The sequence below is a fragment of the Hymenobacter jejuensis genome (assembly GCF_006337165.1).
GTDB classification, from domain to species: Bacteria; Bacteroidota; Bacteroidia; order Cytophagales; family Hymenobacteraceae; genus Hymenobacter; species Hymenobacter jejuensis.
The window spans coordinates 980,414-1,095,756 of sequence record NZ_CP040896.1; the positions used below are offsets into that span (position 1 = coordinate 980,414).

Consider the following 115,343-nt stretch of genomic DNA (forward strand, 5'->3'; position numbering starts at 1 on the left):
ACAACGACGCATTGCGTTATTGCGTGGAACACGTTGGCCGCATCAGCATTTGTGCCGGCACGCACAACGAAGCTAGCTCGCTGTTGCTCACGCAGTTGATGCAGCAACATGGCCTACGCCCCGGCGACCAGCGCATCTGGTTTGCCCAACTCTATGGCATGAGCGACAACCTGAGCTATAATTTGGCCAATGCGGGCTACAACACGGCCAAATATGTTCCTTACGGCCCCGTGGAGGCCGTAATGCCATACCTGCTTCGCCGCGCCGACGAGAATACGGCCATTGCCGGGCAGAGCAGCCGGGAGTTTTTATTAATCCAGAAAGAAATTTCGCGGCGTAAGTCTATTAGATAGGATTTTTTCCTATCGGCACAATTTTAGCTTGAAAGTTCCTCCTGCTTGGGCACCCACCACAAGCAGGAGGCTTTTTTTTGCTAATTTCCCACCCCTAATCCCTTCTTTATTCGCTGATGAACGGCAGAGTACGCAGCCATCTGATTCGCTTTTCCCGCCACCAGGTGGGCACCACTAGCTACCTCAACTTGGTTCAGGAAGCCGAGCTAGGGTTCAACCTGGAGATTTCGCACGAGAAAGCGCGCCTAAACGACATCCTGTCCGAAATTTCCGAGAAGGAATTTCATGCCGGGCGGCCTTTGCTGAGCTGCTTGGTAACCGTGAAAGGCGCTAAAGGACAAGGAGATAATTTTTTTAAGCTCTGCGAACGCCTCGGGTTGGGAGAGTGGCGCACGCTAAAACAAGATCCCGATTTCCTAAAAAACCTGCGCACTGAGTGCCGTGCTTTCTGGAAAGACGAAGCAAATTTTAAGCGCTTTGCATAGAATAGGGATGGATTGAGGAATTGTGTAAAGGGAAAAATGAGCTAGCCCGAATTGACTTGCAGGATAAATTTCTGTAACCCCCGCGTCTGGCTCATCGTTAAGCTAACCAAGTCAGCGATACCAGCTTCCTTTCCAACTGCTGGTATGTGTGACTGTTATTCTCCCTTTCACATAACTATCCACCCCCATGAACACCAACGATTCAATCAACCCGACGAATTCAGGCACTGGCTCAGGCGCAAACTATGGTACTGGCTCGGCCGGTAGCGGTTACGGCACAGGCAGCGAAGCCAGTTCGAGCGGCAATATGAGTAATTCTACCACTGGCGATTCTAGCTTGGCTGGTTCTACCGGTTCTACTTCTTCAAGCACTACTTCAGGTTCTAACCTGTCGGGCAGCAGCGACTCTTCTTATAGCTCAACTTCGGGCTCTACCTCGGGTGGCATGCTGACCAGCACGTTCAAAGACCGTGACAGCGCCGAGCGTGCTTACAACTCACTATCGTCGCGCGGTTACGGCAAAGACGATGTGAACTTGCTCATGTCGGATGAAACCCGCAAAAAGCATTTTGGCGATAATACTCCTGATACCGACCTAGGCGACAAGGCCATGGAAGGCGCTGGCGTAGGTTCGGCCATTGGTGGTACTGCCGGTGCCGTAATCGGCGCTATCGCGGCCATTGGTACTTCAGTAGCCTTGCCAGGCTTGGGCTTGGTGATTGCAGGCCCGATTGCAGCTGCCTTGGCAGGTGCCGGTGCGGGCGGTCTGACGGGTGGCTTAGTAGGCGCTCTAGTAGGCTCGGGCATCCCAGAAGATCATGCTGCTCAGTATGAGAGCGATATCAAAAACGGCGGCATCGTAATGGGCGTGAAACCCCGCAACGACGAAGACGCTCGTTATTTCGAAGATGAGTTCCGTCGCAACCAAGGCGACCGTGTAGCTCGTTTTTAGTAGCTGCTAAAGCTCATTAAATACAAAATGCCCTTCCCCACGGAAGGGCATTTTTGTTTATACAGAGAGGTAGAGAAAATAATTTCGGCCGGCCAATCCGCTGCATTTTCGTTTTGGCAGGATTTTTTCAAAATAGAGTACTTCCGTCGCAAATTCGGTGCAACTTAGCCTTGTGCTACTGTGCCTTTTTGCTACCGACGAAAACAGCAGGGCACTTATTTAGCCGTTGTTGGCGTTTTCAGGTAAACCGGCTCATCATGCCTTGCGTAAGCCTCAGAGCCGCTTTTACTTAAACTTGATTTTACCATCTTACTGCCATTTCCATGTCTTCCCCCCGACTCAAAATAGGCCTATATGCCTCCTTGGTGTTGGCCGTCTTTGTGCTGGCTTCCTACAAATTGTACCGGCGCAACGACGCACGCGCACCCCAGAAAGACGAGGTTCTGATTAAGGCCATGTTGCAGGGGCTCACCGTCGCGCACTACCAGCCCGAGAAGATAGACGACACCTTCTCGAAGCGCGTGTACGACTTGTATCTCAAGCGCCTAGACGTCAACAAGAAGTTCTTGCTTCAGACAGACGTAGCCCAACTAGCTAAGTACCAAAACGATATCGACGACGAGGTAAAACGTGGTTCGCACGAGTTCCTCGACCTGAGCACCCAGATGGTGACGCAGCGTACCAAGGATATCCAAGCCTTGTACCGCGACATCCTGTCCAAGCCCTTCGACTTCACGACCGAAGAGTCGTTTGAGACAGAACCCGATAAGATGACGTTTGCAGCCGACAAAGCTGCCCAGCGCGAAGATTGGCGCAAGTTCCTGAAGTATCAGACCATGATCCGCGTGTCGGAGATGATGGACGAGCAGGCCAAGAAGAAAGACAAACCGCTGGCAGCTACTTCGGTAACGCCTTCTGCTGCAACCACTTCTGAGCCAATTCGCACTCCTGCCGAAATGGAAGTCGAAGCCCGCAAGCGTGTGCTAAAGTATTTCGACGACCAGTTCAACGACTTGCTCCAAAACGACGCCGACGATCGCTTAGCCGTGTATGCTAATACGATTGCTAATACATATGATCCTCATACTGAGTATTTTGCACCAAAAGACAAAGACGCTTTCGATTTGGCCATGACGGGCCGTTTTGAAGGCATCGGCGCCACGTTGCAAGAGAAGGATGGCCAGATCAAAGTAAACGACATTGTGCCCGGCAGTGCTTCCTATCGCCAAGGAGAGCTGAAAGCCGGCGACATTATTCTGCGGGTAGCGCAAGCAGCTGAAGAGCCCGTATCGGTAGAAGGCTGGCGCTTGGACAAAGCCATCACGCTTATTCGAGGCAAGAAGGGCACCGAAGTGCGCCTGACGGTCCGTAAGGCCGACGGCAGCACGAAAGTGATCCCTATTGTGCGCGACGTGGTGGTAATCGAAGAAACCTACGCGCAGTCGGCTACAATCAACGAAGGCGGCAAGAAAATCGGCTACATCAAGTTGCCAGGCTTCTACGCTGACTTCAACGAAAATGGTGGCCGCAGCAGCGCCGAAGACGTAAAGAAAGAGCTGGCCAAACTGCAACAGGAAAACGTGCAGGGCGTGGTACTTGACCTGCGCTTCAACGGCGGTGGCTCTTTGCAAGACGCTGTAGAAATGGCTGGTCTGTTCATCGACAACGGTCCTGTGGTGCAAGTAAAAGGTAGCCAAGGCGCCGCTAGCGTTCTGACCGACAAAGATCCACGCGTACAATACAGTGGCCCGCTGGTCTTGCTGGTGAATAAGTACAGTGCTTCCGCTTCCGAGATTTTGGCGGCCGCTGTGCAGGATTACAAGCGCGGCGTGGTAATGGGGACTACTACCTACGGCAAAGGCACGGTGCAGCGCATCTTCGATCTGGACGATGCTTTGCCTTCTGAATTCAACAATCTGAAGCCTTTCGGCTCGCTGAAGCTGACGACGCAGAAGTTTTACCGGATCAACGGTGGCTCTACCCAGTTTAAAGGTGTAGTTCCGGACATCATGGTGCCCGATGCGTATGCTTTCCTCGACCAAGGCGAAAAGGAATCGGATTATCCGTTGAAGTGGGATGAAATCAGCCCAGCTCGTTATAAGACCTGGAACGACGCTCCACAAATTGCCAAGCTCAACGACAGCAGCAAGAAGCGCGTGGCTACCAACCCCAGCTTCCGGTTGATGAGCGAAATGGTACAGCGCATGGTCAAGCGGAAGAACGACACGATGGTGTCGCTGAAGCTGGCTGCGTACCGTGCCGAGCAGCAGAAAGCCAAAGTGGAGTCGGATAAATACGAAGAGGTACAGAAGGCCGCTCAAGCGCTAGCTATTGCACCGCTGGCTGTTGATCTCAAAGCCAAAGGCAGCGATTCGGTACAAGTAAACCGCGCTTCACGTTTCGTGAAGCCTCTGAAGAAGGACATCATCCTTCACGAGGCCGTTTCGGTAATCAAAGACGAAATCTAGAGTTTCGTAGAGAAAGAAAAAGCCCTCGTGCCTTATGGCGCGAGGGCTTTTTCTTTGTTTTTTCCGTTTTGACAATTAAATTAGTAAATCGACCTGGATTTCCTGTTCTAAAACAATCTGTTGTTTTATACATAAATTATTGATTATCAACGTTTTATACACTCTTAAACATGGCAAATATTTTTAGTAAATATGCAACTCAAAGCTTACTGTTCCTGTTTACTTAGCATGACAACGATAACGGAAAACAACATCTTCCCGCTCGTGACTGACGAGCAGAAGCAAGCTGAGGAAACGTGGCGCAAATCCATTCCAGCCCAGGTTTTCCTCAACTACTTTTTTGCGATCAACTACCACATCCAGGAGTACGACGATGAGGCGGGTGGTTTGCAACATCTCCCCTATTTCCGCGCGCACCAAGCGGAGTTGACGGATACAGACGTGCAGGCCATCACAAAGCTGTTGCACGCTTGCTGGAGCACGGAGTACGCATTGAGGACCACCGCCGAGTTAGGCGACGAAGATTACCTGCGTAATGCGTTGCACTGGACTTTCCCCCAGGCTTACCACACCATCATGGCCGGTTTGCAGGGCTTTCTGTACACAACCGGGGTACGTTCTAATAATCCGTCGTTGGTGCGCCGCGAGGTAGGCCGATTGGTGGTGAAGAATGCCTATCCGCGCCCGGTGTCGTTCTATGCCGCTGGCCCGTATGGTGACTTCAGCATCCACCGTTTGCCTTTGGCCGGTTATAAGGCGGGGTTGCACATCGCGGCCAAAGAGATTGATGCTCAGGCTCAGATCGGGCAGTTCCTACGCACCACCCGCCGCATGAAAGCCCAGTGGACGCGTCAGCAGGTGCAGGCTAATCCCAACACGGCCTTGCGCAGCCAGAAGACAGGCAAGCTGCTCGACAAGTGGACTGCTTCGCATTGGCAGCAGATTACGTGGCGCTTGGGTTATACCACCATCTTCGACCTGCTAGGCCGTCTGCAAATCTCCCAGACCAGCCGTGAGATCGAGCGTTATGTGGAAGCCGAAATCGACTTCAAGCTGTTTCACCAATCGCTGCTCAACATTGTGAGCTTCCTGAATGGAATTCATGAAAGCTACATCGCGAAAGCAGTAGGTTTGGCACGATATCAGCAAATAGTAGCTGAGCTGCCTAAGCACCTGCAAAACAGCTTCGTAGCCGAGCGTTTGCGTAGCAAAGTCGAGCCGCTACTCACGGGCGAAGCTCCTACGCAGATGAACATTGCTGCTTAATAGCACTGCTTTTTTACCCACTACTGCATATAGACCTAAGCGCCGCCCCACTGGGACGGCGCTTTTTATTTGTGGCGCCCCGTAGTGCCAATGAATCTGTTAAAATCTGCAGTTAGAGTTTACCTTTGCAGGCTTATTCAACGACACTCCCCATGCAGCACCTCAGCGAACAGGAACAGATACGCCGCCAGAAGCTGGAGGAACTTCAGAAGCTCGGCATCGAGCCGTATCCTTCCGAGCTATTCGATGTGAATTTTTACGCCCAGGAAATTCTGGACAACTACCATCCTGAACTCAACAACTTCCAGGACGTGAGTCTGGCCGGCCGGGTGATGTCGGTGCGCGTGAAAGGCAAGGCTTCGTTTGCGGAACTGCAGGACGCTTCGGGCCGCATTCAGCTCTACATCAACCGCGACGAAATCTGCCCCGGCGACGACAAAGAGCTGTATAACACCGTGTTTAAGAAGCTGCTGGACCTCGGCGACTTCATTGGGGTAAAAGGCCGCGTCTTCGTGACGATGGTAGGCGAGACGTCTATCCACGTCACTGGCTTCACGCTGCTTAGCAAGAGCTTACGCCCGCTCCCCGTAGTGAAGGAGCGCGTTGACGAAGCTACTGGCGAAAAAATCACCTACGACGCCTTCACCGACCCCGAGCAGCGCTACCGCCAGCGCTACGTCGATCTGGTCGTCAATCCGCAGGTGCGCGACACCTTTATCAAGCGGACGCAACTGGTGCAAGCCATGCGCAACTACCTGAACGACAAAGGCTACTTGGAAGTAGAAACTCCCATCTTGCAGCCGTTGTACGGCGGGGCCGCTGCCCGCCCCTTCAAGACGCACCACAACACGCTGGACATGACGCTGTACCTGCGCATTGCCAACGAGCTGTATCTCAAGCGGTTAATTGTGGGCGGTTTCGACGGCGTGTATGAGTTCTCGAAGGACTTCCGCAACGAAGGCATGTCACGCTTCCACAACCCCGAGTTCACCCAGATGGAGCTCTACGTAGCCTACAAAGACTACTATTGGATGATGGACCTCGTGGAGGAAATGGTCGAGCGCGTGGCGATGGAGCTACACGGGAAAACGGAAGTACAAGTCGGTGAGAACCTGATCAACTTCAAGCGGCCGTGGCAACGTTTCACTATGTACGAAGCCATCCAGCACTTTTCAGGCGTCGACATTTCGGAAATGGACGAAGCGGGCTTACGCGAAACTGCCGCCAAGCTGCACGTGCCACTTGACCCCAGCATGGGCAAAGCCAAAATCATCGACGAGCTATTCGGCGAGCTGTGCGAGCCAAAGCTGATTCAGCCGACTTTCATCACCGATTACCCCGTCGAGATGTCGCCGCTGGCCAAAAAGCACCGCTCCAAGCCCGGCTTGGTAGAACGCTTCGAAGCGATCTGCAACGGCAAGGAAATCTGTAATGCGTTCTCAGAACTCAATGACCCCATCGACCAGCGCCAGCGCTTCGAAGACCAGTTGGAACTGGGCAAGCGCGGCGACACCGAAGCGATGGTGCTCGACGAAGATTTTCTGCGCGCCCTAGAATACGGCATGCCGCCCACCGCGGGCCTGGGCATAGGCATCGACCGCCTGAGCATGATCATGACCAACTCCAACTCGATTCAGGATGTGCTCTTCTTCCCGCAAATGAAGCCCGAGTACACCAAGTCGGAAAACGCGCCCAAAACGGAAGCGCCGAAGTAACCAACGGCATGGGCCTAAAAATCGAAAAGCCTCCCGCGCATGTCGCGGGAGGCTTTTCTTTTAAAAACTAACTTTTCAGCAGAAAGGAAAACGTGAAGAAACTTGCGATGGGCAAACACGATTTTGCTACCAGGTTAATTAAAACCAACCCCTGATAGAAGCTCTACCGCCGGCAATTTTACTTCGAATTACTTTCCGATCTTCTTCTAAGTCGGTTATGGCTTCTTTTACGGAGAGGGCTAAGCTATTGTTGCAAACTGAGCAATAATTTTATAACATATTTACAACTAATTGACTATCAATTATTTGCAATAACTCAGTTAGTCTGAGATGCAATGTATACAAGCCCAGAAAAACGAAAAGCCTCCTGCGGTAATCGCAAGAGGCTTTCCTACTAATCAACTGACTTACCCTTCCAATCGGGGTACTTAGAAGAAGCTTGCGATGGACTGATACGATTTTACAAGTAGGCTAGTAAACCAAAACCTACGAGAAGCTCTATCACTCGGCAATTTTACTTCTGAAACCTCACCGATTTTCTTTCAAGTCGGTTGTGAAGTGGTTTACGAAATTGGAAGACGAGGGTTGCAAATCCCCGAAAAACTTATGCTACAAACCTTGGCCGTAGCTGCTGGCGCCTGGGCGCCCGAGGCCTCCGTCGGGAGCGTCGTCGCCACCTACGTCGCTGAGGCTGGTGCCGCTAGGCGATTGGGTGGAGGCGATGCTGCGGTCGTCGGGGCTGGTGACGGGTTCGGCGCCGTGGTGCGAGCCCGTACCGGTATCGCCGGCCATGGACTGGAGTACTTCGTCGGCTGCCGATTGCCCGGCGGGCTGTTGGTCGCCGGTGGCGCTGCCTTTGAGGTCGTTTACGCGGGCGAGGCCGTCTTTGAGCAGCTTGCTGAGGTCGTCGCCCAGCTTAGCAGCCGACTTTTTGAGGCCGCTGCGGGTTTCGTCGCCGGTTTCGGGCGCCAGCAACAAGCCAGCAACGATGCCCGCTGTTGCGCCGGCGAGCAGGGAGAGAATTACTTTGCCACTGTTGTCTTTCATAGTAGGTAGGCGTGAAAAAGGATGGAAGCGTTGGAGGAAAGCCAACTTGCCGTGCTTGGCTGTTGGTGTACTAACGGCTTGGCCGGAAACTGGGTTGAAAAAAAAGCCTTTCTCAAAGTATGAGAAAGGCTTTTTATCAGTCATCTTTTGAAAAGGTCACACGACTTACAAGTCGTTCAGGATCTTAGTGATTTCCTTTTTGCCTTTGCCAAGCTTTTGTTGCAGACGGCCCAAAAGGTCGTCTTCTTGGCCTTCCACGTAGTTCAGATCGTCGTCGGTGAGCTGGGCATACTGCTGACGCAATTTGCCTTTGGCCTCGTCCCAGCTGCCTTTCAGCTTGAGGCCGCTGCCAGCACCCGTAATGCCCAGATCTTCAAGCTTTTCCATGTAGCCTTTGAATTGGGTATCGAGTTGCTCGCCGTATTTGGAAAGCTGCTCGCCGAGTTGGCCGCTATATTTGGTGGCTGCGTTTTTCAGATTGTCGCGGGTAGCTTTGCCTTTGTCGGGGGCCATCAGCATACCGGCAATGATGCCAGCACCGGCACCAGCAAGAGCGGCGAGAAGGATTTTACCCGAGTTGTCTTCTTCGTGATACGACATGTTAGTAAATGGGGAGAAAGTGGAGGATGAAACAATAGTGTAGCGGCGGTTCTGCCAACGGAGCAGGTAACCAGCAAGCTGTGTGGGCTTGCTTTTAGCCGGTCTGCCTGCCTATACGAAGCACGGCGGCCGGGGTTTTGGGAGTAAGCTAAAAATAGTTGAAGTAAAATATATACGCAAGATTGCCACAGGCGGCTAGCCGCCCGTACTTTCACTTGTTCCGCTCATCCGTCCCTATTTTGCCTCTTTGTATGAAGCTTACTTTCCTTGCCGCCCTGCTGTTGCTGAGCGCTGCCTGTAGCCGTCCTGCGCAGCCGGCCGCCACGGCCAAAACAACCTGCATCGACGCCAGCAAGATTCGCACAGACGCCATTTGCACCATGCAATACGACCCCGTTTGTGGCTGCGACGGCAAAGTATACAGCAACGCGTGCGCAGCCACCAACGCTGGCGTTACTTCTTTCACCAAAGGCGAATGCCCCACCAAAACCAACTAACTTCTGTTCCTGATGTCTGAAAAACGGTATTTCCGCCAGCAAAATCCTTTCCGCGTTCCCACCACCGACGGCAAGCTGATCGAAGAGCACATTGGCCATGCCAGCACGCACACCGGCGCGTACAGCGTGGCGCACATGGTAGCGCCGCCGCAGTGGGGCGAACCGCACCAAACGCCTGAATTTGATGAGATTACGATTGTGGTGCGCGGCCGCAAACGCTTCGAAGTCGACGGCGACGTAATTGAGCTTACGGCCGGCGAATCGCTGCTGATCAAGGCCGGCGCGCGGGTGCAGTATTCCAATCCCTTCGACGAAGAAGTGGAATATTGGTCAATCTGCGTACCGGCCTTCAGTCCCGATACCGTAAATCGAGAGGAATAACTTCTTGACTTTCAGAACAGTACAAGCCCAACCGAGCCGGTTGGGCTTTTTGCTGCGATCGGGCGTTCGTTGTGCAGCTAAGAACGCAGGCGTAGCTTTAAAAGCACGTACTCATCACCATTCGAAATCAAGCCTTTCTTCATGAAACTTAAGTTACTGATAATCATTGCATTGTATTTTTCGCTTTGCCACGCGGCGCAAGCGCAGTCGAAGCTGAAAGCCATCAAAGCCGGCCGGCTGGTCGATGTGGTAAAAGGCACGGTGCTCACCAACCAGATCATCCTCATCGACAACGATAAAATAGTGGACGTGGGGCCCTCGCTGGCGATTCCGCAGGGCGCCGAGGTAATCGATTTGAGCAACGCCACGGTGCTACCCGGCCTGATCGATTGCCACACGCACCTCTCCATGACGCCCGGCGACAACTATTACGAAGACATTTTCCGCAAAACGCCCATCGATAAGGCGGTAGTGGCCCACCTCAACACCCAGCGCACCCTGGCAGCAGGCTTTACGATGGTGCGCGACCTAGGCGGCAGCGACCTGATAGACGTGTCGTTGCGCAACGCCATCAACGCGGGTACTATTCCCGGTCCGCGCATGCTGGTGGCCACGTTTGCGCTCAGCGCCACGGGCGGCCACGGCGACCTGACGGGCTTTTCGCCGGAAATCGACTGGAAAACCAACAAAGACTACACCGGCATTGCCGACGGCCCCGACGAGATTCGCAAGCGGGTGCGCAACAACGTAAAATTCGGCGCCGACTGGATTAAAATTCACGCTACAGCGGGCGTATTGAGCGAAGAAGGCAGCGCCGGTGCGGCGCTCTATTCGCTGGAGGAAATGAAAGCGGCCGTGGACGAAGCGCATCGCTGGGGCAAAAAAGTAGCCGCCCACGCCCACGGTGCGGAGGGCATCAAGCTGGCGGTGCTGGCCGGCGTCACGAGTATTGAGCACGGCAGTCTGCTCGACGACGAGGACATCAAGCTGATGAAGAAAAACGGCACCTGGCTCGTCTCCGACATCTACGACGACGATTACATCCTGTCGGAATATGCCAAGAAGGGCTATCCCGCCAAGATCATCGAGAAGGAGCGCTCGGTGGGCAAATTGCAGCGCGAGAACTTCCAGAAAGCCGTAAAAGCCGGCGTGAAAGTCGCCTACGGCACCGATGCCGCCGTGTATCCGCACGGCTGGAACGCCAAGCAGTTCTTTTACATGGTGAAATTTGGCCTCACGCCGATACAGGCGATCCAATCGGCTACGCTCAACGCCGCCGACCTGCTGGAATGGAAAGACCGCACCGGCTCCATCACCAAAGGCAAGCTCGCCGACATCGTAGCCGTAGAGGGCAACCCACTCGACGACATCACGATTCTGGAAAAAGTAAAGTTCGTGATGAAGGAAGGCTCGGTGTACAAAAACGAGATGGCCAAATAAGCTAGAGCTAAGAAGCTAGCTCCCCTCCTTATTTTCGAGGAGGGGGTGGGGGTGGTCAGCTAGAACTAGAAAGCTAATGTTAGAAACCCAGCGGTCATGCAGAGCGGAGCGAATCATCTCTGCCGCTTCGTTGGATTACTAACCAGTAGAGATGCTTCGGCTGCGCCTCTGCATGACGTTCTACATAAACAACGCCTTTTACCACCCCCAACCCCTCCTTAAAAAAGGAGGGGAGCTAGCTTTTTAGTAGTAGATTTAGCTAGAACACACCTCTCCACTCTTCCCAATCATATCTAGCTATGGATCAGCGCATTATCAATCTTTTCGACGAATATACCCACAAGCCGCTAACGCGTAAGGAATTCATGGAGCGGTTGGTGAAACTGACTGGCGGCATGGCGCTGGCCATGTCGGCGTTGGCCGTGCTGGACCCTGGCTACGTGCAGGCCGCGACCATCCCCGAGGACGACAAAGACCTCGTGGCGGAAGATGTAACCTGGCCCGGCGACGACACCACCATGAAAGGCTACTTAGTGCACCCGAAAGGCCATAAGAAACGCGGCGCAGTGGTGGTTATTCACGAAAACCGCGGGCTTACGCCCCACATCAAAGACGTAACGCGCCGCGTGGCGAAAGCCGGGTACTTGGCGTTGGGTGTCGATGCGCTCTCCCCTTTCGGCGGCACGCCCGCCAACGAAGACGAAGGCCGCACGCTCATCGGCAAGCTCGATCCACAGCAGAACCTCAGCAACTACGTTCGGGCCCTCGAATACCTGCGCAACCGCAAAGACAGCAACGGCAAAACCGGCTGCGTGGGCTTTTGCTGGGGTGGTGGCCTCGCCAACCAGCTCGCCGTGCACGATTCCAAGCTCAATGCAGCCGTAGCCTACTATGGTCAGCAGCCCAAGGCCGAAGACGTCCCGCTAATCAAATCGGCAGTCATGCTCCATTACGGTGGCCTCGACGAGCGCATCAATGCGGGCATCCCGGCCTACGAAGCAGCCCTAAAAGCAGCCGGCGTGCGCTACGAGCTATACGTGTACGAAGGAGTTAATCACGCATTCAACAACGACTCATCGCCGGCGCGCTACAATGCGGAAGCAGCCAAACTGGCCTGGGAACGGACGCTACGGTTGTTTCACGAGCAGTTGGGGTAGCAAAAGACCGCTCCCTCTAAACACAACGCCCCGCCGGTTCCAAGACCGGCGGGGCGTTGTGTTTATGCTCAGCTTGGCTTACGACTTGGGCTGCGGCATGGCTTTGCGCGGCAGTTTCTGGTCGCGCATGGCGGTGTTGTACACGAACGAGGCGACGATCACCGAAGCCTGCTTGAGGTCGTCGGGTTGAAGGCGCTCGTAGGTATCCATGTTGGTGTGGTGGGTGCGCGTGCCGTAATCGAGGCCGTCCTGAATGAACTGGAAACCAGGCAAGCCGATGGCGTCAAACGACAAGTGGTCGGTGCCGCCAGTGTTGCGGGGCGTAATGGTGGTCGCGCCGAGGTCGGCGAAGGGTTGCAGCCATGCCGTGAAGATTGGCGCAACTGCCTCATTCCCTTGCAGATAGATACCACGGATTTTGCCAGTACCGTTGTCGAGGTTGAAGTAGCCGGCCAGCTTCTCATGATCCGGCAGCATCTTCATGGTGGCGGGGTCGCCGAAGTGGTTTTTCACGTAGTTTTTCGAGCCGTGCAGGCCTTCTTCCTCCTCACCCCACAAGGCAATCCGGATGGTGCGCTTCGGCTTGACGTTCAGGGCTTTCAGGATGCGGACGGCTTCCATCATCACGGCGCAACCGGCGGCATTGTCGGTGGCGCCGGTGGCGGCGTGCCACGAGTCGAGGTGGCCGCCCAGCATCACGATTTCGCTTTTGAGCTTGCGGTCGGTGCCGGGAATTTCGGCGATGACGTTGTAGCCCTTCAAATCCTGCGTCTGAAACTTGGTAATGGTTTCCATCTCCACTTCCACCGGAATGCCGCCTTCCACCAGCCGAATCATGCGCAGCTGATCTTCGGGGGCCATTTCAATTTCGGGTAGCACAGGCTTAGTGTCGGCGGCGTAAGGCGCGCCGTTGCTGGTAAAAAACGTACCGTCGGAGCCGCCGCGGGGGTTGCTCAACACGGCGGAGGCACCTTCGCTCATCAGGAACTCCGTGATTTTACCGCGCAGCGCGATGCGGGCGCGGTAAGCAGCCATGGCATCGTCGGAGAGAGCCGGGCGAGCCGACGGGCCTGCCGTGGCGGCCGTCATTTTCTGCAATTCCTCGTCGGTGTAGCGCTTAGCATCCGGTTCAAAACCTGCCTTGGGCGGCGAGGTCACTTCCGTGATCACGATTTTATCACGCAGCTGGCCTTTGTATTTGTCGAGATCGGTTTCTGCGGCGGCTTTCACGTACACAACCTGCTTCTTGATGGGGCCGCTGGTGGAAGGCGTCCAGGCTTTCGGTGCCCCGATCATGGCATGGTAATACGGCTTGGTCATGGCCACGTACGACTTCTCAATGTCCCAGCCGCGGCCAAAATCTCCCCACGGCTCGATGTTGGCATTGACTAAGCCCCACTTGGTGAGCTGCGTTTTGGTCCATTGGTTGGCGCGCTGCAAGCCTTCGGAGTTGGCGAGACGCGGGCCACAGACATCGGTGAGGTAAAAGGCCGTTTCCATTACTTTGGAGCGGTTCAGGCCTTCGTCTTTGATCTTGGCAATCATGGCCTGATCGACTTTTTCGGCCTGTTGGGCCACGGCCGGCGCACTGGCCGCAAAGCTGCCGGCTAGCGCTAGAAATGCTAATTTGTTCATCCAGAAGATATTGAAGGATCAGAAGATTTTCTTGCCTTAAAGAAACAGGAAAAGCCGTTGGGTTTCACATTCTTTCTGAACACCGAGCTTTCTGTAAGCCACGACGGCTGAATATTATTTCGCTTCGTGCGTTCGCCATGCGCAGCGCAGCCTGCCCTCCTTCATACATCCCAAATAAACCCCACTCCTACTGCTCACGTCTAACAAGGTGCCGCTTCATCAATCCGCACCTGTTATGAGTCTTTGGGAAATCATTCGCCGACTTTACCCTTACGTTCTTCCTTATAAGCGATTAGTACTCAGCACGTTGCTTCTGACGCTGGTGGGCTCGCTGGCGGCGCAGGTCAACCCGTTTGTGTTGCGCTACACCGTGGACACGGTGCAAGGCCTACTCGATGCCCACAAAGGGCTCGCACAAGGTCTTGATTTACTGATAGTTGTGAGCGCACTGCTGCTGGGCAAGGAAATCGTGAACACGTTTATCCAGTTCGGGCAGAAGTTTTATGGCGAGAAAATTCGCATCAACGTGTCGAGCACGCTCTCGCAGGACGCGATTCATAAGCTGCTGGGCTATCAGTTAGGGTTTTACTCCGAAAGCGGCAACCAGACCGGCAAGCTCCAAACCCGCATCGACCGCGGCGTTGAAAGCCTGATGAAGCTGGTGCAGAACTTCTTCATCGACATTCTGCCGCTGTTTGCCAATGCCGTGGTAGCCTTGGTTATCATGTTCACGGCCAACGTGTACGTGGGGCTGGTGGCGCTATTTATTCTGCCGATCTATTTCTGGATCAGCTACCGACAGGCCGATAAGCTCAACGGCACGCGCCGGGCCTTGCGCAGCCTGCGTGAGCAGAAAAGCCAGGGCTTAGTCAACCTCATCGATTCGGCAGTGGTCATTAAAAGCTTCGTGCGCGAAGACTACGAGGAGGAAAAGCAGAACCAACTGCAACAAAACCTGCAGGAAGCTCAGCTTCAGACGCGCAAAACCAACTTTCTCTACGACGGCCTCAAAACCTTTGTGGAGCAGGTCGGTGTGGTGCTTATCATCATCCTGACGGCCTATCTGGTCCTCGACCGGCAGATTTCGATCGGGGCCATTATGTTCCATATTCTGCTGTTTAACAACGTATCGGCGCCCATCCGGCAGTTGCACCGCATCTACGACGAGATGAACGAAGCCCTTACCTATTCGGAAGGCTTTTTCGACATTCTCGACGCCGACGACGCCAAAGAAGCAACCGGCCCCATCCAGCCCGATCAGGTACGCGGCACGTTTGAGATCTGCAACGTCGATTTCACCTATCCCAGTGGCACACAGGCCCTTTATGATGTATGCCTGACCATAGAAGAAGGCAAAACCACGGCGCTGGTGGGCCTGAGCGGCGCGGGCAAAAGCACCATCATCAATCTGCTCTGCAAGTTCTACGAGCCCGACCGCGGCAAAATGCTGCTCGACGGCCGCCCACTCGCCGACTACGACACGCACGCCCTGCGCCAGCGCATCGGGCTGGTGCTCCAGAAAAACCACATTTTCAAAGGCACCATCGAAGAAAACATTCGCTACGGCAACATGCACGCGACGTTTGAGGAAGTGGTCGAAGCCGGCAAACAAGCCTATCTGCACCAGCAGATCATGGAACTACCGAAACAGTATCAGTCAGATGCTCAGCAGCTTAGCGGTGGTCAGCAGCAGCGCATCGCCATTGCGCGGCTGTTCCTGAAAAACCCGCCCATCATCTTTCTTGATGAGCCCACCGCTTCCCTCGACGCCATTGCGACGGAGCAAATCAAAAACAGCCTCGACGCCATCAAGCAGGGCCGCACGGTGGTCATCATCTCCCACAGCCTTGCCCAAATCGTGGACTCCGACTGCATCTACGTTATGAAGCAGGGCCGCATGGTGGAAAGCGGCACCCACGACGAGCTCTACGACATGAAAGGCACCTACCGTGAGATTTTTGACGCCTCTGCCCGCAGCCTGAATATTGAGAAAATTGCGCGCGTGATGGCCGACGATGGCGATGAGGTAATGGATACGGCGGGGTAAGGGAAATTCTTTGTTATAGCGGCAAAGTGAGGTGATTGTGCGTCTGGAGCAGATTGATAAGTTTGTAGACTACGGCAAAACCGCGTGTTGCCTGTGTTTCAAACTGTCATTTAAAAATGCTCAGAATTTCTTCCCTTCTTCTAGCTACTGGCCTTTTCTCTTGCAGTAGTCATAGTAATGCCAAAGCTTCGTCGGAAGATAAAATACCAGTAGAAAACATTGTTCCTACTAAAGATCAGAAAGACAGACGAATACAATCTGAGGCTTATTGTAAAGCTCACGGTATTCCCGTTTACACAAACCCTAATTCACTATTCGTCGATTCAGAGGCAGAGGCATCTTTCCGCACGAAAGATGAAGTAGTTGATAGGGCCTTGGCGCTGTGCTACATCGGCTTAAAAAGCGAAGGGCTTGAGCAGCGGTACCTGGCAAAAATGGATGCGGACTTTCACATCTCTTCCAAGCTGACGCCAACCGAGCAAGGATATGCAAGGGCAAAGCGGCCGACCGAACAGCAGAAAACCGACGCCGGTTGGCGCTACGAAAGCTTACACGTCATGCTGTGGGCGTTAAGCTTTGTCGACACCTTGAGCTATCCCGATCGCATGTGTAATGTGGCCAGTGACGTGAAAATCATTCATGACTTATCTGAGAATGATTTTCGTGAAAAAGCTAAGCTGAGAAGCAAAAAGGAAATTCTCGACCAAGCAGATTTAATACTGAGGCTGAATTGGGCGTGCACCAATGCGAGAATGAAGCAAAAACCCAATCCGGGTAATCTCGACCAAGGGGTGGTATTTGAAAGACATTATTCCTTTAATTGGCTCATCAAGTATATGGGCCAAGAATGGGATGACGTCACGACTGACACCTGAGCCGCTCTGCCCTGAGCATACATCGCCTGTCGCTTCTCACTGTTGACTAGTGCTGCCAAACCAGCGAGCCAACAGCGTTACTTTCAATGACCCAACTGCCGCAAATCGTGCACCTCGTTAATACGCTGCATGAACGCTTTCGATATTGCCCAACTCCGCCTTGCTAACCATCAGCTTACCGCGCCGCGATTTACTCACCCCGCGGAAGTAGCGGCTTGGTTTGGCGCCATTCAGGCGCAGGACTATGCTCAGGCCAAATGGGCGCTTGGCATTCGGGTACCGGGAGCTACTGAAGAGACTATTGAGCAGGCATTTGCCGATAAATCCGTCGTTCGTACCTCGTTGCTGCGAGGCACGCTGCATGTAGTGGCGGCGGCCGATATTCGTTGGCTGCTCACCTTAGTGGGGCCGCGCAGAATTGCCGCCTGCGCAACATTGTATAAGAAGGAGGCGCTTGACGACGCCACCTTTGATCTTTGTAAAGATTTGTTAATCAACTCATTGCAAGGAGGCAATCAACTAACCCGCGAGGAATTATCCAGCGTGTTTGGGCAAGCGGGCATTGAGGCCACCGGCTTTCGTTTGTCGCACATCATCCAGAGAGCAGCTTTCTCACAGCTGCTTTGCTACGGCACTCGGCGAGGCGCCAGCCCGACTTTCACCTTACTGGATGAGTGGATTGCCCCGTCCCGGCCCCTGAGTCGGGAAGAGGCACTGGCGGAGTTGGCCAAACGGTATTTTACCAGCCACGGCCCGGCCACGCTGCCAGATTTTGCTTGGTGGTCGGGTCTGACGCTCAAGGAGGCCAAGCAAGGCCTGGAGCTGAACAAGTCCGTTTTGGTCTGCGAAACCCTGGATGGAGAAACTTATTGGCTTTCACCCGCTACTACTGCACCGCAGCCCCCAAATCCCGACACGCAAATACTGGCCGGCTTCGACGAGTATGTGTTGGGCTACCGCAACAGAAGCATCTGTCTGCCTGAAGCTTACACAAGACAAGTGATTACGGTAAACGGCATTTTCAATCCGACCATTGTGCAGAACGGGCGGGTGCTCGGCACGTGGGCACGAATGCACAAAAAAGACAGCGTGGTGGTCACTAAGAAGCTTTTCGGGCCTGTGAGCCAAGCTACCGATCAGGAAATCCAGACTGCTGCCGAGCGCTATAGCCACTTCGTGCGCAAGCCGTTGGTAGTTGCCGAAAACGGTTTTGCAGCCCAAGGCTTCTGAGGCATTACCTTGGTTTTATGAAACGCCACTTGCTGTTCTTTTCGCTTTTGCTGCTTTGCCAATGGGCTGTGGCTCAGACAGTACCCTATGGCAACAACCCCGCCGCCGGCAAGTACGCTACCGTGCGCGGCGTGAAGCTCTACTACGAAGCGTATGGCACCGGCCCGCCCCTGCTGCTTTTGCACGGCAATGGCGGCAGCAGCAAGGACTTTCAGAAAACCATTCCCTACTTCGCCAAGCGCTACCATGTCTTGGCCCTCGACAGCCGGGCCCACGGCAAATCCGTGGATCGCGCCGATTCCTTGAGCTTCGAGATGATGGCCGACGATTGTGCCGCGTTGCTCACCCAATTGCGCCTCGATTCGGCCTATGTGCTGGGCTGGAGCGACGGCGGCATCACGGCGTTGCTGCTGGCCTTGCGCCACCCCGAGAAGGTGAAAAAGTTGGCCGCCACCGGCGCCAACCTCTGGCCTGATTCCACGGCGCTCATGCCGGAACTGTGGCAGCAAATGAAGCGCGGCTACCAGGAAGGCAAAAGCCAAACCTTCACCGACCCCGCCCGCAAAAACGACTGGAAGGTATTTCTGCTCGACTGGAACCAGCCGCACGTGCCGCTGTCGGCGCTGGGCCGCATCAAGGCGCCCGCTTTCATCATTGCCGGCGATCGCGACGTAATTCGGCCCGAACACACAGTAGCCATTTACCAAAATCTACCCCGCGCCTGGCTCTGGATTGTGCCCAACAGCGGCCATGCCACGCTACGGGAGCACGCCGCTGCGTTTAACAGCAAGGTGGACGAGTTTTTCAGAGCCCGATCTATCTTGGCGCCCGCGCGGTAACGCCGCCCCCGATTATTATCGTGAATTGGGCGCGTAATTTGTGGCTATTAAGCATGTACAACCAATGCCTCGTCCACCACGGGCAGCGATCTACTTCCTTGGCACGTCTGTCGTATACTGTTACTTCCGTTTTGGTTCCACCCCGTACCCAAACCCCACCCCATGAAAGTTTTACTTATTCTCTGGCTTGTCCTGCTCGGCAGTGCGGCCAGCGCTCAGCAGGTGCCTTATACTTTCTCGATTTTACCCCTCGACAACGCCACACATAAAGTAGTATACACGGCGGTAGTGCCCGTAGCCGGTGCGTCGAAAGACCAATTGTTCTCGCGGGCGCAGGAATGGTCGGCGCAGCAGGTGCGCGATTATAAGGCCACGGAACTTCGGAACAATCAGGAAGTGGGCGTCGTCCGGACGCGGATTACGCGCAAAAAAGGGCAGGAAGCTTATACGTATGCAGTATCAGTTTCGGTGAAAGACGGATTTTATAAGTACTTGATTACCAATATATTATATACAGAACCCGATTATCTCCGTGCGGGCAAATACAGCACTGGCCCTACTACCACCAGCATCGAAAAGATTGTGTACACCCGGCCTAGCAAGTACCGCGACCAGAAGCTGACCGAAGTAGATGCACACGCAAAAAAAATTATCAACGACCTGATTAAGAACATGTTGCACAAGCCCACCGACGACTTGGCAACCCAATGGTAAGGACTTAGCTATCGTTGAGCTGCTGCGCTAGATCTTCCAACCTTGCATGCCGAGCGCAACCGAAGCACCTCTCTCCCACTTCGGCTGCGTTAGGCATAAGGCATTGGTTATTAAGCTCTTTTAGTGCCTGAATAGCAATTCGCGGTATTTCACCAAAGGCCAGTCTTCATCGGCCACCATCAATTCCAGTTTATCCACGGCACGGCGGATGACGTCGAACCGATCGCGAATGGTTTCGCAATAGGCTACGGCGCGCTCGTGCGTGTCTTCGATCTTGTTGGCCACTTTCCGGCTTTCCACCATCGCGTCTACTTCCGTCTTGATGGTGGACACGTAGCGCGAAATGGCCTTGATGGTATCCAGGGTTACGTTGGTATGGTCGCCGTCGAGGCCAATCTCGCGTAGGCCGCACACGTTGTTAATGAGCTTGGTCTGGTAGGCAATGGCCGTCGGGATGATGTGGTTGATGGCCAAATCGCCCATCGTGCGGCCTTCGATCTGGATTTTTTTGATGTAGTCTTCCAGCAGAATCTCGTGGCGGGCGTGTAGCTCGACGTGCGTCAAGATGTGATGGCGTTCGAACAACGCTGCTGCGTCTTCCCGAATGAGCGCGTCCAAGGCGTGGGGCGTGGTGGGCACATTGGCGAGGCCGCGCTTCGCTGCTTCTTCCTTCCATTCATCCGAATAGCCATTGCCTTCGAAGCGTACATTTTTAGAAGAAATCACGTAGTCGCGCAGTACGTCTACGATGGCGACTTCCTTCTTTTTACCCTTCTCAATCAGGCCGTCAACGGTGGCTTTAAAATCGATGAGTTGATCGGCGACGATGGCGTTGAGCGTGGTCATGGCCGAGGAGCAGTTGGCCGAGGAGCCCACGGCGCGGAACTCGAACTTGTTGCCCGTGAAGGCGAAGGGCGAGGTGCGGTTGCGGTCGGTGTTGTCGAGCAGGATGGCCGGGATCTTGTCGATGCCCAGTTTGAGGTAGATGTTGTCGCCCTTGTCCAGGGGCAGCTTGGCCGTGCGCTCCAGCTCGTCCAGGACCGAGTCCAGCATCGAACCCACGAACACGCTCATGATGGCCGGCGGCGCTTCGTTGGCCCCCAGGCGGTGGTCGTTTGAAGCCGACGCGATGCTGGCCCGCAACAGCTCACCGTAGCGGTGCACGGCCTTGATCACATTCACAAAAAAGGTCAGGAATTGCAGGTTTTCCTTCGGCCGACCGCCGGGCGCGAGCAAGTTGACGCCCGTGTCGGTGCTCATGGCCCAGTTGTTATGCTTGCCCGAACCGTTGATCCCTGCAAAGGGCTTTTCGTGCAGCAAGACCTTGAAGTTGTGCCGCTCTGCCACTTTACCCATCAAATCCATCAGGAGTTGGTTGTGGTCGACGGCCAAGTTCGCGTCTTCGAAAGTCGGGGCGCACTCAAACTGGTTGGGCGCCACTTCGTTGTGGCGCGTGCGCAGCGGGATGCCCAACTTAGTAGCCTCTTCCTCAAATTCGAGCATAAAAGCATGCACTCTACTTGGTATCGAGCCAAAGTAGTGATCTTCAAGCTGTTGACCCTTCGATGGCGCATGTCCAAATAGCGTGCGGCCGGTCATCACGAGGTCAGGACGGGCGTCGTAGAGGGCTTTGTCCACCAGAAAATACTCCTGCTCGATGCCCAGCGTGGTGTGCACGCGCTGCACGTCTTTGTCGAAGTAGTGACAGACATCGACGGCCGCTTTTTCAAGCACAGCCAGCGACTTGAGCAGCGGCGCTTTGTAGTCGAGCGCTTCGCCGGTGTAGGCCACGAAAATCGTGGGAATACACAGCGTCTTCGCCCCTGCCGTCTCTAAAATAAAAGCCGGTGACGTGGGGTCCCAGGCGGTGTAGCCGCGGGCCTCGAAGGTGTTGCGAATACCGCCGTTGGGGAACGACGAAGCGTCGGGCTCTTGCTGCACCAGCGCCGAGCCTTTGAACTTGTCGATGGCCTTGCCTTCGCCGTCGAGGTCGAAGAATGAATCGTGTTTTTCGGCGGTGGCGCCGGTCAGCGGCTGGAACCAGTGCGTGTAGTGCGTAGCACCTTTGGCCAGGGCCCAAGCTTTCATGCCCGCTGCCACGGCATCAGCCAGATCCGAATCGATGGCGTGGCCTTGCTTGATGGTGGCCTGCAATTTTTTGAATGCCGAGCCAGACATGGAAACGCGCATGGCTTCGGTGTTGAATACGTTTTTGCCGAAGCTGGCGGACCGGCTTTCGGTAGCTGGAACAACTAAAACCGGCTTGCGATGATCGACCAGTTCCAGCGCTTTGAAGCGCAAAATTGACATGGAGAGAAGTCCCGTAAGTGAAGGATGGACAATAAAACCGAGCCGGGTAGAAGAGCGCACCGCGTCTGCAACACGCTCTTCTACTGAGTCGGGCAATTAGGCAAAGGCTACGAAACCAGCTCTTTGCGATAAGTTTTCTCAAATTCTTCGTCGACGTGATAGGTCGATTCTTCGTGCTGGCTCAGGTCGAGGCCCAGTTCTTCGTCAGCGTCTTTTACCCGCAGGCCAAACAGCATGTCGGTGAGCTTAAGCAGCACCCAGGAAACGCCAAACGTATAGGCAATCACGATCACGAGACCCAGCAGATGGTAGCTGAACACGGTGGTGGTGCCATGCACCAAACCTACTTTCGCCGCAAATACGCCCGTCAGGATCATGCCTACGATGCCGCCCAAGCCGTGGCACGGAAACACGTCCAGCGTGTCGTCGATGCGCGTACGGCTGTTTTTCCAGTGCACACCCATAAAGCTGACACCAGCGCCCACCATCCCTATCAGGATGCTTTGGCCATAATCGACGTAGCCGGCGGCCGGCGTGATGGCGACCAAGCCTACCACGGCCCCGATGCAGGCACCCATGGCCGTCGGCTTGCCGCCGCGGGCTACTTCAATCAGCATCCAGGTCAGCAGCGCGGCAGCAGAAGCCAAGTTGGTGTTGACGAAGGACAGTGCCGCCGTTTCGTTGGCGCCGAGCGCTGAGCCGGCGTTGAAGCCAAACCAGCCGAACCACAGCAGGCCCGTGCCTAGCAGCACAAACGGCACGTTCGGCGTCGAGAAAGAGGTGCCGTGGTGTGCTTTGCGGGGCCCTAGTACCAGTGCCCCAGCCAGCGCTGCCACGCCCGCCGAGATGTGCACCACAGTGCCACCGGCAAAGTCGAGCACGCCCCACTTGCGCAAAAAGCCATCAGGGTGCCACGTCCAGTGCGCCAGCGGGCAGTAGATAAATAGGCAAAACAGGACGATAAACGCCAGATAGCCTTTGAAGCGCACGCGTTCGGCGAACGAGCCGGTGATCAGCGCCGGCGTGATGATGGCGAACTTGAGCTGAAACGCGAAAAACAAAATCAGCGGGATCGTGGGCGACAAAGCCGGGCTAGGCGCGGTGCCAACGTTGCGCAGCATCAGGAATGTCAGAGGGTTGCCGATGAGGCCGTGCCACGAGTCGCCATAGGCCAGCGAGAAGCCCACGAAGTACCACAGAATGGAGATAACTCCCAGTGCTACAAAGCTTTGCAACATCGTGGATATCAGGTTCTTAGGCCGCACCATGCCGCCGTAGAAAAACGACAGACCCGGCGTCATGAGCAGCACGAAAGCCGAAGCGGTTAGCATCCAGGCGATGTCGGCGGCGTTGAGGTCGGTGGGCGCGGCCGCCGACGGATGCGGCATGGGCACAAAAGCCGCAATGCCGCTCAGCACGAATAACACGAGCAGCGTGAGCGTGCCGTAATTCATTTTGGTGGTGGAAGGAAGCGTGTTTTCCATGGGAGAGTAATCGTTTTAATTCAACCTTCTTTGTTTAAATGAAAAGCCAAGCAGCTGACAGGCCGCTTTTGCAGCGGACGCCCAAGCGCGTTCTTCAGAATTTGTAGACCGCCGCCAATAGCCCGCTTACCGTTGATTTTTTACTGTTGCCGGATTTATCCGCGAAGATGCCCGCGCCCGACCCGCTGCTGTCGAGGCGCACTTCCGGAATAATGGTCAGGTTGTCCTTTCGGAAATTCGCGGAGAGCGTGGTTTCGACGATATCCTTCCCGAAACCGAGCACCGTTTTTTTGTCGTTGAAATACTCGCCCCGCAGCGTAAGCCCAAACCAGGGCACCGGATCGAGGTTGGCATACAGCGCCGAGCCCCACCACGAATGGTAGTTCTGCCAGCCGGTTTCGGTGCGCTCCTGCCGGTACTGCATCGTGCCGTTGTAGGAGAAGCTAATCTTTGACGATGGTGCAAACGTCAGGACCACATCGCCCTGCTGCACGCGCATCGAATCCTGCTGTTTGCCGCCCTGGTAGTTGAAATAAGCCTTTATTTTATCGTCGGCGGTGCTGGTTGCAACCTGCGCGATAAAGGTTTTGGGCATGTGGCTAGCGCTTTTCAGGTCCGTCGGGTTGGCAATGCCGGCCATTAGCACCGTCTTGTCGCTCACCGTGAACTCGGCTTTTAGGCCGGTATGGAAAAAAGGCCCATACGAGAACATGTAGCTCATGCTGTAATTCCGATTCAGGTACGGGTCCACCGACTCGTAGCCCACGTGCGTGGCCCAGCTGCCGCCCGTAATCTTGATTTTGTCGGTGGGCGCGTAGGTGATAAACAGCTGCTTGATCGCAAATCGGGTGTTGGCGTCGTTGTAAGAAAATTCCTCGGCGCGCCGACCAAATCCGACGTCAGCCACCAGGCCTACTTTGCCAAAAGAATGCTCCGCTTTCAGCGAAATCATGCCTAATTCAAACGAATTGTGGCTGTTGGTAAAGCTTGTCAGGTTGTTGTAAGGAGATTCTTTGGGGTTATTAAAATTATGCCGGTAGTACACGTCTGCGTAGCCGGAAATTTTAAAGGGCTTCACCTGCACAGAATCTCCCGGATCGGCAATAAATGGTGAGCACAGCGCAAAAACTGTTGTACAAAAAAGCATACGGTCCGGGTTATGAGTGACACACGAAAAAGGTCATGAAACGAGCCCGCCGGTCGAAACCAAGCAGGTATGCGGAGCCTTTGTTCTCACTTTCGAAAGCACACGGAAAACCAGGGCCAGGATTGCGGCCCGTGCGTCATCCGCACTTAGCTGAAAGTGTATGCTATGCTGTTCTCAAAACTCTCCTGGTCCTGCAGTACCAGTCTACACTAGGCGTTCATTGCCAGCCGGCGCTTGCGGGTTAGTGGCTTGTGTGTAGCGGTAACGATCCATAGGGAACGGCCTGAAAAATACCTGTTTTCCTAAAGTATCCACCCTTCATTTTACCCCTAATGTATAGAATTATATGCATTGCCAAAATAAATCGCCTAAAATTTTAGGGTGCTTCTCATAAATAATGGTACAATCTTATTATGCATGCCATCATATTTTAGGTCTTTTTCGGAAAAATGCCTTTTTTGATACAGCGCTCGCCAGACGTTGTTCCGAGGCTTTCTTTCACCCACGAAATCTTGGCTGACGTAGTGCAGGCATGGAAACCTATGTGCTAGGCGACATTCACGGGGCTTACCGCGCTTTGGAGCAAGTCTTGGAGCGCAGTCCCTTCCGACCGGGCATCGACCGCCTGATTCACCTGGGCGACGTGGCCGATGGCTGGCCCGAAACACCGGAATGCGTGGAGCGGCTGTTGTCCATTCCCAGAAGCATCTGGCTGCAAGGCAACCACGACTGGTGGGCTGCCGAGTGGATGGCTACCCAATTGCCGCTTCCGGACATAAATAAGATTTGGTACTTGCAGGGCGGTAAAGCCACCTACGAGGCCTACCAGCGAGTGCCCAAAAGCCGCCTCCAGCACCATTTCCGAAATTTCTTCGGTAAGCAGCTTCCTTATTTCGAAGACAACCTAGGCAACCTGTACGTGCACGCCGGGTATGACCCCGAGCTGCCCATCGCAGCGCAAGACCCGTACGACCTGATCTGGACGCGGAGCTTATGGCGCTATCGGAAGCCGGCCACAGGCTACAAGGAGTGCTTTATTGGCCACACGCCCACTTGGCCCGCCCACCTGGTGCCCTGCCACCACGAAAACGTCTGGAATCTGGATCAGGGCGCGGCGTACAGCGGCCGCTTGAGCATGATGAATGTGCGCACCAAAGAATTTGTGCAGAGCGACGTGGTGAAGGAACTGTATCCCGGCGTGAAAGGCAGATAAACGCCGCCAACTTATAGCTACATAATACATTGATTATCAATTTATTATGTAACCACTAATCTTTCACTACGAAATAATAGTAGCTACCCGGATGAGTCTTTGGCGAGCTGAGCCGTAAACAGGATGGTCGGGGCGCGATTCTGCGCCTTTTATTTGACTTACAACGCGTTGAGATTCAGCGCTGCCCTCCATGAAAAATTTCACTGTAGAACGTCTTTCCTTCGATACGCTTACCGAACTGCCGAACGCTTGGCAAAACTCCGACTACCAGGGGCTACTGCGCAACATGAGCTACGACAACCCCGAAGAGATTGAGCCCGCGGAGCTGAAAGCCATGTGCCTGATGTCGCTGACGGACTTAGAGCCCAACGAAGCCGCCGAACTTGTACTGAACTACCTGTTTGCTGATCAACTCAATGCCGGCCAAGTCGAGAACCTAGCCCACCAAATGCTGACCGAAAAGCTGTGGGAAGAAAACCCGGAGCTTTCGCAGCACGAAGGCTTTTTTAAAGCGACCCAACTGCTCTACGAAGCCTACAACGGCAAATTTCCGCGGACCGAGGCCGTGCAGTTTCAGGTGCAGCTAACGGCCGCCGAGCCCGATGGCCTGACCGTGTTCGAGGAGCAGCCAGAGGCGCCCGTATTGCGGCTGCTGGCCCAAGGCATGCCGGACAATACCTTGCTCAAACGCCTGTTCAGCGAGCAATTGGCAGGCACTAGCTTTCCCGAGGCGCAGGACATTCTCTGGCAGCTTCGTAAGATCAAGAGCGAGGGCCAGAGCGTGGTCTTTGAAGTTGTAAGCTCGGCGTATTGGCTCGACGACTTCAAATACGCCGACACCTACGAGGCTACTACTCAGGCTGATGCTAGCATTGAGGAAGAAAGCTGATTTCCAGTAGCCTCAAGGCTTCTGAAACAGAAACGATACCACCCGCGGTGTAGTAGCACGGTCGCCGTCGTCGAACCATTCCTGCACCGCGACGCAGCGCAAGCCATGGTGCCGGGCACTTTCCGTGTAATCGGAAATGTGGTGGACGTAGCATTCTAGCTCCCGTACGCCGTGGGCGGTGTCGAAGCGGGCTTTGCTGCCTTGGTACTGCTTGAAGGGGTGCAGTTCGCCAACGTAAAAAAGTCCGCCGACCGCCAGCGCCTCGCTAGCTTGTTGAAACACAAAGTCAAGATTTTCAATGTGTTCCAACATCAGGCTACAGGTAATCAGGTTGGCTGGGGTGCTGGCAAACGCCCAAGCATTGGTAATGTCGGCCTGCTGAAAATCTACGTTGGGCAGCGCTAGTTTCGCCTTGGCTTTGCTCAGCATTTCCACCGAAAAATCAACGGCCGTGACGTGTGCAGCGCGGCTTGCCAGCCATTCGGTGTTTTTGCCGGTGCCGCAACCGATCTCGATGGCTTCGGCAAATGCGCCGGGCGGCACCACGCTTCGGATGGCCAGTGCTTCGATATCCCGCGTCTTGTTCAGAACGGCATCGTACGTCGCGGCCCAGGAATTGTATGCTTGCTGAACGTTCATCGGAAAGAGGTTTAGCGCTAATTCGCACAAAGTTGCAAAAGCTTTTAAAACCAAAAAGGACAACCCGGTGGGTTGTCCTTTTTGGTTTTGGAGCGATCATGTATCCGCAATGGCCATTTACACAAGTCTTTAACAATCAAATGCTTGTATAAATGATATGTTTATTGGTTTTTGACCTGCACGGGCAGGTCTTCCAATTGGGCGTAGCTTAGCTTCCAGGCACCGTCGGCACCTTTTTTCCAGAGCAGGATGAAGTTGCCTTCCCCGATGCCGTGGGGCTGGTCGGGGGCAGAAGGCATCACATCCACTGAGAAAGTACCGGCTTCGTAGGCCAGATGGCTATCGACGTCGGAGCTTACCACGTTGGTTTTCAGATCGGTGATGGTGCCGAGCGTGGCTTTCACCCATTTGTCGGTTACTTCCGATTTGCCTTTGAAGTGCGTTTCGCCTTGCAAAAACTGGGCGTCGTCGGCCAACAGCGCGGTCAATTTATCGGCATCCTTGTTATTCCAGGCGCTGATAAACTGTTGGTTCAGGTCCTGAACGTTGACATCGTCTTTCTTGTCGGAGCAAGACACGAGGAGGGCAGTGGCGAGCAAAAGGCCGGTCAGCGATTTCATGAAAGTAGGGTTTGGAGGGAGGGACGCGAAGATGCAAAAAAAGCCCAAGCACAGGAGCTTGGGCTTTGAAATGGGAGAAGCTCCGGATTACCAGCTCTTTCTTCTGTACTCCGAGGTGGAGTAAGCCGTTGTGTGGTCGCCGTACGACTCGTTGGGCAGATACGCCGCACCCATTGCATAAGGCGCAGGCGTTACGCCTGTTACGGCAGCGTTGGTAGCTACGAGGCTGTTGGCCATAGGCGCTGCCGATTTGGCGGGAGCAGCCTCACGCCGGGCAACGGCAGCCCGGTTGGCTGCGGCGCGGTTAGCGGCCGCTCTTTCGGCAGCAGCGCGGTTGGCAGCGGCAATCCGCGCTTTGTTTTTGTTGTCGATGTGCTTGCCGATGCCGTATCCGGCACCACCGCCTACCACACCGCCCACTACGCCACCTACTACGCGGTTGCGCTTGTTGATGAGTGCGCCGGCAGCAGCGCCCACGCCGGTCCCGATGACGGCACCTTTAGCTTGGGGACTCCAAGGCTTGCGTTGGGCTTGGGCCGAGTTGCCAAAAGCAACGGCCAGGATCAAGATCAGACTGATGATATAAGTGGCCTTTTTCATGACGATTGAAATTTGAGTTCCGAAAATTATACTCAGCTGTAAAGGTGAAGTACAATCACCATGCCATAAGAGTATTTTCCTATTTCTTGGCGAAGAACGAAGCTGAACAGAAAAAGTTGGCCGCGGCCCAAAACGGCAGCAGGCGCCGGCCGGGAAAGCAGATCAGCAAGTGTTTTGCTCCCTCCTCTCTCCTGCCGGCGCCTGCTGCGCTTCTGTTGCTTTCGCGGCTGCTCTGTGCCTCCGCTTAGCTCACCGTAGGCGGATTATTCGCGGCGGGTCCGTTGCCGGAGAGCTGCTGCACCATGTCGTCCAGGATTTGTTTGCTGTAGCCGATGCGGTTGGCGTATTCCAGGCACAGGCCGTATTCGCGGTCGTCCATGTCACCATCCTCCAGCATCATTTGCACCAGCGTTTGCAACTCCATAGTGCGCTGAAGGCCTTCGGCCGGCGTGATGAAGCTCAACACGCTCAGGTTGTCGGCGATGGGCATTACTTCTTCGGGCGTGAGGCCCAGGCGGTTGCCTATTTGCAGCAAAAACTGGCTTTCGGCCTTCTGGAGCTTGCCGTCGGCGGCCGCTACCAAAATCAGGTTTTGAAAGAATGCCAGCTTCTTTTGCTGGGTATTCAATACGGCTTCGAGGGTGTGTTCGTCCTGCATATCGTGGGTTAGATGGGTCTTGGGATAAAATCAGGTCCGGCAAACGGGTGCTTTCTTCAACGATCGCCCTTTGGGAAAGTTGTTGCTTTGTACGCCGCTTTTCATCGGCCAGCCCGTAAGCGCAGGCTCGCTTTCACCGTCGGCAAAACCGCTAACATTGCAGATCCGCCGGGGTTGAACTACCGTCTTCGTCGAAGTATTGGCCCGACATTTTGCATCCGATTACGCTGACCCTTGATTACGTTTATTACACAAATATTTGATTAGCATTTAATTATGAAAATCCTGTTTTTATTACTTTTTATCTCCAGCAACCCTGCCGCTTCGGCGGGCGCACTGCCGCCCTACACTATCCAAGTGAGCGCGCATTCGGCGGCATCGGGCCGCCGCTTCGATATCACCATGCGGCGGGAGCGCCGTACCGTTACGCTGATTTATCAGAAGCAGGAAGGCGTCAACCAAGCCCAGCTGCGCGCCGACCCGCTCTACGGAAAGCTGGCTCGGCAGCTGCAACCGTCCCTTCCACGCGACAGCATCAAGGCCTTGTCGGATGCCCTCGAAGTGATTATTGAAAAGCACTCCTATTTTACCAAAGACAGCCTGCTGCTACCCGTGGCCCGCAACAAAGCCTTGGTGGTGCTCCTCGATTCGGCGTACTTGGCCAGTCCGGAAACGCTGGAAAACCCCGAAGCCAACCGCAGCCGCATCGTTTTGGATGGCACTGGCTTTCGATTTTCCTTTCTGACCGAGGGCAAAACCGTGAAGCAAGCCTACGTGCGCGCTCCCAGCCCTCACACGCATGCTTTGCTTTATCGCCTCATTACGGTGCCACTGAATTTATATCGCAGCAAGCACCCCAATTCCTTCCTAGACAAAGCCACAACATCTGGCTACTAATTAGCAATCTCGTTACCATCAAATGGTTACCAATTTTATCAGGAAGCCGCGGGACGCTTAGTACTGCCTGCGTCCATATCGGCGTGAGGCAATACTTCCGAAGGTGAGCTACAGCTTAGGGATATTCGTTTGAAAAGCGGCGTAAGTCCAGTACCAGCGGCAGGTTTACAAAAAAAGCCCAGCCGATGTGGCTGGGCTTTTGTCAATCAAATGATTATCAGTTGATTATGAATTAGCCTTTGTCAGGGCTTCTACAATGTCTTCCGAGATGCCTACGCTGCTAAAGCCCCCGTCGTGCAGCAGGTTTTGCATGGTCACGTAGCGGGTCAGGTCGGAGAAGAGGGCCACGCAGTAGTCGGCGCAGGCTTCGGCGGGTGCGTTGCCGAGCGGCGACATCTTGTCGGCGTAGTCAAAGAAAGCGTCGAAACCGCCTACGCCGGTGCCGGCGGTAGTTTTGGTTGGCGATTGCGAGATGGTGTTCACCCGAATTTTCTTCAGGCGGCCCAAGCGGTAGCCGTAGTTGCGGGCGATGCTTTCGAGCACGGCTTTGGCCTGCGACATGTCGGTATAGTCGGGGAATACACGCTGGGCGGCGATGTACGACAGCGCCACAATGCTACCCCACTCGTTCATAGCATCCTGCTTCTCAGCGACATGCATCATCTTGTGAAACGACAGGGCCGATACGTCGATGGACTTCTGAAACCACTCGTAGTTCAGGTCGCCGTAGTGCTTGCCTTTGCGAATGTTGGTGCTCATGCCGATGCTGTGCAGCACGAAATCCAGCTTGCCGCCGAGGTGCTCTTGGGCCTGCGTAAACAGGTTTTCCAACTCTTCTACCGACGTGGCATCGGCCGGAACAATCGGGGCTTCGCACTGCTCCGAGAGCTTCTTGATTTCACCCATGCGCATAGCCAACGGCGCGTTGGTGAGCACAAAACGGGCCCCTTCGGAGTGCGCCTTCAGGGCCACTTTCCAAGCAATGGATTTTTCGTCGAGCGCGCCGGAGATGATGCCGACCTTGCCAGCGAGTAAGTTATTAGACATGTGGTTGTGGGTTTTCGGAGGAAAGAAGTAAGCAAAAATAGCTTTTCATCCGGAACCCCAACGCGCTTTCGCAATCAGTTGGGCCTACAGCAGCCTCTTGCTTTATTCTATTTGTCGAAGCGTCAGCAGTTGAATGCAGCTTTTGCTAGGTCAAAATAAAAAGGCCTGGCAAACTGCCAGGCCCCTATTTTTCAACTACTTACTAAGGCTAAGCGGCCAACGCTTCGCCGCGCAAAGCCAGCAATTCGCGGGCGCTTTGGAAAGCATGCTCACTGGGGTTGGCGCCCGAAATCATCTGTGCAATCTCGCGCACGCGCTCTTCGGCAGAAAGCTCGCGGATGCGGCTAATCGTGCGGTCCTCCCGATCTTCCTTGTACACGAAGTAGTGCACATCGCCGGCGGCGGCCATTTGCGGCAGGTGCGAAATGGCTACCAACTGATGTTTCTTCGCCATTTGCTGCATCATGCGGCCTACTTTCACCGCAATCTCGCCCGAAATACCGGTATCAATTTCATCGAATACGATGGTTGGCAGAGCCGTTTTGTCAGCCAGCATGTATTTGATACACAGCATCAAACGCGAGAATTCACCGCCCGATGCAGCTTTGCTAAGCGTCTGAGGCTGAGCCCCTTTGTTAGCCGTAAATAGAATACTAACCACATCGGTACCGCTCGCGGTCGGCTGCCCGGCGCTGTGCTGCACCACAATGCGCGAGTGCGGCATGCCCAGATCGGAAAGCAATGCGGCCAACTCCTTTTCAAACTTGGGGAAAGCTTTCAGGCGGTTTTCCGAGAGCTTAGCCGCTTGGCGTTTCACCGTGTTCAGGGCGCCGTCGGTGTCTTTGCGCAGGCGCGCAATCTCTTTGTCCAGATTCAGCACCGAGCCGACTTTCTGGCGCAGCTCGTCGCGGACGGCGATGAGGCCCGCCGTATCGCGCACTTGGTGCTTGCGCTGTAGATTGTAGAGCACATTCAGGCGCGCCTGCAATTCGTCGATGCGAACTGGGTCGCCTTCGGTGCGGCGCTCGGCGGCTTCTACTTCGTCGGCAATGTCGTGAAGCTCAATGAGACAGCTGTCGAGGCGTTCTTTGAGGGTCTGGAAAGTATCGGCATAGGTTGAAATCTGCCCAAGTAATACAGCTGCTTCCTTCATGCTGCCCGTGGCGCAGTACTCGCTTTCGCTGAGGCTTTGATAAGCCTGCGCGAGCTTAAATTTGATTTCTTCGGCGTGCTCCAGCTGCTTGATTTCCTGCTCCAAAGCCTCCTGATCCTCGTTGTCGAGGCGGGCTTCTTCAAGTTCATTCAGCAGAAAGCTGTGATAATCAAGCTCTTTGTTGGCCTGTACCACTTGCGCTTCTAGCGCTTTCAGATCCGCTTCCAGCTTCCGGAACGAACGGTAGGAGTTGCTGTACTGCGCCCGCGTCGGCACCAAGCCAGCGTATAAATCGAGCAGGTTGAGTTGAAACACAGCGTCGCCCAGCAGCAGCGTATCATGCTGCGAGTGAATGTCCATCAGGTTCGCCCCGATTTTGCGCAAGGTTTCCAGCGTTACGGGCGTGTCGTTTACGAAAGCACGCGATTTACCAGTTGGGCTGATTTCCCGGCGCAGAATGCATTGGGCGTCGTAATCCAAATCTTCGGACTCGAAGATGTCCTGCAATTGATAGTTCGAAATATTGAACTGCCCTTCAATCACGCACTTACGTTCCGTGTGGAACAGCATGCGCGAATCGGCCCGGTTGCCAAGCAATAGCCCGATTGCGCCCAGCATAATGGACTTACCGGCGCCAGTTTCGCCGGTGATAATGTTGAGCAGTGCCGAAGGACGAAGTTCGAGTTGCTCGATAAGAGCATAATTTTTTATGCGAAGGTCAACCAGCACGGGGTCGTCAGTTAAGAAGTAAGCGTAAAAATCCTGAACCGAATAAGCTCACGGTGCTTCTCGCCTCTCAGAATTTCTGATTCCAGCATTTACCCTCTAGTGTTCGACTAAAGAGCAGAAAGTGGCTTTTTGCTCCGAAAAACGCCGTTTTGAAGGGTTAAATTCCCTTAAAAACTCGCCGCTTCAGCGCATCAACACCCTTCCAACTAATAAAATTAGTCGCTTTTGCCAAGAGAACAAATTTGCGCCAATATTCTTAGCAGCTTCACCAATGCTTACCCCGCAGCTATCGTTGCCGCAGAATCGACTGATACTTAGCCGAATTGGTTGGATCTACTTCCGAGAGCATTGTTACGAGTTGCTGCTTCTGCTGCGGATCTTGACTGGTGCGGAAGATGTTGGCGATTTCGTCGGACTTGGTATCAAAGAACGCACGGGCTAGCAAGGTGCCGGGCCGGCGCACGATGGCCTGCTGCACGCCTTGCAAGGCCGTGAACACGCTGGCGCGGGCATCTTGGGGCTTTTCAATGAAGATGTCCATGCCTTGCCGGTAGTAGGCATAAATGGCCGTCCGGAAGGCCTCTAACTGCGGATCCTGCAAGTTATTGAGCAGCCAGTAGCGATTGCGTGGCTCGGCATCTTTCCAGCCGGGATCCTGCTCATTCGTAGATGATTGTGAGGCCGCCAACGTCAAGATATTACGTGCCCGATCGTAGTAAGGCGAGCCGCCAAGCCGGGCGAAGCTATCCTGATCCATGCCAATGATGATGTAGGCGTAGAAGCTCAGCAGCGACGAGAGGTTGGAGATGAAAGTATTCTCTGAGTAGTCAAGCGGATTTTGCGGCGAATAATTGAATATCCAGCCCTTGTCGGCAAATGACAGCAGGTTGGTTTCGTAGCCGGTGCCGTACACAGGCCGCGAAGTCAGGATGCGGACGGTGGCGCGGTACGTACCAGTCTGCGGGATTTCGGTGATGCCCACGAAGAACTTACACTGAATGCGCTCCTCCGGCCGGTAAGTTTGGGTCGTCCAGGTCCGGTTATTCAGAAATCCCTGGATGTCGTTTTGCATTTGCCGCACCAGCTGCGGATCCGAAATAGTGACGTTTTCAGTTGTCACGGCAACGGTTGCTTGCAGCTCTTGGGCCCAAGCACCGGAGCAGGCACACAGCAAAACCAGCAGAAGCAGCAGAGAATTACGCATCGGGGTGCAAACGTGCAAGTACGGTTCGGACGATGTCGCGGGCCACCTCGGCCTTGGGCTTCAACTCAAAGATACTCATTTGGCCTCCGGCTTCCAGCAGCGTCACTTTGTTGGTATCGTGGCGGAAACCCGCGCCGTTGTCGCGCAGGGAATTGAGCACAATCAGGTCGAAATTTTTGCGCTCTAGCTTCTCGCGAGCGTGGGCTTCCTCGTTTATAGTCTCCAACGCAAAACCCACCGAAAATTGTTCAGGCCGCTTGGTGCGTCCGAGCGTGGCAGCAATATCGACGTTCTTAACCAGTTCGAGCGTAAGCGTGTCGCCGGCTTTCTTGATCTTGTTTTCGGCAACGTGACGCGGCTTGTAATCCGCTACGGCCGCTGCAAACACCCAAATATCCGCTTCGGGCGCTGCCGCCGTAGCAGCTGCAAACATCTGATCAGCCGTTTCTACCTCAACTTTTTGAATAGCAGCGTGCTGCACCGTTAGCTGCGTAGGGCCACTGATCAGCGTTACGTGCGCGCCGGTTTCGGCAAAGGCTTCGGCCAGTGCGTAGCCCATTTTGCCAGTCGAGTGGTTGCCGATGAACCGAACGGGGTCGATGGGTTCGTAAGTTGGCCCGGCGGTAATTAGTACGCGCATAGAAAATTGTGTGCTGACAAATGCAGTAGTGGCCTATGCGCCGAAAAATTTCATGAGTTCCGCCACGATATCTTCGGGTTCCAGCATCCGACCCGGCCCTGATAGGCCGCTGGCCAGCTCGCCGGCCGGCGACTCCAACACATAGTTGCCATAAGCCCGCAACTGCTCGAAATTACGCGTGACGGCGGGGTGCGCGTACATGTCCAAATCCATGGCAGGCGCTAGAAACACCGGACAACGCGCCGACAGATAAGCTGCATCTAACAAGTTGTCGCACAACCCATTAGCCAAATGCCCTACGGTATTGGCGCTGGCCGGCGCAATTACCAGTGCATCGGCCCAGAGGCCCAAATGCACGTGGTTGTGCCACTCGCCGGCCGCTTCGTCCTTCAGGAAACTGGTCAGCACGGGTTTTTTGGAGAGCGTACCCAAAGTGAGCGGCGTGACAAAGGCCGCGGCCGAGGCAGTCAGAATGACCTGCACCTCAGCCCCGGCCTTTACCAATAACCGCACTAGCGTGGCGGCTTTGTACGCGGCAATGCTGCCCGTTACGCCCAGCAGGATCTTGCGGCCTTGCAGCGACATTAAGCAGCGTTGTTAAAGCTTACTCGACTACACGCAGATTGCCGTTCTCGTCGAACTCCGACGGCGTGCGGTAGTGAATTTTGCCTTCCAGAAACTCTTCCAACGCCAAGTTGGTGGGCTTGGGCAGGCGCTCGTAGTGCTTGGAGATTTCGATCTGCTCGCGGTTTTCGAACACTTCCTCCAAGTTATCGACGGTAGTTGCAAACTCGGCCAGCTTGCCGTTCAATTCTTCTTTCAGCTTTACCGAAATCTGGTTGGCGCGCTTCGAAATGATGGCGATCGTCTCGTACACGTTGCCGGTTTCAGCAGCAAAATCCGACAGGTTGCGGGTTACGATGGAAGCTGGTACGTTATTCGGGGTTTTCATCTTGGGAAGACTAAAGGTTTGAACGGACAAATTGCTATCTATTTGATTATCAAGCACTTATAAAATAGAGCCCGTAGGCTGCATTTTATTTCTGGATGATCAATAGCTTAACAGCTTGACAATTTAACGGTTACAAAATTTATTTTACTGCGGTAGCGTCTTTGGGCTTGAGCTTCGCTACTTCATCGCGGGCGTTGGCGTACATGGACTCCGCTTCTTTCAGCCGCTTGCTTTGCGGATAGTTGTCGACCAGGCTCTGGTAAAACGCGATGGCTTCGAGGTAACGATCTCGTTGCTTTTCTTCCACGCTTTCCTTGGCCAGGTCGTATTGGGCGCTAAATTTCAGGAACGCCGCTTCTTCATTATAAGCAGAAGAGGGGAACTGCTGCTGAAACGAGCCCAACGCCGTGACGGCCGACTGATAATAACGCAGCTGGTAATACAAACGAGCGCTTTCGAAAGCCTTCACTTCCAGTTTCCGCTGCAATTCCTGCGACATCTTCTCCGCTTCCGGGCGGAACTGGCTGGTCGGGTAGCGGTTCAGGAAGTCCTGAATGGACTCGATCGCGGTGTACGTGTTGGTCTGGTCGAGCTCGAAACCCGGCGAGTCGCGAAACAGCGACTTGGCATACAGAAAAGTCGATTCCTCCGCGTACTGCGAGTTAGGATACGTTTCGAAGAACGACTTAAAGTAATACGCGCTCAGCACGTAGTTGCGCTGGCGGTAGTTGGTATTGGCGAAGTAGAACTGGGCTTTTTCCGCCTCGGGGCGGCCTTTCAGCAACGGAATCAAGTCTTCCAGCAACGTACCGGCTTTGAAGAAATCGCCTTTGTCGTAGTACTGAATGGCAGCTTCGTACTTCTTATTGACGTCGCCGCTCTTGAGTAGCTTTTGATAGCCGGTGCACGAGCCAAGCAGCAACGCACTCAGAAACAGGACAAAGAAGGTAGGGCGAAAAGAGAGCATAGGGGGCGCAAAGGTAACGGATTACGAAGCCGAATCAAAGGTAGCTGACTGGCAGGCTATTTGGTGGCCGGGGGCCGGGGCGCAGGCTTGGCCGGAGTGGCCTTGGGCTTGCTCGGCGGTGCAGACTTGCCAGCGGGCTTGGGTTTAGTAGAAATGGTTTTGGCTTGAGCTTTCACCTTAGCCTTGGCCGGCGAAGCAAAGTATTTGCCTAACACAGCCCGGCGTGCCGGGCGTTCCGTCGCCCGCCATTGAAAGCCTTTCAGCTTTTTGTCGGGTTCCTTGAGCTCGTGCGGCGGGATGAAACTGGCGTCGGGGTTGGTCAGGAAAGAAATGGTCTTGAGCTTGTTCTCGGCGAAGCGCAACGCCATGTTCGAACTGACAGCTTTGTTCATGCCCGTCACGGCGGTGTCACCATCAAGAGCAAAGTAGAGGCTCTCGGCGTTGCCAAGCACGTCAACTTTTTTTATGCGGTTGTCGACAAAGTAGGCCACCATGTTGCGGCCCTTCACCTGATTGAAGTTCAGGAGCGTGTCCTGCCCGACAATGAACGCGTTGGCATACAGACGCATCTGATCGACTTTGCCTTTGCGCTGCCGAATCTGCATGCTATCGGCAGTGAGCTGGTTCTGGTCACTCCAGAGCACCGGATTTTTGTCCAGGTAGATAATCGAGTCCTGCCGATTATAAGTGAGCGAGTCGCAACGGCCTTGCAGGTCGCGGCGAAAGATCTTCACTTTTCGGTACGCATATAACACACCAGCAGCGTTCTGCGGCGGCCTTCCCTCTACGCTTACCAAAGTATCAGCCGCCAAATACAGCGTGTCTTTACCTGAGATATTGCGCATTACCGGACTGCCGTACACCTTGGCCCGACCTAAGCCCCGCCAGTAGCGCCCTACCTCACCCCGGATGGTTATGTTGTCCTTCTTCGACACCATCGTGACGTTGCCCGTAGCCACCCCATACGCTTGGGCTTCGTCGTACATCAACTTATCGCCGCCAATGAGATAGTTGGGAGTTTCGATCTTGGCGTTGCGCTGGAAATTCGACAGGCGCGTAATGGTGTTGTAGTAGCCGTTTTCGGCGTAAAGCGTGCCCTGCTGCCCTTTGATGCGCGTCGGCCCCAAGAAGTAAGCGATCTTGGAAACCGTATTGTATTGCAGCGTATCGGTAGAAATGTGGTTGTCTTTGGTGACCAGCTCCACATTGCGCTTGAAGCTGAAGACTTTAGTGGCCGTATTGTAATAGCCAAACTGACTATCCAACGTGTTTTCCGGGTCAGTTAGGTGGCCTCCGGTGCTGTAGTACGCCAGGTTGCGGTTGAGATCGTAGTCGAGCAGCGTGGTGGTGAGCGTCATGCGCGGGTCGCGCATGGTTACGTTGCCAGTCATGCGAGCCTTGCGGGTATCGCCGTCGTAGGTGGCGCGGTCGCCGGTGATGGTCACGGTATCGCCCTGCACAATGCGCACGTTGCTGAACGCCTCAATGGCATTGCGATCGATGTACTGATAGGCCGAATCGCAATACAGCAGCGTATTTTCCTGCTTAAAGCTGACGTTGCCGATCAACTTCCGAATCTCAACGCCGTTGAACTTACCGCCAATCAGCTGCCCTGCGCCGGGCAAGAGCTCGATGCGCTGGCCTTTGGGCGGCGGCGGGGTCGGGCGCTGCGGCACCGACCGCTGCTGGGCAACGGCGAAGAGGGGCAGCAGGACAAGCAGAAAAGAAAATAGAGACTTTAAAAATGCCATTTCGCGACAAAGGTACAGAAGGCGCCTTGGTAACGCCCATCTTTGCATTGTAGTGCCTGCATTGCTTTTCTGAATTCGCTTCTTATGCTCGACCGTGTCCGTCAATTTATCGACGAAAATCAACTCTTCTCCCCTGCTACCGACCAATTGCTGGTAACCGTCAGCGGCGGCATGGACTCGGTGGTGCTGGCCGATGTGCTGCACCGCTTGGGGGTTCAATTTGCTATCGCGCACTGTCACTTTAGGTTACGAGGCGAAGAAGCCGACGCCGACGAGCAATTTGTGCGTAAGCTGGCCAAGAAATACGAAGTGCCGTATTTCGCCGAATTTTTTCAAACCAAGGAATTTGCGGCTCAGGAAGGCATCTCTACCCAAATGGCAGCACGCGTGCTGCGCTACAATTGGTTTGAGCGCCTGCGTCAGTTGCAACAGCTCGACTATATCGCCACGGCGCACCACCAGCGCGACGCCGCCGAAACCATGCTGCTCAACCTAACCCACGGCACGGGCCTGGCGGGGCTGCACGGCATCCGAGCGAAAAACGGCTATGTGGTGCGGCCATTGCTGAGCATTGGCAAGGAAGATTTGTTTGAGTACTTGGTCGAGCACCGCTTGGTATGGCGCGAAGATTCTTCCAACGACAGCACCACTTACCAGCGCAATCGCCTCCGCCACGACGTGCTGCCGGTGCTGCGCGAAATCAACCCCAACCTCGACCAGACGCTGCAATGGACTGCCGAGCGCGTGGGCGGCGCCGAGGAAATTATGCAGCATTATGTGGAGGAAACCGCCCGTGAGGCCCGCCGCGAAGAGGATGAGGTAGTTTACCTGAGCATCGCGACCCTGCAACGCACGGCTGCCCTCCCATTGGTACTCCACGAATTGCTGCGCCCTTTCAATTTCTCGTATCTTGTTGTAAAAGAGATAGTTAGCTCTTTCGGCGCAATTGCCGGTCGTCGGTTCGAATCGCCTTCGCATACTTTAGTAAAGGACCGCGACCAATTGGTCATCACGGCCAAGAAGCTCACCAGCTTTGGTACGCACCAGCTTATGGCCGGGCAACGTGAGCTGAATGCCGATGGGTTACGCCTTACCGCAGAACTAGTTGAGGTAGAAGGATTTGAGATTCCAAGAGGCAAAAACATAACAGCATTAGACGCCGATCGCCTGCAATTTCCGCTGATTGTGCGCCGCTGGCAGGAAGGCGATTGGTTTATGCCCATCGGGATGAAGGGCAAGAAAAAAATCAGCGATTTTCTGATTGATCAGAAGGTACCGCTCAACCTCAAGGACCATGTGCGAGTGCTGGTTTCGGCCGATGGGCGCATTGCCTGGGTCATCGGCTTTCGGCCCGACGACCGTTACAAGATCACGGAGGAAACGCAGCGTGTGCTGGTGCTGCGCAAACTATAGGTTTGATGCTTTTTTAGAGTTTATAAAAAGCTCATTCCGAAAACCGTTTTCGCTTACTTTTACCCCCGCGAATCCTTATTCATACACCCAATTCCTAACCCGATGAAAGTTACCGTAGTTGGGGCTGGCAACGTAGGCGCTACCTGTGCCGACGTACTTGCCACCCGCGAAATCGCCAACGAAGTTGTTCTGGTTGACATCAAAGAAGGCTTCGCCGAAGGCAAAGCGTTGGATATCTGGCAAAAAGCTCCGATTATCGGCTACGACTCCCGCACGGTTGGCGTCACCGGCGATTACAGCCGCACGGCTGGTTCGGAAGTAGTGGTAATCACTTCGGGCCTGCCCCGCAAGCCCGGCATGAGCCGCGACGACCTGATTTCGACCAACGCGGGCATCGTGAAAACGGTGACGGAGCAGGTAGTAAAATATTCGCCCAACGCCATCATCATCGTGGTTTCCAACCCCTTGGACGTGATGACGTATCAGGCGCACCTGACCTCGGGCCTGCCCCGCGAGAAGGTGTTTGGCATGGCTGGCATACTGGACACGGCCCGCTACCGCGCTTTCCTGGCCGAAGCCCTGAACGTGAGCCCCAAAGACATTCAGGCGGTGCTCATGGGTGGCCACGGCGACACCATGGTGCCTCTGCCCCGCTACACCACAGTAGGCGGCATTCCGGTTACCGAACTCATTGGCAAAGAGCAACTTGATGCCATCGTACAGCGCACTGCTGTAGGCGGCGGTGAGTTGGTGAAGCTGATGGGCACTTCGGCATGGTATGCACCCGGTGCAGCCGCTGCTCAGATGGTGGAAGCCATCGTGCGCGACCAGCGCCGCGTGTTCCCCGTGTGCATCGAGCTGAAAGGCGAGTACGGCATCGACGGGGTGTACCTCGGTGCTCCGGTAATCTTGGGCAAGAATGGCATCGAGCGCGTAATCGAGCTACAGCTCAACGACGACGAGAAGGCCCTGCTCGAAACTTCCCGCGGCCACGTGAAGGAAGTAATGGAAGCCTTGGACAAAATGTCGCAAACAGCGTAAGTGTTTCTATATCAACCGCATACAAAAAGACCCGCTAGATACTCTAGCGGGCCTTTTTGTATGCGGTTGGTTCTGGTTTTCTGATTCAAAAAAGCACTCACTACTTCTGGCTGGCCCGGAACAGTTTCTGCTTTTCCTCTTTCGAGAGGCTTTCGTAGCCCGAACGGGAAATCTTGTCCAGAATCAGATCTATTTCCTCCTGCTCCGGCTTTACGAGCTTGCCTTTGCGCGGCGCGGTAGTATCCTCAGCAGGGCGGCTGCGGTGCGTAACGCGCAACCGCGGACGCCCACTTAACAACGCGCCTACCCAATCGCCGACGGCTTGCACAGGCCGGCCCAAATCGCGGCCACGCTGCAATTGACGCACGTACAGAAAGCCCAACATGGCGCCGCCGATATGGGCAATTTCGCCGCCTGTATTGCCGCCGTCCACGCCAGCCAACGAAATCAGCACCACCGCCAACGCGATGTATTTGATTTTGACCGGCCCAATGAAAATCAGGTTGAACGTGTAATCGGGCAGCAGCGTAGCAGCACCCACAATCACAGCCATCACGGCTCCTGAAGCGCCCAGCACAATGGTTGCGGGAGCGTGTTGGAGTACAGGCACGAAGCTATAGCTCAGCACAAACAGAAAAGCGCCCGCTAGCGCCCCCAGGATATACAGGTTCACGAGTTTGCGGTCGCCGAGGTATTCGCGGACCAACGAGCCGAACCAGTAGAGATTCAGTAGGTTGAACAGGATGTGCAGAAAGCCTTCGTGCACGAAAGCATACGTGAGCACCGTCCAGGGCCGATACATGAGGGCCACCGGGTTGGATGGCAAGGCAATGAAGCGCAGGATATCGTCGTAAAGACCGATGCCGGTGAAATAGAAGATCGCCCGAATGAGAATCAGTACGGCAAACACCAGCACGTTGATCAGCAACAGCTGGTTCAAGGCGTTGTCGCGGCGGCTAAAAGCAGTACGGATATCGTTTACAATACTCATGTCAACTTAGTAAAACCGAGTGCGGCTGTGCTCCCAGAATTTCAACAGCAGAAAGCCAATCAACATTCCGCCCAAATGTGCGAAGTGCGCCACATTGTCGCCCGGCGTACGGTGCACGCCACTGTAGAGCTCAAACAACGCGTAGAAGAACACTAAGTACTTGGCTTTGATGGGAATCGGCAAGAAGAGCATGATCAGCTCCGTGTTGGGAAAGAGGTACGCGAAGGCAAATAAAATCCCGAAGAGTGCCCCCGAAGCCCCCACCATCGGGCTATTGACGCTTCTTTCATACACGGCGTTTACGCTCTCAGTGGCAGAAGCCACAAGTCCTTGGTCCTGAGCATTGCGCTGTAAGGCCGTCGCCACCACTTCGTACCCGCGAGCCTCAGGCGCATTGGCCCTGAAGAAATCGGCAAAGTTTCCGCCGCTGGGTTCGTTTATAAACTCGATGCGGGACTCGTTCATCTTCTTCAGTTCGTAGTAACGAACGCCAGAGTACAACACGCCTGCCCCAATTCCGCAAACCAGCCAGAAGGTTAGGAACCGGTTGCCGCCCCAGCGTTGCTCCAACAGGGGTCCAAAGGAAATCAGGCCAAACATGTTGAACAGGATGTGCATAAAGCCGCCGTGCGCAAACATATACGTCAGAAACTGCCAGGGCTTAAACAACTCCGAGAAGACCGGAAACAAGGCAATGAAATCGAGCCGCGGACCGAGTTGCGTTTGGAGCAGGTACACCCCAATGTTGATAAAGAGAATAATGCGAACCGTTGGGGTCAGATTGAACATAAGCGCGTTAGAAAGCTAAGCATCTGATTATCAAGTATTTACAAACACAAGTACTTGACAGCCAATCACTTAACGAATCGGCTAGTTAACGAGAGAAAATCAGGGTTTACGAAAGAAGTCCTGCAATTGGCTAAGCTCCAGCAAGACCAGCGTCCGGCGGCCATCGGGCGTGTAGCTCGGCACGGCGCAGGCAAACAACCGATCCACCAAAGCATTCATTTCCACTTCCGACAACCGGCTGCTCGCGGCGCTGGTTGCTACGCGCCGGGCCAGCGCCCGCGCCATCTGCTCGCGGCGGTCGAAGCGCACGTTGCCGGCCTGGGTTTGAAACTGTTCGATCAGGCCTTCAAACAACTCTTTCTCGTCGCGGGCGGGCACGTCGGCCGGAATGCCTTCGACCACAATGGTGTTGGGGCCAAACTCGGCAAAGCGGAAGCCCAGTGCCTGAAGCGTATCGGTTACTTCGCGCAGCACCGCAAAATCGGAGGGCGTAAACGTAACCGTTCGGGGAAATAGCAGCGTCTGCGAACCGCTGTTGTCGCGTTCCAGAGCGTGCGTATACTGCTCATACAGAATGCGTTCGCGAGCTGCTACCTGATCGATGAGCATCACCCCGGACTTCACCGGCACTAGCAAATACTGCTGATGCACCTGCACCACGCGGTTGCCCGGCCCAGCATTATTTTCCCGTAATGGCAGCTCCGGACTGGCATTGGGGGCTTCTTCTTCCTCCATCGGGTCGTCGAAGGAAGGCGATTTGGGGACTTCGTCTGCCGGAGTTGGTACTTGGCCCAACGACCGGTAAAATTCCTCCAGATCGCGTTTGGCCTGCTCCGTGGGGCGCTGGGGCAAAGCGCGCTCGTAGGCATCGCTTCGGCTCGTGCGTGCTTCTTTCGAAGCAGGCGAAGCTGCATGCGCGGCCGCTGCGGCTAAAGCATCGGGCTTGTAATCGTCGCTGAATGGATTGCGGGAATTTGGCGAAAGCCGCAACGGCTGAATCGGGGCAAAATTCACGTCACCTTCAAAATCCAGCGAAGGCGCCATGTTATGAATGCCCAACGACTGTTTCACCGCGGCCCGCACGATGGCATATACCGTCTTCTCATCCTCAAACTTGATTTCCGTTTTGGTCGGGTGCACGTTGATGTCGATCGCTTTGGGGTCGAGCTCCAGAAACAGCACGTAAAACGGATGGGTGTCGCGCGGCAGCAAGCCTTCGTACGCCGCCAGCACCGCGTGGTTGAGATAAGCCGACCGGATGAAGCGGTTATTGACAAAGAAAAACTGATCGCCACGGCTTTTTTTGGCCGATTCGGGCTTGCCGATAAAGCCTCGCACGGTCAAGAAAGGCGTAACTTCTTCACAGGCAGCTAATTGCTCTTTATAGCCATTTCCCAGCAGCGCCACAATGCGCTGGCTAAGCTTGCCGGCGGGCAGGTTGAATACCTCTAGCTCATTCTGGTATAACGAGAAGGCAATCTGGGGGTTAGCCAGCGCCACATGCTGAAACTCGTCCAGAATATGCCGCATCTCAACGGCATTGCTCTTGAGAAAATTTCGGCGCGCCGGCACGTTATAAAACAGGTTCTTGACCGAAATCGACGTCCCGTCCGGGCACGCGACCGGCTGCTGGCTAGTCACTTGCGAGCCCTCTACCAGCAGCAGCGTGCCCGTATCGTGTTCGCGCTGCTTGGTACGAATTTCTACCTGCGCCACGGCCGCAATGGAAGCCAATGCCTCGCCCCGAAACCCTAGGGTGCGAATCTTGAATAGGTCTTCCGTTGTTCGGATTTTGCTCGTAGCGTGACGCTCCAGGCTCATGCGGGCGTCCGTTGGTGTCATTCCGGAGCCATTGTCCACGACCTGCACGAGTTGCTTGCCGGCATCTTTGATGATGAGCTGCACTTGGGTGGCGCCCGCATCCACGGCATTTTCGAGGAGCTCTTTGACTGCGGAAGCCGGGCGTTGCACTACTTCGCCCGCCGCAATCTGGTTGGCTAAGTATTCGGGAAGCAACTGAATCACGTCCGCCATCGGCCGGGAACTGAAGTTGAGAATGAAGGGGTTAGCGGCAGCAAATTAGGCTGGCGCGATTATCGCAGCGTCAAGCGTAGGGAAATAATCCGTAAGTTTGCGGCCAACTTTTGTGTTCGCGGAACCGAACCGGCTCCCGAATCGATGCGTTAGGAAGTGAAGCGGAAGGGTAGCAAAGGCCAATACCAGGTTATCGCCCCAACTGGCCTTTCTTCCTGACACGCTCCGCGCTAGACAAAAGTAGGGCTATTTCCGCTCGCATTCAACCACGCGTTAACCTCAGGACGAACCCCAGGAGCCGATGCTCAAAGATTTTCGGATAGGAATTTTAGTACTCCTACTGACCATTACGGGGTTAGTGGTTTCGTCGTCGGCTCCGAACGACGACGATGGCACCCGACCGCCGTCGGTGGCAGAGGAGAATTGGGTCGACAGCGTTTTCAACGCCATGACGCCGGATCAGCGCCTTGGCCAACTGTTTATGGTGGCTGCGTATTCCAATAAAGATAAGAAGCACGTTCAGCACATCGACGAGCTGGTGCGCACCTATAACATTGGGGGGTTGATGTTTCTGCAAGGCGGTCCGCGCCGGCAGGCCAGCCTGACCAACCGGTACCAAGCCGAAGCCAAAGTACCCTTGCTGATCGCCATGGATGCCGAGTGGGGACTCGACATGCGCCTCGACAGCTCCATGCACTTTGCCAAGCAAATGACGCTGGGCGCCATGGACGACGATCAATACGTGTACCAAATGGGCCGCGAGATCGCGTTGAAGCTCAAGACGTTGGGAGTACACGTGAGCTTTTCGCCGGTCATCGACGTTAATTCTAATCCCGACAACCCGGTTATTGGCAACCGCTCGTTTGGCGAAAATAAAGACCAGGTTTCCAAGCGTGGCATTGCCTACATCCGCGGACTTCAGGATCATGGCATTATCGCCGTGGCGAAGCACTTTCCCGGCCACGGCGATACCGACGTCGACTCGCACATTGCTTTGCCGGTCATCAACTCCGACATGGCCCGGCTGACGAACGTGGATCTGTACCCCTTTCAGCAGTCGTTTCAGGTCGGCGTGATGGGGGTCATGGTAGGGCATCTGTATATGCCGCTGTTTGACACCGTCCGGACGTTGAGCGCCACGCTTTCGCACAACCTCGTGACGGGGCTATTAAAAGAAAAAATGGCCTACAAAGGCCTGGTTTTCACCGACGCGCTCAACATGAAGAGCGTTTCCGGGCAGTATAAGCCCGGCGAAGTCGATGCCCTAGCTTTGGTAGCTGGCAACGATGTGCTGCTGTTCTCAGAAGATGTGCCGGTGGCCTTGCAAAAAATCAGGGAGGCCATCACGGCGGGCAAAATCACCCAGGAAGACGTCAATTACCGCGTCCGCAAAATTCTGCGGGCCAAATACTGGGCAGGGCTCAATCATTACCAACCTGTCGATTTGCCCAATTTGCTCACCAACCTCAACCGGCCCCTGAGCCGCTTGGTGCAGCAGCAAATTTATGAGCACGCCGTCACGGTGGCAAAAAATCAGGACGATGTTCTTCCTTTCCATCGTCTTGATACTCTGCGCATTGCCACCATCATGATTGGCAGCAACGCCGGCAGCACGTTCGGCGAAATCATGGGCAAGTACCAAGGAGGCGCTGTCTACACTATACCCAACCGCTACGCTCCCGATTCGTCATTTCAGCGTTTGCTGCCGCGTTTGGCTCCCTACAATGTAGTGGTGGTCAGCCTCCACAACATGAACAATACGCCGGTGCACAGCTATGGCATTGGGGAGGCCGCGTTGAAGTTTATTAAGCAGCTCGAGGCAAATCCGCGCCAGAAAACGGTCGTGGTGGCCATGGGTAACGCCTACGCCCTGAAGTATTTAGAAGAAGCCCGGACGCTGGTGTGCGGCTACGAAGACAACTATCCTTCGCAGTTAGTAGTGCCTCAGGTATTATTTGGTGCGTTGCCGGCCAAGGGCCGTTTGCCCGTTACGGTATCGCCTACCTTAAAGGCTGGCACAGGCTTGCCAACTCCGGATTTTCGCCGCCTGCGCTACGGTACTCCCGAAAGCGTGGGCATGGACTCGCGCATCCTGAGCCAGATCGACAACATCGCGCTTGAAACTGTAGCTTACGCGGCCGCCCCTGGCTGTCAGGTAATTGTAGCCAAAGACGGTGCTGTCGTTTTCGACAAGAGCTATGGCAACTATACCTACGATAAATCGTCGCCGCAGCCTGTCAATAGCACTACGCTCTACGATTTGGCCTCGGTCACAAAGGTAGCAGGCACTTTACAGGCGGTCATGTACCTGAAAGATCAAGGCAAGCTTAATCTGGATGCCAAGGTGTCGGAATACTTGCCTGAGTTGCGCAGCACCAACAAGAAAGACATTCTGGTCCGCGATGTGCTCATGCACCAGGCGGGCCTAAAACCGGGTATCCCAACGTGGGAGCGCACGGTAGGCAAAACGGGCTTAAAGCCGACTTTTTACGCGTCTGCCAAGTCGGCCGATTTCCCTAATGAAGTCGTGCCCGGCACCTACAGCACCAAAGCCGCCGACGATTCGGTGTGGGTCTGGACGTTGCGTTCGGGCTTACTACCAAAGGTAAAGGGCAAATACCCGGTCGAGTACAGTGACTTGAGCTTCATCATCATGAAGCGCCTGTGCGAAAAGATTCTGAATCAGCCGATTGAAGAGTTTTTGCAGAAGACGTTTTACCAGCCACTGGGGCTTTCTACGATGACGTACAACCCGTTGCAGCGTTACCCCAAGTCGTGCATTGCACCTTCTGAAAACGACACATACTACCGCAAAACGCAGCTTCAGGGCACAGTTCACGACCAGACTGCGGCCATGATCGGCGGCGTAGGCGGCCATGCGGGATTATTTTCCAATGCCAATGACTTGGCGATTCTGATGCAGATGGATTTGCAGAACGGTCGTTATGGTGGGCAGCGTTTCTTCCAGACGCCTGTGGTGAGCGAGTTCGCCCGTTCGTCGGAAGCTGGCAATCGGCGCGGGCTTGGCTGGGACCGTGGCAACCCCGAAAAGCCGGAAGGCCCTACGTCAAACCTTTCACCAGCAAGCACTTTCGGGCATACCGGTTTTACTGGCACCTGCGTCTGGATCGATCCGCAAAACAAAATCGTCTACATCTTTCTTTCCAATCGGGTGTATCCGGACGGTGGCAACAACAAATTGCGCCAATACAACATCCGCACACGCATCCACGACGTTATTTACAAGTCTTTGACCAAGACATGATCTGTTGTCCGGCTCCGATTTCGAACCCTTAACCCGCACTTGGCGGTAAGACAATCTGTATAGATGGCTTACCGCCAATTTTTATTTGCCTCGTTTTTTTCTTTCCTCTCCTTCCCGCCCTGCTCCCATGAATATCGGCATTGTTTGTTACCCCACTTTCGGGGGCTCTGGAGTGGTTGCTACTGAGCTCGGTAAAGCCTTGGCGCTCAACGGCCACCGTGTGCACTTCATCACGTACAGCCAGCCCGTTCGCCTCGATTTTTTTAACGAAAACCTCTTCTATCACGAGGTATATATTCCGCCGTATCCGCTGTTCCAATTTCCGCCCTACGAGCTAGCGCTGGCGTCGAAAATGGTGGACATCGTGCAGAATGAGAAGCTGGATGTGTTGCACGTACACTATGCCATTCCGCACGCGTCGGCGGCTTACATGGCCAAGCAGATTTTGATTACGCGCGGCATTCGCATTCCGGTCGTGACAACGCTGCACGGCACCGATATTACGCTGGTGGGCAAAGACGCTAGCTATGAGCCCGTTGTGACGTTCAGCATCAACCAATCCGACGGCGTAACGGCTGTGTCAGCCGATTTGCGCAAGGAAACCTACCAGTATTTCGCCATCGAGAAAGACATTGAAGTCATCCCGAACTTCATCAACCTCGAGCGCTTCAAAAAACAGAACAAAGGGCATTTTCGGGCAGCCATTGCGCCTGAAGGCGAAAAGCTGCTGATCCATACCTCCAACTTCCGCGAGGTAAAGCGCGTCGACGACGTGGTAAAAATCTTTGCTGGGGTGCGCGAACAGGTCCCGGCCAAGCTCCTGCTGGTCGGCGACGGCCCCGACCGCCCGCGCATCGAGAAGCTCTGCCGCGAACTAGGTCATTGCCACGACGTGCGCTTCTTGGGCAAACTCGAGGCCGTGGAAGAAGTCCTGAGCGTAAGTGACTTATTCTTAATGCCTTCTGAAAAAGAAAGCTTCGGCTTGGCAGCACTCGAAGCCATGGCCTGCGAAGTACCCGTCATCAGTACCAATGCGGGCGGCATTCCGGAGCTGAACCTGCACGGCATCACCGGCATGGTCAGTGAAATCGGCGATGTAGACGATATGGTCAAGAACGCCCTCTACGTGCTCAGCGACGAGAATTTACCGCGTTTCAAAACTGCCGCACGGGCGCGGGCGGAAGAATTTTCAGTTGATAAAATCCTGCCCATCTACGAAGCCTGCTATCAGCGGGCGGTCAGCTCACAGCTGGCAACCGCGTAGATTTATAGCAAGTTGATTATCAATACATTATAAAAAGTCCACCTGTCATCCTGAGCTTTGCGCAGGATGACAGGTGGGTTGTAGGTTCTTCAGCTCAGCCTGTTGTCTTTTAGAATAAGCTCGAAGCTTCGCGCTTTACAGAGTTGAGTGCTTGTTCGGTCGGGTCAACTTCGTCAGCAATAATGGTTTCCAGCACACGCTTGGCCAGCTCGGTGCCGCGGGCGTGTTGGGGCGTAGGCAGCGCGTGGTATGCTTTGTTGATCATGGTGAGCACGCTTTCCTTGGCTTGTTTTACCTGCGCCCAGGTTTCGGCGCTCATGTAGAGCTGCTGCGAAAGGTTGTGCTCGTACTCGGCCCGAATTTCAGATATCAAGAGGCGGTGAAACTCAGGAGCGGTTTGGCCAGAGCTGTTCAGACGCACCAAAAGGTTGTTGGGCGTGATGCGCTCCAGCAGCAGCGTCACGCGCTCGTAGGCTTGGAGCCGCAGCGGCAGCGTTTCCTTGCTGCTTTGCAGGCGCAGCTCAATCAGGCGGCGCTGCTGCTCTTTTTCTAGGTATTGCTGAATCAGATAAAATATAGAACCCGCCACAATGAGGGCGGGCAGGATGATTTTGAGCAGGTCGAAAATGTATGCGGTAGTATCCATGCAGGAGTGCAGAAAGGAAGTTGAAAGAGGATCAGTCCGTAAAGGTAATCGGTGAACCGGACGGGCCATGCTGCTGTTCTATACGAAACGAGGCTACACTATGTATGCACACAGCTTCGTATCTTTGCACTCTACTTTCCTAAAAACGAACGCACTATGGCAACGGCCGTTTCAACCAAGCTTGCTCCTATCAGCCTCACTCCCCGCGCCTTGGAGGAGGTAAGAAATATCCTGCGCGAGAAGAATGTGCCCGGCGAGTACGGCCTTCGCGTGGGCGTACAAGGCGGCGGCTGCTCGGGCCTGAGCTACCTGCTCGGTTTCGATAAGCCCAAAGACCAAGACGAAACCTACGACGTGGATGGCGTTACGCTGATCATGGATAAGAAGCACGCCATGTACGTAATGGGCATGGAAGTCGATTTCCAAGATGGCCTCAACGCGCGCGGCTTTGTATTCAACAACCCACAAGCGAAGAGCACCTGCGGTTGCGGGTCGTCGTTCTCGGCGTAAGAGTTTATAAATTACAAGTTACAAAAAGCCTTGGCTTCGTAGCCAGGGCTTTTTTGCGCCTAATAAATTAATATTTTAATATTCAGGCACTTAGCTGAAATCAAAATGATAGCCTATTTCCTGAAGATTCGACTCTAGTTGTAGCCAATCCTCCACCACTGGTACAATGGCAAAGACGAGCTTTTTCGTCAGTGTTTCGCCCCAATAGAGACTCGCTTAAGTTAGAGTACAGGCCTGCTACGTAGTCGGGCATTTATTTTCAAACTCTGCCCCCACCCATCACTTTTACCGCTGAGCCGTCGGCAAGAAACACAGATTTTGGCTGCTGTTGCAATGGCTCCACGAATTCTGCACCGTAGAGTGCTTTTACGTTGCAGTGCTTCTCGAATTCTACTACCTGCTGCATGTTCCAGCGCGGATGCACCACTTCGTATTCCGACGTAACGGCTTCGCTCATTTTAGTGTAGCCCCAGTAGTGCTCGGTAATAAACTCCGCTTCACTGCCCGCCGGAATCGGCTGCGAAACCGTGTCGGCGGTAGCTTTCAAGAAATTCCATTCCCCTTTCACTTTCCAGTTGTATTCTACTTTCAGCTTGCCCGCTTCGGACGAATCCCAGCGGTAGCGCATGGGCATCGCGGCATATTTTTCTTTGTACAATGTGTTCGCTACCAACACGATAGCAATACGCGGCACAATCTCCTTCACAAACACCACGCCCCGCTTCCAAGTGTTGCCGTCTTTGTAACGAACGTAAAAGCGCAGATTTACCTCCTCAAAAGTGCGGTGAAAAGGAAAAGCAATGCCGCGCACTTTCGTGTTCGTGAACAGAAACCCAATTAGGCTGGCGTAATGTGTGCCGTTCCAATCGTCGAGCTCAACCCGGCTGGGCAGATACTTCTTTAAGATTTGAGGATCAACTTCATAGTTGGCCATCAACAGGTTGCGCCATTCTGCCGTCAGGAACGTGACTACTTTACCCATGCTAATACGTCTTGGTCATGTCGGCTGGCACAACCAGCACGTAATCAGCCTTTTTCAAATTCTCCTTCTCCAGCTTCTCCACTTCTTCCTGAGACACAGTGCTAATTGTGCGGATTTTCAAATTCGGGTCGGCTTGGTGGAGGTAATAATAGATGCCGTCGAAATTATCGGAGTGGTAGCTGCCGTTGAAGTGCAGTAACGTCTGGCCGGGCTGGCGGCTTTGGCGAATGAAATAGGCCATCGTGGCGTCTTTGAGCGCCTGTGCCTGAATGATGTTTTGTACGCCCGCACTGGCGTGGGCAGCGTCGCCACCAAACATCTTCACCATGTTTTTGTAGCCCGGCAACTCATAATCAACAGTGATGGGCAACGGGGCCATCCAGGCCTTTTCGTCGGCGGGCAGTGCATCCAAGGCGCTGAGGCTGCCTTTAGCCACTTGTGAAGCGTAGCGGCGCGGCACGTTGGTACCAACAAACGCAAGATGCTGTTGCTGAGCAAATTGCAAAAGCGGCTTGTAGTCTGTGGCATAGTTGGGCCACGGGCGGCTTTGTTCTTCAAAAGCTTTTGCGTCCAGTTCGCCGGTGTTGTACTGAAGCACCAGAGGCTGCACGTCGCGCTCAAACATTTCGGCGCCGAGTACAAGCTGCGCGCCCTTTAGCCGAAACAAATCCTTGGCGATTTGCAGCTCCAGCCAATGAGCGATGGGGTCGTTGTGCTGCTCGCCAAAGAGCACCACGTCGGCTTGTGACAGCTCTTTGAGCATCTTATCGTAGTCGGCCGACTTGCCGGCAGCGGTGAAAAGGCGATAGGCCGGTTTGGTTTTGGGCGGGGCGAAGCTCATCAGCGTAAGCAGTGACAGCAGTAGAAATAGCAGGTTTCGGATCATGGTAGAAGCAACAAACAAAGGCAGGTAAAGATCAGAAACTATGTACGCAGAAAGCCCCGCTACCGGGATAAACCTTGGTAGCGGGGCTTTCGAAAGGAATTCAGCGACTTATCCTTTATACGTTATCCATTTCGATAACTCTTTGTAATTCACCTTCTTACCGTACATCAAAATACCTACGCGGTAGATGCGGGCGGCTACCCATACGGTGCCCAGAAAACCCAGGATCAGCAGTGATACCGACAAGGCAATCTGCCACAGCGGCACGCCAAACGGGAGCCGAATGACCATCGCAATGGGCGAGGTAAACGGAATCATCGACATCCAGAACGCTACCGGGCCATCGGGGTTAGGCAGAATCACGCTCACCCCCACGATGTAGCTCAGAATCAGCGGCATCGTGATGGGAAACATGAACTGCTGCGTATCGGTCTGGTCGTCGACGGCGGCGCCAATTGCGCCGAACAGGGCGCCGTAGAGCAGGTAGCCACCGAGGAAATAAATCAGGAAGCCAATGGCAATAGTGCCCAGTGGCAAGTCGCCCAAGGCGCTGAAAACTGCCATTCTGCCGCCCATTGCCATGGCTTCGGGACGAGTATTGGGTTGCTTTACAGTAGTAGTTGCCGTGGAAGTAGAATTTGCGTCCGTACGCGACTTGTTCAGGGCAACGGTCGCGGCCGGATCGGTTTTGGTGGTGCTGGCTACGATTGTGCCTACGAGCGAGCTTGCCCCAAACGACAGCACGCCCCACAAGATGAACTGCGTCAGGCCGACGGCCGCGATGCCTACGATTTTGCCCATCATCAAGTCAAAAGGCTTCACCGACGACAGCATCACTTCCATAATGCGATTAGACTTCTCTTCGCCTACCCCGCGCATGATCTGCACGCCGTAGATAAAGATGAACATGTAAATGAGCAGGGCTAGCGCGTAGGCGGCACCTGATGTGGCTAACGCATTGCTACTCTTCTCTTTACCTTGTTCGTCAAGGCTTACCGAGGTGATATTGACTTTGGCGCGTAAGCGATCAAGTTGTTCCTGCGAAAGGCCCGAAGTTTTCATCCGCAACTCCGAAAATGCCTTATTCAATGCCGATTCTACGGCGCTCTGCTTTTTCAGGCTTACGTTGCCTTTGGCGTAAAACTGAATGCCTTCGGGGTCGTCGGCGTTGAGGTTGGGCGGCAGGTACAGCAAGCCGTCATGCTTGGCTTTCTGAAAACCTTGCTTGGCCTGTTCCAGCGTACCTGTAACCGGCAGAAATACCAGCCGATCACTGGTAGTCAAGCGGTTGGTTAGGGCCAGGCCACTCTCATCGCGCACTTCGATCACGTCGATGGAATCCTTGTCCGACATGGCCAGCTTGGCGATGAAAAAGAAGAAACCGGCCGTCAGGAGCGGCACAATAAGGGTCAGGACCAGGAAACTGCGCTTCCGCACCCGAGTCAGGTATTCACGCTGGGCGATGAGCCAAAATTTGTAGTTCATAAGGGCTTACAGAAGGGCGTTGGCAGTTTCGAGGGTTTCGGGCATGGTTTCCTGCACCCGGCGAATGAAGATTTCGTTGATGCTAGGGATTTTTTCGCGGAAGGCGTGCACCTCCACGTTGTTAATGAGGTAGCGCAGCAAGTCGTTGGGCGTGGTGTTGTGGTGCAGACGAATCTGGTCGTAGAAGTAGCCGTTTTCGCGCTCTTTGTGGTCCAGCACCTCAAAATCGGGGTGAATGACCATCAGGCGACCTTTGCCTTCTACCTCGTAGGTATTGGTTTTGAAGGTATCCTTGATCTGGGCCACCGGGCCGTCGAGCACCTTGCGTGAGCGATTGATTAGGGCGATGTTGTCGCACATTTCCTCCACCGATTCCATACGGTGCGTCGAGAAAATAACCGTTGCACCCTTCTCCCGCAGCTCCAAGATCTCGTCTTTGATCAGGTTGGCGTTAATGGGGTCGAAGCCGGAAAAGGGCTCGTCGAGAATAATCAGACTGGGCTCATGCAGAACGGTAGCAATAAACTGCACTTTCTGCTGCATCCCTTTCGAGAGGTCTTCCACGTTTTTGGCGGCCCACACCTTAATGTCAAAGCGATCCAGCCAATACTTAATGCGCGCGGTGGCTTCGGCTTTGCTCAGGCCGCGTAGCTGGGCCAGGTAAAGCAGCTGCTCGCCCACTTTCATCTTTTTGTAGAGACCGCGCTCTTCGGGCAAGTACCCGATCTGGGCGATGTGGCTGGGCTTCAGCTTTTCACCGCGAAACCGAATCTCACCTTCGTCGGCTCCCGTAATCTGGGTGATGATGCGAATGAGGGAGGTTTTGCCGGCGCCGTTGGGCCCGAGCAGGCCGAAAATACTGCGCTCCGGAATGTCGAGACTCACGTCGTCGAGGGCAACGTGGTTGGCGTACGCTTTCCGCACGTTCAGGGCTTGGAGAATGTTACTCACGGCTTCTGAGGTAGAGGTTTGATCATGCTAAATGTAGGAAAGTGGCCCGGACTTTCGGGCGCTTTGGAAGGCGGTTGTCGATGCGGGATAAGGGACATAATTCTTGGTCATTAGCTGCTTTGCAATTCCCGTAAGCATTCTTCTAGGCGGTCGAGGTGCTGGCCATAGAGTCGCTGCAGGTACAGCCGCGTTACGCTGGCCACCGGCAGGTAGAGCAGCGCCGGAAGCACCACCACCAGGCCCACCACCAGCGCAAGGCCCGGCAATGTAGTGAGGCTTATGTCGCGCTTGGCAGTTGACGCTACCATCAGCACCTGCACAAAGCCCGTTACCGGCAGCATGGCCAGGGTGAAGCGGAAGTAAAAGCAAATAAGCGCGCGCAGGCCGCTCGCCAATCGCAGCAGGTGGGCGCGCAGGTCGCCAGCGGGGTCATCCATGCGGCGTAACAAATGCAGTTTGCGCCACAAGTACACAATACAGACGCCACCCACCACCACCAGTACCCAGCCTAGCATGCGCACCCAGAACGGCTGCGCTAGCCAAGCTAGCGCCAGAGAGACTAGCAGCACCCCAAAATTCAGGTACAGCTCCAGGCGGGCACTGCGCCGCAGCCGCTCGATGATGCCATCGGACTGCCGGGCCAAGATAGCGTCAAGCTCCTGCTGCTCAATAATTTGGGAGGAAGCGGGTTGTTGCTGCCAGCGCCGCCGCAATTCATGTAGTTCCATTATTGAATGACGCTAAACAGGTGACGTAATTTTTCTTGGATGCGGTGCATTTTCACCCGCACGTTGTTTTGGGTAATCCCCAGAATATCAGCCATTTCCTCATAAGTATGCTCCTCGAGGTAAAGCAGTACAAACGCCTTTTCCACGTCGGAAAGCCGCTCAATTGCTTTGTATAGGGCTTCTATTTCTTCCTCATCGTAGCCACTTTGCGGCGCTTGGGCAACGTTGAGTACTTCGTCGTTCAGCTCATCGGTGCCGGCTGCACGGGTGCGCCGTCGCAGACTGGAAATTGCCACGTTCAGAGCGATGCGATACAGCCAAGTGCTCAGCTTAGCCCGTGGCTCATAGCGCGGATAGGCACGCCAAAGCTGGAGCACGATCTCCTGAAACAGATCTTTGCGGTCGTCGGCGTCCTGGCAATACAGCCGACAAATCCGTTGAATCATCGGCTGATGCCCGTTGATCACGGCAACAAAAGGCTGGGCGGATTCGGGTTGCAAGGGAGGAGTTTCGCCAAAGTTCACTGTATGAATCGCAGGGCACGCGCTCGCATTACAGGGAAATGCTGAAAAATTTTCGGAAAGCTATATTTAAAATAACCCCATTTGAAAGGCACAAAAAAAGCCCGCTCCTTTACAGAAGCGGGCTTTTTACAATTACCTGATTATCAATTACTTATTGAAAGTATTCTTTTACTTTCTCAAAGAATCCTTTTTCGTTTTTGCCGGGGTTCGGCGTGAAGTTGTGCGAATCGCGCAGTTTTTCGAGAAGTTGCCGCTCTTCGTTGCTCACGTTCTTGGGCGTCCAGACGTTGATGTGAATCAGTTGGTCGCCGCGCCCATAGCCGTTTAAGTCCTTGATGCCCTTGCCGCGCAAACGCAGGATCTTGCCGGGCTGCGTGCCAGGGTCAACTTTAATTTTGACCTTGCCTTCGATGGTCGGCACCTCAATGTTCGCGCCCAACGCCGCATCTACAAACGAGATGTATTGGTCGAACATGATGTTGTTGCCGTCGCGCTTGAGAAATTCGTGCGGTTCTTCCTCAATTTGAATGAGCAAGTCGCCGGGCACGCCACCGCGCTCGGGGTAGTTGCCTTTGCCATTCATGCTTAGCTGCATGCCTTCGGCCACCCCCGCCGGAATATTGATCGGAATGATTTCTTCCTGCAACTGTCGGCCTTCGCCGTGGCATACATCGCACTTCGAACTCACGATTTTGCCTTCGCCATTACAGGTTGGGCAAGTAGAGGAGCTTACCATCTGGCCGAGCATCGTATTGACTACGCGCTTCACTTGGCCCTGGCCGTGGCAAGTACCGCACTCTTTCAGGTCAGTGCCGTTTTTGGCACCGGTGCCCGAGCAAGTATTGCAGGCCACGTAGCGCTTCACCTTGATCTTTTTTTCTACGCCGTTGGCGACTTCCTCCAAATCAAGCTTGAGCTTGATGCGCAGGTTAGAGCCTTTTTTTACGCGGCGGCCATTGCCACCGCGGCCGCCACCACCGAAGAATCCTTCGAAGCCGCCGCCGCCGAAAATGTCGCCGAACTGGGAGAAAATATCCTCCATGTTCGGGCTGCCGGCGCCGCCGTTCACACCTTGGTGGCCGAAGCGGTCGTAACGGGCCCGCTTGTCGTTGTCCGACAGGATTTCGTAGGCCTCAGCGGCTTCCTTAAACTTGTCTTCCGAGGTTGGGTCGTCGGGGTTTTTGTCGGGGTGATACTTGATGGCCACCTTGCGATACGCCTTCTTGATCTCCTCCCCCGACGCGGTCTTGGCGACACCCAACACCTCGTAATAATCTCGCTTCGTTGCCATTGCAGTTTGTATGCGCGTCTTTTATTGGCCCAGCACCACTTTGGCGTGCCGGATGACTTTATCACCCAGGTAGTAGCCCTTCTCCACTTCGTCCACTACTTTGCCCTTCAGGTCTTCCGAAGGCGATGGAATCTGCGTGATGGCTTCGTGCAAATCGGGGTCAAAGGCGCCACCTTTGGTTTCCATGCCGGTTAAGCCCTTCTGTTGCAAGGTTTTAACCAGCTTGTTGTAGATGATTTCAATGCTTTCGCGCACCACGTTGGCGTCGTCAGCATCTTTGGTATAGGTACGAGCCCGCTCAAAATCGTCCAGCACCGGCAGCAATGCCACCATCAGTTCCTGGTTAGCCGTCTTGAACAAGTCAGTGCGTTCTTTGGCCGTGCGGCGCTTGTAGTTTTCAAACTCAGCAGCCAAACGCAAGTATTTATCTTTCAGTTCATTAACCTCCGAGCCGGCAGAAGCTTGCGCTTTGGCAGCGTCGTCGGTTTCAACCTCGCCAACTTCTGGAGCGTTGGGCTCTTCGGGCAATTCGCCGGCAATGTTATCGGCAGCAGATGCTGCGGTAGGCTCGGCAGTGAAATCGTCGGGATGTGGAGTTTTATCGTCAGCCATATTCGCTAAAAATCGTCGGAATCGGGTAAATCGGTTAGCCATGGGGCGGACACTAGGGGCACAAGGAACTTGCCAAAGCCCAATTGGCTGTCAATCTGGCACGGAAACCCAAGAAGACTACCGATTAGTTCGGAAAAAGCGACGTGCTTTAGTATAGCCCGGCCTGCCAAGCAGGCCCTCAAGCCGGGTTACTCCTTAGCGTGCAACTCCTGCCAAATCATATCCTTCAGCTGCTGGAGATTCTTGTTGGCTAAGCTGGAAATGAACACGGTGGGCAAATCCTTGGGCAAGGTTTCCCGAATTTCGGCTTCCAACTCGTCGTCGATCAGGTCGGCCTTGCTGATGGCCAGCAAGCGGCGTTTTTCCAGCAGCTCGGGGTTGAACTGTTCTAACTCACTGAGCAGAATGCCGTACTCGGCGGCGATGTCATCGCTGTCGCACGAGATCATAAAGAGCAAAATGGAATTGCGCTCGATGTGTTTCAGGAAGCGCGTACCCAAGCCGCGGCCTTCGGCGGCCCCTTCGATGATGCCCGGAATGTCAGCCATCACAAACGACTGATAATCACGGTAAGCCACCACGCCCAGGTTCGGAACCAACGTAGTGAAGGCGTAATCGGCAATCTTGGGTCGGGCGGCTGATACGACCGAGAGCAAGGTACTTTTGCCCGCATTCGGGAAGCCGACCAAGCCTACATCAGCCAGTAGCTTCAGCTCCAGAATTATCCATTCGTCGATGCCAGGCTCGCCGGGCTGGGCGTAGGTGGGAGCTTGGTTAGTGGCCGATTTGAAGTGATCGTTGCCCAGGCCGCCGCGGCCGCCTGGCGTCAGGATCACGCGCTGGCCGTGCTCTGTGATCTCTACTTTTTTCTCGCCGGTTTCGGCATCGCGGGCGATGGTACCGAGCGGTACGGGCACCACGATATCTTCGCCCTGTGCGCCAGAACGCAGGTTTTCGCCGCCGCCTTCGCCGTGGCCGGCAATGATGTGCTTGCGGTATTGCAGGTGAAGCAACGTCCAGAGTTGGGAGTTTCCCTCTAGAATGATGTGGCCACCCCGACCACCGTCGCCGCCATCAGGACCTCCGTTGGGCAAACCTTTGGCCCGGAAGAAGTGATGCGAACCTGCACCACCCCGGCCCGAGCGGCAGTTGATCTTGACGTAATCGATGAAATTATTGGAAGCCACTGCGTAAAAAATTCTGAAATGTGAATGTAGAAGGCGAAAGCATACCCGCCTCGCTGCAAAACTCTGCACAGAGGGCAAAGCGAAGGACCTTTCTGGATTAGATCACAAATGCCTGATAATCAAGCAGTTATAAAATAATCCAAAAAGGTCCTTCGCTTTGCTTGGGAGGACAGAGAAAAGGACGCCGCCTGTTGGCAACGCCGTAAAGTTACGCCTTTACTTCGTCGGTCGCTTCTTGGCTGTCCGTTACGGAGGTAGCGGCACCTTGGTGACGGTCAATTATGGCGCAAATCTGCCCAAAAATATCTTCGATGGCGCCGATGCCATTAAGGGCGTGAAACTTGCCCTGCGTAGCGTAGTAGCCGGCTACCTGAGCGGTTTCGGTGTTGTACACCGTTACACGCTTCCGGATTTTGGTTTCGTCTTGGTCGTCGGGGCGGCCACTGGTTTTGCCGCGCTCTAGCAGGCGCGTAACGAGTTCTTCCTCATTTACTTCTAGCGCCACCATGCAGGTTACGCCGGTATTGTAACGCTGGGTGAGGGCGTCGAGGCTTTCGGCCTGAGGCACGGTACGAGGAAAACCGTCGAAGATAAAGCCGGCCGCGCTGGTGTTATTGGCTAATTGGCTCTCAATCATACCGATAACTACTTCGTCGGGTACGAGCAGGCCTTCGTCCATCAATTTCTTGGCCCGCAGCCCCAATTCAGTGCCTTGCGCAATCTGCGAACGAAGCAGATCGCCGGTGGAAAGATGCACGAGGTTGTAGCGGGCAATGAGCTTCTGACTTTGCGTTCCTTTGCCGGCGCCGGGAGGGCCAAACAGTACAATATTCAGCATAAAGCGAGGAGTTTCGCGGAGGGAAAAACGGGTGGTTTTGGGAAAGATAACAAATCAGGGCTAAAACGCCACGTACGAAGTTCAGCAGAACTCGGCCGTAGTAACCCGGCTAGAAAGCTTTGTAAACGTCGGGGAAATTGCGGCCAAGGCCATCGTAATCAAGGCCATAGCCCACGATAAATTCGTTGGGAATGGATAGCCCGATATAGCGAATATCCAACTCGTGTTGCAGGCATTCGGGCTTGATGAACAGCGTCGCTACCTCCAGCGAGGCGGGCTGCTTGGCACGCAGCGTCTGGAGCAGGGCGCGCATCGTGTGGCCGGTATCCACGATGTCTTCCAGAATAACGATGTGGCGCCCCTCGATTTCTTCTCGCAGCCCCAAAATCTCCTTTACCTCGCCCGTCGTGCTGGTGCCTTCGTAGGAAGCCACGCGAATGAAAGCGATTTCGCACGGAACGTGCATTTCCTTCATCAAATCGGCGGCAAACATAAAGGAGCCGTTGAGCACAGCCACGAACAGCGGCTGTTTGTCGGCATAATCGGCGTTGAGGCGCGCCCCTAACTCTTGAACTGCGGTAGTGATTTCAGCAGCGGGCAGGTAAGGCGCGAACTGCTTGTTATGCAAAGAGATAGAAGACAAGGGCATCCGAGTGGGGTTGAGGCCTTAAGCGAAAACGTGGCCAAAGGTAGTAGAAAAAAAGCTGCCCCTCCGGCTTGGAGAGGCAGCTTCCAGATGCGAGCTGCTAGTTGGCTACGGCTCGAAGGAGAGCCCAATAGCCAACTAGCAGCGACGAATTTCGGGTTATTGTCTTTCGCGCAACAACATAAATAAGGCTTCGGCGGCTTGAGGGGCCACGTCGGCGTAGCGCACTTTGGGCCGGATATCCAGCTCGTGCTTAGGCAGTTCGACGGGAGCCATGCCCCGCTCGGGAGCGGCGATATGGGGCGCAATAACCAGCGAAACGATGCTCATGAGCTTGATAAGAATGTTCATCGAAGGCCCGGAAGTGTCTTTGAACGGATCGCCTACGGTGTCGCCCGTTACGGAAGCTTTGTGCGCGTCGGAGCCTTTGTATTGCATGGTGCCATCGATCATCACGCCTTTCTCAAACGACTTTTTGGCGTTGTCCCAGGCGCCGCCCGCGTTGCTCTGGAACATGGCCATCAGCACCCCCGAAACCGTCACGCCGGCCAATGTGCCGCCTAACACTTCAGGCCCCATCGTAAAGCCGATGATGATGGGCACAATCAGGGCGATAGCGCCGGGCAGCATCATCTCGCGAATAGCCGCCTGCGTTGAGATAGCCACACATTTCTCGTATTCCGGCCGGCCGGTGCCTTCCATAATGCCTGGAATCTCGCGGAACTGCCGCCGCACTTCCTGCACCATGGCCATGGCTGCCCGTCCTACGGCCGAAATTGCCAGCGCAGAGAAAATGAACGGAATCATGGCGCCCACGAACAGGCCGGCCAGCACGCGGGCATTGCTGATGTCGATGCTGGTAATATTGGCCGTGCCCATAAAGGCGGCAAACAATGCCAGCGAAGTAAGGGCAGCCGACGCAATGGCAAAACCCTTGCCCGTAGCGGCAGTGGTGTTGCCTACGGCGTCCAAGATGTCGGTGCGCTCACGCACTTCTTTGGGCAGTTCGCTCATTTCGGCGATGCCGCCCGCATTATCGGCGATCGGGCCGAAGGCGTCGATGGCGAGTTGCATGGCCGTCGTAGCCATCATACCAGCAGCGGCAATGGCTACCCCGTATAGGCCAGCGCATTCATAAGACAGAATAATACCAGCTGCTAACACAATGATTGGCAGCACAGTAGACTCCATACCGACGGCCAAACCACCGATAACCGTAGTGGCGTGGCCCGTGCTGCTTTGCCGCACAATGCTCATTACCGGGCGTTTGCCCATCGCCGTATAGTACTCCGTGATGATGCTCATCAAGGTACCTACAATCAAGCCTACTACTACTGCATAAAACACGTTCATGGCGTTGAACGTGACGCCACGGATTACCAAATCGCCGTTGGGTAATATCCAGCGGATCAGGAAGAAAGCCGCAACAGCTGACACAATCACGGAGATGTAGTTGCCTAGGTTCAGGGCAGCCTGCACGTTGCCGCCTTCTTTCACCCGCACGCACAAAATGCCGATGAGCGAGGCCACAATGCCCATGCCCGCAATGGCCATCGGCAGCAGAATGGGCGAAAGGCCGTTGAATTGGTCACCAACCGCCACTACTTCCCGGCCCAACACCATGGTAGCCAGAATGGTAGCTACGTACGAGCCAAACAAGTCGGCGCCCATACCGGCTACGTCGCCTACGTTGTCGCCTACGTTGTCGGCGATGGTGGCGGGGTTACGCGGGTCGTCTTCTGGGATGCCAGCTTCTACTTTGCCCACCAAGTCGGCGCCTACGTCTGCGGCTTTGGTATAAATGCCACCTCCAACCCGCGCAAACAACGCGATGCTCTCCGCCCCGAGTGAGAAGCCCGTTAGGACTTCCAGCGCGCGCTCCATTTCGATGCCGTTGGCGCCTCCGTTGTAGCGCAACACAAACATGTTGTAGAAGATAATAAACAACGAACCCAAGCCTAGCACGGCCAAACCGGCTACGCCCATACCCATTACAGAACCGCCTGAAAATGAGACATTTAGCGCTTTCGACAAACTAGTTCGCGCGGCTTGCGCGGTACGCACATTGGCCTTCGTCGCGATTTTCATCCCAATAAAGCCGGCCAAAGCCGAAAATACGGCACCGATAATAAAGGCAATCACGATTACCGGGCTCGACTTTTCGCCCGTGCTGCCCAGGTAAAACAAAAAAGCGCTGGCAATCAACCCAAAGATGGTCAGCACTTTGTATTCCGCTTTCAAAAAGGCGATGGCGCCGTCGGCAATGTAGCCGGCAATGGTGCGCATTCGCTCGTCGCCAGCATCCTGCCGACTAACCCAGCCCGATCGCAGCCATGTGTAAAACAACGCCAATACGCCCAAAGCGGGCACTACGTAAAGAAAATTCGTCATAGAAGGCGGTGGTAAGATGTGGGTGTTTGGATTTTGGAAAGAATTGATTGCTATGGGGTTGTAAAATAGAATTTATTACCTAATCCTCAACCTTTACTTTCTAAAAGCCAAACGCAACGGGCCTACTTTGCCCATGTGCCTGTGGGCAATAAAAAAGGCCGGTTGGGGTTACCAACCGGCCATCAGGCTAGGTTTGTGGAATGGAGTTTGACTATAGCTCGCGCATCAGCACTTGGTAAAGCGCTACCATGCTATCGATGTCGCGTTTGTCGACGATTTCGTCGGGGGAATGTACGTTGTCTTCCGGGGCGCCCACGAAGCACCAATCCCAAGGCTGCGCGCCATGCTGCAACTCCTTGGCGTCGGAGCCGCCGCTGCCTTCTACCTCCAGCTGAAACGGTACGCCCGACTGCTCAGCAACGCGGCGGATGCGCTCGACATAAGCGCGGCGCGGAATAAGGGAGTCGCGCAGGGAAATGGCAACGCCTTGGCCAGGGTGCACACCTTCTGTAACCCAAGTAATGTCCGAAATAAGGGCCTGCCGAACGCCGTAGTGCTCGTGGATGTACTTCGCCAGATACGCCACGGAGCCGCCGCCGTGCTCTTCCCAACAGCTAAATGCGATAATGCCGTTCTCCAACGTCTCGGCCACGCGCAAAGCATTCCAAACCCCAAGTCGGTTATCCAAGTAACAGGATTGCACGGAGCTTTCTGTTTCGCGGAAATCGCACTTGAACGTGAGTTCGGTACCCCGATCGATGTCACGCGTGAACTCATAGCCCAACTCACCGGTTTCTTCCTCAATAAGGAGCGTACACTCAATATCACCCTGAGAATCACGCCCTACCAACCGATAACCGGTTTGCAAATCGGGCCCTCCGATGCGTACCAGCTGTCGACCATACCGAACTGTGAATCCTATGCTATCCAAATGCGCAAAAATAGCCGTCCGCGGCTGGCCAAATATCAAAATAATGCAATCTTGAAATTCCTTACCGGTTACGACTTGTGGCTGCACTCGCCAAGAGGCTTGGTTTTGGTCGATGTAGTTGAGCAAGAATTCCGTTAAAGGAGCCTCGTTCCCGGCAGGAGCCGCTATCTGGCATAAGGTTCGCAAGAGCTGCATTGGGCTTCGGTTAGTTAGCCAAAGCTAGGATAAAAGTTATACTTTAGCTTCTCTGTTCAGTCGCCTTCCAGCACCCGTTACAATTGCTGAGGCCGCTGCCAAACGTCACCCATGACTCTAAAACTCCGATTTGTCCTGTTGCTGGCGCTGATGCCTTTTCTTACGATGGCCCAGGGTACCGACACAGCGCGTAAGGCCCCAGCTCCCATGCGGCACATCGACGTGGACAACGTGGACATTCTGCCTTCGGCCGTTGACACCAAAGGTTGGTTGCTGCTAGACAAGGATATCCAGCTGGAGTTGGAGGGAGCCGTGCAGAACCTCTACAACTTCAAGTACGACAAGGCCGAAAAGCAGTTCCGCTCGCTGCGCCGCCGCTACCCCCAGCACCCGATGCCCTACTTCCTGCTGGGCCTGAGCACTTGGTGGAAGATCGTGCCCACCAACGTCCAGACCAAGCAGTACGACAAGATCTTTTTCGCCTACATGGACACGGCCATCACTAAAGGCGAGCAGCTCTACAAGCGCGACAACAAAAACTACGAGGCCTGCTTTTTCCTGTCTGCCGCTTACGGGTTTGATGCGCGCCTGAACGCCGAACGCAAAAACTGGCGCAAGGCGACGGTCAGCAGCAAGCGGGCCTTGGAATATTTGCAGATCAGCCAAGAAGCCAACGGCTTAAGTCCAGAGTTTCTGTTCGGACAAGCGCTGTTTAATTATTACGCCGTCTGGATTTCGGAAACCTACCCGCTGCTGCGGCCGGTGCTATTGTTCTTCCCCAAAGGCAATCGTGAGCTGGGTTTGCAACAGTTGCGTAACGTGGCCAACAACGGCTTCTACACTGGCTTGGAGGCGAAGTTTTTCCTCATGAAGATTCTGAATAATGAGGAAGAGGACAGCAAGGCCGCAATGCCCATATCTCGTTATCTAGCAACCAATTATCCCGACAACGGCTATTTCCAGCGGTTCTACGCTCTGCTCTGTTTTAATGAAGGCGAACACCGGGAATGCGAACGAGTAAGCCGCGAGATACTAGACAAAATCAACCGGGGCATGCCCGGTTACGAAGCGATAAGCGGCAAGTACGCCACCTACTTCTTGGGGTGGCTCATGGAGTATCGCTACAAAGACATCGAGAAAGCCAAGGATTACTACCAACGGTGCATCGTGTTTGCTGAGAGCACGAGTGAAACTACCGGCGGCTTTTACCTCTACGCTAATCGGGAGCTTGCTCGCATTGCTGATCAACAAGAGGATCCCAAAACCGCGATACGGTATTACAAGGAGGTGCTCGACAAAGCCGACCGCAAATCGGAAAGTTTTCGCGAGGCCAAAGCGTACATAAAGGCTCATAAAAAGTAACCCACCGCGATGGAGCTGCAAGACCTTTTTCTGACGCCTTTCTATTTGGGAATTTTTTATGCCATCGCGTTCGCGGTTCGCAAGAAAGCGACCAATGCCTTTACGCGTAAATATTTCATTCCGGCTCTAACAGCCAAATTTATTGGTGCAATCGCTCTGGGCCTCATTTATCAGTTCTATTATCACGGCGGTGATACTTACAATTACTTCAACCACGTCAAAGTAATTTATAACGCCTTTACTACCTCCCCTTCCGTGGGCCTTAAACTGATCTTCTCCCACGGCGAGTACGATCCCGCAACGGCAAATTATGCTGCTCAAATGGAGTGGTATGGAGCACCTAAGGAGTTTTCGGTGATACGAATCGCCGCTATTTGCGGGCTCTTTTGCTTTAACACCTACACCGTTATTGGCCTTATGTTCGCTGGACTTAGCTTCAGCGGCATGTGGGCCATGTTCTTGACTTTCGTCAAAATCAAACCATTGATTTACAAGAACTTAGCAACAGCCGTTTTCTTTATTCCCTCTGTATTTTTTTGGGGCTCCGGGCTGATGAAAGACTCGCTATGCATGGGAGCTCTCGGTTGGCTATTTTATGCCTTTTACCAAGGAGCCATTCAAAAAAAACGGCCCACCCAATCGTTAATAATTGGTTTTCTAGCAGCCTATTTATTATTCGCCGTTAAGGTATATATCCTGCTTTCATTTTTGCCGCCGGCGTTGCTTTGGGTATTTAATGAAAATAGCCAACGCATCAAAGATCCTACGATCCGGATGTTGGCCAAGCCCATTTTACTTGGCTTGGGCGGGGCAGTAGCCTTTTTTGCTACTACCAGATTAACGGCTGGCGATGCCCAATACGACGTGACCAAAATTGGAGAACGCAGCAAAATCACGGCCGATTACCTTTATCAGGTAAGCATGAATGAAGGCGGCTCTGCGTACCATATTGGCGAGCTCGACGGCACGCTTACTGGCATGGCTAAGCTAGCTCCACAGGCCATTATCGTCTCTTTGTTTCGGCCATTTCTGTTTGAAGCCCGCAACCCCGTAATGCTGCTTTCTGCCATAGAGGCCACGTTTTTTCTATTTTTTACTTTGCGCATATTTTGGCGCGTCGGGGTGGGCAAAACGCTGCGCTATATCAGCAGCACGCCGGTCTTGAGCCTGTGCTTCGTCTTTTCCCTGATTTTTGCCGTGGCTGTAGGCGTATCCACTTCTAATTTCGGAACCTTGGTGCGGTACAAGATTCCACTGATTCCTTTTTATGTGTCGGGGCTATATATTCTTGAGAATATCAGCATACCCAAGAAAACTAAGCGCCCATCGCGGCGTGTGGTAGCTTCCAGGCCGCAGCTAACGCCTGCTTCGTAGCTTACTTATTACCTCGTGCCGGTTCGCCGCCGATTGTGCAGATACTCCTGCAACGTAGGATGCGACCACAGCCGCGATTGCCCTTCGGGAGCCGGTTTGAGCATCAGCGTGCCTTGCAGCGCGTCGCGGATGGCCTGCTTGAGCAAAGGCAGCCCAGCCGCCAGTTGCAGCAGCGGGTAGGTGACGAAATTATCTTCCGGGGTCGGATCGATTAGGGCTTGGGCGATGATGGCCCCCGTATCAATTCCGGGATCGACAAGGTGCACGCTAACGCCACAATGCGCACGATCGTTGTTGGCCAGCGCCCAATAGCCTCCGTGCACGCCACGGTAAAGCGGCGTGATACCAGCGTGGGTGTTGATAAATTTGCAAGGCACGCTGTTTAGCACCTTCTTCGAGATGATGCGGGTGCCGTTCACCACAATCACGTCGGGCTGCAATTGCTGTAATTGCTCGATGCATTCCGGTGCATTCACCGAGCTTACCCGGACCACCCGATCCTCAGGTAAAGGACGGCTATCAAGTTGCTGCTGCTGTTTGATAGCTTGCAGGCGCCGCTTCGAGCTTCCCTCTAACTGCTTCGCTATCAATAATTTAAATAAAACCTGTCCTGCCACGGTCGGCCAGCCTAGCTTTTCCAATCGTCGCTTTAGCAATTGCTTTTGACTCACTGGCGTTTCCACGATGATGCGGTGGACGCCAAACTCCCGATCGAGCGCGTGAAACAGAATATCAGTGGATTCGCCGGGGCCGGCGAGAATGACGATTCTTTTCCCGGAGAAAGCAGACTGGCTCATGCAGGCAGGGATTGTTGGAGTTGAAGACGATCGGCTATGTCGCGCATGGATAAGCTTTCCATCCCGTAGGCGGTCTGCAAGTGCTGGTAATGCTCGGCAATGCGTTGGAGCACAGCCATGTTCTCGGGCAGATTAGCTCCGAAATTGTGCGGGTGCCACCACAAATGGAAGACGAGGCCGCGGCGAGCCGCGTGCTCCATACCGCTCAGAATGCGCTTGAGGCGCAACCCTTCCAACGCCTTCATCCGCCCCGACCACGGCCGAAGAAACCGACTGGCGGGGATGTTATAAGGAAACGAACGGGCTATGTCACTCATAGCGTGACAGTTATGACCCGACAGATTTACGTAGGCATCCAGCAAACGGGCACCCCGCTTATACAGCGTCTGTTCTTCCTCGTTGCGCTCTTTGTAAATCCATGAGGCTTCGTTGCCCCGGTAGCTGGTGATGCCTAATTCTTGACAGATCGATAAATAACTGCTGTTGTGCTGGTTACGCGGAAACACCAAGCTACGCAAATCAAGCCCTTGTTCGGTGGCAATGCGCTGGGCAGCTTGCAAATCGTGCCGAAAGGCTTCGGGCGTTTGGCCGCGCTCTAGGCAATAATAGTGGCAGAACGTATGCGTCGCCATCTCCTGCCCCGGCGTGCGACGGATTTGCTCAATCAGCGAAAGGCCAAAGTGGTACGGATCGCTGGCCTCGTCTTCGCCTACGGCATCGAGCGCCAGATAGGGCGACAGCTTCGGATCGGCGTATTCGGGGCGAACGGTTGGCAAATGCGCCAGCATCTCGCGCTTGTTGGCGAAAAACAGCAACCCAACCGTGGCCCAAGTTACGCGCAGCTTGTATTCGGCAAACAAGGCCAGCATAGCCGGCACCGCCTGCCGCACCCCAAGCAAATTAGGGCCGTATTGGGCCAGCGTTTGCTGATCGCGCACACCCCAGTTAATCTCAAAGTCAAGCGAGATTACGAATTTGCCCTTCTCAGAAGCAACTACTTGATTATGAGCCATATACCTACTAGCGATTACTGGAACAAGGCCAGAAAATTCTCTTTGTTTGACACCACGGAGTAGCGCTCAACAATGGTGCGCCGCGCCATAGCGCCTTGCTTGGCCCGCAACTCCTGATCGGCGAGCAGCTTGCGCAATGCCGCTTCCCACTCGGCGTCCGTATCGCAGATGTAGCCATTGTGGCCTTCCTGCACTACTTCCGTGTTCATCCCAACTGGCGACACCAAGGCAGGCATGCCTAACGACATGTATTGCAGTGCTTTAAAAGCACATTTGCCGCGCGCCCACGGGTCATCCACCAACGGCATCAGCCCCAGATGAAAGCCCAACAGGTCCTTGATCTCGGTGGCTTTGCGCCAAGGCGTAAACGTAAGCGACCGCAACCCGGTGTGTTCGGGCGGCTGGTTGGAAATAACGCGAAACTCAAAGTCGTAGCCTTCATTTTCCAACTTCTCCAATACCGGCCAAACCAAATCGAGATGGCGCAATGTGGTATGCGTGCCAGTCCACCCAATCACGGGGCGGCTGGTTTGGTGCTGGTCGCGCACTTGGTTATGCAGGTGTTCGGTGTCGAGCGTGGTCGGGTTGATGATGGAGTTGGGATTGAATTGCAATGCGTACTCGCGCAGATACGCGTTACCGCAGCTCACCTTGTACGCCCATCGGCAGATGCTGCCGACCTTCTGCTGCCACTTCAAGCTGCTGATGAACGTTTGCTCGCCGGCTGGGTCTTTCATCCAGATGGCATCGTCGAAATCGTAAATAATTTTCTTTCCTAACACCTTGGCTATCAGCCATTCAAAGATGGGGGGACCAATAGGTGCGGCTTCTCGGTGAATGAAAACCCGATCGTAGCGGGGCACAGTAAACAACAACGCTGCCCGCCGCACAAAACCACCCAAAATTCCCAGCACTTTCGCCAGCGTATGGCCCGGCTTGTACAAAATCGCCCAAGTGCTGTCCGACAGAAACGGTGCTACGTGGTAGGTATGGCCTTTTTCCGTCAGAAAATCAAAGTACTGCTCAAAACGAAACCGCTGCGATGGCGCTTTTCCGGGCGGATACGGCACTATAAATAAAATGTGCATAAGTAGCAGTAGCGGCCCACGTGGGCATTCTCATGAAGTAGCGGGCAAAGGTACGGCAACTGCCGCAGTCTGCCGAGTTTCCAACGGCCGCGGCCAAAGGCAGCGCACGCCGCCTGACGAAACCTGCAGTTGGGTTGAGGAAGATTCGGACAGGGAATCATGGTTCTTTTTCACGAAATAAAACGCTACTCCATATCTACACAAATAACTAATTATCAACTATTTACACAGATAAATACCAATGTATTCAGCTACTTCCTAGCTTCCACAGGTTTACTTAAGCTTTTGCCCGGGAAGCATTATCCAAACGGATTTATCTTTGTCGACATTCATAGGATCAGGCATTGGCATTGCAGCTAGGGCCTGCAGTATCCGTCCTGCTAGTTTCGCCGATGGCCGTTTCCTCCAGCGCACCGCTGTTTTCCGTTGTCAGTCCCGTTTATCAGGCCGAAATGGTGTTGAATGAATTGCTGCAACGGCTGGCCGCTACCCTCTCTGCTCTCACCGATGAATACGAGATCATCCTGGTCGATGATGCCAGCACCGACGGCAGCTGGCTCCTCATTGAGCAGCACGCGGCCCTCGACCCGCGCATTCGCGGATTGAAGCTGAGTCGTAATTTTGGGCAACACCACGCCATCACGGCCGGCCTCGATGTAGCCCACGGTCAATGGATTGTGGTGATGGACTGCGACTTACAGGACCAACCTGAAGAAATAGCCCGTCTGTATCAGAAAGCACAACAAGGCTACGCCGTGGTGATGGCCAGCCGGACGGCCCGTCAAGACCCTTGGATTACGCGCACTTTTTCGCGCGGCTTCTATGCCGTCCTTTCCTACCTATCCGGCACGCCACAGGATCCTTTGGTAGCCAACTTCGGCATTTACCACCAGCGGGTTATCCAGGAAGTGGGCCGCTTGCGCGAAAGCATTCGCTACTTTCCGACGATGGTGCGCTGGGCCGGCTTCCGGCAAACTACCCTGCCCGTAGAGCACGGTGTCAATGGGCGGCCCAGCACCTACAACATCGTGCGGCAGCTACGCCTGGCTACCGATGTCCTGCTGGCTTATTCCGATAAACCGCTGCGCCTCACTGTCTGGTTAGGCCTTTTACTGGCTGGCGGCGCTTTCACCCTTGGCCTGATTATGTTGGTGAGAGCGCTGCTGGGCCAGATTGTCGTGCAGGGATACGCTAGCCTGATCATTTCAATCAGCTTTTTCTCCGGCCTCATCATCTTAGTGCTGGGCATGATTGGACTGTACGTAGGCAAAATATTCGAAGGGGTGCGAAATCGGCCGCTTTACGTGATCGAAGCAACAACGTAAGCGCCCCTGATGAAGCCAATTCCGTTTAACAAACCGTTTCTAGCGGGCCAAGAACTGCACTACATTCAGCAAGCCGTGGCCCAGGGCAAACTTTCGGGCAACGGCGAGTTTACGCAGCTTTGCCAGCGCTTTTTTCAACAACGCTACGGCATTCCCAAAGCCCTTCTGACCACGAGCGCAACCACAGCGCTGGAGATGGCGGCGTTGCTGCTTGATCTACACCCCGGCGACGAGGTCATCATGCCCTCATTCACGTTCACCTCAACGGCGAATGCCTTTGTGCTCCGCGGTGCCCGTATCGTATTCGCTGATAGCTACTTAGACAATCCGAATCTAGACATCAGTCAGCTTGCATCCCTGATTACGCCGCGCACAAAAGCCATTGTGCCGGTACATTATGCCGGCGTAGCCTGCAACATGGCGCCCCTGTTGGCCCTAGCCGAAGAACACGGCATTTGGGTAATTGAAGATGCGGCCCAAGCCATCGAAGGGTATTATCTGGAGAAACCGTTGGGCGCAATCGGCCATTTGGCCGCCTTCTCGTTCCACGAAACTAAAAACGTGATTGCCGGCGAAGGTGGCTTACTAGCGATCAATGACGAACGTTTTGCGGAGCGTGCCGAGATTCTATGGGAAAAAGGCACCAACCGCGCCGCTTTCTTCCGCGGTGAAGCCGCTCGGTATCAATGGATTGACATTGGCTCGTCGTTTCTGCCGTCCGAGCTGACGGCCGCTTACCTCTGGGCCCAGCTCGAACAAATCACAGCCATCCGGGAGCAACGCTTGCAGCAATGGAACCGATACGCGACGGCGCTTCAATCGCTAGCCGAAGCAGGCCATTGCGCGTTGCCCGCCATCCCAGTTTACGCAACGCACAACGGACACATTTTCTATCTGATTTGCCGTGATACCAACGAGCGGCAAGCGCTGATCCAACACCTCGCGGAGCACCAGATCTTGGCGGTTTTCCATTACCAAACGCTGCACAACAGCCCGTTTTACCACAACCTCCACGACGGTCGCCAATTGCCCCACGCCCGCCGCTTCGCCGAATGCCTGCTGCGCTTGCCTTTATATTTCGAACTTTCCGAAACCGATCAGCAACGCGTCATTGCTGCGGTCAATAGCTTTTACAAAGCTTAGATAATTTCATATCGTATTGACTACCAATACGATATGAAATTATCATAAATCAGGCCTTAGCCGCTTTCCGATTTAGGATGCGTGCGTACTGCTGCTCGTAAGAAGCTACCGCACGGCCCAAATCGTAGTAGGGCTGCGCGTTGCGGCGTAACGTCTCCGGATCTTTGGCCAGCAGTTGCGGTACTTGTGCCGCCGCTTTCTGGAGCCATGCCTCAGTAAGTTCGGGTATTGCAATGCCGCCGTCCGTGTCGCGGATGATGCTCTCCACGTCGCCCACGCCAGCGTTGCAAATCACTGGGATTCCCATCGCCAGAATTTCACCCAGCTTAGTTGGGGAGCTCGCTTTCTTGGAATAGCTCTGCTTGATGAAAAACAGATTGATGTCGGAAGCGGCCAGCAGCTTAGGCACTTGCTGGCGCGTGGCAGCGCGGACCAAAAAGTCTTCTTCACGCAGGCCCTCGAGCTTACGGGCGGCCGCCAATATTTCCTCCTTAGAGTCTTGCGTAATGAACAACATGCGGGCCGTCGGGAATTGCTGTTTGATTACCCAAAACTGCCGCAGCATGTCATCCAGCAGATACCATCCACCTACCGAGCCTAAATAGCTGATAACTAAATCATTATTAGGAATCCCTAGTTCTGCTTTTCCTTGAGCTCGTTGCGCCCGGTCAATGAGCGGAAAAAGATCGAAATCGGTGCTGCACGGGATTACGGTGATGGGAGCCCCTTGGTAAGCCGGCCAAGTCTGGATTTCTTGCTTGCCGTTTTCGGTCAGGCTGATAATACCGTCGGCCGCGGCGATGTAAGAGGCTTCTTTTTGTTTGTATTGCCGATACGCATACCGGAAAACCGGATTGCGCAGGTTCCAGATGCCGCCATCGACTCGCTCGTCGACCCAAAAGCCGCGCATGTCAAACAGCATCTTGATGCCAAATTTGCGCTTCAACATCAGTCCCACCGCGGCACTCACATAGCTACGGCAGTGCGTCATGTCGAGGGGGGTGCGGCGATGGATGGAAAGCGCCTTTTGCTTTAATTCTCTCAAGTCGAGAAACTTAGCCAGCCCTGGCGGCTTGCGACGGAAAAAGATATACTCCCACGTAATGCCGGCTTTCTGCACGATCGCCTCGATGGTAGCGCGGTGCTGCTCGAAGCGTTCGGGCTTCTCGGTGGAAAGCAAGGTAATACGGTACCCACGCTTTGCCAGATTGGTCAGGTACGGCAACACCTGCGACTGCCCTAGCGGGTCAGTCATGCCGTCGTAGGAAATAAACAAAACGTGCGGAGCAGCGTTGGTCGCCGCTGTGGAGTCGGATGCTATCATGCGGATGCGCGGTGCAGAGCTAGCCATTGGTGCAATACAATCAACAGCCAGATGCGGTTGTACAAATAGTCTTCGCCACGTTCAAAGCGATCAACTAACTGCTTTACTGCGCTATACTGCACAAATCCAGCACTTTCTATCGATTCAGCCGATAGATGCTCGTCGATAAGATAGTGCAGCTCGTTTTTGAGCCACGTGCCTAGCGGCACCGAAAAACCCCACTTGGGCCGCTGGAAAATGCTGCGCGGCAGGTAATCATACAAGACGTCTTTGAGCAAAGATTTGCTTTCGCCGTCGTGCATTTTCAATTCGGGCGCCACGTTAAGCGCAAATTGCACGACGCGGTAATCCAGGAGCGGTACCCGCGTTTCGAGAGAATGCTCCATGGTAGCCCGGTCTACTTTTACCAAGAGGTCATCCTGCAAGTAGTATTGCATGTCGAACAGGGCCTGCTTTTCGGCTGCTGTGGGTGTGCGGCCGGCGGGCCATTGCCATTGCTCGCGCAACGCTGCTTTGCTCTGCCACTTGGGCTGCAACAGCTTGTCCAGTTCCGTTTCGGTGAACAAGTATTGTTCCTGCGAGAAGATGTGGCTCCGCTCACGTTTGGCATCCGGAAACGCTACCAATTGTGCAACCCGCTTGTAGCGATTGCCCATCTGACCCAATACGGCCGCCGCAGGCTGTCGTAACCCCCGCAATGGCTGGCGGGCCAGCCGGTTCGCCCAGGTGTACATGCCGTAGCCATGAAACAATTCGTCGCCGCCATCACCCGACAGCGTCATGGTCACGTGCTGGCGAGCCAGCTTCGATACCATCAGCGTAGGCACGGCTGAAGAGTCGGCGAAAGGCTCATCGTAAATTCCGGCCAGCGAGCCCACCGTGTCCATGGCCTCTTTGTACGTGACCTGAAAGCTGTGGTGATTGGTGCCCAGTTTGTCTGCGACGGCCTTGGCGTAATCCGATTCGTTGTGCTTAGCCGAGTCGAAGCCGATGGAAAATGTCTTGACGGGCGTGCTCGAAACCGACTGCGCAATGGCAGTCACCAAGCTCGAATCGACGCCGCCGCTGAGGAAAGTACCAAATGGCACGTCGGCAATCATCCGATACCGGACTGAGCTAACCAGTAGTTCGTTCAACTGGGCTTTGGCCTCCTGGCGGTCGCTTATGACCTGGTCTTTGATCTGATCTTCCAGTTTCCAGTAGCGCGTTTCGGTCAGTTCACTGCCGCTTACCCGCACATAAGAGCCGGAATCCATCTTCCGGATCTGCGAATAAATGCTGTGCGGCCGCGGAATATAGCCCAGATGCAAAAAGTGCCGCACGGCCTCCGCATCGATGGTCAGCGTCTTCTTGACTTCGGGAATATGAACAATAGATTTTAATTCCGAAGCGAATGCAAATATCTGATTATCAAGGTAATAGTAAACCGGCTTGATACCCATCCGATCCCGGAAGATGTCGAGCGTTTGCGTCTGCTTATCGTAGATCGCGATGGCAAACATGCCGTTCATGAGGTGCACAAACTCCGGCCCGAATCGCACATACGCTTCCAGAATCACTTCGGTGTCGGAAGTAGTGCGCATCGGCACGCCTAGCTTTTCCGCAATCTCGTGGAAGTTGTAAACCTCACCATTGAAAATAGTAACGTAGCGCTCGTTGTGCGAGTGCATCGGCTGGTTAGCCGCCGTCGACAAGTCGAGAATGCTCAACCGACGGTGCCCTAGTCCTACCTTGCCGTCAAAGTAAAACCCATCCGCATCGGGTCCGCGATGCGCGAGGCAGGTTGTCATGCCACGCAGGGCTGCTTCGTCAAGGGGCGAAGCGGAAGTAAGATTTAGAAAGCCAGCTATGCCGCACATGGGCGATTACTATTGAAGTCCAAGGAAACGCTGAATGCCATTTACACTTTCCATTCAGCAAGAGCTATTTTCACAACTTACTGGTTATCAATAAGTTGGATAATATTAATATTCTCTACCTGACAAGTTTTTTCACTTGCCCGATTACGCCAGGGCCCACTAAGCACCGAAGCAGCAAGATCGCTGCTTTTGTTTTGGACAGCCCTGAAGCCGCCTGAAAAGCAAAGCGCAACGATTCGCTTCGTCGGCCGTCGGCATAGGCATGAATAGCACAAAGGTAACGGATGTGTCCGAGCAAGTGACTGCGTTGGCTTGCATTCAAGCGCAAGTGCTTGTCAAACCAAGCAGGCAGTTGCATCCATCTGTTAATCAACAACCTGCTGTCGTCGTGCATGGAGCGGGCATCATGGTCGTTCATGGTCAGCGTCACGGCATCCACGATGTACACGTTGTCGTGCTGCGTGTTTTCCAATAAGAACATCCAATCTTCCACCCCTGCAAAACGACGTTCTTCCTCAAACAGCTTAAGGGCGGTGTTTGCGCGCCGTACGCAAATGTTGCAGGCCAACGAGTTGCCTTGAATGAAAAAATCAAGCCCGTAATTTCCTTCTGCTAAGCCACTTACATCGCTATCTGCGAGTACGCCATTTCGGTCGAAATTATACTTACAGGCTATGAAATTGGGCTTGCCGGTTTCCTGAATTTTCTGATGCAGCGTGGCCAAATGCTGCGGTAAAAATCGGTCGTCTGAATCGAGAAACAGTACGTATTCTCCACGCGCCTTGGCAAAGCCGTAGTTGCGGGCGGCGCCACGCTCGCCGTTGGCTTTGGGCAAGTACAACAGCCGCGGATCGGTGTAGCGCTTTACCACAGCCGCCGTGTCGTCGGTGCTGCCATCGTCAACTATTAATACCTCAAAATCAGCGAATTGCTGGGCAAGGACCGAATCAAGAGTAGCCGGAATGAAACTGGCCCGGTTGTAAGTTGGAATAACGACGCTGAAATACGGAGTTGTTGACATGCAAATAGGTAAGAGGAACCAACTGCGCGCTGCAAACTCATGCGCGTTTGAAATATCTCAAGCAAAAATACACAGCTCCTGGTTCTACCTTTAAGAGACGCTGCCTTTTAGCCGTTGCCAAAGCGAAGCAGCGCTAGGGTTGTCAAAATACAATTCGCGTAGACGTATGCGCATCAACCGCGGAATTTTACTGACTGCAAAATCGGTGTAGCGGCGGGTGGATTTAAAAGGGGATTGTGCCAAATAGCGGCGGTACAGATACCGGAACCGGTTCTGACACAACATCGTCCAGGGGCGTTGCAAGGTAAAATGCAGGATGACTTTATCGGCCAGAAAAGCGTCAAATTCCTTACGCGGTAACGTTTCGGGAATGAGCGAATAAATGAGATTATAGCGGTTGTCGATGCGAAGCCAGTTGCCGATCAACACTGCATTGAGCGCATCCTGGTCGACAAACTTGATTTTTTCAGGGTACTTCAACAGAAAATCAATGGCCTTCTCCGATACATTTTGCTTTTTCCACTCGGGCACGTTCATTAACAATACGCCCGAATTGAAATATTTTCCTTCTTCCGTAATTCCTAAATCTGGATTAGTCTTTACCCAATTATCATACGCTGCAGCGACTGGATAGCTGCCCAGCTCAATCTTATCGAATTCGCGCAGGTCACCGACCACTAACGTATCCGTATCAATATAGAGCAGGCGTTCGACAGATGCAGGAACCAGCAACGGAAAAAACAGCCGATAATATACTGCTGGCGTCCATTTGCTGGTTAATACAAAGCGCGAGATATACTCCTCATCAACCTGATAAAAGTGTATTGCCGACCCGTGTCGCTGGATATATTCCTCAATACCTCGCTTCGAAGCATCCGACACTCCCGTTGCAATAGCATGAACTTCAATCCGATTCTGCGGATTATTCTGGAAAACAGAAGTGATCAGCGCGTAAAACGGTTCGAGGTAATTTTCATCGAAGGCGATGGCTAGATGAACAGATGAATCGGTGCGCACCATAGGAGAACGGGTAATACATTCAAACAGTGACCGTTACACATCACCGATTATCAACAGAAAACTACTCGCAGTTACAGTAACCAAACCAGCTTTTTAGCGGACTGCGCTCAATATTTTACGGAAACGCGATGCCCAAACCGAATTCTCCCACGCCAATCTTGCCTTATTGGGAACGAGCGGCGGGTGAGCATTATAATATGTAACCAAATCCTCAACCTGTCGGGCAGGTACCAGTTGTAGCCCCGGCCAAGTCGCCGGTTTTAGCGGGTTGAAATTACGAACGCCCTGAAAATTAGCCGTGTTCAGCCCCAACCAGAACCTCAGATACCCATCCGTATCGAAGTCGTTTTTGTGCCCCCAATTGCTGACTTTCTCGCGAATTTCATCTTCTGCCCGCGCCCACGATTGGTGCAGGATGTAAAAGGGAGCGTAAATGTTAAACCACTCACTGATGCGGCCATACTGGTAGGCTGGCTTATTGGTCGCCACTGGGTTGCCATCGAGCTTGAAGTAATCGGGTTGCTCTACCACCAAAAAACCTTCATCCAGCTGCTTGAACAGCGTGATATAAGGGCAACGAATGTTAAGGGGGCGGCTGCTTTTGAAATTGTGTAACCAGGCCGCAAAGCCGGAGAAGTTCAGAAAATATTCATCGGCATCGAGTTGTATGTGCCAGCCACCTTCCCCCATGCGCTCAGCCATCAAGCGTCGCTGCCGACTCTCGTTTTGCATAGGCGCCAAGTCGGGCAGATGAAAATCGTCTTCGTACACGGTAATCTTGCCCTCCGGGTCTAAGCTTGTCACCAATTCGCGGAAGCCTTGTTCATCGAAGGAGAAGGGCTGACCAGCCCAGCTGATACGGTCTTTGTCCAGCGCCAGACAGATTGCATCGGCTTCGGCGTATACCAACGGGATAGAGTGCGCTAAAAAATACCAGTCGTAGGCAACGCAGAACTCTACTTTAAGAGGCTGACTCATTATGAACTGGCTAAGTGGCGTTTAGCATGATACAGCACGTCCTTGATGAATTGCGGATTGAACGGCGACTTGCTCAAGGCCCGGAAAGCGTGGCGATACCCCTCCGTGAAGCGGTTGTCTGTGAATGCCTGGACGGCATTGTCACGCAACATCAAAATATGATGCTCAAAAGTTTCGGGCAATTGCTGAGTAAGTTGTTTGGCCAGTTGCAACTTGTCAGCCAGAGGAACGCGTTGAAAATCTCCGCTGAAAGCCTCCGCCAGCAGCAGGTCCACAATTTGCTTTTTCACCCGATACCAGTAATGATATACATACTGGTCGCAAGGCAGTAATTCAGAGCGAGTTTTCAATACCAGCGAAAAAGCATACTGCTCACTGGCATGATTGAGCGTGGAAGGATAAGATTGCTCCGTTATCGCATAAACATCAGATATCCAAGCACTTGCCTTGGCAGGCAAACCCATCACGCCCGCGTTCCAGGATTCGCTGTGCGCCCCAAACTGCTCTTCGCCTTTGCTCGTATGTAACTTATTGTTTTCCAGATAATTGAGGTAGGCTCGAAATGTTTCGCCAGCGGGCAAAGGCATATCGCGGCACTCCCCAAATTGATATTCCAGCAGATGCATAAAGCTCCGCCCAGGGCGAAAGCTTTCCATCCAAGTAAGGGCATCACGTGTAAAGAAGGTATCGGAGTCAACGTACAAGATGTCAGCCCCTGGATGCAGGTGAAATGCTTCCTCAATCACGGCGATTTTCATCCGGTGCAGAAAATCGATGCCACCGCGCATTACTTTGATTTTCTCAGGCGTCAGTTGCACGTATTCCACGGGCAAATCACCGACCAAGGGCTTAAAGAATTCCGGCTGATCCGTAAACAGCACCGTTCTCACCCGCTCCGCTGGACCGCTATACCATGCCCAGAAACTTAAAATGGTCAGTAGCGCCCTTCTGTATTCGCTTTCCTTACCAAAGGATTGGAGGACTAATAAGTGCATGCTGTCTTGAACGGTTTTTTCTAAACCAAGGTGGACTTTGGTCTATTGTATACTCCTCTATTACCAACCATGCTCATGAAGATTGAGCTCGGTCGGCCCCAATTTTAGTTGAGGTTCACAAAGGTAAAGTGTGAGCCTCAACAATGGGTTGCTTCTTTTCGTTCGGGCCCAAACTGTGCGTTCAAGCCAAAGCCAGCGCCTTTTTTATTTAGGCAGTATATAATTCTTCTAACGCCTTGAGGTAGGTATCAAGGCTGAACTGCTGCGCCACACTTGCCTGACCATTAGCCCGACAACGCTCCCGCATGTTAGCATCTGCCAGAAAGCGCTCGATAGCTTGCGCAATGGCGGCGGAATTTTCAAACGGAACTACCAACGCGTTTTCTTCGTGCCGAATAAATTCTGACGCAACTCCAGACAGCGTAAACACGGATGGAATACCAGCCGCCAATGCTTCTACATAGGTTTGGCCAAAAGCTTCGATCTGACTGTTGATTGGCGTATGTACGTATATATCAAATAGTTTATAAAGAGAACTTAATTCTAGTTCGAAAGCAATTTCTTGATAAGACGAAGAAGGCAGGTACTGGTGCAAAAAAGCCGTGATCTCCGTTTTATAATCTCCTTGGGCATTGGCAAGCAATAATTTCGCCTTAGGATAAATAGCCAATACCTGAGCGAAAGCAGGAATGATATATTGAATTCCCTTCAAAGCTGTTTGCCGAGCAATCACCCCGATCACCGGATATTTCTCTTTGGTCGAGTACTTGATGCGCAAAGACTCAACTGTAGCTGGATTGGGATGCTTAAAGGCTGCCAGATCAAACCCATGGTGGATCAGATGTATTTTAGAAGCAGGCACGGACTCACGGTCAGTTAAGACCTCACGCACAACTTCGGTAATGGCTATTATATCTGTAGCCATAGCATTCATAAGGCGATCATAGTATACCCCGCGTGGGTAGTAATCATAGTTCATAGTAGAATGATGACGCGTCAAAATACGTTTGCTAATTCCTAATGACTTAGCAGCAAGCAGCCCTATTAGACTAGCCTCAAATAAGTGTGTATGCACAACTTGCGTTCGCCAAGTGCTGAGCTGCTGACGCACTTGCCATAAAGCACGCAACAAATCTTTCTTGCCATTGTACTCGACCCTAACGGTGGGAACGCCAAGGTTATACAGTACGTCCTCCAGTACACTAGACCCGTGGTTCAGGAGAATAAAAGAAAGATCAATGTGGCTTCTGTCGAGTTGAGCTGCAACCCACTCGAATGCCAGCGCCTTATCTATATTAGAAATAATATAGGTTACTCGTCTCCGGCGCTTATTATTTACCATTTCCTAAAGTAGATAAAAGAGAAAACCGGTAAGCACTGCTTACCGATCGATGAAATAAACACCTTGAGCAGTGCTTACAATGTCGTACAGCTTGTAGCGTGGCCCCTTGGGTAAAAATCTCAACAACCCTTTATCAATAACCTTTTGCCACCAAGGAGCGGAAAACAAAGAAAAAACTTGCGCCTTTAACCCAGAAGGCTGCAAAACAGGATTAGCACCATATTTTTTATACAACTCCGGACGTCGCTCGGCCAGAATCTTGTGCGCTTTCCGATATTCGCGGAGCCGTCTAACATAAGAAGCACAGCTAACAAAATCATCGTGCCAAGCAAAGGCTTGGCTTAATAGATATATAGGCACGCCGGCATCCGTTGCCCGCATTCCCAAGTCAAAATCTTCGATATCACGAAGAAAGCTATCGAACCCGCCCAATCGCAAGAACAGGGCTTTAGGCAGAGACAGATTCGCGGCCGTGAGAAAGAGATTATCGGCCGACATCTGCCTTATATCCGAGGACTCAGTAAGTGGACTAAACCATTTCCGACTTAAGTAAGCTTTATAATGCTGAAAGTCCGTGTTCATTCGCGCGTCCTCCTCCAACGACATGCCCATAGCGATGGTATCCATCATCTGGGAATGGTGCTGGACGTGCTCAGCCAAACAAGTTGGCTCTGGCCGCATGTCGTCGTCAAAAAACACTAGCAGTTCTCCGGTAGCCTCCTGCGCGCCCCTGTTACGGACGGCAGCACGGCCTTGGTTGGTTTGTGCAACTACTTTAAAAGCGGCAAATGACCACGAAGAATTCTGCAATAGCTCTACAGTATTATCCGTAGAACCATCAACAACCACTATAACTTCATTGGGAGCAAGAGTTTGTTTTTCCAATGCATGCAAAGCGTTCAGAACTTTTTGCGCTCCGTTATACGTCGGAATGATTACAGAAACAGTCATAAAGTGCTAAGAAGAGATAGCTAATGATTCCGGCCCCAGTAGCTTCTATGACGCTTCTGTTTTACTGATTAACTCGTCGTATTGAAATTCCGCAAATAATTCACCATTCCGCAACTCATAAATTCGATCGCAATCTTTGAGTGTAGTGATACGGTGCGCAATAATGAACATAGTTATATTGGTATTGGCTAACCCACTTATTGCTTCGGAAACCTCACGTTCGGTTTTATTATCCAAGGCACTGGTAGCCTCGTCCATGACCAATACCTGCGTTTTCTTATACAGAGCTCGGGCAATTCCAATACGCTGACGTTGTCCGCCCGACAGACGCGAGCCGCGTTCGCCAATGGTCGTTGCCAGTCCTTCAGGAAGCGTGCTAATAAAGCTCTGCAAAGATGCCTGTTCGATAGCATAGCGCAGGCGTTCGGTATCCACTTGCTCGTCACCAAGCGTAATGTTATCCTGAATTGATGCCTCCATTAAAAAAGTATCTTGCTTGACGTAACCTATTAATTTATACCAAGCCTCTAAATTTTCTTCCGTCAAGGGTTGATCATCTACTAAAATATTTCCTTGCTGCTCTATATAAAACCGCAACAGCAAGTTCATTAGAGTTGTTTTGCCCGACCCAGAAGAGCCGATCAGCCCAATTTTGTCGCCTTTATTTACCTCAAAGCTAATGTTTCGGAGCATTGGCTTGGTGGTGCCCGGAAAACTGAATGTTATATTGTTAAATTCAATACGCTGGTTGAATTGCAGAGGACGTTGCACCGGTAAAATCTGAGTAAGGTTCGATCTAAACCGAATCAACTCGTCAAATGCATAGCGATTGCCACGCATAGTCACCATGGCATTAAGCATTCTATTGATAGAGGGCATTAATCTATAGGCCGCGGCGGCAAAGAGCCCTATAATAGTCACTAGGCTGCCGGGATCATTAGAGAAGAACAAAGAATATAAAAAAATAGTAACAACCGCTAATACAGCCATTACTTCTATCACCTTAACAGGCAGCTGCGTAAACAGGAAATTTTTTGCATCTAGTTCCTGAATATTTTTTTCATATTTTAATACTTTTTGCTTGAATTCTTCCTGCTTGTTTGCCAGACGCAACTCAATAAAGCCTGTGAACGCATCCAGAATCCGAGCATATGACATCGGACGAGCCTCATTAAGCTGATTACCAATATGCGCGGATCTCTTATTTAATAATTTATAAATCAACAACATAGCTGGCACCAGCACTATTATGAGAATCATAAATAAAGCTGGCTTATATATCAATATACCTATTACAATAACCGCAACTATAATTGCCTCAGAAAAAAACACAAATAGCTGCCTGACTATGCCATTGATGAAAGATTGGGTAACAGTAAACGTCATATGGATCAGTTTTGCGGATCCAAATTGATTAAAATGCCAAAATGGCAAACGATTATGTTTCTCGAATTGGCTATCAATTACATTTAGCGCAATTCTGGCTGTAAATTTTTCTTGTTTATAGTTGATAAATGTTGTAAACAAATTTTTTACGATAAAAAATAAAAGTAATACAAGAACTAAAAAGACGAAAAAATTTCTTTCGGAAGAGAATTTTAAGTTTTCATATAACCACAACGAATATTTATTATGAAATATACTTCCTGGACGGGAAGCAGCCATAATTACAGGAACAAGGGATGCCAGCCCAAATACGTCGAGGAGGGAAGAGATGAATAGAAGAAGAAACATAGCTACAGCGCGTTTCTTCTCACCCGAAGACAAATAATAGGAAACATTTTCGATTGATTCCCAGATAATAGATTCTTTCTTCGAAGAAGTATTCATTTGTTTATATTCATCAAGAAACTAGGGCAAGTACTAGTTTCTACCAATCCTTCAGAGCGAAGCAAGTATTATACCCATTGTCAAAAGTGCAGCTACTACAGTTAGGGCCACAGGTTAATGCAAAGATAATCAAGCACTTATCAGCAACTCTATTCCTCCCAACTTTCGACAACAAAGATAACGATTATCTACTAGGGCGAAGGCGTCCTCCTGTGCTTATACAAGACACTCATAAAATCCATTAATTCATTGCGGTAAAAAGCGTACGCCTACAGCTTTGAGCAGGAGGCAGTATTCTTTTAGCTTGCAATAAACTCACGTTGGATTATCCGACATCATAAACTTAACCGGTTCTTCTCTGATGACATTTTTCATCCAGGATTGCAAAAAAATAGCATCCTTTAAGGATTCTCCCCAAAGTCGAATCACCCATTTACAATAATTGTAATCACGGTATAATCGTAATTGATAAAATTCCTGATTAGGCCTGACCCAGTAAGACAAGTGTTGCTTTAAAGTATAGTCGGATATCATACCCAGTATCCGCTTCAGAATCCTACGAAAAAGCACTGCTCTAGTGACCCTGTAGCTCTTCTTATTTGAATCAATAATTATTGAATAAAGAAAGTAGTAATGCATTATATAGCTCCATAGATTAAAATTCTTTTTTAAATTCTCCTTAGTTATCCGCTTCGCAGGCATAAAATGCTGATACTGCAGCTTGTCGGAGTAGTAGATCTTGCGCCCCAACAGCAACAGGGCAATGGCCGTTTCGTGGTCTTCGCCCGCCGCTTTGCCGGGCACTTTGCTGGTCAGGAAGGCGAAGCCCAGCCGGCGCAGTTGCACCCAGTCCGCGGTGCGGATCACCATGCCCGCCCCCCACACGTGGTAGTCGTTCGCCGGAAAATAGCCGGTTTCTGGGATCGGACTGCCTAGGACGAAAAAGACTTCAAGGCCGTGCGCCCATTCGGGCAACTCTGTTTCGAAAGCGCCGATGCTTTTGCCTTGGAGGATACCTACGTCGGGGTGACGCTCGAGCAAGCTGGCGGCTTCCATCAGATAATCTGCCTGGAGCCAGTTGTCATCGTCAACAGTGAGGATGTAGGAATACAGGGCAGCGTCGTAGCCCCGCTCCACGGCGTAACCCTTACCGGTGCGCGGCTCGGCCAGTAGCCGCAGCGGAAAGGGAGCACCTAGAGCCGTCCAAATTGTGTAGGTAAAGCTTTCAGTCTGATCAGTTGACCCGTTATTGACGACGAGCAGTTCAATGTTGTGCCCTATTGGAATCTGTAATTTCGCTAAATGCGCCAAAGTCGGTGACAACCGACTTTGGCCATTATGCGTGCAAAGCACAATTGAAAATCCCTGCGCAAAGATTTTACTCATGGTTTAAAGTATCTACACCACTTCTATTTGTACCACCTACAAGTACATTACTTGGAATAAGTTCAAATTGCCTCTACCCATTCAAATGTCTCAGAACGATGAACCAAAAGTGGCAGCATCCATTTCTTTAAAGTATTTACGTCCTGCATAGCATGCTCCGACAATTTTAAAAAAGATTTACAATAAGAATATTCCCTCAATAATCGAAGCTGATAATATTCGGCTTTAGGCCTTATCCAATACGCTGTATGCTGTTTTAATGTGTATTCCCGAAATGATTTGCGTAGTGATTGCAAAAAATACTTTCTAACTCCTACTTTGGTGAGCGCCTTTTTCTTTTTGTACGAGTCTATAACCAAGGAATAAAGATTAAGGTGATAGAGTACATATCCATAAACCTCAAAACTCTGCTGGAGCTTGGGCCAGTTAATTCGTTCGGCAGGCATAAAATGCTGATACTGCAGCTTGTCGGAGTAGTAGATCTTGCGCCCCAACAGCAACAGGGCAATGGCCGTTTCGTGGTCTTCGCCCGCCGCTTTGCCGGGCACTTTGCTGGTCAGGAAGGCGAAGCCCAGCCGGCGCAGTTGCACCCAGTCCGCGGTGCGGATCACCATGCCCGCCCCCCACACGTGGTAGTCGTTCGCCGGAAAGTAGCCGGGCTGAGCAATGGGTCCTCCAACAACAAAATAGCTCTCGAACTGACGCACGCATTCGGGCACACCTGCCTCAAACACTCCGACGCTATGCCCTTGCAAAATACCCACATCGGGGTGCTGCTTAAGCAGCTCAGCAGCAGTAACTAAGTAATCTGCTTGAAGCCAGTTGTCATCGTCAACGGTAACGATATAAGAGTATCGGGCAGCATCGTAGCCGGTTTCAACCGCGTAGCCTTTGCCAGGCCTAGCCTCCGACATTATTCGAAGTGGAAATGGCTCACCTAAATCCTTCCAAGTGCTCGTGGCAAAACGCTCTGTATCATCGGTCGAGGCATTATCAACCAAAATCAACTCTGCCTTTGCATCATTCGGTAATGCTAATGCTGCCAGATGCGCCAAAGTTGGCATCAGACGACTTCTTCCGTTGTAGGTGCAGAGTACGATTGAGAAGCCTTGTACAAAATTCTTGTCATTCATACTAGCGGAGGGTTCAGCTTTTTGCTATATGCACTTCGGAATTATATTTCTCGCTTCTTATTTCGTTATAAACCGCAATATACTTAAAAAGCATCGTTCAATTTTGTGAATCACGTTTACTCATCCAAAGCTTAATAGTGTTTAAATAATCCATAAATTCAGAGTAGCTTCCAGCCATCTTCAAATGAGACTTCCAAGTTTCAAAGTAAAATATCTTAGAAATGGCAAAAACGTCACCAATAGCTTTTTCGCCTCCAATATAGTAGTAATACAAAATAATTAATCCTTCTTTACCAAAAAGCACTTTACTTCTTTGCCAGAAATCAACAAGCCAGCTTTTATTATACACAGCTTTCTGATATAGTTTTTTGTAATAAAGAAGCTTATAGTAAGACTTTGCATGACCCTTTTTCAATTTTATCAGATAATTCCATTCTAATCTCTTGGCTTCCATATAATGTTGCAAGCAAAGCTTAGAAGAATAAAAGATCTTATAACCTAATATTGCTGCCATAAAGCATATTTCTGTGTCACCACCGGAAGTTAACTCCTCTCCTTTTCTATCCAGAAGCTGAGAACGGAATCTGGCCTTCTCCAAAAGTTGAAGTACGCTCTTCCTAATGACCATTCCGGCTCCTGTAACATATAGCCGCGACGGATGCACCTCCCCGTCTTGATCAGCTTGTGGGCCACAAGCATAATCATCTGTGAAATCCTTAAACCAAGGAGGCAAGCTACTATCTGCGACTGCCGTATTCAGACCGCCTACTATTCCAATTTGCGCATCGGAGGCCATAACCTTGTAAGCATTTTGGACATAGTCTGCATCCAACCAATTATCATCATCACAAAAGATGATAGTATCATACTTGGCCTGTTTGAGCCCAGCTTCCCGCGCGAAAGACAAGCCTGGATTGGGTTCGTCAATAATAGTGAGAGTAACCGGTGCAGAATATTTTTCCCACTCGCGTTGGGCTACTTCGGTTGTTTCGTCGCTCGAATTATTATTTACGACGATTACTTCCCATTTAACCTTGGTCGAAGCTTGTTGATTTGCTATATACCTCAAAGTTGTGGGAAGCCGTAAGGCACTGTTATAACAACAGATAATTATTGATACACCATCGGATGCATGTACACAGCTCATTCGTTTCAGGAAAAGATCAAAAAATACCCCAAATCTACGGTTTCTTATTTACAACACTCATATAGTATATAAGTCGCGAAATACTTAACCTGAAGATCAAAAATAAGTGTTCATTGGATTAATGATCTTATTACTGATCCTTGCACCTAGGTCACTGGAGACCGCATAAAAATCAATTCGCATGAGTGTCATGCTTACGAACTTAATAGGCTTTTATTTTTTGTTGACGGCAACCATTTTTTTCATGAAGCCTGTTGAGAGCAGAAAGTTAAGCTTTAGAAAGCTCTTTAAAGGCAACAATGACCTGACACTTCTACTCCAAAGAAGCTCATAAACATCTTTATATAGAGCAAAATCTTTGTTTAAAAGAGGCAATATGAAGTAAAAAGCTCCTTCTTCAGTCAAAACCTGATCAAGACTATTAAATCTTACTAAGTTTATGGGCAAATAATCAATCCATTTTTTGTGCAGCTTTATCGTTTCTATAAGCCAGCCAGTATCAAAGTTACCTTCTGAGAAATGCTCAATGAGAATCTCATAGGTTACAGCAACATCATACTTCTGATAAACACTTAAGGAAAAATCTATATCATAGCAGTGGAAGCTTTTAAAGGTTAACTGATCGAAAGGAATTTCTAGAGTTATATCTTTTTTAGTACATAGCCAGAAGCCATCTACAGCAACTACCTTGGATAGTACTTCATTATTAGGATTGAGAATGGTTCGGTCAACCTTATTGGTATCATTCAATCGCTGCAATGTGTTTATGTATAGTGATCTTTTGTTTATCCAAGGGAAGAACCAGCCCGAGGGCATAGCTGGCTTATAACCACTACCAGCTACTCCCAACAATCCTAGATGAGCATGCTTACTAAAGATATCAATTACTTTACTCCCCCAATTGTTAGTCTTAATATCTATGTCTTCATGCATAAAACAAACAATATCATATTTGGCCCTTTTGGCGCCCATATTATAAAGCTCGCATAACCCCATTCGTGCTCCGGTGTTATCTATAGCGATGATTTCATACTCCACACCAATAGTCAAATCAATGTTTTGCTTTAACTTATTTAGGTAACGCGGACGATACGTTGAAATCACTATTGATATCATGAGAGATGGTTTAAAATATGCAAAATATTTAATTTCCAGAACTTAATCAGTGATTTATTAAATTACCCAAGAATAATAATCAATAGTGTCTCAGCTTATCGATAAGAGACAGCACCCTAGCAACTCTGTTATGGAGAGGCCGATAAGGGTAAGCACTAAGGTATCTTTCAATAAAGGTGAAATAACGCTTCTCAAGCATAGCCTGATCGCGAAAAAAATTCACATCTTGTAGATTAGAGCTAAAACCAGCTTCGTTAAACAAAGCAATTACAAGTGGAACATATTTCTTTTTAATCCACTTAGCATTAAACCACCTCATATTAAACTCCCAATCTGCATACGTTTTATATCGCACGTCAAATAATCCCAATTTATCGAATACTACCCTTCTTACAAAAATCGCCTGATGGCATATATTCCTATTCATAAGTTTTAATGCCGTAAATCGCCCATCGTATTTAATAAGGCTTTTTGCAAAAATAACATTACCGTAAATAACATGGCTATTAGTGGCATTAGGCACATTAAATACATTGTTTAAAATGTCAGAATTATATAACCTATCGTCACACCCCATAAAATACAGAAATTCACCTTTGCTAAACTTCACGCCTTTATTCATGGCATCATAAATACCATCATCACTTTCCCGAATAAAAACGATAGGTAAATGCGGATACGTAGAAACTACAGCTGAAGTCGTATCAGTTGAACCTCCATCTACAATAATTATTTCATAATCATTGAAAGTTTGTTGAGCGATAGATTGTAAAGCCCCGTTTAACTCTGAACCCTGTTCAAATGATGGAATAATTATACTTAAGATCATGACTTAAAAGTTAGTATTCGATTTTATAGACTACCTTATTATCAAATACGATCACAATAGTTATAGTATTATTTTGAATCCACCTATTTAACAAGCTCTATCTATCCCGTCTTGTAATTTTCTTTATTATATCTACAACTCTATTAATCCTTGATGAAGTACTTCTTTTAATGCCGTATATCTCCATTATTGATTCCTTTAATGACATATCAAGATCTTTAATTAACAAAGATATAAGCTTAGGTATATCTTTACTATCTACCCCTTTGTAGTGATGCATAATTACATTACGAAGATTGATTCTAGCAGCGTCTCTGATCATTTCAAACTTCACTGTACGGGGTGTTGCCTTTAAATATTCAAAATGATTTATAACCCACTTAATAAATTGAAGATGGCCATAAAGCATCTTATTTTTATTCTTATAAGCTATCGAAGAGATATTCACACCACTTGATCGCCAATACAATTTTGCATTAGGAATTATATGTATCCCTTTACTCTTAGAAAACAAAATTGAGGTGGCCCAATCTGCCGCTTGCGCATAACGTGTAAAAACAAACCCGCCATTCTCATTATACACTTTTCTTGAGAAGATATGATCAGGCATTGAATTACCTCGCAAACCCAAAAGAAGATTGTAAGCCATTTCCTCCGAACTTTCTTCAGCAGGACCAATAGGAGTATCACCTATTACTTGTCCATCGCCATCTATTACGCAGGTATTAAAACGATAGACATCAGCAACACCCTTAGCATCTTCTCTAATAACAGAAAAAAAACTTTCTACTGCATTCAGATCAACGATATCATCATCTGAGAACAACCATAGCCATTCCTCATTTTTACTTAACTCGACGCATCTTTTCCATTGAAGAACTATATTCTCAGAGCCAATATTTTTTTCAAATCTAGTGTATTTTATATCCAGCTTGTCACTATAACGATCTACAGTTTTCTTTAAATCGAATGGACTGCAATCATCTCCTATGTATACAGTAAAATCTTTAACTGTTTGTGAAGCAAGCGATTCTAAAGACTTATCAAAATAAGCCTCCTTATAAGCAGGTATTACTATTGCAAGTTTTTTCATATACTTCTCGAGATTTCAAAAAATATCATATCGCTTTAAAAAATATTCTTATTGTTCATAAAAATATTAATACACATAATTATATATCTTGGCTTTTGCCATTATTTAAAGCATTGAGTGTAGCCTCAAGATATTGCCTACCCCATTTTTGACATGGCTCTAAATGATTCCCTTCTGCCCATTCGTTCCAAGCATTTATAAAAATAAAATTTTCTTCTTTAGAATATGGTTTAAATTTCTTCACAACATCTCTTAACCAATTCTCATACAGTTCAGGCGTAGAGCCTAAAAATATAGTAGCATCTTGCTTACGTCTAGCACTGTTATCCCAATCTGGTGTTACACCAGGAAATAATTTATATTTGCTTTGAGCTTTACTCATTGCATTCTGAATATATTTTTCATATTCATAAATATTATCTTTATAGTATGGAGGCTTGTATAAGCCTGTTTTATTAAAGAACCGATCCTTGTACTTACCAACATAGCGCATTGGTAAATGATGATAATCAGGATGGAATTCCATTGCTGCATCAAATCCGGTGGCCGTTAAGTCACCGTCGTGGCCCACCCTGTCAACCTGAATCAAGTATAGATCGCCAATGCCTAAGCGGTGAGCCTCATTACGCCATATATCAGTGGTCCTTTTGATATTTGGGAACAAGTCCATTCGATAAACAATGAACACTGGCTTGCCATCTACCCTAATATATCTAGGGTCAGCAAACATTGGGGCCAAGTACCGGATGTGGTTTAAATCATCGTCTTCACTATAAGTTTGCCGTAGCAAAACATCTAATTCCTGACCATCCCAGCGGCGAGACCAGTTTTCGTTAGCCCAGCACAGGCAAAAAGGAAAATCTGGCTGCCCAGACTTTAGTACCTCCTCAAATGGCCTTTCAAGAATGCGTCTACCGTTGAACCAATAATGGTAATACACAAAACCATGAATGCCATATTCACGGGCCATGCTCGCTTGTTGCTCACGTGTTTCGGCCAAACGTAAATCATAAAATCCAAGGTCAGCCGGAAGTTGGGGTTGGTAATGACCGGGAAAACGAGGCCTAGCTTTAGTTACGTTTGTCCACTCTGTAAATCCTTTCCCCCACCAAGCATCATTCTCAGGTATCGGGTGAAATTGCGGCAGATATATTGCCAAAGCCCGTAAACTTGAATCAGAAGCTGGCGCTTTATTTTCTAAATTCATTGTGAATCTTTTCAACAGAGTAGAACTCTTACTCAGATGTGATACTTTTCTGCGAGTAAAATCAAATAAGCAATAAGTTTGTTATTTCTCCTGTTGTACAAAAACCTTACGATATCAGGGAAAAAATTTTTCTGGATTGCATACAAATCTTCATTAAAAGCATCGTCACTATTATTAAAACTCGAACCATCATTATTATAATATGCAATTATCTCATTAATATATTTCATTTTTACCCATTTAGAGTTAAAACATTTTATATTAAATTCATAATCAGCCAGATATTTGTACCTAATATTAAATTTACCAATTCTATCAAAAACTAGCCGACGGGTAAAAATTGCTTGATGGCATATATTCCGCGAGATGAGTTTCATATTAGTAAACATTCCATCATATCGTTTACCATTTTTAGTAAAAATGACATCACCATAAATTATATGATTATCAAGATTTGATCTATCACAAAATATATCACTTAGAACATTTTCGCTTGCTAAAACATCATCACAACCCATAAAATAGAGAAACTCACCACGACTCAAAGAAATTCCTTTATTCATAGCATCGTAAATCCCATTATCAGGCTCTGAATAAAAGCGAATATTGCAATCTTTAAAGCTGCTTACTATTTCACTAGTTGCATCAGTCGATCCACCATCCATGACAAGCACCTCATAATCTTTAAATGTTTGTTGTTGAATGGAAGCCAATGCGTTCGCCAACAAAGCTGCCTGCTGAAATGAAGGTATGACTATACTTAAGACCATGTATTTCTGAGTTATTTTTTAATATATCAGCAAACAACAGCTAAAACGTTATTATCAAGATAAAATAATTGTAGTATTAAATAAAAGCCAACTTGATGTAAAAGCTTATACTTGCTTTGGCAATTATAAATAAAAACTTTTTTTATAGTTGCTTTTTTCTACCTACCAAAATTTGGTAACCAGTTCTAATTACTCCTAACTCATTTTCATCGTATTGTCCTACAAACTCCTCAATTTCTGGCAGCAGGCTTTCATTCATATTAGTTTCTTCAGTTATCATTCCAGTATTCTTATTAATTACATCTAAAGAAACAGGCTTATTGCTAAGCATAATTTTTAACTTTCTCAAAATCCTAGAAGATAGGGAATGATTAACAGCAGCAACCTCTTGCAACTCAATAGATGAACTTGAATTTAATGGCAAAGGATATAATTGGACATATATTTTTTCGATAATAAAATACTCACTAATTATTTTTTGAAATTCTTTGAAACCCCATTCCTGCACGTGATATGGATTTATAGGATTTTTATTAACAGCTACTGACGAAATGGGAGTTGATACCAAAAATAAACCATCAGATCTTAAACTATTATGAATATTTTTTACAAACGCTTTATAATCTTTTAAATGTTCAACTGTTTCAAAACTTACTGCTAAATCAAATTCTTCAAACGCTTGTAATTTTTCCGCGTCACCAAAATCAAATTTCACATTTTCAAGCTTATTTCGCCATCGAGCATATCTAATTGCATCATGCTGTATATCATAACCTTTTACACTATATGCACCCCCTTCTTTAGCAAGTACATAACTTCCTTTTCCAACACCGCAAGCAATATCAATTACTTTCTTTCCTTTGCTGTATATGCAAGATAATTTATATCTTTCTATGTGCGAATACTCCGTACTAGAGTGGAGAAAGCCTGGCACCCACCGTTCTGATTCATTTCTTAGTATTACTTCAGCTAGAGTCTTTAATTCAAACTTCAAGCAAAAGTTTTCTTCAATTACATCCTGCAAACTTTCCATTTTTATTTCCTTAAACCCATTTTTGTTCTACAAGAACGCTACCTTGACTTGAATCGGGAAGTGACGAATAATTTCTACCAGAGGGGAATATCTCGATTTGCAAACCATGATCGTAATAATCTAATTTAACATGATCATTACCAACATATATTTCTACATTATATATCCCAGGCTTAAGAATTAAATTATCAATCATGCATAGGATATTATTCTCACCTTGAAATAAATCATACGTTTTATTATAGAACCTGCTAAAAAGGGTAAACACTCGCAATCCATTCAAATCATTAATTCCAATACCTATAAAGACGTCTTTAATATCTTCGATCGCTTCAACCATAACCTCTATTCTGGCCGGCTCATTCATTCGAGGCGAATTACTTTTTTCGTCAGCACTAATAAATTTAAAGTCAGTTAACCAAGCTCTTTTTCCTTTGCTATATATCTCTATATTTCTTGAAAAATTACTCCCTTGTTCGTTAGAGTAAGATTTGACTATACTATCAATAGTATCGATTAAAACAGGAGTACCATTTTTAAGATAAATCCCAGTATCACATAATGACATTATCGCATGTAAATTGTGGCTCACAAATAAGACAGTTCTTCCATCATTTACGCTTACATCTTTCATACGACCTAAGCATTTCTTTTGGAACTCCGCATCTCCTACTGCAAGTACTTCATCAATAATCAGTATCTCAGGCTCCAAGAACGCGGCAACGGCAAATGCCAAGCGCACATACATGCCGCTACTATAGCGCTTAACCGGCGTATCGATGTAGCGCTCTACCCCAGAGAAATCGACTATTTCATCGAATTTGCTGCGGATTTCGGTCTTGCTCATTCCTAGGATGGCGCCATTCAAGAAGATGTTTTCACGCCCGGTCAGGTCAGGGTGAAAACCAGTTCCTACTTCCAACAGCGAAGCAATCCGGCCTTGAATCTTTATTTTGCCCGTGGTGGGCGCCGTGACCTTCGACAGGATTTTGAGCAGCGTGGACTTGCCAGCTCCGTTTCGGCCAATGATGCCCAAAACCTCACCCTTTTTCACTTCAAAGTTTACATCCTTCAAAGACCATACGAAATCACTGGTTCCCTTTGAAGTGCGGTCATTGGTTTCACCAACGACCGCAAACGGATCTTCCTTGCCACGTACTCTTGCCCACCAACGGTTCAAATCTTGTCCAAGAGTGCCTGTCCCCACCTCACCCAGCCGGTAGAGTTTACCCAAGTTTTCTACTTGTATCGCAATATCGCTCATTCGCTGTTTTCCAGATTAGCCGTGTATAAAAATGTAAGTGCTTATTAAGAAGGCATTTACACTGTATCCGTAAAGCTCTTTTCTACCTTATTGAAAATGATTGTTCCCACGAAGAGAATCACCAACGTTACTAGTAGACTATAACTTAAATATCCCCAGCTAAACGACCCCGAGCCTAGAAAAGCAAATCGAAATGTTTCGACGATAGATGTCATGGGATTGGCCAGAATAACCCACTTGTATTTCGGGGATAAGCTGGACAGTGGGTAGATGACAGGCGTCGCATACATCAACAACTGAATTCCGAAAGCCAATAGCATCGTCAAGTCGCGGTATTTGGTGGTGAGCGCACTGAAAATCATGCCCAACCCCAACCCCAGCAGCCCCATGATTATTAATAGTACTGGCGTAAGCAAAATCAACCCATTGGGATGAATAGCGCTGCCTTTTACTAAGTAATAAGCCCAAATGGCCAGAAATAAGCCAAACTGAATCAGGAAGCGAACGATGTTGGAAATAACAATGGATAAAGGCATTGTTAAGCGCGGAAAATACACCTTGCCAAAGATGTGCGCATTGTTTGTGAACACGCTCGATGTGTTACTCAGCGTCAGAGAAAAGTAATTCCAGATCGTAATACCCGCCATGTAAAACACGAGTTGAGGCAAGCCTTCGGTAGAAATCTTCGCGATGTTGCCGAAAATAATTACGTAGGTAAAGGTCGTGAGCAACGGCTGGATGAAAAACCAAATTGGGCCCAACACCGTCTGCTTGTAAGTCGACACAAAGTCGCGCTGCACAAACATCATTACCAGATCCCGATAACGCCAGACTTCACCCAAGCGGAGATCAAGCAGACTAGTGCGGGGTTGAATTACTTCGGTCCACTGGTCTGTATCCGATAGAGAAGAAGTATTCGGAACGATAGTTTTTACGGCTTGCGTGGTTTCCACGTAAAGTGTGTTTAGTGAATGCTCAGGATACGTTGCGAATAAAAAGCCTGCATCAAGCAAGACCTTTGTAAAGAGCTGCTACGGCTAAAAATGCAGTTGCCAATAAGTAGGCTAAGCTCAGCGGTAGCAAGCCAGCATGCTTGATATCCGGCGCAAAGATAACCAAAACGATTTTGTGACGATCACCGGTTCCCTCACTCCGCATAGAGCTACTCTAAGAGCCAGCGAATCTGCGTATTATCTCAGCAATGTACATTACTTCTTTCGGCTCCATGCCGGGCCACAGAGGCAGACTCAAGCACGTATGTGCCAGTTCCTCCGCGACGGGAAAACTGCGTTGCGCTATAGCTGTAGCAGCATATGCTTTTTGCCGATGTGGTGGAATAGGGTAATGTGTCAAGGTTTCTACACCATGTGCAGCTAAGTATTCCTGCAACGCATCGCGACGTGCTGTTCGAATCACATATAAATGATATACGTGCGTCGCGCAGGGACACGCAACTGGCAACACAATATCTTTTATATCAGATAGATACAAATCATACCAAGCGGCAATTTCTTGGCGTTTTTGCGTCCAAGTGGTCAAATAAGGAAGCTTTACCCGCAGCACAGCCGCTTGCAGCTCGTCGAGCCGGGAGTTATAGCCTATTATTTCATTCTGGTATTTCTGCGTCGAGCCGTAATTGCGCAGCATACGAAGCTGGTGCGCTAGTTTCGCATCATTGGTAGTGATAGCCCCAGCATCGCCAAGTGCTCCTAAATTTTTGGTAGGATAGAAACTCGTGGCGTTAAGATGCCCGAAGCTGCCGGTAAACCGCCCACTACATGCAGCTCCCTGCGCTTGAGCATTGTCCTCAATTACATACAAGCCATGACGGTGCGCCAAGGCCATGATCGCTTCCATGTCGCAGGCCTGGCCATATAGATGCACCGGCAGAATAGCTTTGGTGTACTTCGTAATTGCTTTTGCAACTGATTCAGGATCAATATTATACGTTTCTTTGTCTGGCTCGACCGGTACTACGGTAGCCCCTACCTGCGATACAGCCAGCCACGTAGCGATGTAGGTATTACTTGGCACGATTACTTCATCGCCGGGCCCAACCCCAAGGGCACGCAGCGATAAATGCAAGGCATCTAGGCCGTTGCCTACACCTACACAGTATTGCACCTGGTTGAAAGCCGCATACTCTGCCTCAAACCGTTGTACCTGCTGCCCCAGCACGTAATGCTGGGAGTCAAAAACGGTTTCCATCGCCGCCAGTGTTGCCGCGCGGATCTGGGCATTTTGTGCTTCGAAAGAAACAAACGGAATTTTCATTGCTCTGAAAAAAGGGCATCGCAGTTTCCTGAAAGCAGGCTACAGTGGCTACGGGCTGGCCGGGCAATTATGCCCAAATTCGCTTGAATTCTGAGTGCGAATAGATATAATCCTCAGCCTCAAAATCGGTGGAGGCGAGCACAAGCTGTACAGCATCACTGGAGTATTGCATGGTGTGCCAAGCATTGGGCGGAATGTATATTCCTACGTCAGGCCGCTCGAGTCGGAAAGTCATCAGTTCGCCATTGGCTAGCTCTGTCATCACTACAATACGGCCAGCCATAGCGACAAGTACCTGTTCGGTTTGGTGGTGCGCATGGCGGCCTCTGACGATGTGATCGGGAGTAGCATAGGTCCAGAAGGCCCGCTTGATAGCAAAAGGCACTTGGCTATTGCCTTGCCCTACAGTGATATAGCCTACTGCACCATCACCGATAGTTGGCAGCTCGATGAGGTGAGGTTTTGAGAAATCAGGGCGTTTGGCCATAAGGGCAGGAGTGGAAAATGAAGTTCCGACAAAACAGAAATCCCTGCCTGAACTTCATCAAGCAGGGATTCCCATTTAAGCAGACACTTATACCGTGACGTGCTCTTTGAAAAACTCCAGCGTCCGACGCAGTCCTTCGGCGCGGTCAACCTTCGGCTCCCAACCCAAAATCTCCTTGGCTTTGGTGATATCGGGACGGCGTTTCATCGGGTCGTTTTCGGGCAGCGGACGATAATCCGGCTTGAATTCTACTCCGGTGAGCTTCGCAATCTCTTCTCCAAATTCCTTAATGGTGATCTCTGACGGGTTGCCAATGTTGACGGGCAAATGGTAATCGCTCAGCAACAGACGGTAAATGCCTTCTACGAGGTCATCGACGTAGCAGAATGAACGCGTCTGAGAACCGTCACCGAATACGGTCAGGTTTTCGCCGCGCAATGCCTGCGACAGGAATGCTGGCAATACACGGCCGTCGTCGAGGCGCATGCGTGGGCCATAGGTATTGAAGATGCGGATGATGCGCGTCTCCAGCCCGTGGTGGTTGTGGTAAGCCATCGTGATGGCTTCTTGGAAGCGCTTGGCTTCGTCGTAGCAGCCGCGCGGGCCTACTGGGTTGACGTTGCCAAAATATTCTTCTACCTGCGGGTGAATTTCGGGATCTCCATAAACCTCTGATGTACTGGCAATTAGCACACGGGCATTTTTCACACGGGCCAAGCCCAGTAGATTATGCGTGCCCAACGAGCCTACCTTCAAGGTTTGGATCGGGATCTTCAGATAATCGATTGGCGAAGCCGGCGAAGCGAAATGCAGGATATAATCCAGCTTCCCCGGCACAAAAACGAACTTCGACACATCGTGGTGATGAAATTCAAAATCCTCTTTGCCAAACAAGTGCTCGATGTTGGCTAGGTTACCGGTAATTAAGTTATCCATCGCGATAACGTGGTAACCCTCGGCTAAAAACCGGTCGCAAAGGTGTGAGCCCAGAAACCCAGCCCCACCCGTGATGAGTATTCTTTTCTTTTCAGACATATTTTATTCGAAGCTAACGCCGGTTAGACCGCCATTACGTTTTGAGAAATTGTAGCCACCCGAAGGCAAAATTAAGCTTGCTGCGCTACTGGTTCTTTGTGGCTGGTGCGCACACCAATGCAATGATAAGTAAAGCCAGCTTCCTGCAACTCCTTGGCTTCGTAGATGTTGCGGCCGTCGAAGATGGCCTTCTGCTTCATCAGGCGAGCCACCACCTCGAAGTTGGGCGCGCGGAATTCGGGCCATTCGGTCACCACCAATAAGGCGTCGGCGTCAATGAGGGCTTCAAATTGATCCTTGGCATACGTGATGCGGTCACCCAGCGAATGTTTGGCTTCAGGCATGGCCACCGGGTCGTACGCCGACACAGTGCAGCCCTCTTCCAATAGCTTATCAATGATTACAATAGAAGGCGCTTCGCGCATGTCATCCGTCTTGGGCTTGAAGGAGAGGCCCCACACGGCGATTTTCTTGCCGCGCAGCTCGCCGCCGAAGTGGCGACTGACTTTGTCGAACAACACCGACTTTTGGGCTTCATTCACGCTTTCCACGGCCTGCAACACCTGCATTTGGTAGCCGTTTTCGGAAGCCGTTTTGATCAGCGCCTTCACGTCTTTCGGGAAGCAGGAGCCGCCGTAGCCGATGCCCGGGTAAATGAACTTGGTGCCGATGCGCGCGTCCGAGCCGATGCCCTGGCGCACCTTGTTGACGTCGGCGCCCATGATTTCGCACAGGTTGGCCACGTCGTTCATGAACGAGATCTTGGTGGCCAGCATGGCGTTGGCCGCGTACTTGGTCATCTCGGCCGAGGGGATGTCCATGAAGATGATGGGGTGGCCGTTGAGCAGGAAAGGCTTGTAAAGCTTGGTCATCACTTCTTCGGCCCGCTCCGAGGCCACGCCCACCACGATGCGGTCGGGCTTAAGGAAGTCGTCGATGGCGGCTCCTTCTTTCAAGAACTCTGGGTTAGAAGCCACGTCGAAGTCGATGTTCACACCGCGCTTTTCCAGCGCTTGCTCAATCTCTTTGCGAACTTTAGCAGCCGTACCTACAGGTACTGTGCTTTTGGTCACGATTACACCGTAGTTGCTCATGTGCTCACCGATGCCGCGGGCCACGGCCAGCACGTACTTCAGGTCGGCCGAGCCGTCTTCGCCCGGCGGCGTGCCCACGGCGATGAAGGCCACATCGCAATCCTGGATGCTCTCGGCGAGGTTGGTCGAAAAATGTAGACGATCTTTCTCCACATTTCGCGACACCATTTCCTCCAAGCCTGGCTCATAGATCGGCAGGATGCCGTTCTTGAGGTTTTCAATTTTCTTCTGGTCGATGTCAATACAAGTGACGTCGATGCCGACTTCGGCAAAACATGTACCTGTTACTAGGCCCACATAGCCAGTGCCTACAACTGCAATTTTCATAGTGTGCGTATTTGAGAAAAAATGGGGGTTATATTTTATTCAAAATACTAGATATTCATCATCCACTTCTTCCACCACCACTGAAATACTATGAGTGCCCAAATTCGAGCATGAATATCACCAGGATTTCGGGAAAAAAGCTGCGTTTTGAGCGCTCTAATGGCATCGACGCTGAATAAGCCTTGGGCTTCTATAAACTCATCGGAGAGCAGGTCATCGGTGATAAGCGGCCGCAACTCGTTACGGAACCACTTGAGCAGCGGCACCTCAAAGCCGTGTTTGGGGCGCTTGTAGAGCTCCTCGGGCAGCATGGGGCGAAAAGCATCCTGCACAATTCGCTTCTTCATCTTCGCATCGATCTTGCTTTCGACGGGCAGCGAAAAAGCAAAGTCCACCACTTTAGGGTCCAAGAAGGGCGGGCGAACTTCTAGCGAGTTGGCCATACTCATCAGATCGACCTTCGTGAGCATGTCGTAGGGCAGCACGAGGTTCATGTCGGTGAGCAGCACTTCATTCAGGTCGCCATCGGCATGCAGATTCTCCAGAATATCGCGGCGGCGCTTCTCGGCTAGTTTCTTACCGACTTTTCGGCGTGCCGCCGGACTCAGCAGATTACGCGAATCTTTTTCGCTCACGAACGAAGCCCAGTCCCAATAGCGGTCCTTAGGGCCGTTGAGCATGCCGCGCGAAAACCGCTGAAATTGACGTATCTTATTGCCAAAGAAGGAGTTACGCGATTTTGGTAATACATCCCATAGCAGGTTCAGGCCGGTAACTGCCTCGGCTTTGAAACCGCCCTGCCGCACCTGAAATTCGCCCATGTGCTTGTTGTAGCCGGCAAACATCTCGTCGGCGCCGTCGCCGGAGAGCGCAACGGTTACCTTTTCGCGGGTGCGCTTGCTGAGAATGTACACAGCCAGCGCCGAAGAATCGGCGAACGGTTCGTCGATGTAGTTGAGCACATCGAAAATATGGTCGTACAGATCCTGGTTGGTCAGTGAGAAGACCGTGTGGTTGGTCTTATACCGATCCGCGACCAGGTTGGCGTACTTGGTTTCGTCGAAGAACGGCTCGTCGCGGTACCCAATGCTGAACGTGTTCAGGTGGGGCGTATGGCGCGAGGCGAGCGCCACGATTACCGACGAGTCGATGCCCCCGCTCAGGAAGGCACCCAGCGGCACATCGGCCACCAAGCGGCGGGCCGTGGCATCGTCGAGCAGGTCGATCAGCTTCTTTTGCTGCTCTTCGTAGGTAAGCTTATTCTTCTGGACTTTTTTCGGATCGTATGGAATCTTGTACCAGCGCTTGCGCACTACCTTTTTGCCTTTTATAAAGAGGTAGTGGCCGGGCAACAGCTTTTTGACGCCTTTGAAAATAGTAGCCGGCCCCGGAATATAATTAAGCTGCAAATACTGGCTCAGCGACACGTAATCGAGCTTGCGCGGTATGCCCAAGGCCAGCAACGATTTCATTTCGGAGGCAAACAGCAGCTGGTTTTCGTCGCGGTAGACGAGCAGCGGCTTCTCCCCCATTCGGTCGCGGGCAATGAACAGCGAATCTTCCTCTTTGTCGTAAATGGCAAAGCCGAAAAAGCCGTTCAGCTTCTTGATAAAGCTACGGCCTTCGCTAATGTACAGTTGCAGAATTACTTCCGTATCTGTTTGAGAATGAAAGTGATGCCCTTTCTTGATCAGCTTCTGCCGCAATTCACGGAAGTTGAAGATCTCGCCGTTGAACACGATTGTATAACGCCCCGACTCGTCGGTCATGGGCTGGTTGCCGTCGGCAGTAAGGTCAAGGATCGCTAGGCGGCGAAAGCCCAATCCGCAACGATCGTACACGAAATGCCCTTGTGAATCAGGGCCTCGGCTCACGATAGCATCCGTGGATGCATGCAAAGAGGCCAGCGTATTGCGGCCTGCGTCCGTAAAGGCAAAAACTCCGGTTATTCCACACATAATTAGCAGGCAAAAGTACGAACAATCGGGACTTGCGTTCCGAAAAGTGTCGCACGGCGTCGCAACCAAAGCCGTGCCAGCCTAGTACACCTTTCTAGTATTCACCCCTGAGAAACTCAGATATGAACCTCCAGCAGCAAATGGACCTGCAGCAGCAGTTTGAAGCCGCCGTCACGCGCGTTGATAATCTTCCCGGTGACCAAGCCGCGCCGCACATGACCGAACTCTACGGCCTTTACAAGCAAGCCACTGAAGGCGACCACGATACCAAAGGCGAAGTAGTAGGCGACGATTCGCCCGACAACCCCAGCGGCGCCCCCGGCATGTCGCAGGCGCAATGGGACTCGTGGAGCAAGTTTAAGGGCCTGAGCGAGGACGATGCTAAGCGTCAGTACATCCAAAAGGTAGATCAGCTGGCTGGGCCCATCGGGGAGCAGGCTTCTATCATCACCGGCAGCGGCCAGCCTGCAACGGCTTCACAAGTTGCGCCCGAAAATACGACCACTTCTCAGCAGCCTGGCAGTTCTCCCGGCGTTTCCGAGGGCGGCTTGCGCGGCGATATTACAGCTGGCGCCCCGTACGGCGGCGAAGACAAGCTGAAAGGCGAACAAGAGGGTTTGTAGACGGGTGGCTGTGAGTTGATCTCACTACAGTTTACCCAGTCTTTCGACTAGCAAAAAGGCCCGCTGTTGATGCAGCGGGCCTTTTTTTAACTAATTAATTATCAATCATTTATACAACAACGCATTTTGAGGCTAAAAAATCTTTCCTGGGTTCATGATGCCTTTCGGGTCGAATACCTTTTTGATGCCGCGCATCAGGTTGAGCTGCACTTCGCCTAGGGCAATGCCGATGTAAGGCCGCTGCACTAGTCCAATGCCGTGTTCGCCGCTGATGGTGCCGCCTAGGCTTACGCACAAGCGAAACAACTCACTAATAGGCTCTTGCAACCCGTGATGCCACATCTCGTCGGGCAAATCGCCGCGGATGATGTTGATGTGCAGGTTGCCATCGCCGGCGTGGCCGTAGCAAACGCTTTGGAAGCCATAGCGGCGCCCTATTTCTTTCACGCCTTTGAGCAAAGTAGGCAGCTCGGCACGGGGCACGACCGTGTCTTCCTCCTTATATACAGAGTTGTAGCGCACGGAATTGCCGATGTTGCGGCGGATTTTCCAGAGTTCGTCTTTCTGCGCGGCCGTATCGGCCAGCAGGATTTCGCCGATATCGTATTTCTCCAGCACGCCGTACACGTGTTCGGCCTCCTTATATAGCTGATCTAGTTCCTGACCATCCAACTCGATGAGGAGGTGAGCCCGAATGTCTTCGGGCAGGTCGATGGCGATGTTGAGGTAGCGCGCCGACCATTCGATGGCTTCTCGCTCCATGAATTCCATGCCCGAAGGCACGATGCCCGTGCGAAAAATCTCAGAAACGGCCGTCGCAGCTTGTTCCTCGTCGCGGAATGGCACCAGCAACACAATGTTCTGCTGCGGGTACGGAATCAGCCGGAAGACGATGCAAGTGATAATACCTAAGGTGCCCTCTGAGCCAATCATCAGTTGGGTCAGGTTGTAGCCGGTGGCATTTTTGAGCACGTTAGCCCCCGTCCAGATGATATCGCCAGTAGGCAATACTACTTGCACGTTCAGCACGTAATCCTTTGTCACACCGTACTTTACGGCTTTTGGACCACCGCTGCTCTCGCTCAGGTTACCACCCAAGAAACAGCTGCCTTTGCTGGCCGGATCGGGTGGGTAGAAAAGGCCTTTTTCTTGCACAGCCTCCTGAAATACCTGGTTGACTACACCCGGCTCGACCGTGGCCTGCAGGTTGCGCTCGTCAATCTGGATGATCTTGTTGAGGCGTTCTGTGGATATTACCACGCCGTTGTGCACGGGCAAGGCCCCGCCACTTAGGCCGGTGCCGGCTCCGCGCGGCGTGACCGGAATGTTGTTTTCGTAGCACAACCGTACAATCTGGCTGATCTCTTCGGCGTTAGCGGGACGAACCACCACGTCGGGAGCAAAATGCAAGTCTTCCGTATGATCGCGGCCGTAACCGGCATATACGTCAGCCTCAGCATGTTGAGACGTAAGTACGTGCTGGGGTCCTACAATCTGTTCGAAAGCAGTCACCAGCTCAGGAGTTAAGACTTGAAAATCCATAGCGAAGGAAAGAAGGGAGGTCAAATGGCCTATTCACGTATCTTTGTCGCGATGCGGGAACACATTACGAAGGTACAGCATTCGGCGCAGTGGCGTTGCTTTGTATCAACGCTGTTATTGGTAGCGTTGGTTTGGCTGGCCAGCTGCAGTAGCTCGAAGAAAGTGAATTACCGAGGCGGGCGCTACTATTCGGCCCGCGAAATGGCGCGCATGAAAGCCGAAGAGCGCCGGCGCCGGGCCGGGCTACCGGTGGCAAAATCCAAAGCCAAATACGGTTCGGGAGCCCGTAAAAGCAAGATGGTGGTTAAAAGCCCGGTGGGCAGCCGTGCCCGGTCGGGCAACGTCAGCGAAGATCTCGCCACAGTAATTGAAGCGGCCCGTTCCTACCAAGGCACTCCTTATAAGTACGGCGGCACGACGCGCTTGGGCATGGACTGCTCGGGGCTATTGTGTGCCTCATTCGCAGTGATCGACGTTCAAATTCCACGGTCTTCCAATGAGCAGGCAGCTTGGGGGGAGCCCGTCAAACCCCAGAATCTACAACCCGGCGATTTGATTTTTTTTGGGGCTTCTCCCGGCAGCGGCACCATTACGCACGTGGGATTAGTCACGGAAGCATCCCCGGAAGGAATTCAGTTCATTCACTCTTCTAGCAGCTTAGGCGTGGTGGAGAATAGCCTAGAGAGCGATTACTACCTAAGTAGGTTTATTAAGGCCGTTCGGCCTAGATTATGAATTTCCCCTCCTTACATTTGTAGTCGCAAGGTGCGGATGCCCAGGGGTAATCGTAATAATTACTTAATACGAATGCCCCTAGCGGTCGTTAGTTTTGCAGCGTTTTTTTCGTTTGAGCACCCCCTTTTTTCACCAATTTCCTCATTTATGAAACAGTTACGTTTACGCAACTTGCTTTTGCTGTTGCTGACTGTGTTGTCAGTACAGCAAGGTTGGGCGCAGGGAACCACCACCTCCACGATGAACGGTGTGATCACCGATCAGTCGGGAGCTGGGTTGCCTGGGGCCACCGTCATTGCCATACACACCCCTACCAACACGCAGTACGTAGCGCCAACCAACTCGGAGGGTCGTTATAACATTCAAAACATGCGCGTAGGCGGGCCTTATACGGTACGCGTTACGTTTATTGGTTATCAAGATGTTACTCGCGAAAACATCTTCCTGACGTTGGGCCAGAATCAACGTTTGGACATTAACCTAAGCGAAACAACTACGCAATTGGGTGGTGTAGTCGTAACTGCTTCTGATCCAAGCTCGGTGCTCAACGCCGAACGTTCGGGTTCTACCACGAATATCAGCACGCAAGAAATTCAGCGCCTGCCTACTATCACGCGTAACCTGAACGACTTCCTGCGTCTGACGCCTCAGTCTTCTTCTACTTCGCCAGGCGCTGTAGGTGGTGGCAACTACCGTCAAAACAACATTACTGTTGACGGTTCTGACTTCAACAACAACTTCGGTATCGGCACCAACCTTCCTGCTGGCGGCAACCCAATTTCACTGGACGCTATTCAGGAAATCACTGTTAACGTAACGCCTTTCGATATCCGCCAGTCGGGCTTCATTGGTAGCGCCGTTAACGCCATTACCCGCTCGGGCACCAACGATTTCTCTGGTTCGGTTTACACTTACTGGCGTAACCAAAACCAACAGGGCAACAAAGTTGGTGATCAGACTTTCGTAAAGCAGAAGCTGGACGATAAGCAATACGGCTTCCGTTTGGGTGGCCCGATCATCAAGGATAAGGTGTTCTTTTTCATAAACGCTGAAAAAAGAGATGCGACTAGCCCAGGTCAGCAAAATATTGCCTCAAATGGCAGCAACAGCGGTTCTAACGTTGTCCGTCCTACAGAGACCCGCCTAAACGAAATCAGTGACTACCTGAGTTCTAAGTACGGCTACGAGACAGGCCCTTACCAAAATTATTCCTTTGTAAGCAATCGGACGAATATTTTGGGCCGCTTGGACTGGAACATCAATAGCAACAACCATTTCACCGTTCGCTATAGCCAAGTAGAAAGCAAAGCGCCTAGCTTCGTTAGTACTTCTAGAAGCCCACTCGGCAGCTTCCCCAACACCCGCACCAGTAACTTCGCGTTGCCCTTCAGCAACTCTAACTACTTCCAAGAGCAGAACCTGTACTCGTTTGCAGCAGAATTGAACTCTACCGTTAATGGCAAGTTTTACAACACCCTGCGCGGCACGTACACCAACCAAAACGACCCACGCAGCTCTAATAGCTCGGTGTTTCCTTTCGTAGACATTCTGGATGGCAACACTACCGCTACTGCTTACGGTAACCCCTACACCTCTTTTGGTTATGAGCCATTTACTTATGGCAACTTAAGACAGGTACAAACTTATTCGGTAGTAGACTTCGTCAACTTCACGGCCGGCAGAAATAACTTCACAGTAGGTGGTCAATTTGACCTGCAAAACACCAAAAACGGTTTCCAACGTTTTGCCACCAGCTACTATACCTTCAATACGTTTGAAGACTTCAAAAACGGAGCTAACCCCGTTGATTTCGCCCTCACGTATTCCTTGCTGCCTAATTACCAGCAAGCCTATCCCCGCTTCAAGTTTGCTCAGTACTCGGTATATGGCCAAGACGAGATCAACGTAACCGACAAGCTCCGTGTAACGGCTGGTCTGCGACTTGAGCTTAACTCTTACCTGAACGTAAAAGAGATCCAGACGCACCCGCTTGTAGCAGCGCTCACTTTCGTCGACAACAAGAAAATCGACACGGGTGTACTGCCTAAGAACCGCATTCTGTGGTCGCCTAGAATTGGCTTCAACTATGATGTGAAGGGTGACCGCTCGCTGCAAATACGCGGTGGCTCAGGCATCTTTGCTGGCAAGGTTCCAACCGTATGGATCGTATCGCAATCGGGTGACGCAGGCTTGCTCCAAGTAACCCAGACTTGGTCTACGCTGAATGGCGGCAAGTTGCCTTATGCAAACATGCCTTTCAACCCAGATCCAAACGCTTACCGTCCTGAAACGCAGCCGACGCCTGGTGCAGTAATCCCAAGCACTATCAGCGCTACTGATCCTAACTTCCGTAACCCACAGGCTTGGAAAAGCAGCATCGCTGTTGATGCCAAACTGCCTTGGGGCTTGGTTGGTACCTTGGAAGGTATCTACAACAAAGATTTGACCATCGCACTGGGCAAAAACTACAACTTGGTTGCTCCACAATCCCTGAACGTAGCAGGCTACCCAGATAACCGCCAGATCTATCCGGCTACCAACGCTACCAAATTCATCAACCCGCTGACGCCAACAGGTTTGCCCGGTGGCACAGGCAGTACCGCTACTGCTTTCAACCCAATCGTGTTGAGCAACGCCCACAAAGGCTACTACTGGTCAGCTTCTGCAAAGGTTGACAAGCGCTTCAACAGCGGCCTGACGGCTTCGGTGGCTTATGTAAGAAGCCAGGCGAAAGTTCTTTTTGATGGCAGCGGTGACCAGCTCATCAACACTTGGTCGCTTACTCCTATCGTAAACGACGCCAACAATCCGAACCTGAGCTACGCCAACTATGTAGTGCCCAATCGCATTGTGGCTTCGCTTTCTTACCGCAAGGAGTACTTCAAACACTTGGCCACGCAGCTTTCGATGTTCTACGAAGGCTCGATCCAAGGCCGCTTCTCTTACGGTTACGGTGGCGACTTAAACCGTGATGGCCAGACCAACGACCTGATCTATGTGCCAAAAGATGCTTCGGAAATCACGTTCACGAACTTCAACTACGGAACTACTGCCGCACCAAACGTGTACACGGCAGCTGAGCAAAGCGATTTGTTCTTCCAGTATATCAACCAAGACAAATACCTGAAGACGCGTCGTGGCCAGTATGCTGAGCGCAACGGTGCCAGCACGCCATGGCGCAACCAAGTTGACATCAAGTTCGCCCAGGACTTGTTTGTAGACATTGCTAACAAGCGCAACGTGCTACAATTCACTGTCGACATCTTCAACTTTGGCAACTTCCTGAACAAGGATTGGGGCTTGGTGCAGTCGATCAACAACTCTTCGATCTTGGTACCCACCAACCAGGCGAGCTTGGTTCCCGGTGGCACGGTTAAGCCAACGTTCCGTCTGGCTACCGACCGTGGCCAGCCAATCACGTCGACGTTCCGTTACAACAACGCACTCGCCTCAACTTACTACATGCAGTTCGGCTTGCGCTATACCTTCAACTAAGTCAATGGCTTAGCTTTCTCAGAAGCGGGCGGAGAACTTTCTCCGCCCGCTTTTTTTGTGGCCTAGCGCATTAATTTTTAGAGAAACCTGCGTCATCGGTTTGCAGATCCGGATTTCAACCTTACTTTTGTCCCACCAAATGCAACAGGCAATTGGCTTTACAAGGGGGATTAGCTCAGCTGGCTAGAGCGCTTGCATGGCATGCAAGAGGTCATCGGTTCGACTCCGATATTCTCCACTCCTACAAAACCCAGCCCTTCGGCTGGGTTTTGTTTTTACCAGTACATACAAAAAAGGCGTTCCGATATCTCGGAACGCCTTTTTTGTATGTACTTTATTATCAATTGCTTATGCAAACAACCCCTCTACCGATAGGTAACGCTCGCCAGTGTCGTAGCAAAAGGTAAGTACGCGGCTGCCCTGGGGCATTTCGGGTAGTTTTTGGGCGATAGCGGCCAAGGAAGCGCCGGACGAGATACCTACAAATAGGCCTTCCTCACGCGCGGCGCGGCGAGCCATGTCGTAAGCAGCCTGTTGGCTTATCTGGATTACACCATCCAGGATTTCGCGGTGCAAATTATCGGGTACAAAACCGGCGCCAATACCTTGCAAAGGGTGCGGCCCCGGAGCCCCACCGCTGATAACCGGCGAAAGCTCCGGCTCTACGGCAAAGGTCTTCATATTGGGAAAATGCGGCTTGAGCACCTCGGTCACGGCGGTGATGTGGCCGCCCGTGCCAACGCCCGTAATGTGAAAATCGAAGCCTTCGGGAGCATCACGCAGGATTTCCTGGGCAGTGGTTTCGGCGTGCACTTTGAGGTTGGCGGGGTTCGAAAACTGCATTGGCATCCAGGTGCCGGGCGTATCGCGCACAATCTCCTGGGCTTTTTCGATGGCGCCTTTCGTGCCTTTTTCGCGCGGAGTTAGCTCAAGCTGGGCACCGTAGGCGGCCATAAGCCGGCGGCGCTCAATTGACATCGATTCGGGCATTACCACAATCAGCTTATAGCCCTTCACAGCGGCCACCATGGCTAGCCCCACTCCAGTATTGCCCGAAGTAGGTTCCACGATCACCGTATCCTTGGTCAGTAAGCCGTCTTTCTCGGCTTGCTCAATCATGGACAGTGCGATGCGGTCCTTGATGCTGCCGCCGGGGTTGGCGCGTTCGGTTTTTACCCACACTTCCACGTCCGGACGGTCGGCAAAAATACGGTTGAGGCGGATTAAAGGCGTATTGCCAATGGTTTCGAGAATATTATTCGCTTTCATTTCAATTAATTATCAGCAGTTTAAGTAGTTACAGAATGCTATGTAGCTGTGGCGCCAAAACAAAAGAAGTGGCCGACCGACAACAACCATAGAATAACAAAGCCGCGTAGCGCAGATGAAGTAATCTGCGGCCGCTCGACGCCGGTTCGCGACTTAAAAAGCATGCCCCCCGGTTGCTGTCTCTCACCCTCGTAGGCTTAGATGGAAAAGGTGATGTCGGCAGTAGGGTCTTCCGAGCGGGTTACGTGAATCTGGGCGCGGTGATACACCCGCGAATGCGACGGCACACTTTCCGTTAACCACACGTTGCCCCCGATGATGCTGTGGCTGCCTACGACCGTGCTGCCGCCCAAAATGGTAGCGCCAGCGTACACCACGACATGGTCTTCGATGGTGGGATGCCGCTTGATGTTCGCCAAATGCTTGGCTACGCTCAGCGCGCCGAGGGTCACACCCTGGAAAATCTGGACGTAGGCACCGATGATAGCCGTTTCGCCAATCACAATGCCGGTGCCGTGATCGATGCAAAAGGAAGGGCCAATGCGAGCCCCAGGATGAATATCAATGCCCGTACGAGCGTGCGCATATTCGCTCAGCAACCGCGGCACGCGCGGAACCCCCAGCTGATGCAGGGCGTGCGCAAAGCGGTGCATGGAAATAGCGTAAAATCCAGGATATGAGGCAATTACTTCTTCCAAGCCTTGCGCTGCCGGATCGGCATCCACGATTGCCCGGGCATCTTGTAGCAGCAATACCCGGATCGCGGGCAAGCGATCGATAAACGTGGAAGCAACCGCCGCGGCGGGCTGGGTGAGCGTTACGTTACTCAGCAGATGCGCCAAGTCGGTTTGAAGCTCTTGCAAGTGCGCCGCAACAGCATCGGCATTGGGCAACGGGCGCTCGGCGCGCTCCGGGAAAAGGAGTTGCAGTAGGCGCTCGGCGAACGCACAAAAAGCCGGCCCCGGCAGCGATGCCGGCGTGTGCTGATGCGCAAGAGCCAAAGACTGTACGAAGGAAGTGTTCATGAACAGTGAACGGACGGGCGCCAAAGCTGACGAGTTGCAGTACCCGGTTCCGGCTTATGAGGTCAAGATAGTGAGACAGCAACGCTTCATAACCACAGGTCGTGCCGAAGGTTTGTCGGCGCGGCGCCGGACAACCCCTCCCCTTCTGCTTGCGTTAGGACTAACGTATTCTTTACCTAGCCTTTAAGCACACAACCATGGCAGACACGACCATCACCAAAATTGACTCCCGCCACTCTCCCAAAGGCCCCGAGGGCGAAAAATACTTGGCTTCCGGCATTCACGTTTCGATGCGCATGTGGGAAAACGAACAGCCTTCCGACGCCAAAGAGCCTGCCAGCCGCCCCTATGAAACCGTGGGCTACGTCATCAGCGGCCGGGCCGAGCTGCACTCGGAAGGACAGACCGTAATTCTCGAGCCGGGTAATTCGTGGGTAGTGCCCAAGGGAGCCTCCCACACGTACAAAATTTTGGAGGCTTTTACCGCCGTTGAAGCTACTACGCCGCCTGCTCAAGTACACGGCCGCGAAGACAAATAGAGATGCCCTTCACTTCTTCATTATGCATGAGGCCCGTCTGGTTACCAGACGGGCCTCATGCATAACTAATTAATTATCAATTATTTATCAGCGAACCAATTCTATACGCTCAATCAGGTCGCCGATTTCCAGCTTTTTAACAACATCCATGCCTTTTACGACCTGCGCGAAAATCGTGTAGCGCCCGTCGAGATGCGGAGTGGGCGCGTGGGTGATGAACCACTGGCAACTTTCAGTATCCTTGCCCGCCGAAGCCAGTCCAACGGCACCTTCGCCGTAGTGCAAATCGGCAAATTCGGAGCGCAGGTTATAATCGGTGCTGCCCCAGCCGTCGCCACGCGGGCAGCCGCCTTGTGCCACAAAGTTGGGAACGACCCGGTGAAAATTTTTGCCGTTGTAAAAGCCTTGCTGCGTCAAAGCCACGAAGCTGGCCACGGAGCCCGGCGCATCTTCTACCAGTAGGCTGAACGTGATGTCGCCTTTGCTGGTGTGCACCACAGCGCGTTGCCCAGCCGGAATGGTCTGCACCAAGGCCCAATCAATGGGATGTGAAGCGGCTTGGGCCGGCACAACGGGCGTCGGTTTCGCTTTTTGCAGATACTCAATAGTTTGCTGCAACGACTGGTAAGCCTCCAGATCGCGGGGCATCACCAGCTTTTCGCGGGCCTGAACGAGGAAATCGGCATTGGGCAACAGGCGTCGCATGTCCAGCTTCGGATCGCGGATGGCTTCGGCAGCCGTCCCCATCACGGCCACATCGCCGCTACCGATGGCCCGCCGCAGCGTAAGGGCAAAAGCCGCCTGCTGGGACTCCGGAAAGCTGGGCTTGCGCCGTTGGCTTACCAGCGCCTCCATCCCATAAGTGCCAATAACTACTGGCTGGGCTGGTGTGAAAGTGGCTTTTTCCACAAACTCATACGCCGTTGGGTCCTCGCCCAGGGCTTTGAGCAGATAGCCTTTTTCATACGGATCGGTGGCGGCCGTATAACGTTCTTCCACCGCCCGCTGAATGGCTTGCTGGTCGGCACCGGCTTGTTTCAGCGCGGCGGCCAACAATGTGGCCCGTACCCGCCACTGCGAAAGCTTGTTGGCTTTTTCCAGAAAGAGCGTACCGGACTCGTCGCTGGCATTGGCCAGAAAAAACTCAGCAGCCGTCAGGGCGACTTGGTTATTGGAATCCGTAAGTGACTCCCACGCTGCCTCCTTTACCGGCGCATACATGGCCGCATTCATCGACCGCAACGCACTCACCCGCACCCGGTAATCGGAGTCGCGGCGGGCCAGCAGCGCCAGCAAAGCGGGCACACTAGGGGCCTGCCCCGCCTTGCCCAAGGCCGCCGCAGCCGCGCTGCGCACCACGTAGCTGGGGTCAGTTTGGGCGGCGCTGCCAATTGCCGTAGCGTAGGTAGTCAGGTCGAGGCCGCGGGTGCGGGCCAACGCATTGGCGGCAGCCATGCGTGCGCCGTAAGGATTGGGCCGGTTGAGCAATTGAACCGTTCTGGCCACCGCGGGCTCTGAGGTGATGCCCCGCAGCCCCGCCCGGTAGATTCCCCAAGCCTGCCCCACTAGTGCGGAGGTATCGGCAGCCAAATTACCCGGCAACCGCACCAGCGCGCCTAGTCCCGCCCGCGATGTGCACCGGCCTAACGCTTCGAGCACATAGCTTCGGACTATCGGGTCATTTTCAATTGTAATTTGTTGTCGCAAAGCACTTTCTGCCGTCGAATCGGCAGTTTGACCCAAAGCATAGGCGGCGGCCCGGCGCACGGTCGCATCCGCATCGGTGAGGCGAGCGCTGAGGGCTGCGGTGGCCGCCCGGTCCTGCACTGAAGCCAATGCCCATGCGGCCTCGCGGCGGTACTTTGCCTCGGCGCGGTCGAGGTACGGCAACAGCACGGCGGTACGACGCTCATCCTGTGCCGTAGCGATTTCGCGTAGCACGGCGTCGGCCACAAACTTATTGGGCGCAGTGGCAATCGGAGCTTCGGGCCGAGGCTGCGAAACGCAGGCACTCAGGCACAAGCCCAACCCCGCTAAAAAATGCGTGGCAGCAGAGGCAGAAAAGGGACGTTGGTTCATGGTTGGCTACAAAGTAGCCAAAATCTCGGCGGGGCGCCAACCAGATTCACTGCCTGTACTCGGGCCGCTACCATTTCTGCTAACCCCATCACATTTGCCGATCATTCATGCCGGCTCCAAGGAAATCAGCCGAACTGTCCAACTTCGGCGAAAGCCGCATGGCTATTTTGTAAATATCTGATAAACAATTACTTACAAAACAACTTCGCTGATTACCTCAAGCGCTTTATCTAACTCGTTGAATAACAAATCATTCCCGTGCTGCTGGTAGTCCGCTAATGCTTCCTCAAACCCGCCAAGGTCGTACAGGAAAGCTTTCACATTGTCAGCTGTCAGCGCCGCGAAATGGCGGCCGTAGCCTAGCTTTTCTACTTGAGCCGCATTCAGAAACTGCTCAAACTGCGCCGGTATCGGGATGGCGCAGATGGGTTTGTGCAAATACACCGCTTCGCTGATCAGCGAAAAACCACCGTTGGTGATTACGGCGCGGGCGCGGGCCAAATCGTCGATGAAGCCTTGCTCGCTAAATGCCCGCAATTGTACGTTGCCGTGGCCCTCTTCCTTGTTGAAACCATATACCCGAAACTCCTGCCCTGGCAAGCTTTGCAGCAGCGGCACCAGATCCTTTTGTGTAGTAGCTGATTGATACACAAGCACATGGTTGCCAACCGTGGATTGCGCCGCCAGGATTTCAGGCCGGATAATAGGCGGAACGAGCGTAGTGTTTTCCCTAGTAATGGGCAGCTGAAAGAACGTCGTGATGAAATAGCGCTGGCTGCGCGGCAGCTTGGCGCGCACCACCTGACGGGCCAACGCAAGGTTGGTGCGTTCGGAAGCCGGCACGGTGATATCCAGCTGCGTGCGGTTGATTATCTGCATGTTATCAATGCTGATCAGCGGCAGGCGCTTCCACTTGGCGAAGAAGTAGCTGAACGACTCAAAATCGGAAATCACCAAATCGGGCTGGAAATCGCAGAGCAGCTCGCGGTATTTGGCAAAGTTGACGCGCAGGCTTTTCGGGGCTGAGCGTAGCGTGAGCGCCGCCGTCCGCGATTTGGACACGGCAAGGTGCTTGTAAGCCAAATGAAAGCCCCGAATCTCGTGCACCCGGCCCGGAAAATTGGCTGCCAGCATTTGGTAGGCGCGCGAGCTGCTTACCACGCACACGTTGTGCCCTTGGTCGAGCAGATATCGAATCACAACTTTGCTGCGCGTGGCGTGGCCAAGTCCCTCGCCGGGAACACCGTAAAGTATATTCATGGGGAAATCGTAGCCGAAGTGGAAGCGGTAAATAACTACATTTTACCTGTACTGCAGCTTAATTTCGCGATTCATCTGCGTCATACGGGCGCGGTGTACCGAATCCTGCCGGGCTTCTGCGAGTTCTTCCTCGGGCGTTTTGGGTATTGGCAGACAGCACATTTCCGCCGGGGCGTTGTCACCGGTTCGAAAGCCATCGGCTATAGTCGCACCCCTCAGTTCTACACCTACTTCTGCGCATTGAACACAGGGCAACGGGGCGTTCCAGCACTTGTCGCCGGTAACTGGCACTGTTACTTGGAGGCCGTTTCGCAGGGCGAGGGGGCGAGTAGCAGCCTCGGGAATGGGTGTGGGCCAAATCCAGCAGCTGGTAATGGCACTGGAGAGGGTACGCAACTGGTAAAAAGGATCCCGCAGATGCTGAATTCCCCACGCAACCATCACCACCAAGGGCAGCCCAGCGACCAAGCCGCGTCGGCTGGGCCATCTTGGACCAATGAGCGGCCAAGTAGCAGCTACGAACAAAAATCCAGTTCCAAAACGAATATCTGGTCCGGCCAGAAACCAGAATACACTTCCCACAAACCCAATCAACCAGCCGGCTGCCCAGCCATTCTCCGCGTCGGTGCGACGCCACCACCGGAAAGCAGCCAGCAGCGGCGAAAGCAGTACGGCTACCAGCAGTACTCGATTGAAGGGTTCCAAGAAGTGTATCCACCAGCGCGCCAGCCACGAAGACCACAACGGTGCAGGCACCGTGCAGATAGGCTGGGCAACGCGCCGAGCATAATTGGTTACCATGTAGCTTTCCTGACGCACATAATTGATCGGGATTTTCCAGTCGACCGCCAGTACATCGAGGGCGGGCAAAGGATAGACCAAGTACCCCGTCTGGAGCACATTGCGCGCCACCCACGGTCCCAGCACTACCAGCAACGCCACTAGGCACACGATTATCCAACGCCTGTTTAGCTGGTGCCTACTCGCCCACAGACTATGC

Annotated in this window: 100 protein-coding genes and 1 tRNA gene (2 of these 101 running past the window's edge); 32 read left to right on the forward strand and 69 right to left on the reverse strand. The window is 52.2% G+C overall.

The genetic code is table 11. The annotated features are described in order from the left end of the window. The 6 genes from FHG12_RS03800 to lysS all read left to right on the forward strand — a co-directional run. A protein-coding gene (locus FHG12_RS03800; RefSeq protein ID WP_139514423.1) for a proline dehydrogenase family protein crosses the window boundary here: on the forward strand, window positions 1-353 show its final stretch. The gene continues 841 nt to the left of window position 1, outside the view; the window shows 353 of its 1,194 coding nt (coding positions 842-1,194); the start codon falls outside the window, past its left edge; it ends in the stop codon at window positions 351-353. A gap of 116 nt (window positions 354-469) precedes the next feature. Further along, window positions 470-838, forward strand: a complete 369-nt coding sequence (locus FHG12_RS03805; protein WP_139514425.1) for a hypothetical protein — start codon at window positions 470-472, stop codon at window positions 836-838. A gap of 187 nt (window positions 839-1,025) precedes the next feature. Beyond that, window positions 1,026-1,790, forward strand: coding sequence for a hypothetical protein (locus tag FHG12_RS03810; RefSeq protein ID WP_316247990.1), 765 nt, complete (start codon window positions 1,026-1,028; stop codon window positions 1,788-1,790). A 323-nt stretch (window positions 1,791-2,113) separates the two neighbouring features. Then, on the forward strand, window positions 2,114-4,258 hold the full coding sequence (locus tag FHG12_RS03815) for a carboxy terminal-processing peptidase (protein WP_139514428.1): 2,145 nt from the start codon (window positions 2,114-2,116) through the stop codon (window positions 4,256-4,258). A 228-nt stretch (window positions 4,259-4,486) separates the two neighbouring features. Continuing rightward, the gene (locus FHG12_RS03820) at window positions 4,487-5,524 is read left to right on the forward strand and encodes a hypothetical protein (RefSeq protein ID WP_139514429.1); all 1,038 of its coding nucleotides are present in this window, start codon (window positions 4,487-4,489) and stop codon (window positions 5,522-5,524) included. A gap of 152 nt (window positions 5,525-5,676) precedes the next feature. Then, on the forward strand, window positions 5,677-7,239 hold the full coding sequence (gene lysS / locus FHG12_RS03825) for a lysine--tRNA ligase (RefSeq protein WP_139514431.1): 1,563 nt from the start codon (window positions 5,677-5,679) through the stop codon (window positions 7,237-7,239). A 609-nt stretch (window positions 7,240-7,848) separates the two neighbouring features. Here the strand turns inward: lysS and FHG12_RS03830 are convergent. Both FHG12_RS03830 and FHG12_RS21315 read right to left on the reverse strand, forming a co-directional pair. Beyond that, window positions 7,849-8,286, reverse strand: a complete 438-nt coding sequence (locus tag FHG12_RS03830) for a YtxH domain-containing protein (RefSeq protein ID WP_139514433.1) — start codon at window positions 8,284-8,286, stop codon at window positions 7,849-7,851. A 165-nt stretch (window positions 8,287-8,451) separates the two neighbouring features. Further along, window positions 8,452-8,886, reverse strand: coding sequence for a YtxH domain-containing protein (locus tag FHG12_RS21315; protein WP_139514435.1), 435 nt, complete (start codon window positions 8,884-8,886; stop codon window positions 8,452-8,454). A 251-nt stretch (window positions 8,887-9,137) separates the two neighbouring features. On the opposite strand from FHG12_RS21315, the gene FHG12_RS03840 reads away from it, so the two are divergent. The 4 genes from FHG12_RS03840 to FHG12_RS03855 all read left to right on the forward strand — a co-directional run bounded on the left by FHG12_RS03840 (window position 9,138) and on the right by FHG12_RS03855 (window position 12,361). Continuing rightward, window positions 9,138-9,383: a Kazal-type serine protease inhibitor domain-containing protein gene (locus FHG12_RS03840; RefSeq protein ID WP_139514437.1), complete on the forward strand. Its 246-nt coding sequence runs from the start codon at window positions 9,138-9,140 to the stop codon at window positions 9,381-9,383. A 12-nt stretch (window positions 9,384-9,395) separates the two neighbouring features. After that, entirely contained in the window at window positions 9,396-9,764 is a 369-nt protein-coding gene (locus tag FHG12_RS03845) for a cupin domain-containing protein (RefSeq protein ID WP_139514439.1), read from the forward strand. Between the two features lie 141 nt (window positions 9,765-9,905). Beyond that, on the forward strand, window positions 9,906-11,204 hold the full coding sequence (locus FHG12_RS03850; protein WP_139514441.1) for a Xaa-Pro dipeptidase: 1,299 nt from the start codon (window positions 9,906-9,908) through the stop codon (window positions 11,202-11,204). Between the two features lie 299 nt (window positions 11,205-11,503). Beyond that, complete coding sequence (locus FHG12_RS03855; RefSeq protein WP_139514442.1) at window positions 11,504-12,361, forward strand: dienelactone hydrolase family protein; 858 nt, start codon at window positions 11,504-11,506, stop codon at window positions 12,359-12,361. Window positions 12,362-12,439: 78 nt separating this feature from the next. Here FHG12_RS03855 and FHG12_RS03860 read toward each other — a convergent pair whose 3' ends face one another. Further along, entirely contained in the window at window positions 12,440-13,996 is a 1,557-nt protein-coding gene (locus FHG12_RS03860) for a M28 family metallopeptidase (protein ID WP_139514444.1), read from the reverse strand. Between the two features lie 235 nt (window positions 13,997-14,231). Between FHG12_RS03860 and FHG12_RS03865 the strand changes: the two genes are divergently transcribed. The 5 genes from FHG12_RS03865 (at window position 14,232) to FHG12_RS03885 (ending at window position 19,701) form a co-directional block, all read left to right on the forward strand. Continuing rightward, a complete protein-coding gene (locus FHG12_RS03865; RefSeq protein ID WP_139514446.1) occupies window positions 14,232-16,043 on the forward strand; it encodes an ABC transporter ATP-binding protein in 1,812 nt (603 codons plus the stop codon). Between the two features lie 116 nt (window positions 16,044-16,159). Then, entirely contained in the window at window positions 16,160-16,918 is a 759-nt protein-coding gene (locus tag FHG12_RS03870; RefSeq protein ID WP_139514448.1) for a DUF4272 domain-containing protein, read from the forward strand. A gap of 129 nt (window positions 16,919-17,047) precedes the next feature. Beyond that, complete coding sequence (locus FHG12_RS03875) at window positions 17,048-18,148, forward strand: winged helix DNA-binding domain-containing protein (protein WP_139514450.1); 1,101 nt, start codon at window positions 17,048-17,050, stop codon at window positions 18,146-18,148. A 17-nt stretch (window positions 18,149-18,165) separates the two neighbouring features. Then, entirely contained in the window at window positions 18,166-18,987 is an 822-nt protein-coding gene (locus FHG12_RS03880; RefSeq protein ID WP_139514452.1) for an alpha/beta fold hydrolase, read from the forward strand. Between the two features lie 162 nt (window positions 18,988-19,149). Next, entirely contained in the window at window positions 19,150-19,701 is a 552-nt protein-coding gene (locus tag FHG12_RS03885) for a DUF4468 domain-containing protein (protein ID WP_139514454.1), read from the forward strand. Window positions 19,702-19,821: 120 nt separating this feature from the next. Here the strand turns inward: FHG12_RS03885 and FHG12_RS03890 are convergent, their stop codons facing one another. The 3 genes from FHG12_RS03890 to FHG12_RS03900 form a co-directional block, all read right to left on the reverse strand. Then, window positions 19,822-22,011, reverse strand: coding sequence for a glutamine synthetase III family protein (locus FHG12_RS03890; RefSeq protein ID WP_139514456.1), 2,190 nt, complete (start codon window positions 22,009-22,011; stop codon window positions 19,822-19,824). A gap of 107 nt (window positions 22,012-22,118) precedes the next feature. Beyond that, window positions 22,119-23,495 (reverse strand): ammonium transporter, encoded by a 1,377-nt coding sequence (locus FHG12_RS03895; RefSeq protein WP_230471282.1) that lies wholly within the window; start codon window positions 23,493-23,495, stop codon window positions 22,119-22,121. A gap of 94 nt (window positions 23,496-23,589) precedes the next feature. After that, the gene (locus FHG12_RS03900) at window positions 23,590-24,642 is read right to left on the reverse strand and encodes an outer membrane beta-barrel protein (protein WP_139514458.1); all 1,053 of its coding nucleotides are present in this window, start codon (window positions 24,640-24,642) and stop codon (window positions 23,590-23,592) included. Window positions 24,643-25,174: 532 nt separating this feature from the next. On the opposite strand from FHG12_RS03900, the gene FHG12_RS03905 reads away from it, so the two are divergent. Continuing rightward, on the forward strand, window positions 25,175-25,855 hold the full coding sequence (locus tag FHG12_RS03905; protein WP_139514460.1) for a metallophosphoesterase: 681 nt from the start codon (window positions 25,175-25,177) through the stop codon (window positions 25,853-25,855). 190 nt (window positions 25,856-26,045) lie between these two features. Continuing rightward, complete coding sequence (locus tag FHG12_RS03910; RefSeq protein ID WP_139514462.1) at window positions 26,046-26,744, forward strand: hypothetical protein; 699 nt, start codon at window positions 26,046-26,048, stop codon at window positions 26,742-26,744. Window positions 26,745-26,756: 12 nt separating this feature from the next. Here the strand turns inward: FHG12_RS03910 and FHG12_RS03915 are convergent, their stop codons facing one another. The 4 genes from FHG12_RS03915 to FHG12_RS03930 form a co-directional block, all read right to left on the reverse strand. Continuing rightward, the gene (locus tag FHG12_RS03915; RefSeq protein ID WP_139514464.1) at window positions 26,757-27,383 is read right to left on the reverse strand and encodes a class I SAM-dependent methyltransferase; all 627 of its coding nucleotides are present in this window, start codon (window positions 27,381-27,383) and stop codon (window positions 26,757-26,759) included. Between the two features lie 161 nt (window positions 27,384-27,544). Continuing rightward, complete coding sequence (locus FHG12_RS03920; protein ID WP_139514466.1) at window positions 27,545-28,003, reverse strand: YybH family protein; 459 nt, start codon at window positions 28,001-28,003, stop codon at window positions 27,545-27,547. 87 nt (window positions 28,004-28,090) lie between these two features. After that, window positions 28,091-28,603: a YMGG-like glycine zipper-containing protein gene (locus tag FHG12_RS03925; protein WP_139514467.1), complete on the reverse strand. Its 513-nt coding sequence runs from the start codon at window positions 28,601-28,603 to the stop codon at window positions 28,091-28,093. Between the two features lie 244 nt (window positions 28,604-28,847). Then, window positions 28,848-29,261, reverse strand: coding sequence for a TerB family tellurite resistance protein (locus FHG12_RS03930; RefSeq protein ID WP_139514469.1), 414 nt, complete (start codon window positions 29,259-29,261; stop codon window positions 28,848-28,850). Between the two features lie 276 nt (window positions 29,262-29,537). Between FHG12_RS03930 and FHG12_RS03935 the strand changes: the two genes are divergently transcribed. Next, window positions 29,538-30,158, forward strand: coding sequence for a hypothetical protein (locus FHG12_RS03935; RefSeq protein ID WP_139514471.1), 621 nt, complete (start codon window positions 29,538-29,540; stop codon window positions 30,156-30,158). Window positions 30,159-30,383: 225 nt separating this feature from the next. On the opposite strand, the gene FHG12_RS03940 is transcribed toward FHG12_RS03935, so the two are convergent. The 8 genes from FHG12_RS03940 to FHG12_RS03970 all read right to left on the reverse strand — a co-directional run bounded on the left by FHG12_RS03940 (window position 30,384) and on the right by FHG12_RS03970 (window position 38,601). Next, window positions 30,384-31,205, reverse strand: coding sequence for an enoyl-ACP reductase FabI (locus FHG12_RS03940; protein ID WP_139514473.1), 822 nt, complete (start codon window positions 31,203-31,205; stop codon window positions 30,384-30,386). Window positions 31,206-31,413: 208 nt separating this feature from the next. Beyond that, window positions 31,414-33,087: a DNA repair protein RecN gene (gene recN, locus FHG12_RS03945; protein WP_139514474.1), complete on the reverse strand. Its 1,674-nt coding sequence runs from the start codon at window positions 33,085-33,087 to the stop codon at window positions 31,414-31,416. A gap of 286 nt (window positions 33,088-33,373) precedes the next feature. Then, complete coding sequence (gene porD / locus FHG12_RS03950; protein ID WP_139514476.1) at window positions 33,374-34,291, reverse strand: type IX secretion system protein PorD; 918 nt, start codon at window positions 34,289-34,291, stop codon at window positions 33,374-33,376. Further along, window positions 34,284-34,931 carry a phosphopantothenoylcysteine decarboxylase gene (locus FHG12_RS21320; protein WP_317129700.1) on the reverse strand — a complete coding sequence of 216 codons (648 nt, stop codon included), beginning with the start codon at window positions 34,929-34,931 and terminating at the stop codon, window positions 34,284-34,286. Before FHG12_RS21320 ends, porD begins: the two co-directional genes overlap by 8 nt. Window positions 34,932-34,964: 33 nt before the next feature. Beyond that, entirely contained in the window at window positions 34,965-35,516 is a 552-nt protein-coding gene (locus FHG12_RS21325; protein ID WP_317129701.1) for a flavoprotein, read from the reverse strand. Window positions 35,517-35,535: 19 nt separating this feature from the next. Then, window positions 35,536-35,883 (reverse strand): DNA-directed RNA polymerase subunit omega, encoded by a 348-nt coding sequence (locus FHG12_RS03960; protein WP_139514478.1) that lies wholly within the window; start codon window positions 35,881-35,883, stop codon window positions 35,536-35,538. 139 nt (window positions 35,884-36,022) lie between these two features. Next, window positions 36,023-36,850, reverse strand: coding sequence for an outer membrane protein assembly factor BamD (locus FHG12_RS03965; RefSeq protein ID WP_139514480.1), 828 nt, complete (start codon window positions 36,848-36,850; stop codon window positions 36,023-36,025). Window positions 36,851-36,906: 56 nt separating this feature from the next. Continuing rightward, window positions 36,907-38,601 carry an OstA-like protein gene (locus FHG12_RS03970; RefSeq protein ID WP_139514482.1) on the reverse strand — a complete coding sequence of 565 codons (1,695 nt, stop codon included), beginning with the start codon at window positions 38,599-38,601 and terminating at the stop codon, window positions 36,907-36,909. An 84-nt stretch (window positions 38,602-38,685) separates the two neighbouring features. Here FHG12_RS03970 and tilS point away from each other — a divergent pair, with 84 nt between their 5' ends. Beyond that, complete coding sequence (gene tilS, locus FHG12_RS03975; RefSeq protein WP_139514483.1) at window positions 38,686-40,014, forward strand: tRNA lysidine(34) synthetase TilS; 1,329 nt, start codon at window positions 38,686-38,688, stop codon at window positions 40,012-40,014. A gap of 102 nt (window positions 40,015-40,116) precedes the next feature. Continuing rightward, the gene (mdh, locus tag FHG12_RS03980) at window positions 40,117-41,055 is read left to right on the forward strand and encodes a malate dehydrogenase (protein ID WP_139514485.1); all 939 of its coding nucleotides are present in this window, start codon (window positions 40,117-40,119) and stop codon (window positions 41,053-41,055) included. Window positions 41,056-41,155: 100 nt separating this feature from the next. Here the strand turns inward: mdh and FHG12_RS03985 are convergent, their stop codons facing one another. From FHG12_RS03985 to mutL, 3 genes are all read right to left on the reverse strand, one after another. Then, entirely contained in the window at window positions 41,156-42,046 is an 891-nt protein-coding gene (locus FHG12_RS03985) for a rhomboid family protein (protein ID WP_139514487.1), read from the reverse strand. Window positions 42,047-42,052: 6 nt separating this feature from the next. Further along, a complete protein-coding gene (locus tag FHG12_RS03990; protein ID WP_139514489.1) occupies window positions 42,053-42,835 on the reverse strand; it encodes a rhomboid family intramembrane serine protease in 783 nt (260 codons plus the stop codon). A gap of 99 nt (window positions 42,836-42,934) precedes the next feature. Then, window positions 42,935-44,869 (reverse strand): DNA mismatch repair endonuclease MutL, encoded by a 1,935-nt coding sequence (gene mutL, locus FHG12_RS03995; protein WP_139514491.1) that lies wholly within the window; start codon window positions 44,867-44,869, stop codon window positions 42,935-42,937. A 301-nt stretch (window positions 44,870-45,170) separates the two neighbouring features. Here mutL and FHG12_RS04000 point away from each other — a divergent pair, with 301 nt between their 5' ends. Together FHG12_RS04000 and bshA are read left to right on the forward strand one after the other, a co-directional pair. After that, entirely contained in the window at window positions 45,171-48,134 is a 2,964-nt protein-coding gene (locus tag FHG12_RS04000) for a glycoside hydrolase family 3 N-terminal domain-containing protein (RefSeq protein WP_139514493.1), read from the forward strand. Between the two features lie 127 nt (window positions 48,135-48,261). After that, entirely contained in the window at window positions 48,262-49,398 is a 1,137-nt protein-coding gene (gene bshA / locus FHG12_RS04005; RefSeq protein ID WP_139514496.1) for an N-acetyl-alpha-D-glucosaminyl L-malate synthase BshA, read from the forward strand. A 109-nt stretch (window positions 49,399-49,507) separates the two neighbouring features. Here the strand turns inward: bshA and FHG12_RS04010 are convergent, their stop codons facing one another. Continuing rightward, a complete protein-coding gene (locus FHG12_RS04010; RefSeq protein WP_139514498.1) occupies window positions 49,508-50,044 on the reverse strand; it encodes a DUF7935 family protein in 537 nt (178 codons plus the stop codon). A gap of 156 nt (window positions 50,045-50,200) precedes the next feature. Here FHG12_RS04010 and FHG12_RS04015 point away from each other — a divergent pair, with 156 nt between their 5' ends. Further along, a complete protein-coding gene (locus FHG12_RS04015; RefSeq protein WP_139514500.1) occupies window positions 50,201-50,554 on the forward strand; it encodes a HesB/IscA family protein in 354 nt (117 codons plus the stop codon). Window positions 50,555-50,813: 259 nt separating this feature from the next. Here the strand turns inward: FHG12_RS04015 and FHG12_RS04020 are convergent, their stop codons facing one another. The 13 genes from FHG12_RS04020 to FHG12_RS04080 form a co-directional block, all read right to left on the reverse strand. Beyond that, a complete protein-coding gene (locus tag FHG12_RS04020; protein WP_139514502.1) occupies window positions 50,814-51,536 on the reverse strand; it encodes a YqjF family protein in 723 nt (240 codons plus the stop codon). A 1-nt stretch (window position 51,537) separates the two neighbouring features. Further along, a complete protein-coding gene (locus tag FHG12_RS04025) occupies window positions 51,538-52,422 on the reverse strand; it encodes a ChaN family lipoprotein (RefSeq protein WP_165699296.1) in 885 nt (294 codons plus the stop codon). Window positions 52,423-52,530: 108 nt separating this feature from the next. Further along, entirely contained in the window at window positions 52,531-53,907 is a 1,377-nt protein-coding gene (locus tag FHG12_RS04030) for an ABC transporter permease (RefSeq protein ID WP_139514504.1), read from the reverse strand. A gap of 6 nt (window positions 53,908-53,913) precedes the next feature. Continuing rightward, window positions 53,914-54,858 (reverse strand): ABC transporter ATP-binding protein, encoded by a 945-nt coding sequence (locus FHG12_RS04035; protein WP_139514505.1) that lies wholly within the window; start codon window positions 54,856-54,858, stop codon window positions 53,914-53,916. Window positions 54,859-54,968: 110 nt separating this feature from the next. Continuing rightward, on the reverse strand, window positions 54,969-55,586 hold the full coding sequence (locus FHG12_RS04040; protein WP_139514506.1) for a hypothetical protein: 618 nt from the start codon (window positions 55,584-55,586) through the stop codon (window positions 54,969-54,971). Next, a complete protein-coding gene (locus FHG12_RS04045; RefSeq protein WP_230471283.1) occupies window positions 55,586-56,086 on the reverse strand; it encodes an RNA polymerase sigma factor in 501 nt (166 codons plus the stop codon). Before FHG12_RS04045 ends, FHG12_RS04040 begins: the two co-directional genes overlap by 1 nt. Window positions 56,087-56,261: 175 nt before the next feature. Beyond that, window positions 56,262-57,401, reverse strand: a complete 1,140-nt coding sequence (gene dnaJ / locus FHG12_RS04050) for a molecular chaperone DnaJ (RefSeq protein ID WP_139514507.1) — start codon at window positions 57,399-57,401, stop codon at window positions 56,262-56,264. A 21-nt stretch (window positions 57,402-57,422) separates the two neighbouring features. Then, on the reverse strand, window positions 57,423-58,013 hold the full coding sequence (locus tag FHG12_RS04055; protein WP_139514508.1) for a nucleotide exchange factor GrpE: 591 nt from the start codon (window positions 58,011-58,013) through the stop codon (window positions 57,423-57,425). 188 nt (window positions 58,014-58,201) lie between these two features. Next, the gene (gene obgE, locus FHG12_RS04060) at window positions 58,202-59,200 is read right to left on the reverse strand and encodes a GTPase ObgE (protein ID WP_139514509.1); all 999 of its coding nucleotides are present in this window, start codon (window positions 59,198-59,200) and stop codon (window positions 58,202-58,204) included. Between the two features lie 208 nt (window positions 59,201-59,408). Beyond that, on the reverse strand, window positions 59,409-60,038 hold the full coding sequence (locus FHG12_RS04065; RefSeq protein ID WP_139514510.1) for an adenylate kinase: 630 nt from the start codon (window positions 60,036-60,038) through the stop codon (window positions 59,409-59,411). A 109-nt stretch (window positions 60,039-60,147) separates the two neighbouring features. Continuing rightward, window positions 60,148-60,687, reverse strand: coding sequence for a hypoxanthine phosphoribosyltransferase (gene hpt, locus FHG12_RS04070; protein ID WP_174805788.1), 540 nt, complete (start codon window positions 60,685-60,687; stop codon window positions 60,148-60,150). 156 nt (window positions 60,688-60,843) lie between these two features. Further along, window positions 60,844-63,075, reverse strand: a complete 2,232-nt coding sequence (locus FHG12_RS04075) for a sodium-translocating pyrophosphatase (protein ID WP_139514511.1) — start codon at window positions 63,073-63,075, stop codon at window positions 60,844-60,846. A 211-nt stretch (window positions 63,076-63,286) separates the two neighbouring features. Further along, the gene (locus FHG12_RS04080; RefSeq protein ID WP_139514512.1) at window positions 63,287-64,201 is read right to left on the reverse strand and encodes a M20/M25/M40 family metallo-hydrolase; all 915 of its coding nucleotides are present in this window, start codon (window positions 64,199-64,201) and stop codon (window positions 63,287-63,289) included. Window positions 64,202-64,312: 111 nt separating this feature from the next. Here FHG12_RS04080 and FHG12_RS04085 point away from each other — a divergent pair, with 111 nt between their 5' ends. After that, complete coding sequence (locus tag FHG12_RS04085) at window positions 64,313-65,563, forward strand: tol-pal system protein YbgF (protein WP_139514513.1); 1,251 nt, start codon at window positions 64,313-64,315, stop codon at window positions 65,561-65,563. 9 nt (window positions 65,564-65,572) lie between these two features. After that, entirely contained in the window at window positions 65,573-66,937 is a 1,365-nt protein-coding gene (locus FHG12_RS04090; RefSeq protein ID WP_139514514.1) for a hypothetical protein, read from the forward strand. 8 nt (window positions 66,938-66,945) lie between these two features. Here the strand turns inward: FHG12_RS04090 and FHG12_RS04095 are convergent, their stop codons facing one another. The 3 genes from FHG12_RS04095 to FHG12_RS04105 are packed head-to-tail and all read right to left on the reverse strand — an operon-like array spanning window position 66,946 to window position 69,835. Further along, window positions 66,946-67,734, reverse strand: coding sequence for a formyl transferase (locus FHG12_RS04095; RefSeq protein WP_139514515.1), 789 nt, complete (start codon window positions 67,732-67,734; stop codon window positions 66,946-66,948). Further along, the gene (locus tag FHG12_RS04100; RefSeq protein ID WP_139514516.1) at window positions 67,731-68,747 is read right to left on the reverse strand and encodes a polysaccharide deacetylase family protein; all 1,017 of its coding nucleotides are present in this window, start codon (window positions 68,745-68,747) and stop codon (window positions 67,731-67,733) included. The genes FHG12_RS04095 and FHG12_RS04100 overlap by 4 nt, the downstream gene beginning before the upstream one ends. 14 nt (window positions 68,748-68,761) lie before the next feature. Next, on the reverse strand, window positions 68,762-69,835 hold the full coding sequence (locus FHG12_RS04105) for a glycosyltransferase family 4 protein (protein ID WP_139514517.1): 1,074 nt from the start codon (window positions 69,833-69,835) through the stop codon (window positions 68,762-68,764). 392 nt (window positions 69,836-70,227) lie between these two features. On the opposite strand from FHG12_RS04105, the gene FHG12_RS04110 reads away from it, so the two are divergent. Next, the gene (locus FHG12_RS04110) at window positions 70,228-71,160 is read left to right on the forward strand and encodes a glycosyltransferase family 2 protein (RefSeq protein ID WP_139514518.1); all 933 of its coding nucleotides are present in this window, start codon (window positions 70,228-70,230) and stop codon (window positions 71,158-71,160) included. Window positions 71,161-71,169: 9 nt separating this feature from the next. After that, the gene (gene rffA, locus FHG12_RS04115) at window positions 71,170-72,303 is read left to right on the forward strand and encodes a dTDP-4-amino-4,6-dideoxygalactose transaminase (protein WP_139514519.1); all 1,134 of its coding nucleotides are present in this window, start codon (window positions 71,170-71,172) and stop codon (window positions 72,301-72,303) included. A 49-nt stretch (window positions 72,304-72,352) separates the two neighbouring features. Here the strand turns inward: rffA and FHG12_RS04120 are convergent, their stop codons facing one another. The 25 genes from FHG12_RS04120 to asnB (FHG12_RS04240) form a co-directional block, all read right to left on the reverse strand. Then, complete coding sequence (locus FHG12_RS04120; RefSeq protein ID WP_139514520.1) at window positions 72,353-73,654, reverse strand: glycosyltransferase; 1,302 nt, start codon at window positions 73,652-73,654, stop codon at window positions 72,353-72,355. Beyond that, window positions 73,624-75,486: an asparagine synthase (glutamine-hydrolyzing) gene (gene asnB, locus FHG12_RS04125; RefSeq protein ID WP_139514521.1), complete on the reverse strand. Its 1,863-nt coding sequence runs from the start codon at window positions 75,484-75,486 to the stop codon at window positions 73,624-73,626. The genes FHG12_RS04120 and asnB (FHG12_RS04125) overlap by 31 nt, the downstream gene beginning before the upstream one ends. Window positions 75,487-75,601: 115 nt before the next feature. Further along, window positions 75,602-76,507, reverse strand: coding sequence for a glycosyltransferase family 2 protein (locus FHG12_RS04130; RefSeq protein ID WP_139514522.1), 906 nt, complete (start codon window positions 76,505-76,507; stop codon window positions 75,602-75,604). A gap of 90 nt (window positions 76,508-76,597) precedes the next feature. Beyond that, complete coding sequence (locus tag FHG12_RS04135) at window positions 76,598-77,527, reverse strand: glycosyltransferase family 8 protein (RefSeq protein WP_139514523.1); 930 nt, start codon at window positions 77,525-77,527, stop codon at window positions 76,598-76,600. 93 nt (window positions 77,528-77,620) lie between these two features. Next, window positions 77,621-78,505: a hypothetical protein gene (locus FHG12_RS04140; RefSeq protein WP_139514524.1), complete on the reverse strand. Its 885-nt coding sequence runs from the start codon at window positions 78,503-78,505 to the stop codon at window positions 77,621-77,623. Beyond that, window positions 78,505-79,500: a hypothetical protein gene (locus FHG12_RS04145; RefSeq protein ID WP_139514525.1), complete on the reverse strand. Its 996-nt coding sequence runs from the start codon at window positions 79,498-79,500 to the stop codon at window positions 78,505-78,507. Before FHG12_RS04145 ends, FHG12_RS04140 begins: the two co-directional genes overlap by 1 nt. A 208-nt stretch (window positions 79,501-79,708) precedes the next feature. Further along, window positions 79,709-80,842, reverse strand: a complete 1,134-nt coding sequence (locus FHG12_RS04150) for a glycosyltransferase family 4 protein (RefSeq protein ID WP_139514526.1) — start codon at window positions 80,840-80,842, stop codon at window positions 79,709-79,711. Between the two features lie 39 nt (window positions 80,843-80,881). Then, complete coding sequence (locus FHG12_RS04155) at window positions 80,882-81,793, reverse strand: glycosyltransferase family 2 protein (protein WP_139514527.1); 912 nt, start codon at window positions 81,791-81,793, stop codon at window positions 80,882-80,884. Window positions 81,794-81,838: 45 nt separating this feature from the next. Beyond that, window positions 81,839-83,623, reverse strand: coding sequence for an ABC transporter ATP-binding protein (locus FHG12_RS04160; protein ID WP_139514528.1), 1,785 nt, complete (start codon window positions 83,621-83,623; stop codon window positions 81,839-81,841). 315 nt (window positions 83,624-83,938) lie between these two features. Then, a complete protein-coding gene (locus tag FHG12_RS04165) occupies window positions 83,939-85,009 on the reverse strand; it encodes a glycosyltransferase (protein ID WP_139514529.1) in 1,071 nt (356 codons plus the stop codon). A 62-nt stretch (window positions 85,010-85,071) separates the two neighbouring features. After that, on the reverse strand, window positions 85,072-86,142 hold the full coding sequence (locus FHG12_RS04170) for a glycosyltransferase (RefSeq protein ID WP_139514530.1): 1,071 nt from the start codon (window positions 86,140-86,142) through the stop codon (window positions 85,072-85,074). 97 nt (window positions 86,143-86,239) lie between these two features. Then, window positions 86,240-87,289: a glycosyltransferase gene (locus FHG12_RS04175; RefSeq protein ID WP_139514531.1), complete on the reverse strand. Its 1,050-nt coding sequence runs from the start codon at window positions 87,287-87,289 to the stop codon at window positions 86,240-86,242. Window positions 87,290-87,502: 213 nt separating this feature from the next. Beyond that, window positions 87,503-88,405, reverse strand: coding sequence for a glycosyltransferase (locus FHG12_RS04180; RefSeq protein ID WP_139514532.1), 903 nt, complete (start codon window positions 88,403-88,405; stop codon window positions 87,503-87,505). Between the two features lie 79 nt (window positions 88,406-88,484). Continuing rightward, window positions 88,485-89,234 (reverse strand): glycosyltransferase family 2 protein, encoded by a 750-nt coding sequence (locus tag FHG12_RS04185; RefSeq protein ID WP_139514533.1) that lies wholly within the window; start codon window positions 89,232-89,234, stop codon window positions 88,485-88,487. Window positions 89,235-89,331: 97 nt separating this feature from the next. Continuing rightward, window positions 89,332-90,327: a glycosyltransferase family 2 protein gene (locus tag FHG12_RS04190; protein ID WP_139514534.1), complete on the reverse strand. Its 996-nt coding sequence runs from the start codon at window positions 90,325-90,327 to the stop codon at window positions 89,332-89,334. A gap of 79 nt (window positions 90,328-90,406) precedes the next feature. Continuing rightward, on the reverse strand, window positions 90,407-91,549 hold the full coding sequence (locus tag FHG12_RS04195; protein ID WP_230471284.1) for a glycosyltransferase WbsX family protein: 1,143 nt from the start codon (window positions 91,547-91,549) through the stop codon (window positions 90,407-90,409). A gap of 17 nt (window positions 91,550-91,566) precedes the next feature. After that, window positions 91,567-92,304, reverse strand: coding sequence for a glycosyltransferase family 2 protein (locus FHG12_RS04200; protein WP_139514536.1), 738 nt, complete (start codon window positions 92,302-92,304; stop codon window positions 91,567-91,569). A 142-nt stretch (window positions 92,305-92,446) separates the two neighbouring features. Next, window positions 92,447-93,337 carry a class I SAM-dependent methyltransferase gene (locus FHG12_RS04205; RefSeq protein ID WP_139514537.1) on the reverse strand — a complete coding sequence of 297 codons (891 nt, stop codon included), beginning with the start codon at window positions 93,335-93,337 and terminating at the stop codon, window positions 92,447-92,449. A gap of 10 nt (window positions 93,338-93,347) precedes the next feature. After that, window positions 93,348-94,601, reverse strand: a complete 1,254-nt coding sequence (locus tag FHG12_RS04210; protein WP_139514538.1) for an ABC transporter ATP-binding protein — start codon at window positions 94,599-94,601, stop codon at window positions 93,348-93,350. Window positions 94,602-94,657: 56 nt separating this feature from the next. After that, window positions 94,658-95,554 (reverse strand): ABC transporter permease, encoded by an 897-nt coding sequence (locus tag FHG12_RS04215; protein WP_230471285.1) that lies wholly within the window; start codon window positions 95,552-95,554, stop codon window positions 94,658-94,660. 214 nt (window positions 95,555-95,768) lie between these two features. After that, complete coding sequence (locus FHG12_RS04220) at window positions 95,769-96,875, reverse strand: DegT/DnrJ/EryC1/StrS family aminotransferase (protein ID WP_139514540.1); 1,107 nt, start codon at window positions 96,873-96,875, stop codon at window positions 95,769-95,771. A gap of 67 nt (window positions 96,876-96,942) precedes the next feature. After that, a complete protein-coding gene (locus FHG12_RS04225; RefSeq protein ID WP_139514541.1) occupies window positions 96,943-97,362 on the reverse strand; it encodes a sugar 3,4-ketoisomerase in 420 nt (139 codons plus the stop codon). A gap of 87 nt (window positions 97,363-97,449) precedes the next feature. Then, window positions 97,450-98,397: a UDP-glucuronic acid decarboxylase family protein gene (locus FHG12_RS04230; RefSeq protein ID WP_139514542.1), complete on the reverse strand. Its 948-nt coding sequence runs from the start codon at window positions 98,395-98,397 to the stop codon at window positions 97,450-97,452. Between the two features lie 71 nt (window positions 98,398-98,468). Further along, on the reverse strand, window positions 98,469-99,818 hold the full coding sequence (locus FHG12_RS04235) for a UDP-glucose dehydrogenase family protein (RefSeq protein ID WP_139514543.1): 1,350 nt from the start codon (window positions 99,816-99,818) through the stop codon (window positions 98,469-98,471). A gap of 47 nt (window positions 99,819-99,865) precedes the next feature. Next, the gene (gene asnB, locus FHG12_RS04240) at window positions 99,866-101,776 is read right to left on the reverse strand and encodes an asparagine synthase (glutamine-hydrolyzing) (RefSeq protein ID WP_139514544.1); all 1,911 of its coding nucleotides are present in this window, start codon (window positions 101,774-101,776) and stop codon (window positions 99,866-99,868) included. A gap of 122 nt (window positions 101,777-101,898) precedes the next feature. Here asnB (FHG12_RS04240) and FHG12_RS04245 point away from each other — a divergent pair, with 122 nt between their 5' ends. Next, window positions 101,899-102,399, forward strand: a complete 501-nt coding sequence (locus FHG12_RS04245; protein ID WP_139514545.1) for an acyl-CoA-binding protein — start codon at window positions 101,899-101,901, stop codon at window positions 102,397-102,399. A gap of 132 nt (window positions 102,400-102,531) precedes the next feature. On the opposite strand, the gene FHG12_RS04250 is transcribed toward FHG12_RS04245, so the two are convergent. Next, complete coding sequence (locus FHG12_RS04250; RefSeq protein ID WP_230471286.1) at window positions 102,532-103,911, reverse strand: FAD-binding oxidoreductase; 1,380 nt, start codon at window positions 103,909-103,911, stop codon at window positions 102,532-102,534. 192 nt (window positions 103,912-104,103) lie between these two features. Here FHG12_RS04250 and FHG12_RS04255 point away from each other — a divergent pair, with 192 nt between their 5' ends. The 3 genes from FHG12_RS04255 to FHG12_RS04265 all read left to right on the forward strand — a co-directional run bounded on the left by FHG12_RS04255 (window position 104,104) and on the right by FHG12_RS04265 (window position 108,409). After that, window positions 104,104-104,676 (forward strand): C40 family peptidase, encoded by a 573-nt coding sequence (locus FHG12_RS04255; protein ID WP_230471287.1) that lies wholly within the window; start codon window positions 104,104-104,106, stop codon window positions 104,674-104,676. 147 nt (window positions 104,677-104,823) lie between these two features. Further along, the gene (locus FHG12_RS04260; protein ID WP_165699297.1) at window positions 104,824-108,171 is read left to right on the forward strand and encodes a TonB-dependent receptor; all 3,348 of its coding nucleotides are present in this window, start codon (window positions 104,824-104,826) and stop codon (window positions 108,169-108,171) included. Window positions 108,172-108,335: 164 nt separating this feature from the next. Continuing rightward, window positions 108,336-108,409, forward strand: a tRNA-Ala gene (locus tag FHG12_RS04265). Window positions 108,410-108,519: 110 nt separating this feature from the next. Here FHG12_RS04265 and cysK read toward each other — a convergent pair. After that, window positions 108,520-109,440 carry a cysteine synthase A gene (gene cysK / locus FHG12_RS04270; RefSeq protein ID WP_139514548.1) on the reverse strand — a complete coding sequence of 307 codons (921 nt, stop codon included), beginning with the start codon at window positions 109,438-109,440 and terminating at the stop codon, window positions 108,520-108,522. Between the two features lie 197 nt (window positions 109,441-109,637). Beyond that, complete coding sequence (locus FHG12_RS04275; RefSeq protein ID WP_139514549.1) at window positions 109,638-110,465, reverse strand: serine O-acetyltransferase; 828 nt, start codon at window positions 110,463-110,465, stop codon at window positions 109,638-109,640. A gap of 197 nt (window positions 110,466-110,662) precedes the next feature. On the opposite strand from FHG12_RS04275, the gene FHG12_RS04280 reads away from it, so the two are divergent. Beyond that, the gene (locus FHG12_RS04280) at window positions 110,663-111,004 is read left to right on the forward strand and encodes a cupin domain-containing protein (protein WP_139514550.1); all 342 of its coding nucleotides are present in this window, start codon (window positions 110,663-110,665) and stop codon (window positions 111,002-111,004) included. A gap of 87 nt (window positions 111,005-111,091) precedes the next feature. Here FHG12_RS04280 and FHG12_RS04285 read toward each other — a convergent pair whose 3' ends face one another. The 3 genes from FHG12_RS04285 to FHG12_RS04295 form a co-directional block, all read right to left on the reverse strand. After that, a complete protein-coding gene (locus FHG12_RS04285) occupies window positions 111,092-113,083 on the reverse strand; it encodes a peptidylprolyl isomerase (protein ID WP_139514551.1) in 1,992 nt (663 codons plus the stop codon). 192 nt (window positions 113,084-113,275) lie between these two features. Beyond that, entirely contained in the window at window positions 113,276-114,343 is a 1,068-nt protein-coding gene (locus FHG12_RS04290) for an MJ1255/VC2487 family glycosyltransferase (RefSeq protein WP_139514552.1), read from the reverse strand. A 42-nt stretch (window positions 114,344-114,385) separates the two neighbouring features. After that, a protein-coding gene (locus FHG12_RS04295; protein WP_139514553.1) for an LIC_10190 family membrane protein crosses the window boundary here: on the reverse strand, window positions 114,386-115,343 show its 3' portion. It continues 875 nt past the right edge of the window; 958 of the gene's 1,833 nt are visible here — the last part of the coding sequence; its start codon lies off the right edge, out of view; the stop codon is at window positions 114,386-114,388.

Bases quoted from the DNA above. Each gene is read 5' to 3' on its own strand.
- FHG12_RS03805 (WP_139514425.1), top strand. From the start codon at position 470: ATGAACGGCAGAGTACGCAGCCATCTGATTCGCTTTTCCCGCCACCAG.
- FHG12_RS03810 (WP_316247990.1), top strand. From the start codon at position 1,026: ATGAACACCAACGATTCAATCAACCCGACGAATTCAGGCACTGGCTCA.
- FHG12_RS03815 (WP_139514428.1), top strand. From the start codon at position 2,114: ATGTCTTCCCCCCGACTCAAAATAGGCCTATATGCCTCCTTGGTGTTG.
- FHG12_RS03820 (WP_139514429.1), top strand. From the start codon at position 4,487: ATGACAACGATAACGGAAAACAACATCTTCCCGCTCGTGACTGACGAG.
- lysS (WP_139514431.1), top strand. From the start codon at position 5,677: ATGCAGCACCTCAGCGAACAGGAACAGATACGCCGCCAGAAGCTGGAG.
- FHG12_RS03830 (WP_139514433.1), bottom strand. From the start codon at position 8,286: ATGAAAGACAACAGTGGCAAAGTAATTCTCTCCCTGCTCGCCGGCGCA.
- FHG12_RS21315 (WP_139514435.1), bottom strand. From the start codon at position 8,886: ATGTCGTATCACGAAGAAGACAACTCGGGTAAAATCCTTCTCGCCGCT.
- FHG12_RS03840 (WP_139514437.1), top strand. From the start codon at position 9,138: ATGAAGCTTACTTTCCTTGCCGCCCTGCTGTTGCTGAGCGCTGCCTGT.
- FHG12_RS03845 (WP_139514439.1), top strand. From the start codon at position 9,396: ATGTCTGAAAAACGGTATTTCCGCCAGCAAAATCCTTTCCGCGTTCCC.
- FHG12_RS03850 (WP_139514441.1), top strand. From the start codon at position 9,906: ATGAAACTTAAGTTACTGATAATCATTGCATTGTATTTTTCGCTTTGC.
- FHG12_RS03855 (WP_139514442.1), top strand. From the start codon at position 11,504: ATGGATCAGCGCATTATCAATCTTTTCGACGAATATACCCACAAGCCG.
- FHG12_RS03860 (WP_139514444.1), bottom strand. From the start codon at position 13,996: ATGAACAAATTAGCATTTCTAGCGCTAGCCGGCAGCTTTGCGGCCAGT.
- FHG12_RS03865 (WP_139514446.1), top strand. From the start codon at position 14,232: ATGAGTCTTTGGGAAATCATTCGCCGACTTTACCCTTACGTTCTTCCT.
- FHG12_RS03870 (WP_139514448.1), top strand. From the start codon at position 16,160: ATGCTCAGAATTTCTTCCCTTCTTCTAGCTACTGGCCTTTTCTCTTGC.
- FHG12_RS03875 (WP_139514450.1), top strand. From the start codon at position 17,048: ATGAACGCTTTCGATATTGCCCAACTCCGCCTTGCTAACCATCAGCTT.
- FHG12_RS03880 (WP_139514452.1), top strand. From the start codon at position 18,166: ATGAAACGCCACTTGCTGTTCTTTTCGCTTTTGCTGCTTTGCCAATGG.
- FHG12_RS03885 (WP_139514454.1), top strand. From the start codon at position 19,150: ATGAAAGTTTTACTTATTCTCTGGCTTGTCCTGCTCGGCAGTGCGGCC.
- FHG12_RS03890 (WP_139514456.1), bottom strand. From the start codon at position 22,011: ATGTCAATTTTGCGCTTCAAAGCGCTGGAACTGGTCGATCATCGCAAG.
- FHG12_RS03895 (WP_230471282.1), bottom strand. From the start codon at position 23,495: ATGGAAAACACGCTTCCTTCCACCACCAAAATGAATTACGGCACGCTC.
- FHG12_RS03900 (WP_139514458.1), bottom strand. From the start codon at position 24,642: ATGCTTTTTTGTACAACAGTTTTTGCGCTGTGCTCACCATTTATTGCC.
- FHG12_RS03905 (WP_139514460.1), top strand. From the start codon at position 25,175: ATGGAAACCTATGTGCTAGGCGACATTCACGGGGCTTACCGCGCTTTG.
- FHG12_RS03910 (WP_139514462.1), top strand. From the start codon at position 26,046: ATGAAAAATTTCACTGTAGAACGTCTTTCCTTCGATACGCTTACCGAA.
- FHG12_RS03915 (WP_139514464.1), bottom strand. From the start codon at position 27,383: ATGAACGTTCAGCAAGCATACAATTCCTGGGCCGCGACGTACGATGCC.
- FHG12_RS03920 (WP_139514466.1), bottom strand. From the start codon at position 28,003: ATGAAATCGCTGACCGGCCTTTTGCTCGCCACTGCCCTCCTCGTGTCT.
- FHG12_RS03925 (WP_139514467.1), bottom strand. From the start codon at position 28,603: ATGAAAAAGGCCACTTATATCATCAGTCTGATCTTGATCCTGGCCGTT.
- FHG12_RS03930 (WP_139514469.1), bottom strand. From the start codon at position 29,261: ATGCAGGACGAACACACCCTCGAAGCCGTATTGAATACCCAGCAAAAG.
- FHG12_RS03935 (WP_139514471.1), top strand. From the start codon at position 29,538: ATGAAAATCCTGTTTTTATTACTTTTTATCTCCAGCAACCCTGCCGCT.
- FHG12_RS03940 (WP_139514473.1), bottom strand. From the start codon at position 31,205: ATGTCTAATAACTTACTCGCTGGCAAGGTCGGCATCATCTCCGGCGCG.
- porD (WP_139514476.1), bottom strand. From the start codon at position 34,291: ATGCGTAATTCTCTGCTGCTTCTGCTGGTTTTGCTGTGTGCCTGCTCC.
- FHG12_RS21320 (WP_317129700.1), bottom strand. From the start codon at position 34,931: ATGCGCGTACTAATTACCGCCGGGCCAACTTACGAACCCATCGACCCC.
- FHG12_RS21325 (WP_317129701.1), bottom strand. From the start codon at position 35,516: ATGTCGCTGCAAGGCCGCAAGATCCTGCTGGGCGTAACGGGCAGCATT.
- FHG12_RS03960 (WP_139514478.1), bottom strand. From the start codon at position 35,883: ATGAAAACCCCGAATAACGTACCAGCTTCCATCGTAACCCGCAACCTG.
- FHG12_RS03965 (WP_139514480.1), bottom strand. From the start codon at position 36,850: ATGCTCTCTTTTCGCCCTACCTTCTTTGTCCTGTTTCTGAGTGCGTTG.
- FHG12_RS03970 (WP_139514482.1), bottom strand. From the start codon at position 38,601: ATGGCATTTTTAAAGTCTCTATTTTCTTTTCTGCTTGTCCTGCTGCCC.
- tilS (WP_139514483.1), top strand. From the start codon at position 38,686: ATGCTCGACCGTGTCCGTCAATTTATCGACGAAAATCAACTCTTCTCC.
- mdh (WP_139514485.1), top strand. From the start codon at position 40,117: ATGAAAGTTACCGTAGTTGGGGCTGGCAACGTAGGCGCTACCTGTGCC.
- FHG12_RS03985 (WP_139514487.1), bottom strand. From the start codon at position 42,046: ATGAGTATTGTAAACGATATCCGTACTGCTTTTAGCCGCCGCGACAAC.
- FHG12_RS03990 (WP_139514489.1), bottom strand. From the start codon at position 42,835: ATGTTCAATCTGACCCCAACGGTTCGCATTATTCTCTTTATCAACATT.
- mutL (WP_139514491.1), bottom strand. From the start codon at position 44,869: ATGGCGGACGTGATTCAGTTGCTTCCCGAATACTTAGCCAACCAGATT.
- FHG12_RS04000 (WP_139514493.1), top strand. From the start codon at position 45,171: ATGCTCAAAGATTTTCGGATAGGAATTTTAGTACTCCTACTGACCATT.
- bshA (WP_139514496.1), top strand. From the start codon at position 48,262: ATGAATATCGGCATTGTTTGTTACCCCACTTTCGGGGGCTCTGGAGTG.
- FHG12_RS04010 (WP_139514498.1), bottom strand. From the start codon at position 50,044: ATGGATACTACCGCATACATTTTCGACCTGCTCAAAATCATCCTGCCC.
- FHG12_RS04015 (WP_139514500.1), top strand. From the start codon at position 50,201: ATGGCAACGGCCGTTTCAACCAAGCTTGCTCCTATCAGCCTCACTCCC.
- FHG12_RS04020 (WP_139514502.1), bottom strand. From the start codon at position 51,536: ATGGGTAAAGTAGTCACGTTCCTGACGGCAGAATGGCGCAACCTGTTG.
- FHG12_RS04025 (WP_165699296.1), bottom strand. From the start codon at position 52,422: ATGATCCGAAACCTGCTATTTCTACTGCTGTCACTGCTTACGCTGATG.
- FHG12_RS04030 (WP_139514504.1), bottom strand. From the start codon at position 53,907: ATGAACTACAAATTTTGGCTCATCGCCCAGCGTGAATACCTGACTCGG.
- FHG12_RS04040 (WP_139514506.1), bottom strand. From the start codon at position 55,586: ATGGAACTACATGAATTGCGGCGGCGCTGGCAGCAACAACCCGCTTCC.
- dnaJ (WP_139514507.1), bottom strand. From the start codon at position 57,401: ATGGCAACGAAGCGAGATTATTACGAGGTGTTGGGTGTCGCCAAGACC.
- FHG12_RS04055 (WP_139514508.1), bottom strand. From the start codon at position 58,013: ATGGCTGACGATAAAACTCCACATCCCGACGATTTCACTGCCGAGCCT.
- FHG12_RS04065 (WP_139514510.1), bottom strand. From the start codon at position 60,038: ATGCTGAATATTGTACTGTTTGGCCCTCCCGGCGCCGGCAAAGGAACG.
- hpt (WP_174805788.1), bottom strand. From the start codon at position 60,687: ATGCCCTTGTCTTCTATCTCTTTGCATAACAAGCAGTTCGCGCCTTAC.
- FHG12_RS04075 (WP_139514511.1), bottom strand. From the start codon at position 63,075: ATGACGAATTTTCTTTACGTAGTGCCCGCTTTGGGCGTATTGGCGTTG.
- FHG12_RS04080 (WP_139514512.1), bottom strand. From the start codon at position 64,201: ATGCAGCTCTTGCGAACCTTATGCCAGATAGCGGCTCCTGCCGGGAAC.
- FHG12_RS04085 (WP_139514513.1), top strand. From the start codon at position 64,313: ATGACTCTAAAACTCCGATTTGTCCTGTTGCTGGCGCTGATGCCTTTT.
- FHG12_RS04090 (WP_139514514.1), top strand. From the start codon at position 65,573: ATGGAGCTGCAAGACCTTTTTCTGACGCCTTTCTATTTGGGAATTTTT.
- FHG12_RS04095 (WP_139514515.1), bottom strand. From the start codon at position 67,734: ATGAGCCAGTCTGCTTTCTCCGGGAAAAGAATCGTCATTCTCGCCGGC.
- FHG12_RS04100 (WP_139514516.1), bottom strand. From the start codon at position 68,747: ATGGCTCATAATCAAGTAGTTGCTTCTGAGAAGGGCAAATTCGTAATC.
- FHG12_RS04105 (WP_139514517.1), bottom strand. From the start codon at position 69,835: ATGCACATTTTATTTATAGTGCCGTATCCGCCCGGAAAAGCGCCATCG.
- FHG12_RS04110 (WP_139514518.1), top strand. From the start codon at position 70,228: ATGGCCGTTTCCTCCAGCGCACCGCTGTTTTCCGTTGTCAGTCCCGTT.
- rffA (WP_139514519.1), top strand. From the start codon at position 71,170: ATGAAGCCAATTCCGTTTAACAAACCGTTTCTAGCGGGCCAAGAACTG.
- FHG12_RS04120 (WP_139514520.1), bottom strand. From the start codon at position 73,654: ATGGCTAGCTCTGCACCGCGCATCCGCATGATAGCATCCGACTCCACA.
- asnB (WP_139514521.1), bottom strand. From the start codon at position 75,486: ATGTGCGGCATAGCTGGCTTTCTAAATCTTACTTCCGCTTCGCCCCTT.
- FHG12_RS04130 (WP_139514522.1), bottom strand. From the start codon at position 76,507: ATGTCAACAACTCCGTATTTCAGCGTCGTTATTCCAACTTACAACCGG.
- FHG12_RS04135 (WP_139514523.1), bottom strand. From the start codon at position 77,527: ATGGTGCGCACCGATTCATCTGTTCATCTAGCCATCGCCTTCGATGAA.
- FHG12_RS04140 (WP_139514524.1), bottom strand. From the start codon at position 78,505: ATGAGTCAGCCTCTTAAAGTAGAGTTCTGCGTTGCCTACGACTGGTAT.
- FHG12_RS04145 (WP_139514525.1), bottom strand. From the start codon at position 79,500: ATGCACTTATTAGTCCTCCAATCCTTTGGTAAGGAAAGCGAATACAGA.
- FHG12_RS04150 (WP_139514526.1), bottom strand. From the start codon at position 80,842: ATGGTAAATAATAAGCGCCGGAGACGAGTAACCTATATTATTTCTAAT.
- FHG12_RS04155 (WP_139514527.1), bottom strand. From the start codon at position 81,793: ATGACTGTTTCTGTAATCATTCCGACGTATAACGGAGCGCAAAAAGTT.
- FHG12_RS04160 (WP_139514528.1), bottom strand. From the start codon at position 83,623: ATGAATACTTCTTCGAAGAAAGAATCTATTATCTGGGAATCAATCGAA.
- FHG12_RS04165 (WP_139514529.1), bottom strand. From the start codon at position 85,009: ATGAGTAAAATCTTTGCGCAGGGATTTTCAATTGTGCTTTGCACGCAT.
- FHG12_RS04170 (WP_139514530.1), bottom strand. From the start codon at position 86,142: ATGAATGACAAGAATTTTGTACAAGGCTTCTCAATCGTACTCTGCACC.
- FHG12_RS04175 (WP_139514531.1), bottom strand. From the start codon at position 87,289: ATGAGCTGTGTACATGCATCCGATGGTGTATCAATAATTATCTGTTGT.
- FHG12_RS04180 (WP_139514532.1), bottom strand. From the start codon at position 88,405: ATGATATCAATAGTGATTTCAACGTATCGTCCGCGTTACCTAAATAAG.
- FHG12_RS04185 (WP_139514533.1), bottom strand. From the start codon at position 89,234: ATGATCTTAAGTATAATTATTCCATCATTTGAACAGGGTTCAGAGTTA.
- FHG12_RS04190 (WP_139514534.1), bottom strand. From the start codon at position 90,327: ATGAAAAAACTTGCAATAGTAATACCTGCTTATAAGGAGGCTTATTTT.
- FHG12_RS04200 (WP_139514536.1), bottom strand. From the start codon at position 92,304: ATGGTCTTAAGTATAGTCATACCTTCATTTCAGCAGGCAGCTTTGTTG.
- FHG12_RS04205 (WP_139514537.1), bottom strand. From the start codon at position 93,337: ATGGAAAGTTTGCAGGATGTAATTGAAGAAAACTTTTGCTTGAAGTTT.
- FHG12_RS04210 (WP_139514538.1), bottom strand. From the start codon at position 94,601: ATGAGCGATATTGCGATACAAGTAGAAAACTTGGGTAAACTCTACCGG.
- FHG12_RS04220 (WP_139514540.1), bottom strand. From the start codon at position 96,875: ATGAAAATTCCGTTTGTTTCTTTCGAAGCACAAAATGCCCAGATCCGC.
- FHG12_RS04225 (WP_139514541.1), bottom strand. From the start codon at position 97,362: ATGGCCAAACGCCCTGATTTCTCAAAACCTCACCTCATCGAGCTGCCA.
- FHG12_RS04230 (WP_139514542.1), bottom strand. From the start codon at position 98,397: ATGTCTGAAAAGAAAAGAATACTCATCACGGGTGGGGCTGGGTTTCTG.
- FHG12_RS04235 (WP_139514543.1), bottom strand. From the start codon at position 99,818: ATGAAAATTGCAGTTGTAGGCACTGGCTATGTGGGCCTAGTAACAGGT.
- asnB (WP_139514544.1), bottom strand. From the start codon at position 101,776: ATGTGTGGAATAACCGGAGTTTTTGCCTTTACGGACGCAGGCCGCAAT.
- FHG12_RS04245 (WP_139514545.1), top strand. From the start codon at position 101,899: ATGAACCTCCAGCAGCAAATGGACCTGCAGCAGCAGTTTGAAGCCGCC.
- FHG12_RS04260 (WP_165699297.1), top strand. From the start codon at position 104,824: ATGAAACAGTTACGTTTACGCAACTTGCTTTTGCTGTTGCTGACTGTG.
- cysK (WP_139514548.1), bottom strand. From the start codon at position 109,440: ATGAAAGCGAATAATATTCTCGAAACCATTGGCAATACGCCTTTAATC.
- FHG12_RS04275 (WP_139514549.1), bottom strand. From the start codon at position 110,465: ATGAACACTTCCTTCGTACAGTCTTTGGCTCTTGCGCATCAGCACACG.
- FHG12_RS04280 (WP_139514550.1), top strand. From the start codon at position 110,663: ATGGCAGACACGACCATCACCAAAATTGACTCCCGCCACTCTCCCAAA.
- FHG12_RS04285 (WP_139514551.1), bottom strand. From the start codon at position 113,083: ATGAACCAACGTCCCTTTTCTGCCTCTGCTGCCACGCATTTTTTAGCG.
- FHG12_RS04290 (WP_139514552.1), bottom strand. From the start codon at position 114,343: ATGAATATACTTTACGGTGTTCCCGGCGAGGGACTTGGCCACGCCACG.